The following is a 115,343-nucleotide window of genomic DNA, read 5'->3' as shown; positions in this document are numbered from 1 at the left end:
TTTGCATCGTATTTATTCTTTGTTAGAGATTTATACACCTTGATAGTTGGGGGTTGCCTCCCCCTTCTATCTCTTTGTTATGATACAAATATATTAAACTTTTTAAACTAAACAAACTTTTTAAACTTTTATTTCGATTAGAATGGGTATTCTTCTCTCTCGATATCCTGATCAGCTATATACTCCCCTTCAAACACATGCACTCGTCTAGACGAATGAGCCACCTTTTTCACAACGGACTGCCCAAAACTTAGCTCATACCTCTCGCAAAAATCCCTCACAGCATTATTTAATGTACGCTGACTCAGCTTATATTTTTCCTTTAATTCAGTAGCAACGTAATCATCGTATGATTTTTGAAAATTTGAGACTTCAACATAATCTGAGGCAAGCCAAGTCTGAATGTTATCAGAAATGAATTCCAAGGTTTTCTCACCGTACTGGATATTAAACTTCTTCTCCCAACCATTATCAGATAGATCCGCCAAATCAATTTTACAGCCCTGCTGTAAGTGAAATTGGATGCAGCGAAGCACGAAATCGTCAAACCCTTTCCACTCTTCTTTAGTAAAGCCCTCTGGAAATAGTTTGCCGTGAACAACATCAACACCGCCGCGCACGGTGTAGTAATCTGTGAATTCTACCGGACGAAATCTTCTCTTCAAACCACCATCGCTATCTTCATAAGAATAGTTTGTATTAAAAACGACCTTGGGTGAATCTTGAATATTTACCGAATACTCCCCCTTGTATTTTTTATTGATATACGGATCCTCGATAGTACTTTTGATAAATTCCCAATTGATCTTTTTGGGAATATCAGGAATGAAGTATATCCTGGAAGAGTCATTCCATACGGCGTAGAATTTATCATCCCACTTTATCATCGCCCCAGAAGCAGTGCTAACTCCGATAAAATTCTTCAGCAGATTGACGAAGATATTCTTACCACTACCACCACCCTCGCGCGGATCGTTAACCATTTCAGTAAGTATTATTGCATACAAGCTTATTGGCGAATTATAGTCATGACATAGAAAACCTATCACATTCTTCACATAGTCCTTAACGTTTCCCTTTTCATCTGGTCCAGTTGCGTTTTTGAGGTATCGCTCGTAAAGATCTTCAGTAGCAGCATCGCTTTGGCTTTGGTAATTCCGAGAAAGCATTTTGTCTGCCCAAATGAACCCGTCGATCTTATCATATTCGATCGCTTTAATTCCTGTAGCAGTAATACGAACGGCCACATTATTATAGAACTTATAGCATACATCGCTACTATCTTGAACACAATCTGTATCCTCGAACTTCTCAAGGCGTGAATCCAAAATGAACTTACCAGAAGCCTGAATAAACTTTTCATATGCATTGCAAATATCTTTGTAAACATCAGCCTCCTCTTCTTGAATATAATCCTTCATCATGCCGAAAAATTCGATCAAAGTAATGCGCATTACAAAGCTACCATTGATCTGGACGGCTTCATTTTTATACAAGCGGAATCCAAGCTGATGGGCTACATGCAAAAAGTCTTGTCTGCTAATTACAAACTTACCTTTATCGTCATACTCCCAAAATATACCGTGAGGATGCTGCTGTTGATATTGTACCTGCAACCTTTGAAACTCTTCCTGCGCTTCTTTCGAGAAATTGGCAGGAACTGCGGCAGTACCATTTATAGCGGCTTTCTTAATTATCGACTGCTCAACAGCGCGCTTAACTTTTCCATACCCTTGATCAATTAACCATCGAAATGCCTGTTTCTTGTCTCCATCAAAAGTAAATTCAGCTAGTAAAGTTGCTGGATTGTAACCGCGCGTCGCTTCCAGATCAGTCGAGGTAGTGAAGACATAAAATACTCGCTTTTCTTTATTCCAACTGGCCGATACGCCTTCTGTCTTATCTGGCCTAGTAAACCAAATGAACTTAGCATTTTCACGAAGAAAGGACCATCCTTGAGACTGCATCAGCTCAAGCGGATCACAGCGGAAATTATAATCTTCGAATGGATTGGTCGTGTAGTATGACTCCTGCGCTTGGGTAGGCTTGGGACTCGGAGCAACTCGCACCACCTCATCATAGGTGCGGCATAGATTAATTAAACTACACCGCTCCTCCCAGCTGATAATTGGTATTGGATTATTCTGATGAACACTATACCCCATCGATGGCGGATATAAAAAGTATCCACCTTCACCTCTTGTTTCCAGAAAATTGACATTCTTACTCGGCCTTTTGACTCCGCGATCACGCTGGGCTTGCTGCTCCGCTTCGCTAGTAGGCCTACCGGCTAGCTTCTGATTACCTTCGGGAAGATGATCTTGAATCCGGTACAAGATATGATATCCACCGCTCGGCGTTCGGTGAACACGAAGCCGAGTATATAGATGCGGATAAAACTTATTCATATCAGCAAGCAGCTGAGCATCGATACCAGGATAGTACTTGCTATCGATATCGATACATTCTAGATTTCCCGATATAGCTCCGCACACCGCAGCAACAGCATTGGTATCATGGCTTTCCATAATTTGCCACAATTCCGACTCATCAGCTCTACGTGACTGGAACTCTGTCCAATAACCGTACGGTGTTTTCGCTGGCCGTCCCTTTTCTTCTTTTTCCCTAACAGCAATCAAAGAAACTCCGTCTTTAATAAGCGGAAGTATCTCAGCCCAAATATTCGCCAAAGCTACAGCCATTCCTAAACCAGTGTGATATCTACAAAATCGATTTTATTTACTCCAATCATCCTACGCTGATGATCTACCCATGATGGCTTGTATCCCATAGCCGCAGTGAACGCTTCCAGAAATCCGTGATTCTCCTGGTCTTTGGCTCTTGCTACGCGCGCCGCGAAAGGCTGCTTCTTTTTCATTTTAGCGTATACAGCTAGTTCGTTAGGCGATAACTCGCTGATCCTGCGACCTACTAAATCTGTATAATGGCGCGTCACTTCAACCAGTTCCCCCTGCTCCAACTCTTTGTCCGTTAATGGTCGCTCGTGACCGCAAAAGCTACAGATGCGCTGCGTGGCTGGAATGATTGATTCACATTGAGGACATAGGGCCACAGGCGCTACGCCTCCACCGCTTTTGGAACGCTTAGTGACTTCCCACATAGTTTCCCATCCTCTGTCTTCGAAATAAAGCCCGTGGCGTTCCCAATTACCTCCGTAATCAAGAACACGGAAATGCGATTTGATCTGCTGCCCTGCCGCGTCCCATACTGGCCGCGAGCCCCGTCCGATCATCTGAAGGTATAGTGGCAATGACGTTGTAGCGCGATTCAGTATCACCAAATCCACCGAAGGACAATCAAAACCTTTGGTCAGGCTGGCCACGGATACGCATATATTGGCATAGCCTAGCTCGGTAAATTTTGCGAGCTCATAAGCTCCATTCTCCAGTTGGCTGTGATACTCAACAGAGGAAAACCCCTGCTCAAGTAAACGCTGGTTCATTTCGCGAGCATGTTTAATCGAAGCAACGAAGATCATACACTTGGTGAATGGGGTGCTACGCAGATCTTCGAAAATACCATCGTAAACTTGATTCGTCGAAAATGCAGCTTGCTGAGACTGCTCGGTATATTCACCATTTCGCAATTCCAAGATATCGGTATCAGCTTTGGTGCGTGCTGAATGTCTGTACGAGCATAGAAAGCCTTGCTGTATAAGCTCATCTACTTGGCAGCAAACCACGCATTTATTGTAAAGCTCTGCTAAGTGCTTTGCTACACGTCCATCTGGAGTGGCTGTAAAGCCCAGAATATATGGATTGCTCAGCTCAATCAACTGACGAATGATATTGGACGGCGTTCCAATGTGAGCTTCATCGACGATGATCAGCGGTGGAAATTCAAGGGCGGCAAGTTGATGCAATATCAAAGGACGTCGCGTCAGAGTTTGAGCCATAGCGATGTATAGCTGCCCACCTTTAATGGAAACATGCTTTACTCCTTTGGCTATTTCATGACCTCCAGCTTCGTTGATAATCTGATCGTAGATTTTAGCCGTCTCACTGATAATCACAACAGCTCTCCCATTGGCTGTTGCTTTCCTGGCTACCTCAATGAACATTTTAGTTTTGCCCGATCCCGTCGGAGCGCACGCAATAACGCGGCGATGATCACGAAGAGCCACCGCTAGGTTGTTTACAAATTTCTGTTGATATAGGCGAAGAGTTATTGGCGCAGATACTTTCATGGCGCTACCCCCTTCCATGTGGATGGCGCGCAAAAAATCTTTCGATTGTGCATGGTATTATTCTTTTATCCCAAAGCATATGTTTGCAGAGGGAAGTTCTGTTAGAGATTAATGAAATGGAAGTAGCGGAAGGGGTTGCCTCCCACGACCGCTACTTAATTTTTTGATTAGAACGGTAGATCGTCGTCCTCATCGATGGTTTGAGCTGGGGCAGAATTGCTTCCTTGCGACCAGTCTTTTACGTTACCTAGGATTGGCTGATGATCATTGATCCATGATTCATTATCCTTATTCGCTTTGTAAACTTCCGTTGGTAGCGATTTAGCAATAAAGCCGTTGTGTCCATACTGATCTTGCTCTTCACGAAGAACTACACGTACATCCATGTAAACGGCGCCATCTTTTTCGGTCATACTATTACCCTCAATCGGTAGCAATACGCATTTTACCATCTCTCCGGCCTTATTCTTTTTATCTACGATAACAGCCTGAGGCAATTTTGTTAGGGCAATTGACCCCGTTAATGTTCTGTTTGACATCTTTATCTGGTTTTTAATATTACAATTCTATTGGTAGTAGAACATTCAGTTCGCACCTGATGTTTACTTATTCTTTTCCGTTTTGCTCTCGCGATACCCTATAGCCATGAATACTACGAGCACTACAATAACTTTTACTGCAAACACCATTACGCGACTTTCTTTTTAGTGGCTCTAGCGACAGCTTTGTATTTTGGCTCGTATGATACATCGCTATGAGTGATCATTTCCCCAGTTGCTTTGGCTTGCTTTTCAGCAAATGCAGCCATTTGATCAAGCTTGACCTTACCCAAATCTTCAGCGACAGTTCCACTATTGGTTAGATAATAATCTACTACAGCGCGCCAGCCGTCAATGCTTCCCACGATCATAGAGTAGGATTCGATGGCTCTCGGCGCTTCCACTTGACGGTTAGCTTGAGCCACCATGACAGTAACTGTTGCGGCTTGCTTGGCCTTCGCTGCGTCTGCATCAGCTTTCTTTTGGGCGGCCAATTTGTTATCAGCCGCTTCCTGCTCCTGTTTGCGAGCGAGCTCCGCCGCTGCTTCACTTTGTGCAACACCTGCTTCAAGTTCTTCTTTGCGAGCAGGCATTAGCGACAAGAGGTATTCTGCATACTTACTTACCTCCAGAGCAAAATGCGAATCACAAGCGTCAAACTTTTCCTTTGTCCGCACCTCTTCAATCAACTCGGTATCCCCTACCAAGGTGATGGAATTCCAAGCTTCATTTGACAAAGTCCAATCCATGGCAAGAGTAAGCTCGCTAATTGCATCCTCTAATAGATCCAACGTGGCGCCGGTATATACGGTCAAGAGTGTTTGCTTTACCGTAGACAGATACACCGCATATCCATTTCTTAATTGCGTTTCAAGTTGCGCTATATCATCAATACGCTTTTGCTTTGCAGCCAGTTCAGCTTGTTCTTTTGCTCGGGCAGCAGCGGCCTCTTCTGCATGAATCTTGGCGGACTTATCGCGCACTTGCTGGATTGGATCATAAAGCTCCTTGCCCAAAGCATTCTCTACTGATGTAAATGCTTTGATAAATGCATGCGCTTTTTCGGTGAATGGCTTGCGCTGCTCTTCAATATGTTTTAGGGCTTTCTTTGCTGATACTTGCCAGTTCATAAGCTCATCATCCAATTCCTTTGGGAGCTTATCGCCATTGGCAGCTACTTTGGCAAGTAGAGCAATTTGCTTAGCGCGGTATTTGTCTTGAAAGCCAACGGCTGTATCGTAAACAGATCCTGCACTTTGCAGGTCTGTTTGAGTAAACGGCATAATTGCCGTTGTTTGTTGTTGCATGCTCATGATCTAGAATGGTAAAGGGTTAGAAGTTGGTTCGCTGATGACCGGTGCCGCAGCACTTGGCCGCACTATAGGCTCCATATCTGGTGATGCATAGCCAAATTTTTTTCCTACATATTCGCTGATACCTTCTTTACGTATTACTCCTGATAATCCTTGATCACGATCTGCAATAGAGAATGTTCCGCCGATGCTAGTGTACGTTTTGCTTTCAGCTTTACTTGCATAGCGGATATCAGCCAAGGTCATCACAGCATCTACCTCAGCGGTTGTGATATCACCAGTCCAATCTTTGAAATTGTAGGTAGGTGTTTCGCCACGCCATTCTTTGGGTGACCAGTTACAAGCGGCATCTAGTGGTAGATCTGGGAAGTTCTCTTCCCATAGCTGGTGCTCTGCTTCCAGTTGCAATCCATTGGTACGGTAAAAGCCATGGCGGCCAGACTTGAAGTTTATAATTGCTCTAATATGCCGAGGGATTTTGCATTCTTTCGGCATTCCTTTGCGTGGCCCAGTCTTGTAGACTTGCGTATCAGAAAAGCCATCGACCATAATGGTCATATTGCAAACAAGATCTATTAGGGTGCCGTAACCTCTCTCCGAGAGCAGGACGTATTCAATGCCGAGCGGCACAATATTATAATCGATGTAAAATTGAATGAATGCCGCTAAGTCGTTCCGTAACTTTTCTGGCCATTCTTTCGTATCGGGTTGGTAGTAACTCTCTGCGGAAAGGTAATCTTCCACGACAAACTCGACGCGATCAAAATCGTATTCTCCATTGATTAAGAACTTGCCGATTTCCAGATGCATTAATGTGCCGTAGTGCTGACTCAATTCTAGCAAACGGCCAGCTTCTTTAAGTCCGTGCTTTACGTACCATTCAAGCAATGGCTGCTCCATAGGTGCGCACGCATTTATGGCTGTCGTAAGGCTAGTGTATAATCGCAAAGGTGATTCTACTGGTGCGCCATCTTGATTTAGTCGAATGTAGCTACGACCTTGACCGAAGTTAACGCGGCCTACTTTATAATTGGGTAAACGGAGGGCTTGATCGTTAAACCAGTCCGTGTTGATATGTTCGAATGTAATTGACATGGGTGTTATATTTGGGTTGCGGATCTGATTAGTTGTTGAGCTTGATCGTACCAAGCTTCGTTTAATACAAAGTCGTTTCGAAGCATTTCACCAGATAGTCGGTTGATGAAATCTAGCATTTGCTGAGACTTAGAAATTAATTGGGCATCGTAACTTCTAATTTCCTCGGTATATCCGTTATGATCGCCATAATCCTCCTGCATAACCTCAATCCTTGGATAATTTCCATTTTGTTCAGCATTTGGAAGATCTGCCTCAATAAAGAAAAATCCATCCGACCTTCTAATTCTCCAGTTTTTCGTTCCTTTAAATTCCATTACTTCACCTCCTCCGCTTCTACATCCTCAACCGAGCCAGCACCTGCACCAGCACCCAATTGCAGTAAACTTCCAGAGGTGATCATGTTAGTGGTTAACCGATTCAAATCTGCACCGGATTCAACATAAGCACGGACTGCCTCAATAGTTTCTTCGGTAAAGTTTGGCACCAATTGAACTATAGGATAGTTCTTGGCCATTCCTGGAGAATATGACTGTACTTTCTTGACCATCAATGAAAACGGAAAACCGATTATCGAGCCGCTACGCTCCATAACCATATCAAATGCTTTTACGATCGATGGAATGGTTGTCTCTTTCGCTTTAGTCTGAAAAGTCCAATAGCCAAGTATGCCTTTCATTTCTAGAAGCACAAAACGTAATGTTAGTGTTCGCGCCCATCCTTTGATGGCTTTTACACGTGGATCATCCTTTGATACATCAGAGATATATCCGCCCTTGCCTTCTGATCCGCCTGCCGAATCCCAAACTGTAAAGGTTTCACCATCGCCATAGCCCCAACGCTTGCCTTTGTCCCAAGCTTCAAATTGCTCATTGCAGACTTCTGCAAGATTGTTACTTACAAACGCTACATGCAATTCTGTAGGTTTGTCGCCAAAAAGATTGTGGAATCTATTGGCAAAATCTCCGGTGGCCCGAAAATAATCTAATGATGTAGGTAGCCCACGCTGAGACTTCTCTCCTACTTTGATTCTACCGATTTCGGGTAGTGTACTGCCTTGCTGTGCACCCCGTGACGAAATACGTCCTTTCATTCTTTGTTAGAGTTTAATGGGCGATTGCCCGTTGTTTGTAAATACGCTTTAGTTTGCCTCCTGCTGCGCGTTAATTTTGTTTTTGCTTAGCTTAGAATTAACTCATCCGCTTCTGCATCTTCTCTGATTTCCGACACTACCTGCCGTAAACCACGGATCTCGGCGAGTAAATCCTCGAGTAACTTTTGTCTCTGTTCGTTTGTCATTTGCTCACGTTATTTTAATGTGTCCAACCATTTTGTCTCCGGCATTTAAAGCCTCTAGATCTACTTTGCTAAGTTCTCGCTTAGTCGATCCGAAGACATCCTGACGGTAATTCAGCTGCCCAGATTGCAACCATCTTTCTACTCTGGCCTTGCCGTACCTTTTACATGCATAATTGTACGACACGTTTTCACGTTCTAATCCGGCTTCAATTAAAGCGGTCTTTGCGCCAACCTTTGCGGCTTCCTGCAGCATTGCTGCTAACCCTAAATCAAGTGGTATACTATTCATTATTGATCCCTCCAGCATCTAAAGTTTTGTTGATCATCTGGATCTCTCCTAACCGTAAATAACTTATCGGTTACAGGCAATCCCGTTAGCTCGTTCTTGCGGTGAAATAAAAGCCAAGCTTTTTGCCTCACCTTTTGCTGCTTTCCATTTTCGACAGGAAAAGACTCGCCTACGCTCATCTTTTCCATTGCATATCCCCAATTTTCTTTAGTTGGAGACGGCACCTTATCCGTAATCTCAATCATCTTTTTTGTTCATTTTTGTTTTGAATTAAGTTCTTGGTACACACATTGCACGCGGCATGTTTAAAAATGTTATATTTGTTTGACTTGACAATACAAATGTATTAAACTTTATAAACTTTTCAAACTTTAAGTTGATTTAGTTTGAAATATTTTTTAATTTTTATGTAACGCATTGGTTTATATTGAGTTTCATTTTCATTTGACATATACACACACATGATACACAAAGGCCAATACGTCAAGGGTCTAATGAAAAAACTTGGCGTAAAGCAAGATAACCTGACTGACAAGTCTGACCCCATGTTCGTGGGGTTTGGAAAGAATACGATAATCAACCTTTTAAAAAAGGAAGATTACGTTAAAAGTGAAGACATAGCAAAAATTAATGCCATACTTGATGCGATAGGAGCAACAAAGGAGGATATTAGCCGTGTTTTTGAGTATTCTGCGAAAGCGACCGCCAAACCAATAGCAGAAATCGCACACCCACAGATCGAGCAGGGTTTGAAAGAAATTAGTCCAGGCTACTATCTACTAACAGCCGAGCTGATTCCAATCCATGCGCAAGCAGGTTATCTATTGGGATATCAAGATCGAGAATACATAGACACTTTACCACTTTATACGACAACTGTAGATAAATTCGTGACCGGAACTTATAAGTATTTTGAAGCATCAGGAGATAGTATGGACAACGGAGATATCCGTGAAGCTATTCCCGATGGGACAGTAATGCTTTGTCGCGAAGTTGCACGTCAGTACTGGCAGAGTAAATTGCATACTCACTCGTGGCCTAATTTCGTCTTTGTCCATCGGCAGGAAGGAATTGTTGTAAAGCAAGTAGCGAGTCAAGATCTAGAAACAGGTACACTTCTCCTAAGATCGTTAAATCCAGATAAGGATAAGTATCCAGATTACGAAGTAAAGATGGACGATCTACTGCAAATTTACAATGTTGTTAAAAGAGTATTAGAATAAACGTAAATACATATACACTATCATGAGTACAAACGATTCGAAAACTGACTTTACGGAAATCGGAAAATTAATAGCCAGTTTTCGCCATAGTCAGGGATGGACATCCGAAGAATTGAAGGCAAAACTAGGTATTTCAACAGTTACAATGTCTAGGATTGAAAATGGCAAACATGGACCAAATGTCAATGTGGTGCGAAAGCTCGCCGAACTAGGCATGAATGTCGAAGATCTAACATACGCTTCACGCTTCCACAGCAAAGAGCAATCTTTGTCTTACCGTTTAGCTGAAGTGGAAAATAGACTGGCCAAGATGGAGCAGCTGGTACTAGAGCTCACTCAGTCACATGAGCAGAAGAATTCTTGATGTGATTTTCAACGGCATTAACAACGCCTGCTTGAACTTTATGAACGACTGACCAATCCGGTTCGATGTATATATCAGTTACGTCGCTACCGGATTTATGATTTAACGCCAGTGACACTTCCTCTTTACTGAACTTACATATCTGACGAGCTATGTTGGCAAAGGTGTGCCGCGCGTAATACATTGTACATTTGAAGCCGATCTTCTCAGAGATCGATTTCCATCCTATATAAAGGTTGTAGTTCAAATTATGGATCGTCTTATATTTTGGCTGCAAAATCCCAGCATACGCTTTCACTAATTGCGCCGCCTGATCAGGTACCAATACATTTATTAAGCCTCCATCCTTCCTCTTATTCATGATCTTGCTCCGGCGATATTCAATTACCTTAGCATCCGGATCCGTGAGGTTTTCCATAATGTCTTTGGTATTCATTCCGCACAGGTAAAATGAAAGCATAAACATATCCTTAGCAAGCTTTTCATTAACTCCTGCTGGGTAATAGTTGAACACCTGTAGAAGAAGATCAAGGCTAAGATTTCGTCTAGCAGTGATATTGATCACAAGCGGCCGATATCCTTCAAATGGATTGAAAGCTAATGGGAAATCATTGGTAACTGGATTATTCACCTTTTCTCGCAGGCGCTTAAACGCACCTTGAAACTGTGCCATGTAAGAGTTTACCGTATTTGCCTTGAATTGAAGTCCGTTTTCGCGCTTGTAAGCTACCAGGAAATCAACGAAGCTCTTCACTACTTGCGGAGTGATCATCTGTGCAGGTAATTTTTCAACTCCAGTAAACTGCTTTAAATATTTAGACATGTTGGTCACCAAATGCGCTTGATTTGATTTCCCCAGGTTTAGCAATCTGGCAGCTTCACTTTCCAAATGCGTAAATAGCTCAATCTCTACACCGGCACTTTGTTTAGTGATGAGGTAGTCCTTTATATCAATAGCCGACATGAAGTTTAATCTGGTTCCTAGCAACGCGATTTCCTCCCTATACTTGGACAGGTCTTCCGAGAAATACCGATCGATGTAACTTTGCTTTAACTTATCTTTAGGGGTGAGGCTTACTTTGTTTACAAACGCGTGTGTATCCATATATGCAGACTTAGATTTATGATTAATCCTTATCTTAACATTCCAAGTATTATCAGTCTTTTTCTTGTGATGCTTTAGCACCACCGCGTTCACAGTAGCCATTAAATTATTTGTAAGTTTTTAAAGTTAAGAAAAGGATCTTATTACAATCTTTTTTCAAAACGAACACCTTCACATTTTGAAAAAAGCGCCTCACAACAGCTTTAAACCGTAAAAGGAGACACCGCAAAACATGCTTTGGTTTAATAAATCAATACATATAGTTTGTAATGGGTAAGTAACTCTGATTAGAGTTACTTATTTTTTTTAGCTTTTCTGCAGACTTCTCGCATGATATAATTTTTCTTCCTTCGTCCACATGCGTTTTTTAGTGATTAGAAAAGCTAAACTAAATCATTTCTTTATTTTGATCCCAACCACACTACTCCCAGTGTATACATCTAAAAATGCCGTATTACCTTGAATTGATAATATCTTAAACGTAAAGGCTACTCGACCTTGCATGTAGACTGTGATATCAGTACCATTGATCGTATAAGAACCGTAACCATCACGCGAAGTTCCAGTTTCATGAAATGCACCTCCCGCTTGAAAAGTAATGGTTCTAGGCTGTGGGAATTCTGCTGGATGATCTGCGACAACTCGGCCATCGTAATGCGTTATTTCCCATGTTCCTAATATCTGCCTGGCATACGGATCATTTTCTTTCGAGCATCCAAACACCATTAGTAATATGGCAAAATGTTGTAACAGATATCTTGGTAGTTTCATAATTTCAACTAATATAGGAATCAAGATCTAAGATCTGTCTAAAAATAGCAACAATAGAACTACTAAGTCGCCATAATAAGGAGCTGTGAATCTCTCTGATTAATAGGTGTGCGCATCAAATCATGATATATGCTGAGGCTGAGTGATTTGTTTCCATAAGCTTATCTGTTTAAATCCCTAACTCAGTCATCACATCCAGTTCGCCAAATATACGTTCGGCGGTTACAAGAATTTCATTCATAGCATTTAATTTGGATTAAAAAGCAAAAATATAAAAAAAACGTATAAATACGCTATAAAAAATCACTACGTAAGGAAAATACAAAATTTATTATGGCAAAACTATTCTAAAAGCACCTACAGTATTTTCTCTAACATTAAAAAAAGCTACTGTAAAAAAACACTTATTGAACAAAATTAAATTCCAGCAAAACTATTCCTTTCCATATATTCTAATTCCTTTCAACACGAGTGCAATCTTATCCTAGAGCTTTATTCCTATCTAACAGAATAATAACAGACGTTAAAATTAACGTCTAAAAGTATTAGTACCTGTTTTTAACATGTATGTAATAAACACTTTACAATCTCAATATATTCGCCAAATAATTCATTTAACAGCATTGAGAGTATTATTTGCAGACGATATAGAACTATACAGGTATAGTCTAATTTTAACGGCGCAAGCATGCCGAAGTGATTTAGCAGTATTTGAAGCTGGAAGCATACTTGACACATTGGCAATACTTCAAAAAGAAGATATTGATCTTTTATTTATTAACATCACTATGCTAAAGGATACCGATCCATTAGTATTAGCGGCAGTAAAAAACACTAAGATTATTCTTGTTAAGGATAACAGCGGTAGGTCTACGGCTTATGAAAATCAATGGATCTCTAAGTATACCATGCTAAACCTAGAAAAAAGTTTAGATGCCAGTAAAGCAGATATTTCCCGTATTTTCCATGATTTATCCTAACACTTAAAGTCAAAATGTAGTAATGTAGCTACAAATTTTTCGTTTAATATTATTTTCCGACCTCTGGATAGCTTTTTGCTCTGTATATCTCGTATATGTGATTGCTTAACATTTATTGCGTTCCATCTTAAAAATGAAAAACGAACATCTATCAAAATCAAACAAGACAAAAAAGTATTACACTCCGCCAGAGCTCTGTATTGCTGATGTACATATAGAATACAGCATTGCTGCCGGATCTGCTACCGTAACCCCCATTAACAGTGCTAATCAGGTGCGAGACGAATGGGAAGAAGGCGCTAATGTTGCAGGACAGCAAACTTGGTGATCATTCTACGATCGGGCTATGAATACTCTTTTTGCTGACAACAACCTCTTTAGAAGAGTTGGGTCTATCGCATTGGCTAAGAAAATTTGCAATGGTATTACCGAGTACGAAGCAAATACCAACGACAGATTATCACTGTTGGTCAAATACATCAAATTTGAACGAATTATTCTGAGCTCGTCGCTAGTGCGAGATAATCTCACATTGATCGTGAGAAGAATAAGGAAGCGGCAGAAAAAAGCGCGGATATTGATTATCAACGAGTCTGAAAATCAAATCGTCTCGTACTCCGATGTCCAAGATATTGTCAATGGCAATATATGCGTAGATGAACCTTTAATTAGCTACGAGCTTGGCTTAAGGTCATTCCTTCTAAACGGCGAACATTTTTCAGTCAACAAAATACCATCTCATCCGAATATAGGGTCAACGAATCCATTTGATTCCTTATCTGCAAATGAACAGAAAATAATCCACCGGATCTTGAATGGAGAACGAGTAAGTGATATTGCAAAAACACTTCAGCTAAGCATTTCGACCGTTTCAACCTATAAAATGAGAGCATTTAAAAAACTAACCGTTGAAAACGTTCCGCAACTGAAGCACTTATTCGAAGCAATTACAACATTTAAAACTACACCAGCATAACACGTAATCTCTACTATGAAAACATTTTACACATCTCTGATCTGCGCACTTTTGGGATTTTTCATCCTATCTTGTCAGAAAGACCACGTAGACACTTCCCCAGGAACAGTTACGGTTTCTGTATCCGACGTTGTTTTTGAAGGCGAGGAAACGATAAATAACAGAGCCGCTACACCAAACCCACAAGCGTACGATCCTGAAGCTGACATACAAACCGAAACGATCGATCTACCGAACGGTTTACTTTTGGTGTCGGAGTTAAAACCGGCGTATTTAAATCAAGACAATCCTTCATCTTTAAAAGATGCCATTCGTGCAGTTAGCGACACTTCCAATGTGGGGGCTGGAATCCGATACCGATTACTAGTTTACAATTCTGCCGGAAATTTCGTAACTGAAAGAAACTACATCAGAGGACAAGAAAATGCAACAGCAGCTTTACAATTAGATGGTGGCAGTACATATTCCTTTATTGTATACTCGATAAATAGTACACAAGATAATCTGCCGGCAGTAACACCGGCGACAAATCGTACAATTTCAAATTCAAGAATTAGTGTGACGGGAACACAAGATTATATGTATTTTCGTCAGGATCTAACAATCACCGGTAACTCGATTAATCAATTGGACATCGTACTGAAGCATCGCTTTAGCCAGATCACAACGACAGTGGATGCCAGCATCACTGGCTATAACATTACAGCACTCACTTCGAATTTCAGACCACATTTTCCAAACTCACTGGTAACCTTAGCTGATGGCTCATTTACACGTAGTGGCACAGAAACATCATCTCCAGTAAACTATGGTACACTTGGCACTCAGGTAGTGACGAGCCAGCCTACCATGATTAATGGCAGCGCTGCTGGAACTGGAATTTTTACTATTCCGAATATCACCATAAATGGCATTGAGCTTACCAATCTTACGCCCTTTCAAAATCTGAACATCACTCCAGGTGTGCGGTATAATTTGACATTGAGAATCACACCTACGGATGAAAATATTGAATACTTAGGTCGACCTGCCGTTCGTATTAACGGTAGAATCTGGGCACAACATAATGTCGGAGTAGCTACCACATTACCTGTAAATCCTGCAACAATCACCCAAGCGTATCACGGAAATTACTATCAATTTGGGCGTAATACGATTGTAGCAGCCAACAACGCTACAGCGGTAAATAGCAGCTGGAGTAATGCGACAAGTGCCACAGCCGTACCCAGAAATTCTTGGAATTCAAGTGCAAACCCTGAAACAAGTCCGGTACGAACAGCTTCTGATCCTTGCCCTACAGGATGGCGCGTTCCTACTAGAACCGAAGTTCAACAATTGCTGGCCTCAGTCACGGCAACCAACAGAGGTGATTTTGCGACAGGCAATGCTAATTATGGTTCTGGAAAAGTGCTAACTAGTAGAAGACGATCTGATGTAATTATGGTTTGGCCTGCGCAAGGATTGTTTAATGTATCGAGTGGCACCGGAACTGCCCCCACAGCAAATGCGATGGATAATAGAGGCTCTGCAGGTCATTACTGGACGAGCTCTGCATCAGGAGAAAATTTGTGGAGATTTCGATTTGCGGTTGATGTAGTAGATATCTCTGAACTGCAAAATAGTGTGAACTACGTGGCGCAATCCAGAAACGTGCGATGTACAGCTTCTTAGTAAAAGCAACTGAATGCCAATAGTAATCACTAGCAAAATAAAAAATACCACGAAAAAAGCAACTCTTATCGGAGTTGCTTTTTTAATACTTGTGAAGAAACATTATTATAGATATAGCACGGATCGTACCTTAGTCCAGTGTGAGTACCACCACCGAAAACGGTGGTAATTCGACAGCTAATTGATTTGCATTTTGTTTGAAACCTTTAAATGATTCAGGTTTTATAGCATCAGGTTTTTCAAAAGTATTGTGATCGTTCAGCGAAGCTGATTTCAAAATTCTTCCCGAAAGATTTTTGTAAGATTTACCTAGATTCAAATCCACCTGATGCGTTTGTTTCGCATCAATGTTAACGATACTAATATGCGTTTTTCCGTCCTTGCCTACCGAGGCAGAAGTATGTACTGCTGGCAATGTCTCCCCTTCAAATGTATACAAGGCACTTTCAACACTGAGCGGAATCAATTGTGCATCTTGATGCACCTTGTACATTTCCATCACGTGGTAGGTTGGCGTCAAAATCATTTGTTCGTCTTTCGTAAGGATTACCGCTTGCAAAACATTAATCGTCTGCGCCAGATTGGCCATCCGGACACGTTCCGCATGATTGTTAAATACATTTAGCGTGAGCCCAGCAATCATCGCATCGCGCATGGTATTCTGCTGATACAAGAAACCAGGATTAGTCCCTTCTTCTACTTCGTACCATCCACCCCACTCGTCTACGACTAAAGCAATGCGTTTTTTTGGATCGTATTTATCCATGATAGCAGAATGCTTGCGCACCAATTCATCCATTTTCCAAGCTGATTGCATGGTCTTGAAATATTGTGTATCCGAATATCCTGTTGCGGGACCTTTGCTATTCCATTCTACGTTGGCATAATGATGCAAGGCTAAACCTTCTACCAGATTATGTTTTATATTTTTCATGAGCGTTTCTGTCCACTCATAATCATCTACGTTTGCACCAGAAGCAATACGAAACAAGCCACCAGTATTGGTCCAGTCAGACATGAAAGTAGCGTACTTGCGGTATACATCCGAATAATAGGATGCCGTCATATTGCCACCGCAACCCCAAGCTTCATTACCAACGCCCCAAAACTTCACTTTCCAAGGTTCTTCACGACCATTCGTGCGTCTTAGATCTGCCATCGGACTTTCGCCTGCGTGATTCACATATTGTACCCAGTCTGCTAGTTCTTGGACTTCACCGCTTCCGACATTTCCTGCTAGATATGGCTCAGTCTCCAATAGCTCGCACATGTTGAGAAAATCGTGTGTGCCAAAGCTATTATCTTCCGTGACGCCGCCCCACCAGCTATTGACAATCGTTGGACGACCTGGCTTCGGACCAATGCCGTCTTTCCAATGATAGGTATCAGCAAAACATCCTCCTGGCCAGCGAAGGTTAGGTATCTGTAACTCTTTCAACGCAGCCACCACATCATTACGCACACCTGCTGTATTTGGAATACGTTCGTTATCTTCTCCTACATAAAAACCTCCGTATACACAACGTCCTAAATGCTCGGCAAAGTGACCGTAAATGTGCTTGTTAATTGTTGTATTAGAAGGTGCTTGCAGTGTAACGATCGTTTTCTTTTGTTGTGCAAACGCGCAATTTCCCGTTAAAACCAGTAGCAAAAAGAACAGGAATAGCCTAGAATTTGTCTTGATCATCGTTTAATAGTTTTTTGGTTATGTTTTACGATTTCCTTACGAGGATATCGTAAAATTCGTTAGTCATATCACACGCGTTGAGGCAAAGACCAGCAACGCGTGCTACTAGAATAAACAAATATGCAAAACTTCTATTTGTACACAATGGGTGATCTCAACCAATTAAAGGGGGTAGATTCGGCAAAAGAAATTGATTCTGATGATCAACCGTTACAAAACAAAAGGAAGGACTTTTGCAATCCTTCCTTTTGTTTTATTGGAATAAATCCTCCATAAATAATCTTACTTGACGCTTTGCAATCGCACCATCTCCTCTATCTTCGGAAGTTCAGCTTTATATTTTTCTATATCCCAACCACTCACATAGTCTTTCATAGGCGGCAATCCCATAGATTTGCGATGCGCTTCGAGATTGTCCAAATCTTCAATCGGATAAATATAGGCTTGGCCAGATTCCTTATCTCTAAATCCTTGAGATCCATATTTTTGTTTTTTGCCCTGGCGCATAGCGATCCGATCTAATAAAATGGCCACATTACTTGACAAAATATCCCCTTGCTTTTCTGCTTCTAAAATCATCGGAAGATAGGTTTCTTGTGTTTCCAAATCAGCATGCTGGATGACCAGAAATAATCCTTGTGCACCTTGTATCCCTACCTGCGATGGACTTACCCAACCATGCTTCTTTATGATCTCTTTTATAACGTGTAAATTTGTTTGATCCGTTTCAGCAACGACTTGCTGCAAGCTATCTAAATAAGCATCAGATTTTCCTGCTACCTTAGCTTGCCCTATCTCCATTCGGACCGATTGATCAGATTGGTAAATAGCTTCTAAAGTCTCTTTTAAAGATTGATCCAATTGTGCTTCATCGATTACAAAAGATGTAACCTGAGCACGTACCGTAAATTGTAGCAGGCAAAAAGCAAGAAGTATGACAGCGATTTTCATAGACTTCAATATACAACTATTCGTGCATATTTGTTACATGCTTACTGCACACTATAATCGTATTTTCGCCTGCTACCAATGAATAATCTGCCAATCGCTGTATCGCAAAAAGTGCTCGTCAAGATTCATTTTGACGAGCACAATAACAATACGCTTTACTTAAGGAATCGCGGTATCAATAGTCGTATTTCTCTACCGATTTAATCTTATTTTCCCCTTCGGTAAAGACCAAAGTAGGTTGATATTCGTCTGCTTCTTCTGGAGATAGATTGATGAAAGATAAGATGTGTACGGTATCGCCGACCTTGGCATGCAGCGCAGCGCCACCATTCATGCACACTTCGCCACTGCCGCGTTTTCCTGGCAATACATAGGTCATGATCCGACTGCCATTGATCGCGTTGTTGATATATACTTGTTCGTACTTCTTGATGCCGGCCGCATCCAAAAGATCTGCATCAATGGTTATAGAACCATTGTATGCCACATTGGCTTCGGTAACTTTGACGGTATGAATTTTTGCTTTTAAAAGTGTTAACTCCATGTTATATTATATTATTGCTTGTTCACTATTTTTCTGGTGTAAAAAATCTTGCTCGAAATCAATTGCTTGCAATACGAATTGCTTTCCTCTCTGTGTTATATAATGCTTCTCGAACGAAAAATGGTGTGTAAATTCAAAATCTTCACTTGGCGAAAAATCATCATCACTCGCCATAATTTGTTCGTACAGCAAAATGCCGTCTGCGTCATAACGCTTTACTTGATAAGTGGAATTTTCTACTAGTGCCAAGGTAAACCAAGCACCTTCTCCAATCCCACCAATCCATTGCGCATTAATAGGAACGGATAATGGACGTTCAACATATTGCATCATTCCGGGCACTTGGTCGCAACCCAACTTTTCAGCTCCGCTCCGACTAAAATTATCTTTTAACAATCCGACTTGGAAGCGTAGTGATGCTATTCTATGCATGGGCATAGCGGTGATCTTTCTCTCAAAATAGCAAAATATATCATCAATCACTGCGGCATTTACGACATTGCTGGTCGGACTCGCCTTCAGCGATTCGGGATATAGTATTTTTCGACGACGTGTATCGTACGTTGGCATAGCTGCGGTCAGTACTTGAGCAACAAATCTAGAACAGCTATTGTTTTTTTTGGCCAATGCTCCGTAAAGAATAGGCCCTTGTGCGACGAGTTCGTCCGCATAAGCTTCCGCTTGCTGGTAAGAAACACCTCGGCAAATTGAAAACAACGTTCTGCCACCGCCATGCGTCGCTTCTTCTTTCGCATGGAGTTCGTCCAAGATCTCCTGCAAATTGCAAATATCACCACCTCGGTCAAATGCCGCTTTTGTCTCGATAACCAACCTAGGGTCGAATCGAGCAGACCGCGCGCGACCATAACCGCGAGGCACTAAATACCGCCCAAAATCATAATATTTGATCTGTCCACTTTCTCGCTCTATGAGTAATATAGCAGCGTGACCGACTCTAAAATTCAAATTTTTGACTATACCAATACGTGCGAAAAAAGCCATCCACTTTTCGTCACCACGTGCCGTTTGATCTGGCCAAGAGATCGGTATAAGGAAATCGTTAAATAACTGATTATCCATCGATATTTATTGCATTGATAACTTCTTCATCCACAGGTTTCGAATACAATTTGCTGATATAACGACTACCGTGATCCGGAAAAAACAATAGCACTTGGTCTTCAGGATTAAATTGCATTATATGACTATACTTGTGCAGACTGGCTAAAACCGCAGCACTAGAAAACCCGCATTGGATATCTGTATTTTGGTAGTACCACAGTGCAGCTCTTTTTGATGGTTCTTTCCCTACTTGAAATATGTGATCAATGGGTTGCGGATCGAAAGAGCCTGGCACAAAATTTCTTCCTATTCCCTCGATTGCCTCGAAAGGTTGAATATTCTCGGGAGCCGTGCGATGCGCTAAATAATGTTGCAAGATGGAACCCTTCGGCTCTATTCCCCAGATATGAATGTCCTCACGCTGCTCTTTCAGGAATCGGCCTACGCCAGAAATCGTACCTCCCGTACCTACACCACACAGAAAATGGGTAATCTTATTACTGGTCTGTTCCCAAATCTCAGGCCCTGTAGTTTTGTAGTGCGCGCGAATATTTTGCGTATTATAGTATTGATTGGTGAAGAACGCATTTTCCTCTTTGGCAGCGAAAGACTGCGCCCGAAACTGCGTCGACTGAAAATCTTGTAAACCATTGGAATTATCGCAAATCTCAATAGATGCACCAGCCTCTTCCAGCTTGTTGATTTTCTCTTGCGAGCAGCTCTTAGATACAAATATCTTCGCCTTATACCCCAGCCTACGTGCAATCATCGTAACGCCTAATCCTGTATTTCCGCTACTGGCTTCGACAAATGTACCACCGGATTGTATACGTTGTCTTTGGATCGCATCCTGAATCATGAACAATGCCGGACGATCTTTGGACGACATGCCCGGGTTATGAAACTCTTCTTTAATAAGAATATTAGTTTTATAAATATTCGACAAAAAATCACACCGTCTGATAGGCGTATCGCCGATAGCTGGTATAGTAGATATGTAGTTGTTCTCGTTTGGTAGAAGCACGGTAGAGGTTTAGTCCTGTGAAGTACTGCCATAACAACGACGTATTTTATGATTTGTTTTCTTCGGCTGACGATATCAGCGTGTTTTTAACATTTTTTGGGAAAATTCGAGTGGTTGGTGTTTTGTTTGAGTCGGAAATTGGGACTAACGGAGAATCATCCTCACGCCTATGATACCCTGTCGTGCATAATACAGTATATACAACCACCTAAATAGTGAGATACAGTAAACAATAGCGGCATGCATTCAAAAATGCATGCCGCTTAAAATGACTTTCAAAAGCCGAGAGCCAGAATTAGCCCTCGTATACAACGCCCTCGTAGCAGGCATTGTAAATATCTTTTAAATCTTGTAAAACTGGAACGCGAGGATTAAAACCGGTACACGGATCTACCAAAGCATTTTGTGTGATGTAATCAATATTTTTCTCCCAATCTTCTTTAGAGATACCAAACTCTTTGAGCGAAGAGATATTCTTGACATCAGCGCGTAAGCCTTCAATGGCTTGTGCCAATTCTTCGGCAGTTTCTTTACCAATTACTTTCGCTAATTCTGGAAAGCGCTTGGAAACTTTGGCATTAAAACGGATAACATTGGGCAAGAAAATCGCGTTGGCGGCACCATGAGGAATACCATACAAAGCGCCAACTTGATGCGAAAGCGAGTGTACTATACCCAACCACGCATTGTTGAATGCTAAACCAGCCATGAAAGATGCATCGTGCATGTTCTGACGGGCGGTGATATTCGTTGGATTAGCAACAGCTTCCTTCAGGTTATTAAAAACGATTTCTAATCCACCTTTTGCTAATACGTCAGCATAGTTGTCGTCGATATTGGACACATATGCTTCTACGCAGTGTGTCAAGGCATCTAGACCGGTGTTGGCCGTAATGTGAGCAGGCATCGAAGCACATACTTCGCCGTCTACGATCGCGATGTCAGGCGTCAATTCATAAGACACGATCGGATATTTAACGCCTTTCTCTCGATCAGTGATTACTGCCAAACCTGTTGTTTCTGTACCGGTTCCGCTTGTGGAAGGGATGGCAACGAACTTCGCTTTATTTCTTAAAACAGGAACACTAAATGGCTTCAATAAAGAATCGAAATCCAAATCAGGGTATTCATAAAACACCCACATCATTTTGGCTGCGTCTATAGCCGAACAACCACCTAATCCAATGATCCAATCTGGTTGGAATTCACGCATTGCGGCAGCTCCTTTAAAACTGGTAGCTGATGAAGGATCTTCCTCTACACCATCAAATATGAAAGTTTCTAAGCCTGCTTCGTTTAGGAAAGCGACTGTTTTATCCAATGTGCCACTTTTGCGCATAGAATTACCACCGGTTACGATGAATGCTTTTTTACCTTGAAGGTTTTTCAATTCTGCTAAACTTCCAGCACCATGAAATACCTCGCCTGCAATAAATAATTTACTCATTTCTCTATCTTTAGTTTTGATGCATCAAAGATAGATCAGCTACAGGCCTACGATGTTACCCAGACGGGACTATGTGTTATACATTTGCGCCAGCTCTTGTTGTAGCTGCGTGGGCGTTTCGTTGAGCTTAGCTTTTACAAACTTGTTGAAGGCCGCCGGCGAGTTGAATCCCAGATCCAAAGCGATTTCTTTGTGGCTAATGTGTGCAAACATAAATTGCCTTTTGATCTCGGTCAGTATGCGATTATGGATAGCATTGATCGCCGTCTCTTTACAATGTTTTTTGGTGATGAGATTGAGTTTTTTCGGTGTGATCGCCAGCCGATCCGCATAATAGCGCACGCTTCGCTCCTCTTTATAGTTTTCATTGAGCAATCGCTTGAACTCGACATACAGCAGTTGATCTGGCGTTTTCTTGCCCAAAACCGGATGTTGACCGTGCACTGATTCGATCAGCTTGAGCAAAAATATCTTGATGTAAAAACGTGCCTGTTCTTTTCGCACCAAACTTGGATTCTCATAAATACGCTGAATCAACGCTATAAGGTGCACCGCTTCATCAAATTCAGCTTTTAATAAAAACACATTGCTCAGCTGCGTAGTCAAGTTGACATTGTATGGACTCAATTCGTTTTTAAGAATATCTGAACAAAATAACACCTCTTCAAATAAAATGATTTTCCCGGAAAGTGACGTAGAGCGGCTTTGCACAAAGTGTACCTGATTGGGAAATATGACAGAAATTTGTCCGCTATGTAGCGTCAATATTCTGTCTTCTATGTGCAGTTTAAGTTCGCCTTCTTCTACTAGAAAAATGCAAAAAAAATCCTTCTGGTGCGGCTGTAGGTAATCATTCAGCTGTTTGCTATCCAAATCAAATACCCGAAACGATATTTCAACATCTTCTTTCTTCAGCACTTGCTGTTTTAGTTGTAATCGCTGCATCTCTTTCTCCGCTGTTTTTCGAGCTGCAAACTTAGGAAATAACATTCAATTGCTTGCAGCATGGCGTCATCGCGCGGTGGTAAGACAATGTGAACTTGTTTGGGATTAATAAAGTTGAGAGGGTTGAAAAAGTTGAGAGGGTTATTAAAATTGAAAAAGTGGATAAGGTTAAGAAAGTGGATACCTAAAAAAATATGACCTTAGATTGCCACAGCCTCGTGCCTCGCCTTCGCAAAGACGAGGTTTCAAATATTAAAACGGACTTAGATTCGGATCTTTAATGCACACTATGATCTTTTGCCGCTTGTTGGCCAGACCAGATTTGTTGCGCAGTCCACGGTTTTGCGGGATCTGACCAGAATGCATGGCTTTCCGGTAAACCTAAAGGAAGAAAAAGCGTTGCTGCTAAATACGGACTGCCTTGATTATTATAAAAATCGCCTAAACTTTCCTGTGTGCCGTACAAGCCGATGGTTAACCAGCCATTCTTGTAGGTAGAAGGGCTTTCCGTGGTTTTGCGCAATACCGCTGTCAAGGCGCTGCGCACCTGTGCGGCAGGCAAACTTGCAGGCAAGCGATCCTTGAAGGCCATATCCGCTAAATGATGAAATGCAGCGCCGCGATAGATTACAGACCGGCCAGATGCTGGATACGTTCCATCGGTATGAATCAAGCGTTCTTGAATCTCGGCATAACGTTGGTTGCGCTTTTTGATCTCCTCAAACATCCGATTGTACGTGCTGGTTTTCGTACCGATCACGTCTACCAGCGCACCTAAATAAGGATGGATAACATAGCTATTGTAATAATCAAAAGCGAAATGCTCCCCATCTTTATACATGCTATCGCCTACATACCACTGTTCAAACTGGCGTAATGCGTAGTCCACCCGCATCACATCCCAAGAGTCGGAATACTTAGCAAGGAAAGCTTCATTGACGGCCGAAAACAACAACCAATTGGAATAAACTGGTAAAAAACGGCGTGTGGTACGGATGGACTCGACCAACTTTGTTTGTGAATCGCTGGATAGATTTTCCCAAATCCAAGGCCCACGGATCACACCAAGTGCTAAGAAAGAGGCATCCACCAATTGCTGACCGCCCACATCAAAACGCATAAAATCACGCGCATTCGAATCTAGCGCATTTTCAAATCCTTGGATCACCCAAGTACGGTATTGATTGCGTAGCGCTTGTTCTTCTTCGTCCCCTCCTTCTAGCTGCAACCAAGGCGCTATACCAGAAAGCACCCTTCCAAATACTTCCAAGTATTGCACCTGAATGCGGTGTTCGCGGTTATCTACATTTTTGGAAGTGACCTGCGGCATCGCGATGCGTAAGCTATCGTGCGCTAAGCTGCGAATCACTGGACGCGCCATTTTGTCCATCTCCGCCAACCAGAAAGCTCTGTCAACATTGCTCTTATCTTGAGCGAAAGATGCAAAAGCAATCACCCCAAGAAACCCTACTAATACCGCGATATGCATCCTCATAACCAAGCCTATTTACTTAAATATTTATACAATTCGGTCGCAGCCAGCAAGTAAGCGCCAACGCCGAAGTTAGTCGTAGAATTTTGGTCTACCACTTGCCCAGGAATCGCTTTTTCTCCAATCGGTTGCACATATCCCACCGAACCATCAGCTTGCAATGCTACATCTTGTAAATAGCGCCACGAGCGATCGATCACAGGCAGGTATTCTGCTGCGTTCAGATAACCATTGTTCACGCCCCAAAGCAAACCATAAGTAAAGAAAGCCGTACCGCTGGTTTCAGGACCAGGAGCGTGCTCAGGATCAAGCAAACTACGTGTCCAATAACCTTCTGATTGTTGTGCTTCCGCGACTGCCGCCGCTAATTGGGTAAAACGTTGCTCGAAGAATGCACGATGCTCGTATTCTTTTGGGAGATCAGCGAGTACTTTGGCCAATCCGGCCAAAACCCATCCATCTCCCCGCGCCCAGAAATCACGCTTTCCATTGGCACTCTTGTGCTTTGGGTAAAGGTATTTGCCATCCCGATAATACAAATGCGCTTCCTGATCAAACATCAGACTATCCGCATAGCGGAAATAGGTGTACAATTTCTCTAGGTACAAGGGGTTTTCCGTGACTTGGTACAACTTTGTCATTACCGGCATCACCATATACAAACCATCTGCCCACCACCAATAATCGTCTGCTGAGGTCGACATTTGGTATTCCATCACTTCTTTGGCGCGACGAATACGATTCTCATCTTTATCGATACGATAAAGATCGATATACGTCTGAAAACAGATCTGCCAATCGCCAAATAAAACGTAATCATCGCTTTCTCCATAACTATATTTCCAATCTTCTTTATTGTCAGATTTAGCACCTTTCCAATCATTGGACTTCGCCCAGATCAAACTATAATTTAGAAAAGCGGAATCTTTCGTGACTTCGTAGGCCGCCATATTACCGGTATGGTACGCCGCCTCATCCCAGAAAGCCCAATTCTGCGGTTTGTTATTCTGCTGCCAGTGCGAGTTCACCAAACTAATCGAGGCTAAGACATCCTGTTTATCGACTTGGTCAATCGCGTATTTTTTACTGGTGCAACCCGCGAAAATCATTGCGGCAGCTACAATAGCTATCATTCTCTTCCAGTTCATATATCTCCTATATTTTATGAAAAGAAAAGGTGAACTTTTTACATTCACCTTTCCCAAATACTTTATCTCATTTTATTTAAGTGGTATCTTTACTTCGGCAGCTTGTAACCAAGGTGCCGTTAGTCGCACTCGAATCTCTTCCGATGGCTTGCCATCTGCACGTACATACACCATCATTTTACCCTTGAAAGCACGCTGTTGATTGTCTGTATAATCCGACATATCGCTATTATTTCCTGCTTCCATACCCAATAAAGTACCCGATCCTACAATTTGACAGGTAATCTCATCATCTGCCGTTGGAACGACCACGCCATCTTGATCTACGATTTGAAGACTGATCTGTGCTAGGCCGCCATCTGCATTCACCGCTTGATTAGCTCCTTCTACCACTTTCAGGGCATAAGATCTTTTGCTTGTTTTTAGATCGTACTTCGCGATTTCACGTCCAGACTCATCCAAACCAATCACGGTCAATGTGCCCGCAGCATATGGAATATCCCAGTACACGATACCGTGACGGTCATCCGCCGCTTTTTCTTCTCCAACTTTACGACCATTTAGCGTAAGATATACTATGGCTGCATTACTGTAAGACACGACACGGATTTGTTGTCCTTCGCTATAATTCCACACCGGCCAAGCATCCATAGAAGGTGCTTGATCTTGCTTTTGTCCTTGCTCTGCTTCTAACTGAGACCAAGTATCTGTAGCAGCACCGCCGCCTTGTACTGGATAAGTTCCTAGATAAGCCATCGGTTTATCAGACCACAAGGAAGCGCGGAAGTATCCACGCGGTTTCATAGATCCAGCGAAATCCAACAGTCCCGAATAGAATCCGCGGGAAGGCCAGCGACCAGATTCACCTAAGTAATCGATACCTGTCCAGAGGAACTGACCAAAAATATGTTCTTGATCTCTTACGGCTTTCCAAGCACCGAAATCATGGCGGTTTTCGCTACCATAAATTACTCTTTCAGGATATTTAGTGTGATCTTCTTGATAACGACTTTCGGTGTAATTGTATCCAGCGATATCCAACGCACTTGGATACGCCGTTTCATTGGACATCGCAACGCCAGCTAATCCAGCAGTAACTGGCCGAGATTTGTCGTGCTCACGCACCACGGCTGCCAAACGCTCAGCAATACCGCCCAATCGCATCGCATCGGGCGCATCTTTGCGGTATCCACCAAAAATAGGCTGCGTGAAGCCTCCTCCTTGCCCACCATCTAATACTGGATGTGAGTACGGATCATTCGGATAATCTACTTCATTACCGATACTCCAAGCAAAAATCGAAAGATGATTACGGTCACGACGTACCATATCGGCTAGATCGCGGTCGCCCCATTCTTTGAAATAATCAAACGCGCCTTGAAAACCTGGCGTACCGACATTCCAACCCGACAACCACTTCCGTTTAGGGAATTCCCATTCGTCAAAAGCTTCGTTCATCACCAACATACCCAATTCGTCACACAAAGCATATAGGCTGCTAGCTTGTGGATTGTGACTGGTACGAATGGCATTTACACCCATCGATTTCAATTGTAGCAACCTTCTGCGCCACACTTCAGGATATACCGCAGCGCCTAAAACGCCGGCATCGTGATGCAGACAAACGCCTTTTACCTTCATCCAAGTTCCGTTGAGCGCAAAGCCTTTGTTCGAGTCGAAGGTGTAGGTACGGAAACCCGTACGCACGCTAGATTGATCGACGACTTTGCCATCTTGCGTAACAGTCGTCTGCAAAGTGTATAAAGTAGGATTATCAAGACTCCACAATTCAGGATCGCGGACTTCCAAAGCGTTATTGATCGTTTGTTTACCGTTTTTCGGAACGTTTAATTTCGTGGTTTTTTTGATCACCGTTTTACCAGCTCCATCTACCAACGTATGCATTACTTGTAGATTCACCGCTTGATCAGAATGATTTTGTACGGGTGTTTCAATCTTCAAGGTACCTTTGTTTTTAGTCACTTCGGGATACACATACAATCCCCAAGGCTCTAAATGCACTTTGTTTGCCTGCACCAACCAGACGTCGCGGTAGATTCCGGAGCCGGTGTACCAGCGCGAATCAGCATCTTGCGTATGATCTACGCGTACAGCGATCGTATTCTCTGCACCATATTTTAGATGTGGCGTCAGGTCGTACATAAAGGACACATATCCATTCGGTCTTTTGCCTAAAGAATGTCCGTTTACAAAGACTTCGCTACGATTGTACACGCCTTCAAAATAAATATACAGTTGTTGACCTTGTTTGTCGGCATCTACGAATACTTGCTTGCGATACCAGCCAATGCCGCCTGGCAAATAGCCGGTCGCGCTGGCCAAGCTCGGGCTAAGCGGTTGCCGTACACTCCAGTCATGTGGCAGTTGAACTCCACGCCAAGAGCGATCTAATTTCTCTGCTGTCGCCGCATCGCTCTGATCGCTTAGTTTAAATTGCCAATCCTTATTGAGTTTGGTCGCATTACCAAAGTCGGCTTGTGCCATTACCTCATTGCCGCTATGCAACAATAGGAAGCAAACGCTGATATTAGCAACAAAAAATCGGGTTAATTTTGAGTACATGTTGTTTGTTAAAAAATAGTGTTTGTCATTAAAAGTTTAGTTCGTAGGAATGATCGGCAAGATGAAACCCTGCTCATCAAACTTTAAAGCGTCGATCGCCACTTCGCGGTGGAAACCTGCCGCATCACCCATCTTGATTCCGTCAGGATAAGAGAAGCGATGGTACACGATATACCACTCATCTTTGCCTGGTACTTGGATCACGGAATTATGTCCGGTTCCATAAATGCCTTTCGCTTCGTCCTTCTGTAGGATCAGGTTGTTTGCTGGGATTTGAATAGGTGATGTTGGTGAATCTGCAATACCATAACGTACACGATAATTAGGACTTCTGGTATCATCTTCTGACCATAAGAAATAGTATTTTCCTTCGCGGTAGATCACAAATACACCTTCGCGAAATGTACCGTCCGTTGGTGTCAGCACTTTGGTCGTATTCGGTTTTAGCGAGATCATATCTTTGTTCAACTCCGCAACAGCCAAATAACCATTGCCCCAGAACAAATAGTTTTTCTTGGATTTGGGATCGTAAAATACCGCTGGATCGATTTCCTGTCCGTTGTTTATACCTTCTGGTTTGCTATTCACCAATGGTTTTCCCGAATCGCGAAATGGTCCTTGTGGATTATCTGCAACCGCTACACCGATCTTTTGTGCTGCCGTGAAGTAGTAGTAATACTGGTATTTTCCTTTGTTATTCTTCTCGATAATGGTCGGTGCCCAAGCATGACGATCAGCCCAAGAAACATCTTTTTTCAGGTCTAAAATCACGCCTTCATCTTTCCAGTTTTTTAAATCTGTCGAGGAGAATGTTTTGAAATAATAACCACCCCAACCATCAAATCCATCGCTGGTAGGATATAGATAATATTTTTTGTCTTTATGCGAATAGATAATATCTGGATCAGCATAATAACCATCTAACGCTGGGTTTTTGGCTGCAGGCACTTGTATTCCTGCTGGCGTTCCCCAACGATCAGTTACTGCTTTTAACTCTGCACGAGATAATGGAATAATAGAACCATGTCTTGGGTGAAAATCCATGCTGATATCTTCATCAATTACTTTAAACCGGTCTAGATCTACACTCTCGCAGAATTGGTATTTGCCCTTGCCATATACATCGTACATCAAGATGTACTTGTCCGAATGGTTCAATTTGAACACGCTAGATCCTTCGACCGCATCCGTAGTTTGTTGCTTATACCCTGGTTGTTCAATCCATTTTCCAGAAGTCAAGGAATCGGTCATCGCTAAGCGAAGACCATTGCCATGTCCTTCCGTTTTGTAAAACAGGTAGTACAAGCCATTCTTTAAAATGATGTCGCCATCGATACAGGATTTTTGGTTTTTAGGAACAAACAGTTTTTGAGGTGCTGCTTCCAGATCGGTAAAATCAGCATTCGCGTACGCGTAATAAATGATATCTGGTCCATTACCATGCTGCATAGACCAATAGACCATGTATTTATTGACCGATGGATCAAAGATGGTCTGCGGTGCCCACACGCGTTTCAAATCTTCATGCCCCGTGAAACGTGTCGGAATATGGATTTTGCTATGCTTCCAATCCACCAAATTATCGGACTTCAACAAAATCATACCGCGATTGGAATCCCAACCCTTGCTCGAAGTCATATCGGTCAATACCATGTAGAAAGATTTTCCATCTTCACCGCGCAAGATATGCGGATCGCGAACACCACCGGTAGAACTAATCTCAGCCGAGCTCAACACGGGCTGATTGCCATTGAGCGCACGATAATTGTAACCATCGGTACTGACAGCGAAGCAAACGGACTCATCTTCGACCGCATTTCCTTTGAAATAGGCAAACAAATAGCCAACATAATCTTTATCTACAGGTCCCGATTTATAAGCTTGCGCCAGCAACAGGGAGCTGCTCCATAAGTAGGCTACTAGGGTAATAACAATTCTCATTTATATAAAATATTGATCTTTAAAATTAGTTGATGCCTTCCGTTGTCATCTGAATGCGTTTGATGGTACCATCTTTATTGAAATACAGACGATCAATACACACGGAACGACTATAACTACTACCATCCGTCTGTATCGCACCATTGTGGTAGATAAAATACCATTTGCCTTTAAACTCAACAATAGATTGGTGATTGGTATTGCTATTACCGGCAATCTCATTTAGAAGGCCTTTGTATTCATAAGGTCCTTCCATGCGATCACCCATGGCATAGGCGATCTTTTCCGGGAATCCAGTGGCATACGTTAGGTAATATTTCTTTTTGTACTTATGCACCCAAGGTGCTTCGGTGAAATCCAGCTTATCAAATTTCATCTGCTTTATTTCTCCATCAATTTCGATCATATTATCTTTCAACTTGGCATAATAGCATTCACGGTTGCCCCAAAATATCCAAGCTTGTCCGTCATCATCAATATGCACCGCAGGATCAATACAAGCCCAAGCATGGCTTGATGCAAAACAATCGTCGTTCGTCAACAAAGGTTTTCCCAAAGCATCTTTGAAAGGACCTGTCGGCGAATCGGATACCGCCACACCAATGCCCGACCAATTGCTACTGATGTACCAATAATATTTACCATCGCGCTCGGTGACATGGCCAGCAAAGGCATCTCCACTTTTTGCCCAAGCGAAATCGGTAATTTTCAATGGCACTTCATATTCCGTCCAGTTTTTCATATCTGTCGTAGAATACACCAACCAATTTTTCATTATATACTTGGTTTGTCCGCCAGCCAAATCTTGACCAGCATACAACCACAGCGTATCGCCTTTCACCAGCGCCGCTGGATCTGCCGTGTATTTATCTTTGATAATGGGATTACTTGTTGCCACAAATCGATTGACGACCTTCTGACTTACGTCTTGTGCAGATGCCATTGAAAACGCACCTAGCAAACAGACCGCCGTAACGAATGCTTTATTTCGAATGTTTTTGTAGTAATTTCTTTTGTTATTCATCATTAAAAATTTGTGACCGGCGTATCAGATAGATTGTTCCGGAGTAGTTTTATGTTGGTTATTTTTGCTGTTTTGTTGCCCGAATTAGCTTCTATACGAATAAGTAGATCTGCATTGGCTTGTATCTCTTTTGGCAAGGCAATGGTTTGTTGCTGCAAGCCCGAAGCATTCTGATCGGCAGTTAATTTCGCGATCTGCACTTCATTGATAGAAATGTTGTAATCATATTCGCCTTCGGCAAAATACTGAACGTATAAGAATTTGGCTTCGCCGGATGATTGACGGAGTTGATAGCTAAACCAACCAGTGGCTTCACGCCACTGCGTGCCATTCTGCGCCCCTGTAGTGGATTGTGAAGATTGTATGCCGTGATCAGATTCAGGCTGTTGTTGTCCCACGCGCACCTGATCGATCGTGAGCTTTTCTAATCGTTCCAGATAAGCGTTGCTAACGCGATCAAAGTAACTCTTTGCCTCGTTCTGGGATTCGGCGTAAGGCCAGTAAATCTGATAGCGCGCATCGTGAATTTGCGCAAAGGGTTTTAGTTCTTGTGTCTGCGACTCCCCTTTTGCATTCTGCACATGTAGTGCAAAGCGAAGGTCTTTTGCCGAAATCAAATCGACCGATTGCACTAAGTCATTTTTATCGCCGACTAATAACGGGATATCAGTCGCAGAAACCTGTTTGCCTTTGGCAATATGACCTCCGCGGCTATCATCCGCTAGCAATCCGACGATGTCATCTTGCGAAGCGCTCGTGCCAGCCAGCACTACTGGGCCGTAGTTAAAAGCCAGATAAGGCGAGTTGTCCGGAAATGTTTCCAGCTCTACGCGCATCGGCAATACTAATTTTATCTCATCGCCCTCTTTCCATTTGCGTTCTACGGTGAGATAACCTTTGTTGCGTTCCTGAATCTGATGCTTTTTGCCATTGACAAAAAGGGAGACCTGCTCCCCTTTTGTCCAATTTGGCTTTCGTAGATGTAGGGTAAACTTTTTCGCTTTATCAGCGTGTATTTTAAAATTGATCGTATCGGTACTCGGAAATTGATGTTGTTGCACCAAGCGCACGCCCATCTTTTCCCAAGTCAGCACCGACGGAATAAATAGATTGACCCATAGCGCTTGATCTTGCTCCGCGTAGATGAACTCGCCGTATTTCGAATGGCTTTCTAATCCAGAACCCACGCAGCACCAAAAGCTCGTTTGCGGCTGCGAATACACACGATAATGTGCTGGTCGCATCGGCGTGAAATAGACCAATCCGCCATGCTCCGGATGTTGTGAAGACAAAATATGATTGTACAAAGCGCGCTCGTAATAATCGACGTAGCGCACATCGCCCGTGCGCTGAAACAATTGTGCACTCAGCTTGAGCATATTATAGGTATTGCAGGTTTCTGGTCCTTCGACACTGGTCACCATGCTCGAAAAATCATCCGAAGGATGGAAATGCTCATACGTGCTATTCCCGCCAATCGCTACGCTACGATTGTGCACCACGGTTTCCCAAAAGAATTGCGCGCCATCGTGCCAAGCATCTTGGTTTTCTAACTCGGCAATGCGTTCGATGCCGATTACTTTAGGAATTTGTGTATTGGCATGCATCCCTGTCAAGAGATCTTGTCTACTTAACAAAGGGTTTAGAAAAGAATCTTGTGTAAAGCGCTTTGCTAACCGGGCATGAGCTGGATTTTTGCTCCAAAAAGCGACATCGGCAAATACTTCATTGAGTCCGCCATGCTCACTACGCAGCATATCTTGCATTTGCGCATCGCTCAGTCCATCCGTCACGTTCACTGCCCAGTCAGTCATCTTGACCAACATATCTTTAGCTACTGAATAACCAGCTACCTGATACGCATCGCGCAGACCAGCAAATGTTTTGTGGATGTTATACAAAGGCACCCATTTGCCGTTCAAATCAAAATTACCCGCACGAATATCGCCTTGGCTAATCTCTTGCCATAGCGCTGTGCTGCCCGGTACGCCACCAATGTATCCGGTGCCAAGTGCATCTTGACAGCGTTGCAATTCTGAAAGTACATATTCCAGTTTGGCCTGTATGGCTTTGTCGCCCGTCGAGGCGTATAATAGGGACAAACCAGATAGATAATGACCAGCCGTGTGGCCATCTAGGCCAGAATTTTCCCAATTGGTATAACTGGATGCTTTTTCGGGCAAACCTGCTTCGCGAAGAAAGGGCGCGAGCAAGCGATCGGCATCCAAAGCCAGCAAGTAATCACGGTTCAGTGATTGCGCTTTTAAAAATGGACTTTCCAATAACCGCACCTGCTTGATGGGGAGCAATTTTATCGCTCCATCTTGTGCTTTAGCGGGTACAACCGCTAAAGCAGCAAAAGCAAGCATCCAAAACACATTCCGTTTTCTAAACATAGCTCGTCGATTACTAAGACCTAATAGGTGATCTTAATGGTATAAAAGGCGTGTGGCTGCATCGGCAAATCCAGCTTTTTCTTATTCACTGGCAGAGTGGTTTGCTGCGGAACGACGCGTAGCTCTTTACCAACGGCGTTGAATGCACCTAGATCGTTGGCCGTGATAAATTCTACTTGTGCGCTTTTAGCTAGCTTTTGTGAACCATTCAGATTAAGTGCGATTTGTTTCGCCTGTCCGCTTACGTTCACCAGCTTCAAGGTAATGTTACGATGTTCTTCATCTAACACGGCAGAGGCATAGACGCTATCTTGTCCAGCAACGGCAGCTCCTTGATCAAGCAACGATAAAATATGTGTACCTGTGTTGTTTGAATAGGCTTTTTGCACGTAATAACTTGGCGTAGGATATACTTTCATATTGTCCACCCAAATCAAGTTTGGATTCCACTGCCAGCCTTCCGCATGCGCAAATAATGGCGCATAAGAAGCCAGTTGTACCACATCTGCATTACGCTCCAATCCGGTTAGAAATGCGGCTTCAGACAAAGCGGCTTCCCAATTATTACGTTGCTCCGCATGCGTTGCCGCGCGACTATGTGCTGCGTATTCACCAGCAAAGATTTTTGGCCCTTGGCGATCGTAGTTATCGTAGCGTTTCGCATTATTCAAGAACCATTTCGGTTCTTGGTAGAAATGCTCATCGATGATATCTACATTCATCGTACGGAGTTCTTTATCCAAGTACTCAAAGTACTCGCCGCTAGAATATGGCCCTGCACTCGCGATGATCTCTACTTCTGGATGTTTCTCTTTTAGTATTTTTTGAAATACGGCTAGACGCTCTACATATTGAGGACCCCAGTTTTCATTTCCTACGCCCAACAATTTGAGGTTGAATGGTTCTGGATGCCCCATATCTGCGCGTACTTTACCCCAAGTGGTGTTCACCGAACCGTTGGCAAATTCGATCAAATCGATGGCATCTTGAATATACGGATCCAACTCATCCAATGGCACTAATTCGCCTGTATTGAATTGACAAGCCATACCACAGTTTAGGATAGGAAGTGGCTCGGCACCGATATCTTCGGCCATCAAGAAGTACTCGTAAAATCCTAAACCAAATGTTTGGAAATAATCCGGTGTTAAACGATGCGCAAATTCGGTGTTCCAACGGTTGATGATCAACTGACGATCTTCAATCGCTCCTACCGTTTTCTTCCATTGGAAACGTTGCGAAAGATCAAATCCTTCGACAATACAGCCTCCCGGAAAACGAATAAATCCCGGCTTCAGATCTGCCAAGGCTTGCACCATATCAGCGCGTAAACCTTTTTTACGTCCTTTCCACGTATCTTCTGGGAATAGGGAGATCATATCTAAATCGATCACGCCTTTGCCTTCAAACCACATACGGAATGAGCCTTTAGGATCTGTCTTAGTAGCGACCAAACGCGCTTCGGCGCTTTGCCAGTTTTGCACATCTGCGGTTGGCTGAAATGCAGTTTCCGCAATTACCTGCCCCGTAGAATCTAATAACTCTAGCTTGACGCGAATACCAGCATTGGCTTGACGGTACAATACCGAAAAATCATAGGCCAAACCTTCTTTGATGCCCATACCACGGAAACCTTCATTTTTTAGTCCAAGTGTGGTATCTGCTTTCCGCGTATCTACGCGCAGATAGCGTGGATTGGCTTGATGCTCTTCTTCCTGCCGATTTAAGATAGTCATGCTCGCTTCGGTATTTTTACCCAGCTTTTCCCATCCCATCATGGGTCTAAAAAATTCAAAAGAACGGTTTTTGATGAGCTCAGCGTAGATTCCGCCATCTGCTCCCATGTTGATATCTTCGAAGAAGATGCCCCACATGTTGGGATTAATCTCGCCTTTCGGCTTATTCATATCCACCGTAAAGGTCTTTTGATCCTGTGCCAACAAATCAGTGGATTGCACCTGCAATGCTGCTGCTAGCAACGCTATTTTTAATAGATTTTTTCGAGAGAAAATATGTTTTCCGGTAAATGCCATAATAAGGTTATAATGGTTTGATTAGAAAGTTAAAGGTATAATTTTGATATGGAATCAGGTATTGCGTCAACGGCCATGCTCCCCAACTGTTGATACCACCTACTCCCATTTGTTTCAAATCGATATTTAATTGCGTTTGCGGGCGCTTCACTAAATCGGCCGCATGGCGCTGTATGCGCTTCTCGCCATCATCCAGATCTGCATCATAGTAATGCAGTGCACTGGCACTAAAAGTACTATCTGCTGCGATCAATAATCCGCGACCTTTCTTATTAGTTACTTTGTACCAGCGCAGATCCGTTTTGTTACCCGTCTCATTCGGCATCACGTATGGGAAATATTGCTCATCCACGGTTTGCTCGTATTGTCCTACATGTGCACTGAAATTGCGGTCTATATAGTTTTCGTGTGGTCCACGACCATAGAATGCGACATTTTCAAAACCTGCTGGCAAGATCCATTGCATACCAAAGCGTGGTAATACACCGACTTCCTGTGCCGTATCTACGGCCAACTTTTGGGAAACGGAAATAACACCCGCCGCATTAATGACGTAATTCATTTCCAACGTAGCGAACACCGATGGCAATTGCTGCTTAACAGTCACGTAAGCTAGATCGTCCTTCAGCTGGAAGTGCATATCTTTCAGTTCCGTTTTTTGCGTGGCTGCTTTCCAAGCGGCTAATCTGGTTGGAATTTTGGCGCCGATATCGTTATCATTCGGAGCGCGCCAGAAGTTGGCTTTAAACTCGGTTGCTGATTCTAATAAAGCAGCTCCTTTGTAAACGAATTTGCTAATCGCTCCTGTTGCCGCATCAAAGCGAATGTCTACATCTTTAGATTTCACGACGATGCCTGTTTGATCTTGCTGTGCTGATAGCTTTCCTTCTCCTACCACAGCAGCTATTGCTGGATACGTCCCGCCTAACGATAATTGCTCCGTAGCTACGATATGACCAGCCGGAATAAGCGGTTCTGCTTGCTTCAGTCTGTAAGTAACGTTTAAGAATGTCTCTCCATCCAATTTCTTATCCCATTGGAAAGGCAAAGTCACCGTTTTTTGAGGATCAACAGATAATTGATCAACTTTCCATGATGACACTTTTTTGCCATTGCGAACGATTTCGAACTCGGCTTTCACATTGCTCAAGTCGGTAAAGAACTTCTCATTATAAATATTTACGGCTGCATCGCCTGACAAGCTGGTATGAATATCTTGATAGACTTTTTTCATTTCCCAAGCATGCGGATATGGCGTTCGATTCGCATAAAAGATGCCTTTTGAAGCAAAGTTCCAATCGGTGATCGCCTCTTTGGGTTCATAATCTCCACCATAGGTATATACAGTATCGCCTTTCTCATTGATCTTTTGAAAGGTCTGATCGACGAAGTCCCAGATATAACCACCTTGAAAATGGCCTTTATTCTCTCGAATGATATCCCAATAATCCTTAAAGTTACCCAATGAGTTACCCATAGCATGGGCATACTCACATTGTATAAATGGTTTGGTCGGATTCGGATAGCGTTTCACATAATTTTTCATCGCATCCGGACTGGCGTACATCGGCACATTCAGATCGGTATTCCAGTCGAAACGCAATTCGCCGTAATTGACTACCGCACGTTCGTATTGCACCGGACGGGTGGTATCGCGTGCTTTCATCGCGACGTAACTTCTGTAGAAATTATACCCATTACCCGCTTCGTTACCCATGCTCCAGATCACCACACTCGCGTGGTTTTTATCGCGCTCTTGCAAGCGTGTCACACGAGAAACGTGTGCATTTTCCCAAGTCGGACGATTGGCCATGGTGTACGAAAGATCGTAGCCCATACCGTGCGATTCGATATTAGCCTCATCAATAACGTACAAACCGTACTCATCACACAAGTCCAACCACATCTCCGCATTCGGATAGTGGCTATTTCTAACGGAATTGATGTTGAATAGCTTCATCAGCTCGATATCCTTGATCATGGATTCTCGAGAGATAACTTGTCCGGTCTTTGGATCGGTTTCGTGTCGATTTACGCCTTTTATCAGGATGGGTTGTCCATTCACCAAGAATAGACCATTTTTGATTTCAATCTTTCTAAATCCGATTTTAGTCGGGATAACCTCCAATACATTGCCTTGTGCATCGAGCAAGGTAGACGTTATTTTATAAAGATTTGGTGTTTCTGCTGTCCACAAAGCGGGCTTCGCCACCGGAATATCTGCTTTTACAGTCGTTGTATTACCTACCAGAACGGTTTTCTGCCCGATAACTTCTTTGCCACGTAATAGTACGAAAGCAACCTGATGTCCTTTGTCTGTCGCTTGGTTGAGCTTCACTTGCGCATGCAGCACACCTTGATCGTAGGAATTATTGAGCGCAGGTACCATATCCACATCGTAGATGTATTCCTTATTACGCGCTAGCAAATAGCAGTCGCGCGTAATACCGCTTAGGCGCCACATATCCTGATCTTCTAAATAATTGGCGACGCCCCAACGCATGACTTTGAGGGCAATTATATTTTTACCTTTTTTCAGAAAAGGGCTAAGATCAAATTCGGACGGCAGCTTGCTATCTTCACCATAACCGACATATTCTCCGTTCACCCATACGGATAAATTGGATTTGGCAGCGCCAATGTGCAAAGTAATCTGCTTGCCATCCCAATCATCACCGATCTCTACTTCCCGACGATATACGGCGGTAGGATTAAAATCCATCGGAACGTGTGGTGGATTGGGACGACCGATCAAATACGTAAACTCAAAACCGGAGGTCGTGTACATCGGAAAGCCATAACCATTCATCTCCCAGTTACCTGGAACTTGAAAAGTCGGCCATTGGCTATCATCGTGATTGGTCTTTTCAAAACCTTCGGGCAAATCGGCTGGCGCTTCTACCCATTTAAACTTCCAAGCGCCGTTGAGACTTTTGTAGTTGGTCGATTGCTTCCAATCTCCTATGTCGGCCGCAGATTGATTTTCATACACGAAATAATCACTGCGCATCGGCAATCGATTGACTTCGACAATGGTTTCATCCAACCATGGGATACCTTTACGCTGCGCATCCGTAAGTGTAGCTTTGGCTTCGCCAGATCCAGACAGCGTGACACTAGATTGTGCGAATGAGCTGGCGCCTGTCAGCGCAGTTACGGCAAAAAATACAAGTTTCTTATACAGTTTACTATTCATATCGATCGAAAATGACTGCATATCGCTACGCGGTCGACTATTGAAAATCGGCTAGTATGTGTTAATAGCACTAAGATAATGGCAAAAGGATGCTACCGAGGGGGACATTTTTGCCCAAAACAGGGTGCATATTGACCGAAACGGAATGACTGCGTCTGATCAGGTAACGAATGTATGACACGACCAACATTTTGGATTTGTTCGTAAGAATGACATAGCAAAACACAAAAAAACCGCAGACCATATTGCTATGATCTACGGCTAATAAACAACTATAAAAACGATCTTTTAAAATCCGTTTGGAGCGGAACCACCAGCGGTAGTCCATCCTGGATTTTGATAAATAACAGAAGTTGCTGCTGAATTATCTGGCGAGGTAAGGATAAAGTGCAAAGCAGCAATAGGTTCTAGGTAATGTGCCATCGTAAAACGAGCGCCGTTGTATCCTAATGAACTTCCTTGTATCTCTAACGGACGCAAGTAGGCACTACGCGCTGGATCAGATACGATCGCATTGCTATTGGATGCACCAAACACCAAAGCGCTTGCTTGATACCAGTCTTTCATTGGTCCCCATAATTTGAAACCTTCGAAATGGTATGGCGTCTGCGCCATTTGATCCATAGCACGCCAGCGTTTCAAATCCATCCAACGCAAGCCCTCAGCGATCAACTCGCTACGACGCTCACGACGGATATTATACAAAGTCGGGCTAATCAGATTACCAGCAGAATATGCGCCCCAATCTAGGGTTTCTTTGCTCATTTCGGTCGCAGCAATCGTTTTGCTATAATCAGGATCTACCTTAGCACGTGTACGCAATGCTCTCCAATAACCTTGAGCTTTGCCATCGATGCTTCCATTTTTCTCATAACAAGCTTCGATATAGTTCAAATAAGCTTCTGAAGCACGGAAGGTAATACTACCCGTAAATCCTTGTCCATTATTCATTTGCAAACCATCATAAGAAAGGCCTTTACGCAAAGCATATCCCGTGGTATATTTCTGTTCCCAGTTCGTAGCCAGAATCTGAGGAGTTGGTTCTACCGCTACCTCCGCGTTACCAGCACCTCTATTGACAAGGATATTCCGTTGAGCAGGCTCTTTCAAAAATAAATTCAAGCGTCCGTCGCGATTAGCACGCACATTGGCTAGATAATCATCACCTTGATATCCGCTACCTGTCGCATAGATTGGCAAACCATTAGCCATCAAGTAACTTTCTACCAAACTGCGAGTCGTACCTACCGCATAGTTACCCGTTTGTGAATTAACCGGTACATTGTGTGTTACTACACTTTGGCTGTATTCTCTCCAAAGCAAGACCTCGCTATAAGTCGACATATTCACCGCAGAGAACATGTTGAAGTAAGGGTTCTCATTTGCTGGAGATTCAATAATACCCGTGTTTTCTACTAAAGCGACTTCGTCTGCTACAACTTGAGCGCTAGACATGGCTTCGGTCAAGAAAAAGTCGATTTCCTGATCAATACCACCAGAAGAATATTGATAATTGCTGGTGAATTCCTTAGTCGCTCCTGGCCATTCTGGACCATTCGGCACATACGCCGTACCTTTAAAATATTTCAACCAAGTACCTTCGTATAAAGCAACTCTAGATTTAAGCAACAATGCAGCATGCTTAGCAATACGTTGTTTACGACCACCTGGTGCTTGCACTTTAAGCAACATAATCGCAGAATCCAGATCTGACAAGATAAAACGTGCTACCTCATTGCGTGGAGAACGGCGACTCGCCTCGATCAAAAGAGCTGGATCGCTATCATTCATGGTTGTTTTCATAATCGGGAAATCGCCTAATGTTTGCAATTTCTGAAAGTACGCCATCGCACGCAAGAAATAACCTTCACCTACGTAGTGAGCTACATTTTCGGACGAACCAAAAATAGTTCCCGCTTTCCACTTAGGCACAACCGTATTCAAGTAATAGTTCGCTTGAAATATGGACGTGAAGCTCCATTCACCGCCATTAGCAGCAACACGCTGTTGACCAGGAACATAACGATTGTTCACCGAAGGCGTCACCATATTATCCGTACCACCATCGTTACCGAATGTACCGTACGACCAGTTGCCATGTGATGGCAGCAATTCGGTATAACGCGCAATCGTGTAAGCCGCCAATTGACTTTCCTCTTCCAAATAGTTCTCTGGAATGATCTGAGATGGTGGTTCGATATCTAAGAACTTCTCACAGGAACTCAGGCCCGCAACCGCTCCGATAAGGAGCATATATTTTGTAAAAAATTGACTATTTAATTTCATCATTTTCCTAATTAAAACGTAAGACTAAGACCAGCTGACCATACTTTGTTCAATGGATACACTGTTCCGTTTGAACCTCCATCGATCGTTTCTGGGTCGAATACGGATGAGACTTTTGAAGAAGTCCATACATTTTCACCTGATATATACACACGCATCTTAGCAATACCCAAACGGTCTAAAGTACCAGCTGGTAGCGTATAGCCCAACATGATATTTTTTAAACGGATGTATGAGGCATCCTGTAAATAACGGGTTTGAACTTGCTGATTTCTACTCGTATTAAATGCTGGTCTTGCATAGTAAGCATCTAGATTAGATCCTAGTGGATCGCCTTCTGGTCTAAAGTAATCTTCGTGTGCGGTCAATCCTGTAGACCACCATTGATTAGATACGGCTCCCCAGAAGTAATAACCTCCTTGCCAAATGTCTCTTTTCCCAACACCTTGGAAGAACAAGCTTAAATCAAAGTTTTTGTAATCTGCATTCAGGTTCAAACCAAAGCTGTAACGTGGTGTATTGTTACCAATCACTCGCTTATCACCAGGATTGCCTTCGGTGTCATCACCCCAGTCAATCACGCCATCGCCATTCAAATCTTTGTACATGATGTCTCCAGCACCCCATTGCTGACCTAAGCGGCTCTGTCCACCATTTGGCAAGGTTGCCAAGTGCGCATCCATCTCCTCTTGTGTTTTGGCAATGCCAATAGTTTCGTAACCCCAGATTTCACCCAATTTTTGCCCCGGACGGTAACGATCTAATTGTCCAGCCTCATTATTGAAACGAGTTACGGTAGTTTGATAATCGGAAAGTAAGAATTTCGCGCCATAGCCAAAGCCACCAACCGTACGGTCATTATACCCAATAGTCGCCTCGAAACCAGTCGTTTTCAAATCGGTATTGTTGCTTTGCGGTACGCCAGTTCCCAATGTCGCAGGAAGCGTAGGTGCATCAGCCACCATATTCAATGTTTTACGTGAAAACACCTCGAATGATCCGTTCAAGCGGTTGCTCAATAAGGCAAAGTCAACCCCGATATTGGCTGTATTGATCGATTCCCAAGTGAGGAATGAACTTACTAATCCTGGTGCGCTCGCTGTATTCGGTGCGGTGCCATTTAGCAACCAGCCGCCATTGGTCACGCCAATCGGCATTACCACGTAAGTAGGATACCAGTCATTCGTACTTTGGTTACCCAGCTCTCCGTAAGAAGCACGGAATTTCAACATATTCACCGTAGATGTCCAGTTCTCGAAGAAAGATTCTTTGGAAATATTCCATCCGGCAGATACTGACGGGAACCAACCCCAACGTGTTCCTTGACGGAAACGAGAAGAAGCATCATAGCGTAAGTTACCTTCAAAAAGATACTTTTCTTGATAATCGTAATTCAAACGACCGAAGAAACCTGCTGTAGCCCAGTTTTGGTAGGCTCCAGAAACAACTGGCACGATCAATTCTCCATTAGGATCTGTACCTGTTGTCAAATTCAACACCGGCTGGTTTGGCACGATGATACCATTTCGTTGTGCACCTAAACTACGATTACCAGTCCACTCTGCCTGAAAACCAACCATCCCTTTGATATGGTGATTCCCGAGATATTTGTCGTATTCTGAATAGGCATTGGCATTATAGTAGTTTTCTTTCCATCCGTATTCATATACGTTAGACGATTGCTTGTACAAATAAGGCTCATTATTGACATCGTAGTTATACAATTGCTGGGAGTTCCAGTGTCTGAATTCCGTAGATGTGCGATAATTGATCTGTCCTACTGTTTTCCATCCTGCAATAGGCTCCAAGGTCAATTGCAACTGTTGAAAGATGAAATCTTTAGTCGATTTATCATGACCACCATCACGCATGCCCAAAGCGGGAGAAGGTGAACTGTAAAGGTTTCCGTTTGGATCATATAGTGGCAAAGTTGGCCAACCTTGACGACCCAAATCGTCGTAAAATGCATTCGTAAGATTAGCTGGACGCTGATAGTCTTCACGCACCAAACGCGCATTGTATCCTACCGTGAAATAGTCAGAAACTTGGGAGTTGATCTTGGCAGATACCGCGTAGCGATCGTAGTGATCAGTATTGAAAGCCATCATACCACCTTGTTTCATCGCGTTACCAGAAAGGTAGAAGGTTGTTTTTTCCGAGCCGCCATTCAAGCTTAGGTTGTGTTCCTGCGCGAATGCACGATCTTTGTACATCACATCAAACCAATCTACATTATCATTACCATAGGCGTAGCCCTCACCCCAGCGATTTGAATTATTGGGATCTACAATCGTAGAACCTGTAATTGTTCCGTTTTGATAATCTAAAATACGTTGTAAGTGCGCTTCACTAAAAACCAATCCGCTATTTCCGTTAACCGCCGCACGGTTGAAGTATTGTGCAAACGTATACGAATCCATCATAGAAGGCATGGTAGTTGGCCTGTTGGTACGGAAGTTATTATTGTAATTAACAACTGTTTTACCGGCTTTTCCCGATTTGGTCGTTACCAAAATTACCCCAAACGCCGCTCTCGATCCATAGATAGAAGATGCACCTGCATCTTTCAGTACCGAAATACTCTCGATATCTTGCGGATTCAAAGCCGTAAGTGATCCCTCTGAACCATCGATCAATACTAATGGCGACGAAGATGAACTACCGATAGTACCCAATCCACGTACGTTGATCGAAGCACCAGCTTCCATAGAACCACTGTTTTGAGATATATTGAGTCCTGGCGCTAAACCTTGCAATGCTTGTACGGCATTTTGAACTGGTCTATTCTCTAATTGCTTAGAATCAACAATAGCTACGGAACCCGTTAAGTTGGTTTTCTTTTGCGTTCCGAAACCTACTACCACCACTTCTTCTAGCGCATCGCCTCCGGAAGTCAACATCTCTACATTGAGTGTGTATTCTCCATTGGCACTGGCATTTTGGTCGGCTAGATTGATCGTTTGGCGCTGGTATCCCATCGCGGTAATGATCAAAGCGTCCGTCGGTTTTACCGCGATGCTAAATTCTCCTTGTTCATTGGTAGCAGTCCCCTGCTGCGTACCTTGCACTTGCACAGAAACACCTGCAAGCGGTTGTCCTTCAGCGGTGACCTTTCCTCTTACTTGCCGACTTTGGGCGTAAGCGGAGTGGAGTGCCACTGCGATCATTAAAAACATCAAAGCGACGCTCTTAATGAGGTAACGATTTTTTCTCATTCTTTTTGGTAATTAAGATTTATATTTCTCTTATCGATTGGTAGCCGATGTTGTTAGGTTCATTATGGTCCACACTGTCGTGTGCACTGGCTTGGATCGATTAGTTAAGGGACAAATTTCTTAAAAAAAAATGCCCACAACGTGGGCATTTTCATCTTTGACAAGGGGTGAATTCGTTTTAAATTTGTTTTTAAACGAAATAGAACGCCTTTTTACGTAAATGTCTACTTGCTTAGTATTTCCAACTATCCTGCCATTGGAAGAACAGTAATCCATCATTACTAAATTCGATAGGCAACCAAATATATCGGCTATCTTTCAGGTTTTTAGGGTTCCATCGGTCGGCCATAAAGATGAATGTATCCTTTTTGCCATGCACTGGAAGGATGTGTGTACTTTGGGATTCGAAAGTGCGATCTGCACCAGATCCCACGGCTGGATTGTCGTGTCGTGACCACTCGCCTAGCATCTTGTCGGCCGTTAACAATCGAGCAGCATTAGGCGCCCAGCCTGTACAACCAGAAGTGACCATGTAGTACTTTCCATCCTTTTTCAATAAAGCAGGAGCTTCATTGTGACCACCGGGTTCTACGCGTACATATTTGCCTGTATAACCCAGATAATCTTTGGTCAATTCGGCAATGTGAATAGTGAGATTATCTTCAGCAGAATACACATGATAGGCGGTCTGATCATCATCTACAAATAAAGTCATATCCCGAGCCATTTGTCCGCCCTCGAAATCCCGGCGTACAAAAAGGCCGTCTTTGATCGCTTCCATCCAGCTTGGTGTCCACCATTCTGCATGATCTTTCTCAGAAACTGTAGATTGACGCTGCGATTTGGTCATATTCAGCGGCCATTTTTTTGGATTCACACGCCCTGCTTTATGGAACGTAAAAGGCCCAACAGCATGATCGCTGGTCGCTAAACCGACGTAAGCAGCCTCATATCCTCTGCCTTTGAGTTCTAAGTGAAAGTACATGACGAACTTTTTCGTCTTTTCATTATAGATCACTTTTGGTCGCTCAATGATACTGCCTTGCGTGATCGGACTGCTAGTATCCGTTGATGTCTTGAGAGCCAAACCTTCTGCTTTCCAGCTATATAAATCTTTCGACGAGTACACGGTAACGCCTTGAGATTCTTTGCCACCGCGCTTTTCGCCGTACCAATAGTACGTACCATTATGATACAACACGCCACCACCATGTGCATTGATATGCTCGCCATTCTGGTCTAACCACAATTCGCCTGGTTGAAATGCCGTGCGCGTATCGACTTGCTTAGGCCGCTGACTAGGCTTCTGATACACACGCACATAATCAATTTCATATCGTGCAGGCAAGAGCGATTCGTCAATTTCACCACCATTATCACCACCTAAAGCGAGATTCAACAGCATATAATGCGGTTGTTTGAAAGGATAAAAACCAGAACCATCTTTGTTGGCCAACTTGCTTTGCGGCACCTTGTTCAACAGCATATCATCTACGTACAAAGCGATCTCTTCTTCATCCCAATCCATCCGCCACACATGAAATTCCTGTGCCCATTTGGCTCCGCCTAATTCGGCAACGGCTTTTTTACCATTATGCCATTCTGCTTGCCAACGGCGATTCGTGCCGACGGCGATGTTTGCTAATAAGTTGCCTTGGTAATATTCCATGATATCGATCTCGCCATTGGAAGGCCATTCTCGATCGACTCCTAAAGTCCAAAATGCCGGCCAGATGCCCTGCCCAACAGGAATTTTGGCTCGCATTTCAAATCGCCCGTATTTCCATGATTGCTTGCCGGAGGTATTTATGGAGGATGAGGTGTACTCGACATTTTTGCGAGATTTTGCCCAATGATCACTTCCAACTTCATAAGTTGGGTTAGCCTTGGTTTCTTTTCTGGCTTCGATCACCAATACACCGTTTTTAATAGTCGCATTTTCTTCTTGATACCATTGATCTTCATGATTACGTTGAAAACCTTTTTCGAAATTCCAATGCTGTACATCGACGGCACCTGTCTTTTCAAATTCATCAGACCACACTAACTGGTAGTTTTGATCTTGAGCATAACAGATGGACATACATTGAAAAATAAAGCAAGCTAATATGGAGCTTCTTTTCATAGATATTATATGATGGTTAGTATGTAGCAAATGTATGCGCTCCTAAATTGGAAGAGAGGGGCATATTCACCAAAACAAGGGTGTATAATGCGAATAATGGCCTTTTGATCGTCACAAATTTGTGATTGTAACAATGAACACATCGCTTTTATTTACGTTAAATTTGCTTTAAGCCTTTATTAAATTTATATTTATTGGCAAGTAGCATTGTGTAACTACTTGCCTGAAAGACTAGCCACCTAATGAAAACGTTGATAATCCTATTATTATTTGCGACAGCTATATTGCCTGCAAAATCTGAAAACAATCCACGGATTCGCTACGTAGGTATTGAACAAGGATTATCCAACAATAATGTCACCTCCATATTCGAAGATCAGGATGGTTTTATGTGGTTTGGTACTTTCGATGGCCTAAATCGCTTTGACGGCTATCAATTCATGGTGTTTAAAAATCAACCTGAAGATGGTCTTTCACTGCCCGATAATAGAATAACCGATATTTCTCAAGATGATAAAGGCCGGATTTGGGTAGCGAGTAAATCGGGATTCGCCAAGTTAGACGCAGATTATACTCATTTTCAACGCGTACGTTGGAAAGATTATCTTCCATTCCGACAGGATCAAAACCCCATATCAGCCAGTGTCAATCAGTTAGCATACAATACATCACGGGGACTGTACGCCGCCACGACTCTCTATGGTTTGTTGTACGTGAATACGGATACCGAACATCCACTTGCCTCTCGCATTCCTTTGCAGCGGTACGATGGGACAAAAATCTTTGATTATAATGCACAAGGTGTGGTGACCACCAATAAAAATGAGATATGGGTTTTTATTCACAACCATGGACTCTGCCGGCTTGATCCTCAAAGTAATGCCTTGGAGGTAATCGATGATCGCACCAAAAATAGTGTCGCTATACGAGTCGATGAAAACGGACAATCTATCTGGGTCGCATCTAATGACAATAAGCAGGTATTGTATGAATTCGACTTGCATAAAAAATCATACAGCACGTATCCGATAGATGCTAAACTGGCCCCATTCGAAATTACCACGCTCTATGCTAAATACGAAAAAGTATACATAGGCTCTGAAGGCAAGGGAATTGTTGAGTTCGACAAAAGGACGAACCGATTTGAACAGTATCAAGCAAGTACCAGCTGGATGAAGCGTATGACGGTGTACAGCATGTACGTGGATCATATGCAGCGAAACTGGATAGGAACATTGCGAAGTGGTGTACATGTGGTGGACAATAGATTGTCTCGATTCCACGTGATACAACCTGGATCTGCTATTGACCGACAAAATCCGAAGAATTTTATCCTCTCTTTTGCGAACGGAAATAATAACGACCTGTGGATCGGAACAGATGGTGCCGGCATGATGCTATGGAATCATAAGCAGCAATCTTTCACGCATTATGCTGCAGATGATAAGGGTAGTTCTGGACAACTCAATAATAATTTCGTGACGAGTATCTTGCACGATGAAAAGGGCTTTGTATGGGCTTCTACGTATGGTGGCGGAATTAATAGATTAGATCCAAAGACTGGCGTGTTCAAGCAATATGCTTGCGTTTCCAATGAAAACAACCGCTTGTTTTCGGCCACATGGAAATTATTTGAAGATAGTAAAAAACGGATTTGGGCAAGTGCATTACACGGTGGTGGAATATTCTGCTATAACCGGAATACGGATCAATTCGAAGAAAAATCAAAAGATATCATTGACGTACTCAGTATATATGAAGAATCTGCAGACCTCATGTGGTTTGGTAGCTGGTCGACCTTGACGATGCGCAACTTCCAAACTGGCGAACAAAAAATCATCAACACCGATTTTCCAGTGCGCGATATTTACACGAACCAGGATGGCTACATATGGCTCGCTACAGAAGGCGGAGGTTTACTTCGTTACGAAAAATCAACCAGTAAAGTAAAGCGATACTCTGAAAAAGATGGCCTTCCTAGCAATACCATCTTAAATATTTTGCCTGATGATGCCGGCACACTTTGGCTATCTACCTACAACGGACTGTCTAATTTTGATCCGAGCATCCAAACATTCAAAAATTATTACGATTCAGATGGTTTGCAGAGCAACCAATTCAATTACAATGCGGCCATCAAATTGAAAGATGGAAGTTTGGCGTTTGGTGGGATTCATGGATTCAATCTATTTCAACCGGGCCAACTGAAATCCCTTCAACGCGATTCGAAAATGGTGCTCACGGCATTGAGCGTTAACAACAAACCTACCAATCTTTTCACGGGCGATCGAGTTTACAGTTCGACCAATCATATCGATAAGCTCACCATACCTTTTGATGATGCCGTGCTCAACGTACACTTTTCATCATTAGAGTACTCCTTCCCGACTAAGGTGGAGTATGCTTACTTTCTAGAAGGTTGGGATAAAGATTGGAACTATGTTGATAATGTAAAAACGGCTAATTACACCAATCTAAAGGAAGGTAAATACACGCTACGAATCAAATCGACCAATGCTGATGGTGTGTGGTCTGGCGTGGAGAAAACGTTAGACATTGAAATACTACCGCCATGGTGGCGCAGCGACTGGGCTTATATCGCTTACTTAGCCTTGTTCTGGTCGGCCATTTTCACGTATCTGAGATACGATCGCAAACAAACACGATTAAAATATGAAGTCGATCTTGCGAAAGTAAATGCCGAGAAAAAGAAAGAGTTGCATGACAAGCAGATTGCATTTTTCACGCACATAGCGCATGAATTTAGAAATCCACTGACGTTGATCGTGAATCCACTCAAAGAAATGAGCACGGAGCCAGCGCAGCAAATCGATCGAGAAGACATACACCAGGTATACCGTAATTCCAAACGCTTGCTGAACTTGGTGGATAAGTTGTTGTTGTTTCGCAAGACAGAGAGCGGAATGGATCAACTACGCTTGGTGCAAGCAGATATTGTGGGTTTGACGCGTGAAGTATTTACCTGCTTTCAGCAGCAAGCAATTTTACAACACATTCATTACGTTTTTGAGAGTAATATTGAACAACATTCCTTGTTGGTAGATCGGGAAAAAATAGAAATTTGCCTATTCAACCTGATTAGTAATGCCTTTAAGTACACGCCTAATGGCGGTAGCATTCGCGTAGCCTTGCAATGGCGCATGGACGATTTCGCCATTCAGGTGATCGATACAGGTTGTGGTATCGCAGCACAAAACAAAGATCAGGTGTTCAATGTATTTGAACGAGATTACATTGGCAATAGTAATAACAAAGGCGGCTTCGGAATAGGTTTATACTTGGTCAAAAGCTTCATTTCAGCACATAAAGGTCGCATTACCCATCAACCGAATCCTCCTGCCGGCACCCAGTTTGAGATTGTATTGCAAAATGGGAAAGCACATCTTTCCGAATTCACCATCTTCGAAGATGTGGTAGAGCACAGCGCGAGTATAGACGAATTTATTGCATCATCGCCGCACGCTATAGAGGCTCCTCGCATACAGGAAAATATTGTAAATGAGACAGATAATACTATTGAGATAGTAGACGAAACTACAGATTACCACAACTTGGTGAGTGACAAGAAGACCATGGTAGTGGTCGATGATAATGCTGAAATCAGAAAGTACTTGCGTAAAATCTTTCAAAATGAATTTGAAATTCAGGAAGCAGATTGTGCAGAGGCAGGTATCCTGTTGATTGAGCAAACACCTCCAGATATCATCATCAGCGATGTAGTAATGGGCGGTTTATCAGGCATTGACCTCTGTCAGCATATCAAAAGTATCCCTACATTAAGTCATATACCGATCATCTTGCTTACTGCGAGTAACTCACAAGATATCAAGCTCAAAGGATTGGAAGGTAAAGCAGACGATTACGTAACCAAACCGTTTGACCGTGAATTGTTGATCGCGCGTGTGAACAACCTGATTCAGAGCCGCAGCCATATGCAACGCCATTTCTATGAGGAGATCACGTTGCAGCCAAACAATCATAAAATCTCGAAAGAACACCGACTCTTCTTGGAGAAATCAATCGCTATTGTGGAGGAAAATTTAGATCAAGAATCTTTTAATGTGAAAGAACTAGCCGAGCAACTCGGCATGAGCCATTCCAATTTCTACAAGCGGATTAAGGCTATTTCTGGTAAATCTGCTAATGAGTTTATCCGATTTGTGCGACTTCGGAAAGTAGCTCAAATCCTGATTGAGACCGATTCTAACGTGAGTGAAGCAGCCTTTGCTGCAGGATTTAATGACATTAAATATTTCCGTACGCAGTTCTCCAAAGTTTTTGGCATGAAACCATCGGAGTTTAAAAAGAAATACGACGCGTTGCGAAAAAATCATCGGGTTACAATTTAAGTATAACAATATTCGAAAAGTTTTAGGTCATTCTACTTGTGCATTAAATGCTACATCTTTAGCACGAAGAATGGTGCGTATTCTATCTAAATCAAGCATACCGCCATTATGATAGTATACGATTTGACGATTGCGATCCAAAATTACAACGGTTGGAATACTTCCAACACCTAATCTAGAACCAAACATATCACCTTTATCTAAGACATGCGCCCAATTCATATCATGCTTTAATCGCGCATTTGTAAATGCCAATGAATCTCTATCGATCGAAATACTCAAGATTTTTAAGTGATCTTCAGAAAACTCACCCCGTAGTACTTTAACCTGTGGCAGTTGTCGTAAACATGGCCCACACCAGCTGGCCCAAAAATCAATCAAAAGAAAATCTTCATTAAAATCATTAAGAGGAATGGCATTTCCATGAATATCTTTTATATCAAGATCTGGAAAAAACTGATTTTCCCCTAGCTTATAACCTGAAGCTTTCTGCCCTAATATCGTTGCTATCTTCTGCCCTTCAAGTGTTTCTTTAAATTCGTTTGGAAAAGTCGATTCGAAATATGTAAGAAGCTCGCCGTAATACTGTGCATCAACTTCTATCAGATCTGACAATCCCATGATCTGATCCGAAAAATAAAAGAATGAAAAAAAATTATGCGAATAAGGGCGTAGGAAATCGATAGATTTGCGATTCATCTGCTTTACTATATGAGAGAACTCATTTTTTATAGAATCGTTATCTCTTCCTCCGTTATTATATTTAGGATAAAGCTCACCTAAAAGTTTAGATTCCGCCATTTGTCCGTTTTGTAGATTCCGATATATTTCATTGGAAGCCGTATCTAAGAGCGAGGTAAGATTGAAGATATCGCCAATACGAATAGTAGATTCGCTATCATTACCATATATGGTTAAGCTTGATATAGCATTATTAACAGAGTATTTAACATAGAACTCCGTTCCCGCGTAGCCAATATCTAGCCTTGGGAATATGGTATTGTTCGGCTTAGTCAAAGTGATAATGGAATCTATAGCTTGATCTTCAATAAAATCCAGCATTATGCCATCATTATAATGGATCATTAATTTATCTCTATCTACATTAACCAACTTTATTTTCACTGAAACAGTATCTTGACCGTAAAGTAACTGAGACATCACGGTGAAAAATAAGACAAAAGACAGGTGTTTTTTAATGTCTCGTAGCATACTCTTTTTAAGTTTTATAAGGCAGTAGAATGATTTTGAGAGGCTTTATTCCAATATTCGACTTTAACAAATGACAAACATCCTTCATTGAAAAATTGCATATTAATATTGACGAATATATGAAAATTGACAATTTGTATAAACAAGAATCCATATATATAACAAACTTTAACACAAAAAGACATATCTTGGTACCTAAAGAAAATTAACGGAAGCTTTTGTTAGCGTTTCTTGTATTTTTAGGATTAACCCCTTGTTTATGAAATATCTTATTGCGTCGGCATTACTTTTGGCCAATCTATATGCAGCTACAGCACAAACCAAACAGGTGCTATTACAGAATGTCCGCTTACTTGATCATCAAGCAGCAGACTTTACAGCTCCCATGCATGTGTTGATCTCGGGCAGTACCATAGAGAAGATCAGCTCCTCTCCCATAGCTATTCAAGATCAGGATGTGGTCAAGATCGATGGCAAAGGGAAAACCTTAATGCCGGGGCTGATTGATGTGCATGTACACTTGGTATTTGGCGCATTAACGCTGCCACAAATGGTCACCAGCGACATGTCGGAGGAATTTTTGGTTCAACGGGTGGGGAAATCAGCGGGTGACATGTTGTTGCGCGGTTTTACCAGTGTCCGTGATGCCGGCGGTCCTATTTTTCCGCTGAAGGCGGCAATTGATAAAGGCCAATTGGTTGGTCCGCGCGTGTGGCCTTCTGGCGCAACAATCAGCCAAACGGCTGGCCATGGTGATTTTAGAACTCCGGACGAGCGTTCACGCAAATTCTTTGGCGTGGTGTCACGAGCAGAGCGTTATGGAGCGACATTTATTGCAGATGGTCGACCTGAAGTATTAACCGCAGTACGCGAAAACTTACGCTTTGGCGCTAGCCAGATCAAGTTGATGGCGGGCGGTGGCACTTCTTCGGCGTATGATCCCATTGATGTCACGCAATATACCTTTGATGAGATGAAAGCTGCTATAGAGGCTGCCGAAGATTGGGGAACGTATGTAATGGTGCATGCTTACACGCCAAGAGCAGTACAACGCGCAGTGGAAGCTGGTGTCAAATCGATAGAACATGGGCAAATGCTCGACGAAGAAACTTTGCAATTATTAGCAGATAAAGGCATCTGGCTTAGCCTACAAAACCTCATGGACAACAACGATAATATGGATGCCCAGCGCAAAGCAAAACGCAAACCGGTATTGGAAGGACAGGAAAAAGTATGGCCCTTGGCCAAAAAGCTAGGTGTGAAGTTGGCATGGGGAACAGATTTCCTATTCGAACCAGAATTGAATGACGATCAAAACAGCTATATCTTACGCTTACAAAAGTGGTTTACCAACGCAGAAATCTTAAAAATGATCACACAGGATAATGCGGAGCTATTGCAATTATCTGGCTTACGTAGTCCGTATCCAGGCAAGTTGGGCGTGATAGAAGAACAGGCTTTGGCCGATCTGCTACTAGTAAACGGCAATCCGCTGAAAGATCTGTCTTTGCTCGCTAATCCAGAAAAGAACTTCCTACTGATTATGAAAGATGGTCAGATCTTTAAGAATACAGTTGGTAAGAAGTAATGCAAGGAATTTTTTGGCCTATAATACAGGAGGTGACCAGCTAACTATAATACGTTTTCTTCATCTCATTGGGCAATACTCCAAATTTCTTTTTGAAGGCCGTTGAAAAATGACGCTGGTTTTTATAGCCAATAATAGTAGATACCTCACCGACATTGAAGTCTTGTTCGGTGAGTAGTTTTTTTGCTTGCTCCATCTTTTTATCATTCCAAAAGCCAAATACGGTGGTGCCAAATAATTCTTTAAATCCTTTTTTCAAGACAAAGTCATTCGTACCCGCTTGATGAGCCAGATCTATCAAAGAACAGTTTGAATCCAAATTCTGTACGATGAACTCCCGCACCGCATATATCTTTTCGATATCGTTTTTTTTGAGGCTCAACCTGGCAAATCGATCGTCGGAAAACTGTTCTAATTGGAGCAATAATAGCTCAATAACCTTCGCTTCCAAAAACATACGTTTAAAAACACCCGATCTTTGGCAACCCATAATCTGTTCAATAATGTCGTACATCTCCCGATTCATCGGTCGATGTTGCTGATAAAGCAAAGCTGATCTCCCTCCTTCTATAGCATCCCGAAAGTTGGAAAATGCCAGATGCTCATCAACCAAAAATCTTTTAAAAAATGATGGTGCTAGGTTAATTTCAAAAATCTGTAGTTCATTATTCTCCCACTCCATCTCGCCGTTCATACCATTCGCATAAATGATATTATGGGTATGTGGCTCAAACCGTATTTTTTGGTCAAAAGCGTCGGAAAAGGAGGTATTCTTTCCTTTTAAAGCAAAATGCATCTCGACTGTTTCATAATCACTCTCAAACCCGAATCGTAATGATTGCAATAGCCGCGCACTGCCATACGCAATATGCACACCATCAAATAGCACTTCATGAAAACTGCCGCCCCCGATTTGATCCGCCATATCGACCGAACTCTCTTTGATGGCGCCATCCATAAAATAAGCTTCGGGATGCTCTATTTCATAAATCAACATTTTACGCTGATCATCATATAATCTCAAATTCATCGATAACAATTTTACTTTATCCGTTTTGCGGATATATTAATCCGTTAAACGCACCTTCACGTTCTATTAACTCTTTAAATTTGCACAAAGCTACAAATTATTTAGAACCATTCTTAATAATAAACTTTAATAAGGTGAGCCAAGATAAAACTGACTTTATCATGTTTCACTGCGATGGCAAGACTTTAGAATATATACATATGAGACACGGCAGCACAACAAAAACAACAGAGAAAACGGAATTTCAATTTATACAAACCGAAGTAAAAGTAGTCCGCAAGCGGTACATCACGCCGCACTATATTCGCATATTCTTCACTAGCGACGATATTTTTAGAATAAACAGTGCGACCGTTGGTGTCAACAATAAAATAATGATTCCACCAGCAGGCGCAACAAAAGTTCATTTTCCTGAATTCGACTACGAAAACAGAAAATGGCTACCCCTTCCCGACGACATACGCCCCGCTGTGCGCACGTACACTCATCGAGGAATCGATCTTGAAAACAATGAAATCTGGATTGATTTTGTAGCACACGGTGATGAAGGGCCTGCTTCCAAATGGGCGATAAATGCTAAGGAAGATGATATCATCGGCCTATTGATGCGAGCCGGCAAAACGGATTTGTACATAAAAGCCGAGCAATACGTACTGGTTGGAGATGCTACTGCAATTCCCGTACTATCAACCATATTGGAAGATCTGCCTGCGACAGCAAAAGGGATCTGCATCATCGAAGTATATAGCAAAGAAGACGAACAATACTTACACACGAATGCCGACATTGAATTTATTTGGTTGCACAATGAACACCCACAACAGCAGAGCGATCTGGCAGAAACGTTGAAAAAACAAATCCTACCCGATGGGTCGCGTTCGGCTTACGTAGCGGCAGAGTTTACTACAGTGAAGGAAATACGCCATTACCTACGAAAAGAAAAGGGCTGGAAAAAAGAAGAGTTATATGCTTACTCATACTGGAAATCGGGGCAGTCGGAAGATAAATCGACCACGACCAGACACGAAGAGAGTGATGAAAACTAACAATCAATCAGCGATATCTGAAATCACATTTAAATAGCTAGTAAAACAAACATAATGGACAAACAAAAAAAGCTCATACTGGAAGGCAAACTGCCAAAGGTGATGTGGCAAATGGCCTGGCCCGCCGTCGTAGCCATGGTATTATATGGAATGAATAATTTCCTAGATGGTATATTCGTAGGCCACCTCATCAGTAGCACAGCGCTAGCGGCTGTGGGCGTTGCATATCCTTTAGCTCAGTTTGCGCAAGGATTTGGTTCGCTAATCGGAACAGGTTTGGGATCGGCTATCAGTATATGGATTGGTGCCGATCAAAGGGATAAGTTGCAAACGGCACTGGGCACTGCGAATTTTCTAACGATTGTGTGTTCTGCGTTGATAACCTTGCCGTGTTATTTATTTGCGGAAGATCTGCTCCACATGATGGGCGGACGCGGCGAGATCCAAACCCTTGGCGTAGAATATTTCAGAGCTACAATTTTGGGAAGCTTCTTTTGGATACACGGTCTCGCCCTAAATATGATCGTACGCGCTGAGGGTCGCATGAAAACCGCAGCATGGATGATCGCCGTAGGCTTATTGGTAGACGTGATTCTCAAGCCAATTTTTATTCAAACCTTTGGATGGGGCGTAGCGGGAGCAGCATGGGCTACTAATGTTTCCATGATTATCTATTCCCTTCTTGGTGTTTGGTATTATGGCGGTGGAAAAGCGTCTTTTAAAACAAAATTTTGGTCTGTAAAAGCTGATATGGCTATCATCAAAGAAACACTCACACTGGGGACACCAGGTTTTGTAATGATGATCATGATTGTTATTCAAAACATTGTAGTGTTCAACTCACTAGCAAAATATGGTAATGCGGCGGACATTACTTTTTTCACGGCAGTAAATAGATTCTATATCTTACTGAATACACCTCTCTGGGGACTCATGCGCGCGCTACAGCCCGTATCTGGCATGAATTATGGCGCAAAACAGTACGAGCGGTGCATTCGATCATACAAATTATTCTCGTTTACTGGTTTGCTCATCCTACTTCCATTTTGGCTTTTTGTGATGGTGTATCCTACTGGAATGCTATCGATCATGATTCCTCATATGTCTTTTTCCATTGCGCAACTAACAGACTTTCGCATTTTCATGAGTGTACTATTAGCTTTACCTTTCGTATTTATGGCCATTGTCTGGTTTCCAGCGATCGAAAATGCCAAACCAGCTTCTGTTATTAGTATTTTACGACAAGTTGTGTTTTATATCCCGGTTATGCTAATCGTCCCTAAATATTTTGGAGTAGATAGTATTTACGTAGCGAGTGCCGTGATTGACTGGATCATCTTTGGGATTATACTCTTAGCTGTAGCTCGAGTTTCTAAAAAGCTGAGGTCGGCAGGAGAAAATGCAATCGGAAATAGTGCATAGGAAGCATTACTAGGGGTTAGTATATATCGGAACATCGTATTCCTTGGCCATACACATTACAAAAAGCCCTACTATTAAAACATGCCCTTACTTTCACTTTGCGAAAGTAAGGGCATATTCCGTTAAAATCCGATTAAGCTAGGTGCTTTCGTGATAAAATGATCTAACACGCCATCAGCAACCTTCACAGGTCCTTCCACACGAGTGGCTCCAGGTGTGGATTGAATAGCCTCCGCTTCGGCAGCATATTTTTTAGCTTGATCAAAATGACCATTTGCAGATGAATCAGCTTGGTTGGCTGCAGCTAATCCGGCAGCAGTAGATGAAAGTGCTTTACCCCATAAAACCATTGCGTCTAGCCACGGCTGCGCTTCGGTAATAAAACCTTGATCTACGCTCCCGCTGCGAATGATTTCTGGTACTTGAGTGAAATAGGCCGCGTGCTTTGCCAGCTGCGTGATCACTTGTTGCCGACTTTGCGCATCACCATTTGCTATACGATCTACTACCTTATCAAGAATAGACTTGAGGTAAGGCGCCTGTGGCTGCCAAGGATGCGTACCAAAAGTTGGCGCAAGGCGCTGTGTATCAAAGAAGGTCAGCAATGCTTCGCTCACTTCCGAATTCCAACCTGCTAGCTCACGTGCGGCAAACTTCCACGTCCGATCAGCGTCGTAATCTTTATCATTCCAAGCAAAGGCTACAACCCCCGTAACAGCCACGCGGCTCGCTACTTCTTGATTCATCGGATTGGATACAATTCCTGTTAGCTCTTGCGACAATCCCGCTTCACGCTGTAGGTAAGGCGCTAGCAATAATCTTCCTGCCGATTCGCCGTAATCGTTTACAGGGTAGTTATCCCACAAAAATGTCTTTCGGCCAAATGCTTTCGTTGCATTACGCGCATCCGAAATGGAGATAGATGGCGGTACCACATCTGTTCCTGTCCACTGCACCACAATGGTGGAGTCTAGATGTTTACGTAGCGCCTCTTTGTAAGGCGTTTCTTTGGCATCGTAGTATTCTGTTGGCACCATAATTAAAGGTGGCGCCGTTGGATCTACCTTTTTGATATCAGCCTGCACGGCGTTCAGCAAATGTGCCTGCGCACGCGCAGCAGCCTCTGCGCCCGAAGGTCCGAAAGTAATCGAATCCAATTCGCAATTCCACTCCTTATATTCGATGTCATCTAGTGCGACATAGAAACTGTGAATGCCCAAACCGCGGAGAACTTCAAATTTGTTTAACAATGCTTGTAGATCGTTTGGATCAGAAAAACAAACCGTCGGCCCGGGAGAAATAGCGTAAACAAAATTGATATGATTATTTTTAGATATTGCCGCAAGTTTCTCAAGCTCTTTTAATGTTGCCGCAGGGTATGGCTCGCGCCAGCGATCACGTGCGTATGGATCGTCTTTTGGGCTGTAGATAAATGTATTTGCTTTTACTGTCGCTAAAAAGTTAATGTGCTTTTCTCGCTCCTCCATAGACCATGGTTTGCCATAGAATCCTTCAATTGTACCTCGGATGGGCAATGCTGGATGGTCGTTGATCACTAACGCTGGAATAGAACCCCGTTGCGCTAATTGTCGAAATGTTTGTGCCGCATAGTACAGTCCATTCACATCTTTACCCAACAAGGTAATAAGCGCTCCGGTATCCATTTGCTTACTTGCCAATGTGTATCCACTGGCGGCGGTGTCAGTAGTTGAAGTAATTTGTTTTAATGCATCAAGCACCTGAGAATCCTGCTGAGTACCCAATACGATATACGTAGCATCTAGTTTTTTAGGAAGTTTCTTTGCTGTTTTTACAGATTGTACACCTGCACCTTTTAGAATCTGAGCGACTAAGGCGCTCGTTCCAGCATCGACGGTAGATGAAGAGACCAACACGACCGATTTCCCTAAAAGAATATTCCCTTTTCCAAGTTCCATGGATACAGGTGCAGGAAAAATCGCTGGCATGGTAGATACCTTTTGCGAAGTCGAATTGTCTGTTAAGTGTTGTGCTTTAGATGATTGGGCAAACGTCGTACTCGCACCCAAAAAGGGTATCGTAACGGCAGCCAAAAGTAGCCTTTTGAGGTTTTTATTCATAATAGCCAAATCTAATAAATATCACGGTTTTTACGGTAAATTACCAGATATAGATTATGTGTCTGCTATTATTATTGCATAAAAAAGTCAAATCAATAGTATCCCTTTTACTTTTTCAATTTCTGTAAACGCTCTTTCGCTGCGGGCACAATATCGTCCTCCTCAGTATAATTCTGAATGATACTTTCTAATGTACTTCTTGCTTGAAGCGTATTGCCTTTGCGTGCATAGGTGTCTGCCAGTAGAATGAAACTCTTGGCCACCCAGTATTCCTGTTCATCCATATTCTCAATCACATCAAAAGCCGATTTAAGCGCTTTGTCATACTCCTTATCTTCGTATTGCTTTAGTCCTACCAGATATCTTGCCTCCGCGCTGGCTGCTGATTGACTCTTCGATGCCGCTAAGTTGAGTTCTTTCAACGCCGTTTGCTTATCACCATTTTTTTGTTTTGCCTTAGCGGTATATAGGTGTACCATCGCCAATTCCGCGTCGGTTGCCTGACTATAGTTTCGGACCAACTTAGCATACTTCTCCATCTGCTCAAAATCACCGATCTCGAAATAACACATCATCAAATTGGTTACTGCATAACCGTATTTATCTTTATAATCTGGGTTTAGCTCCAGTTTTTTGAGATGTACGATGGCTTCATTATACTGCTTCAAGTTGAGATATAATGCTGCTACAGTTACCAACGTATTCTTGGTGTACGGACTTGTCCAAGTATTTAGGATCATGTTCAAGTCGTGTAATGCTTCCGTAGGTTTTCCTGTATGGTACAAACTCACACCGCGAATATAACGAGCATGTTTCTCTTGCCGAGGTTTCGGAAATTTATCAAAATAAGCATTGATGGCCTCCACAGCCGCAGCATATTGTCCTCTAGAAAACAAGGTATTACCCGCTTGAAAAGCGAGGTTATCTAACTCCGACGGACTAAGATCGGTCACGTTTGTACCTGTCGCATAGCGAATATAACTCGTAGCATCGCCTTGATCCAGATAAATATTCTCGATAGAATGTAGTGCTTGCGCTGCCTCTCCTGTAGTAGAATATTCCTTGACTACTTTTTCGAAGGTGGCCAGAGCTGCTTCGGTGTCATTCTTATTGTATTGAACTAATCCAATCGTCATCAGCGCACGAGGGACATAACTGCTTCGCGGATATTTTTTGATCATGCGTTGCAAACCATCAATAGCCGCATCGTAATCTCCGGAAGTGAAATACATATACGGGATCTCAAAAGCCACGTCATCTGCGTAATTAGAATTTGGAAATCTTTCTACCACCGAACGCAGTGTTTTTAATTTAGCTTCCTTGTCTCCCTGCAAACCTTGTATTATACCTTGTTGGAATAAGGCATAATCCTGATTAGGCGCTTTTTCCTTGATGAGCTGATTGTAGTAATCTTTGGCTCGACCATAGTTGCGCATCGACAGGTACGCATCGCCCAGACGGGCCAATACATCGTACTGTATGTTTTTGTCTGAAGCGCCTTCGCCAGAGGCTAAGAAACGCTCAAAATACTCTGCTGCCATACTGTATCTGTTGATTCGGAATGCGGCGTAGGCCAACGCATAATTGGCGTAATTATATACGGTGGTTTGTCGCGCAGCAGGCAACCTTAGGAATTGAGAGAAATTGTCTACCGCCTCTGCGTATTTGCGCACTTCGTACATCGCTTCTGCTTTCCAATAGGTCGCTAGTGCGGCCATTTCTTCATCAAAAGCAAACTTTTCCGATCGCATAAACATGGATATACTATTTTCGAATGCGCGCTCGTTATAGAATTCCAATCCACGGAAATAGGTGATCTTCTGATACACGCGATCCGCTTGACGGTCTCGATCTTGAAAAGATTCTAAAAGATATACCGCTGCCTGAAAATTGGTGGTGCCAGATAACACATCGGCCAACCGCATTTCTGTGGTCTCTGCTTTTTCTGTATCATTCTTATAGTCCGCGTATTTTAATGCAATGAATTCATTGAGCGGCTGTATCGCATTTTGCACCGAGTCCAGCTCGGTCAATACTTTACCATAATTGAATAAGGCATCTGCTCGTAGCTCTTCATCATATTTTAATCGCGAAGCCTTGTAAAAAGCATCGCGTGCACGGCTCTTGTTGCCTGTTTGCACATCGATATGCCCCAAAGCGATGAGTGAGCTTTGGTAAAAGGCATCTAACGGTTTTACCTGCTCCAAGATAGATCTGGACCGTTCGAACTCGCCGGCGCGATAGGCCAAAATACCAATCCGGTTATTGTCTATATTGCTCTGCAAAGCATTGGGATACCTTTGCGGCAGCGGCATATGATAAGCTTCTCTATACCTGTTTTTCTGGAAATAAATAGCTGCGGCAGTTCGGCGCATTTCATTCTCCAGCGCTTTTCGGTCGATATTCATATCCGGACTGCGGCGTATCTTCACCGCATCTGCCAACATCGGGCGATAATCACGCACTACCGTGATCGAATCCATCATAGATGTGGCCGCCTCTTTCCTTTCGGTCGGCTGATTCTCTTCTTGTTTCTTCCCTCCTTCTTGCGCGTACGCGGCGATTACTACGAATGAAAAAACTCCGGTCAATATATTTTTTAAGCGATTGTGATCAATCATCTGTGGCATTGTCATTTTAGTCTATTACTGAGATTTTATTAAACAGTATTCCGATATATAAATACTAGTTACAAAATTTATACCGTCGTTGTGTGTGACGCCTAAAACTGTAAAATTCATTGCGAAATTAGGAGATTTGAGATTAACAATTCAATATAGTTTTTGCAATCTTTTGCAGAGAAGATTTTATTTCAATTTTGAGAATGCTCGGATTGGTTGGCCATGTTATCACGGTTAACCAACGTACAGGAAGTTTTAAAATACGTGCAAAAAGCGGTGTCGACGGCGAGCGCGTGCTGAAGGATACCAGATTCGTACGTACCCGCGAGAATGGATATGAATTTGGCCGAGCGTCGAGAAAGGGTAAGCAAATCCGCATGCAGCTTAGACACGTGTTTCGGGGAATAGCGGACTCCACGATGAAGAATAGGCTGGTATCCCTACTCCATCACATCCAGAAAAATGACCGTGTAAATACGCGCGGAGCGCGAATGCTGCTACCTGAAAACGCCGCGATGCTGCGGGGTTTTGAGTTCAATAAAAATAGTAGTCTCTCACTCATCTTCACGGAAAAATTGGATATTCAATATGATCGGGATTCAGGACTGGCCAAATTGCTGATTCCTGCTTTCAATCCGCAGAATGCCAGTTATCTTCCGAAAGTGGCTACCTACATCAGTTTCTCTTTTGCAGCCGCTCCGCTTCCGATCACGGAGGAACGCTGGCCTAGCGCCATCAGTACAGAAACAGACTTTATCACGCTAGTAGGCATCTATGAAGGTGCTGAACTACACTTGCAACTACCGCCATCATCGCCAGATGTGATCTACTTCCTAGTAGATATATCCGCGTATAAACAGATCAATAAAGACTATACTCCCCTACAAGACGGCAAACGTAATGCGCTCACGATTATCAAAGTGGATGTGCCGGATCAAGTGGGGTGAGCTGTAGCTTTCGCAGTAAATTTGTGTATGGCTCAGGGTGCCATATTTAATACGACACCTATAATCATATATATTGTTGGCAGAGTATTATGTTCGTTTTATATGTATATCTGTTTGCGGGAAGGGTATTTCGATCCCATTCTTCTCGAGTGCCAATTTACATTCTATAATCAATTGCTCTTGCATATCCCAAAACTTATCGTTGGATGTAGTAACCCGTACAGATAGGATAATGGCGTTATCCCCCAATTCAGTGACAATAACCTGAGGGGCGGGCTCTATAAAAGCATGTTCGTTCTCGCCAATAACTTCATATAAGATATTTTTCGCTTGCTTTAAGTCTGCACTATATGACACGCCTATATCAAACCAGGTTCGTCGCGTTCCCATTTGAGTATAATTTGTGATACTGGAATTTGAGAGTTGACCATTTGGAACTACTACAAGCTGATTTTGTGGTGTTGTCAAACGCGTGTTGAATATATCAATCTCCCGTACAGTACCAGATATTCCAGATGAAGCGGAGATATAATCTCCTACCTTAAATGGTCGCAGTAAGAGAATCAGTATCCCCCCAGCAAAGTTTGCCAGCGATCCTTGAAGTGCAAGACCAATGGCAAGACCAGCAGCTCCAATCATCGCTACAAATGCAGACGTCTGTACACCAAGCTGCGTGACGACTACGATAAATAGGAGAATATTGAGTGCCCAGCCTACCAAATTTATTAAAAAACGGTGAAGGGAGGGCTCCATTTCCCTTTTTGCAAAGGCTTTGTCTAGTAGACGTTTTGCTACTCGGATCAGCCAAGTACCGACGAGATAAATAATTACAGCAGATACAAACGCAGTTAGTGCTTTTGGTGCCCAAGTTACGAAGGCTGCTACAAACTGATTCCAATAATGTTCTAAACTTGGGACATTTAGATTATTCATTTTTTATAATTTTAATGATTTACATTTTATTCCGAAGATGTTTTCGTGTTTTGAAAAGAGATTGACCTGATGCAGGTTGATTTACCATAATCAGCGTGAGCTCGTAAACTATTCCGTTTTGTGTTTTGATTGCTCATTTTGTTGGTGTATTTGCCAAAAGATATTTTGCCATCTTTCTAGCGGAACCACCTTAAAATCAGCGGGGTGAAACTCCACCTCTACAACCGTTAAATTTTCTCCCGATTGATACATCAGCATTAGAACTGTTGATAGTTCGTTCTTTATTTGATAAAGTCGACGGATGACATTGTCCTTAGCCTCTTCTTGGAGTAAGGTTAATTGCATAGCCGAACCATAGTCTTTAGCGTTTCGTTCTATTCCATCTGACATCCCCTCAATAGTTACCATACTTTTGGGCATTTGATTGACTATAATCTCAAATGAAGCGACTTGCGTGTCTGGATGGACGGCGTCGTAGTTTGTAGCAAACATTCCTTCCTGTTCAGGTTCGACGGTGATAATATACTGATATTCTTTAGGTAAAAACGGTTCTAAGCGCAAGGTTTGGGCTTTTAAATTACTCATCGATAGTAGTGTAAAAAAAATAAGATACAAGGGGCAAGTTACATTCTTAAAAACTTTCATCTGTTATCAACTACGAATTTTTTTCATCATAAAGCTTTGGGCTACGTTCTCTTTCCAGTTCGGTAAAAGTAGCGAGATAATTTCTTATTATATTGATCAAGAATATCATTCGGTTATTCGGGTAAGATAACAAATTGCTAGTGCGATTAAAACCAAGACAACGATGCAAATAATCGCAAACTTCAAATGTTCTTGTCTGTCGTATAGAAACGTATCCTTGTCAATATGAAATTCACTAAAAACACTATCGGAAATAGTGAAGCCGGAATCGAATTGCTTCACGCCCTTTAGAAAATGACCGATCAATATGTTTTTATTTTTTATAAGATGTGTAGCGCCAAAATGATTGCTATCGAAGCTAATCTTTAAATGGCTACCGCTTTTATGCCCATACAAATATCCCACAGCTGTCCTAATTCTGGGTTTCCAATCAATATCTTTCTCGTATATTTTGTTCGATTTCTCCAGTTCGGCATATAAAATAGAATTTTTCGTTCCATCAATACTGAAATAATGTACCCCCTCACGATCCACTACGATTTCCTTGAGCCTCTTTCTTCTTGTTTTTATATACCGACCAAAAATCCACCACAAAATCCATAAGATGAGTGCATAATAAAGAACAGCAAAAATAATACTTTTCCAGCCCGGTGTGCCTCCATGCTCAAGTTGAAAAGCGAGTGGAATAGCAAGAATACAAATCGACACCAAAGCCATCAAAACAAAGAAAAAACCATACAGGACAACGGTCATCAGTTTATCCGGAACAGATTTTAGAGCGGGAAATTCGACTTCGTGATCCTTCATTTAGACTAGAAATATACCAAAATTGATTGTGTTGTACAAAAAGTTTAAACCCTAAAAAAGGCCAAACCCGATTGGAGCGATATTGCTAATTAGGATTATGATGCTGTTTTCGACAAATTTTCCAACATAATAAAAGACAGTAAATATCCAAAAGCCGTTGATGTCATTTTTAATTTACTAGACTGGTCCGGTGACGCTCGTGAAAAAATTACTAAAAGTATAATCCGAACTAAACAAAACGCATACAAGGATAAATCAGACAAGTCAATTGCAACTTCGACTGCTCCAGAATTTGGCATTAGCTATCAAGTTTTTAAGGAACGTGATCTAGAGGAAATTAATGATAAAGTGTCTATATATTCGACGCTAAAGAAATATCAATTAAAATGTAATACGTGGTTAGGTCTTGGAACATTTGTTGATAGTCCGAATTCGATAGACTTTTTGATATATCATGATGATAAATGGGAATATGATGGTGAATTAGAACTGACCTGCAATGATTTCTTTAAAAATAAATCAGGACATATTATAACTATGAATAACAAGTTATCTCCTTCTAGAAACGACCTATGTCCTTGTAAAAGTGGCTTGAAGTATAAAAGATGTTGTTGGAATAAAAGAAAAATAGTTAGTTATTAAAATAACAGGAACTTTTGTTTTTCATGCGGATTAAAAGCTTTCATTCGAAAAGTGGAACCTTAAATCCTCTCCATTATTGTTACAATCCTGCCCCTCAATCAGCCTACCAAAAAAACAAAACCCTGCAAGTTTTATACTTACAGGGTTTCTCAGTGCGCCCACCTGGGCTCGAACCAGGGACCAAAAGATTATGAGTCTTCTACTCTAACCGACTGAGCTATAGGCGCGGTTAATTTTGCTGCCAGAAACGATGCGTTAATAGCTGTTTTGACGATGCAATTATCGATATTTGTAGCGACAAATCAAAATCTTCGCATGCAAAATATCAAAAATATCATACTCGATTACGGCAACGTGATCTTCTCGATCGACTTTCTCTTGGCGCAACAAGCTTTTAGCCAATTAGGTGTACAAAATGTTGAAGAAGTATTTGGACATAAGCAGCAAAATGAAATTTTTGATCAGTTTGACAAAGGACTGATTAGTCCTGCACAATTTCGGGAAGGTATTAGGACATTGGCCAATGCGCCGCACCTATCGGATACCAATATTGATCAAGCTTGGAATGCTTTATTGATCGGCGTTGCCGCCGGCAAGCACGAAGTACTCGAGGCACTGAAAAGCAAATATCGACTATTCTTACTCAGCAACAACAATGAGATCCATTACGCCTACTGCATGCAGCACATACAAGATGTGTATGGCGTAGAAAGCAATGCAGTATTCTTCGAGAAAACATACTATTCGCATGAGATGGGTATGCGAAAACCAGATCGTGAGATCTTTGATTTCGTGTTGAATGACGCTCAGATCAAGCCAGAAGAGACATTATTTATCGACGACAGTCCGCAACATTTGGCTACCGCCAAATCACTTGGCATACATACGGCACTATGCAGTGCTGAAGAGCCATTAGAAAAAATCGTGGCTGACTGGCAGCTGTAGGCCTTGACTATTTATTTTAAGAATAAAGCTTTTATATATCCCCGAATTAAATTACCTTTGCACACCAAGAATTCCACGACGAAAGGAGGTATATAAAAAGCTATGATTATTGTAAATGTAAAAGAAGGAGAATCGTTAGATAGAGCATTGAAACGTTTCAAGAAGAAATTCGAGAAAACAGGCGTTTTGAGAGAGTTACGTTCACGTCAGGCTTACGAGAAAAAATCTATTACTCGTCGTACCCAAGTGAAGAAAGCGATCTATAAAGAATCCTTACAGTTAGACAACGCGTAAGTATCCTTACCAAATAAATAATAAAAGCGACCTTTTGGGGTCGCTTTTATTATTTATAGCCTAATTTGTTATTCCTGTAGCATACGCTCCATCTTATCAAACTCTTCTGTAATGCCATCATCAGATTTGTAGGTAGCCAATGATACCAGCACATTGACCAACAGACCAGCAAAAAAGCCCGGAATGATCTCATACAATTCCTTATAATCGTGCGGCACATAAACCCACAACAACACCACGATTCCACCTGTTAGCATCCCACTCAGCGCTCCCCATCGAGTAGATTTACGCCATAACAACGATAATAAGACAACCGGACCAAATGCCGCTCCAAAACCTGCCCAAGCATTGCCCACTAGGTTCAAGATACTATCTTGTGGATTTAGGGAAAGTAAAATTGCAATAAGCGCCACCAACAGCACCGACATGCGACTAACGATCAGCATACGCGATGCCGAAGCTTGCTTATGGAGCAATGCCTTATAGATGTCCTCCGTCATCGAACTGGCCGTCACGAGCAGTTGCGAAGAAATAGTGCTCATCACCGCCGCTAAAATGGCTGACAACAAGAAACCGCCAATGAGCGGGTGAAACAGAATACGCGATAAATAAATAAAAATTGTCTCCGCCATCTCCTTCGATGCATCAAACTGCGACATCATGGCCACATCATTCTTGTTCAAGTAGGCAATCCCGAACAAACCGACCAACATGGCGCCGCCAACGGTAAAGATCATCCAGCTAATACCAATATTACGTGCTTTCTTTAGCTGGCTCACCTTATCGATCGCCATAAAGCGAACCAAAATATGCGGTTGGCCAAAATAACCAAAACCCCAAGCCAACAACGAAACGATGCCTACCGTAGTCGTCCCTTTAAAAAGATCCAGATAGTCAGGATTCTTCTGCCTAATGATGGAGAACGTCTCTCCTAGCCCACCCAGTTCCATGATCATTACAATAGGCAGAATAACCAATGCCAACACCATAATAGCACCTTGCACAAAATCCGTCAAACTAACGGCCAAAAAACCACCTAAGAAAGTATAGGCAACTACCACGGCGCTAGTAACCATCAAACCTGTCGTATAATCCATATTAAATGCGGACTCAAACAAGCGCCCGCCAGATACCATTCCGGCGGAAGTATACAAAGTAAAAAATATTAAGATGAGCACGCTGGCTGCAATTTTTAATAATTGAGATTTGTCGCGGAAGCGATTTTCAAAATAGACCGGTAAGGTAATGGCATTGTTAGCTACTTCGGTATAGGCACGCAAGCGCGGTGCTACTAGAATATAATTCATGAATGCACCAAAGGTCAATCCAATAGCAATCCACGAAGCCGACAAGCCTGACAAATACATTGCTCCGGGCAAGCCCATCAACAGCCAGCCGCTCATATCCGACGCACCAGCAGATAATGCCGTCACTGCTGCGCCCAGACTGCGCCCGCCCAACAAAAACTCTTCGGTATTTGCCGTAGATTTACGGTACGAATACAGCCCGATCAAGATCATCAAGACCATGTATAGGCCGATCGAAATACCTTCGTAAATGTTCATATATTAGATTTAAAGGTCATAATGTGGATGAAGATATCGAAAATTAGCAAACAAAAAAAGTGATAGGGCAAACCTATCACTTTTCTTTATATTAAACTTAATATTGTTACAAGAAATACAAATTATTCGGCATGTAGCCAAGCTTTCTTAGCTAATAGTTCTTCTTCAGATTCAACAATATCCTCGTCTTCCACACAACAATCTACCGGACATACGGCAGCACATTGTGGCTCGTCATGAAATCCAACGCACTCTGTACATTTATCCGATACGATATAATATACCTCGTCCGAAACAGCATCCTGCGATTCGTTTGCATCCAATGTTACGCCGTCACCAAAATCAATCACACCTTCTAGAGCTGTACCCTCCGAGAATTTCCATGTTACGCCGGCATCATAGATGGCATTGTTAGGGCATTCTGGCTCACACGCTCCACAATTGATACATTCGTCTGTTATTTTAATTGCCATTTATATCCTCTCAATAATATTTTTAAACTAGTTTTGCACTTCAAAGTTAAACAATCCCTTAATTAATATCTATAAATTACATAGATTATTATTAGATAGGATTGCAATTACTCGCAAAGATAGAGCAAAATTTGGTGAGATTTGTTCTAAATAATTTAAAGAAAATAGCATTTTGACAAAGAATCAACGAATAAACGCATTTGTACAACTGGGCAATTACCTACGTGCTGAGCACGAAAGTCTACACGAATTCTTAGCTCGTGTGGAAATAAAGAACCCTTGGTACACGGCTAACAATGTACATAGACAACTAACAGCTATTGCGGAAAATCTTACTCAAGAAAAACTAACACATTGGGTAGCAACACTCCCCGACCAACCTTCGGAGAAAACGGTTGCCTTGGTTTTAGCAGGCAATATACCGTTGGTAGGCTTTCATGATATTTTAAGCGTACTGATTAGTGGTTTCCATGTGCAGATCAAGCCTTCATCGGATGATGCTGGTCTGACGACTTGGATTTTGCAAAAGCTCGTGGAAATCGAACCGCAATTTGCGGATAAAATCGAAATCGTTGAGCGTTTAGGAGCACATGACCTTATCATCGCGACCGGTAGCAACAATTCTGCTCGCTATTTTGAATACTATTTTGGCCAAAAGCCACACATCATCCGCAAAAATAGAAACTCTGTTGCCATTCTAGATGGCAGCGAAACGCCCGAGCAAATAGCGCGATTAGGTCACGACATCTTTGATTATTTTGGCCTGGGCTGTCGTTCGGTATCCAAGATCTACATCCCAGAACATTATGATATCGCGCAACTTTACGAAGGTATTGCCGATTTCCATTCGGTGAGCCAACATCACAAGTACGGCAATAACTACGATTATAATAAGTCTATCTTTTTGATCAATGGCGATGTACATTTCGACAATGGTTTTCTATTGCTTAAAGAAGACAAAAGCTGGGCATCACCCCTCGCCGTCGTGCATTTTGAGCGTTATGCTGCATTGGCCAATGTGGCCAATGATCTGGATGCGGCACAAGATCAAATCCAATGCGTGGTCACCAACGCACAGATCACGTCCAATGTACCGGTATTTTCATTTGGCGAGAGCCAATGTCCGGCGTTGGATGATTATGCCGATGGCGTAGATATTTTAGCATTCCTAGAACAACATAGATAGGTATTGATTAGCGGCTCTCGATCTAAAGAATTGTTAATTTTCCAAGCAATTCGGGCGCTTATCATGAAAAAACTATACATTTGATAATTGAACTTTACATTTGGCAACTAAAGTTTGCTTTTGACCGTTGAGATGTATTTAATAAAAGTAAAAGGTGTCGCAAAAATTCCAGATTACGTACAGTTACGTGATGAAGCCTTTACCCTATTGGCCTACTTTCGAGTAGATCGGCCTGATAAGTCGTTAGACAAAATAGGTTTAGGAGACAAATTGGATTACATTATGCAGATCGCTCAAGAAATTCCTTTCGGTCAGATCGTCAAACTTGAATTATAAATTTTTATGGCAGAACATTCCGTTATCAGACTTAAAAACATTGATATATATCAGCAGAAACACCTTGTATTGGCTAATGTCAACCTTAGCATTCAGTCGGGTGAATTTATCTATCTGATCGGACAATCGGGATCTGGGAAGAGTAGTCTTTTGAAAATTATCTATGGTGATCTATATATCGCTACAGGTGAAGGAATGATTGCTGGTTTCGACTTGAAAAAGCTGCACGACAACGAAGTACCTTACCTACGTCGTAAATTGGGAATTGTATTTCAGGATTTCCATTTGCTAAATGATCGTACGGTCGAAAAAAACCTAGAATTTGCGCTCAAAGCAACAGGTTGGAAAGATCGTGGATTGATCGAAAACAAGATGGTGGATGTATTAGAAAAAGTAGGCTTGCGCTCCAAGTTGAAAAAGATGCCACACGAATTATCTGGTGGTGAACAACAGCGCGTGGTAATCGCTCGAGCATTGCTCAATGATCCAGAAATCATCTTGGCCGATGAGCCAACAGGTAACTTGGATCCTGCCACGTCAGAAGAGATCATCCTCTTATTGCGCGACATTGCAGCATCAGGAACGGCGGTATTGATGGCTACGCATGATTATCAAATCATTCGTAATATGCCAGCGCGTATCTTGCGTACGGCTGATGGTGCACTGCACGACAATGTCACTATTTAAGCCCGTCAGTAACTGACACAATTACACAAATCAGACAAATTGTAAGTCCACCTCGCGGAAAACTGACAGCCTGTCGGCGAATCGCGTATTGGCAAAAAAATTGAACATCCCTGTGGACAACAAGGGATTGTTTTATAGTATAGCAACATGGTAAACGAACACGAACATAATCAAGAAGAAGAGAGTTTGGAGCAAGATAACCTTGAAACCAACGAGGAAAATAAGGAGCAGGAAACGGTAGAAATCGTTGAAGAGTCGGATATTGCATCTAAATTAGAGGAAGCGCAAGATAAATATGCGCGTTTACTAGCAGAGTTTGAAAATTATAAAAAAAGAACTTCTCGCGAGAAAATAGAGATCATTCAATCAGCTGGAAAAGAAGTTATTGGCAAGCTGTTGCCCGTTTTGGATGATATGGATCGTGCCCTTATTTCGATGGCGGCTGCGCAAGATGTAGAAACCGTAAAACAAGGCGTAGAATTGGTGAATACCAAATTCAGAAAACTGATGGAACAGCAAGGTCTGAAAGAAATGGACGTGGTTGGTCAAGCATTTGATTCTGAATTCCAAGAAGCTATTACGGCGATCCCTGCTCCCACCGACGATATGAAAAATAAAGTGATCGACGTGGTAGAGAAAGGTTATTTGTTGAATGATAAAGTAATCCGATTTGCCAAAGTGGTGATTGGTCAATAGAAAAGGATAAAGATGTCAAAAAGAGATTACTACGACGTATTAGGTGTTTCTAAAGGTGCAGAGGCCGCAGAGATAAAATCCGCTTATCGGAAATTAGCGATTAAATATCACCCGGACAAAAACCCGGATGATCCGCAAGCCGAAGAGCAATTTAAAGAAGCTGCGGAAGCTTATGAAGTGCTTAGCAACCCAGAAAAACGCAGACGCTATGACCAGTTTGGTCATGCAGGCAACAGCGCGGCTGGCGGATACGGCGGCGGTGGCGGCATGAACATGGATGATATTTTCAGCCAGTTTGGCGATATCTTCGGTGGCGGCGGTGGCGGCAATCCTTTTGAAGGATTTTTCGGCGGCGGCGGTTCTCGCGGCGGTGGTCGTCGTGTGCAACGCGGTTCCAATTTACGCGTAAAAATAAAACTCACCCTAGAGGAAGTAGCTTTAGGTGTAGAGAAGAAAATAAAAGTCAACAAGCAAGTTGCTTGTCAAACTTGTGATGGTACTGGTGCAAAAGATAAAAGCTCCTACCATACCTGTAGAACATGTAATGGCTCTGGCTCGGTAAGACGCGTAACCAACACGATTCTTGGCCAGATGCAAACGACCAGTACCTGTCCTACCTGTAATGGTGAAGGCATTGAAATCACTGCCAAATGTACTACCTGTAAAGGCGAAGGATTAACACGTAGTGATGAAAACATTACGATTAACATTCCGGCAGGTGTAAGCGAAGGCATGCAATTGTCTATGAGTGGCAAAGGTAATGCGGCACCGCGCGGTGGTATTCCTGGAGATCTGATCATCTTGGTTGAGGAGATTCCACATGAATCCTTGAAACGCGATGGCATCAACGTGATTTATGATTTGTACATCAATTTTGCGGATGCAGCTTTAGGAACCAGCGTGGAAATCCCAACGATTGACGGTAAAGCAAAAATTAAAATAGAACCGGGTACGCAAGGTGGAAAAATCTTACGCCTAAAAGGCAAAGGTCTTCCTGAGGTAAACTCTTATCATAAAGGTGATCAATTGGTGTACGTCAATGTATGGACGCCAAAAGCAGTTTCCAAAGAAGAGCGAGATGTGTTAGAAAAACTGAAGGAATCTTCTAACTTCAAACCACAGCCAGGCAAAAATGAAAAATCATTCTTTGAGCGCATCAAAGAGTATTTTGAATAATACGATTCGTCCAAAATATATGATTTACAATACAAAGAGGTTGCCGTTACGGCGACCTCTTCGTAGTTTTAGCCCATTTTATAAAAAAAAGAGTAGCATCTGTAGCGAAGCTGTATACTGCATCGTATAATGGATATTGAAAAACAATTAGTATAATAAAGAAGACTAACGTAAAATCTACATGAAAAAATTAGTGAATTTAAGGAATGCTTGTGCGGTAGCATTAAGCGTTGTGTTGTTTGGCAGTTGTATGAAGAATGAAGAACAAGCACCACCGCAACCAGCCGCGTTTATTGCCGTATTTAACGCGTACTCACCGATTACATCAACTCAAGTTAACTTTAGCGATAGCCGTGGCTTAGAGATTCCATACGGACAAGCGTTGGGGCACGTAGCCTTTACTACCTTAAACAATTTAACACTAACAGCCGTCAATAAAGCTACTAATCAAATTTTGGTAGACAAAGCGGCTCTTAATCCAAAAGTAGATAGCGTATACACTGGCTTTATTTTTGGTAAAGACATTCCTGCAAAATTTGTTTTATTTGAAGACAATATAATCGAAAGCACCAGCGAGAACTCTCGCATACGGTTTTTGAACCTTGCTGAAGGAGTTGGTGCTGTTGACGTGTTTTTAGGAACAGACAAAATTGATGTTTTGAGTAACCGAGTTCAGGAAACACAAGCTAATGCGACCAACAGTCAAAAATTCATCATCAGTCCTAAAGCTTCGGGCCCACAAGACATCATAGTTAAAGATCTTGATGGCAATGTATTATTTGAATTAAAAGCTTACAATTTCGCTGCTAGGAGCTTTTACTCTATCATCTTGCAAGGTGATAAAGCATCTACTGGCACCACGGACGATGCAAAAGCAAAAGCGCTTAAAGTCAGTGTCCTTAAAATATAAATAGTATCCAACCTATTTAATACGATTTAAAAGCCTTTATCTAACGATAAGGGCTTTTCTTATAGATTTTGTAGATCGCACTCCGACTACATATTTTATTATGCTGCATCTTCATACTACCTATTAAAGATCGCGAATGCTTACACGACTTCATCAGGATGACCTAACTTAACGAAAAAAAAAGTTACTTGATTTCAGTTAACAAAATTTATAATTTTTGTAGCAATAAGAAATATTTATTCGTTATTTGGAATAACACTAACGTTACAATCCAAATGAAACTATTACAAAATCTTAAGACATGCATTTTACTAGCCCTGAGTGTGGTAGTATTTGCTAGTTGTTCGGACAATGATCCACCCCAAATTCCTCCGATGGCACGAGTAGCCATATTTAATGCATACTCACCAATAACATCAACCCAAGTTAGATTAAATGATCTCGCAGGAATAGCCATTCCATATGGTGAGGCACGCGGCTTTTTTGAATTTCCAACTGTTTCAGGACAAACTTTCACATTTCTTAATCAAACGACTAACCAAGTTATAGTAGACAGAGCTGCTCTACGCTTGGAATTAGAACGATTTTATACAGGAATCGTTTATGGAAACACAATACCTGGAAAATTTATTCTCTTAAATGATACCGCACTACAAAATCCTTCTACCAATCCTAGAATACGCTTTCTTAACCTCGCGGAGGGTGTTCAAGCTGTAGACTTATTTATTGGTAACGAAAAGGTAGAAAGTTTGAGTAACCGAGCGCCAGAAGTACAGGCTAATGCAGGTGAAATTGAGCGATTTATTTTGAGTAACAGAGCAGCCGGAGCTTCAGATATTGCAGTAAGAGACTTACAAGGAAATACATTAGCGACCCTCTCTGCCTACAATTTTTCGGCCGGAAGACACTATTCGGTTATGCTAGTAGGCGATGCTGCGTTTAATAGCGAAAGTCCCAATATTGCAGACAGACCAAAAGCATTAAGGGTTATGATATTTCTACACTAAAAGTGCCCAATAATTTAGTTATTTGAGTATACGTCAATCGACGTATACTCATTTTTCTTATCAACAGCACATAGTATTGAAAATAGATAATAAAATATTGGCAAGTAGTAATAAGGTCGAACCAAGTATATGGAAATAATCCACGCCCACTTCTTTAAATATTTCGTTTACAAAGATTGATCTATTAGCGAGTAATAGTATAATACGTGTTCACGCAATTTTTTATGACCGTTTTCAAAAAGATATTCTTTGACCTCCGATATTTGATTTTTATTACGGTCGCTAAGAGGATGAGTATCTAGGTTATGAATGCCTTTTATCGTTTTTTGCCCATTGATAGACGACAACATATCCTGACGATACGTAAAATCGGTTTCCATAATTGTGATCCATTCAAAAGCATTCGAATCTAGTTCCAGAACCGCGTACTTCGCAATGTTACCGTGCTCATCGAAAAGATACATCTGTTGATCACCACTGATGGGAGCGCCATCCTCATAAGTTATTCCCTGGTTAAAGATAAGCTGATCTTGGTCGTTATAGGTACTTTGAGCTTCGAACAATAATTCCTGTGTCTTGTTTTCCCTATCAATTTTGTATGTAAGCTCTTGCTGCGATTGCTCACCACGTTCTTTCAGATAGCTGCTAACACGTACAACCACTTCGGGATTCCAGCGATTTTCTTCGGCCAACCAGTGACAGGTTGTATCAGTTTCCGTTAGCTGATCCTCAAAATAGTCTCTAGCAATTTTTAATTCGGGTTGCCATCCCTGTTCATTACCGCTGTAGATAATACTGCCAGTTGATCTTTCCGTACCGTCGGTAAATATATACGTAGTTTTCTCACTCGGTATCCACCGCCCGCTTGCCAGAGGTAGGTACTTGATTCTTCGATAGCACCATTTTCCCGATGTACAAAGTCAGTCTTAGCCCAAGAGTTCCATTTTTTATTCTGCTTATTCCACTGAAAGTTAATGGTTAAATAATCATTTTCTTGCGCATCCAGATAGGATACATTCTTCGTAGCCAGTTCAGATTCTTCAAAGGAGAAGGTCTCGATAGAATCTTTGTAATAGATGACACTATCTAATGACGCCTGCTCCCAACCTCCCCTATCATCGCGTCTCGATGTTCGGAATATGATAGCACGTGCATTTTCATCAAACTTTATCTCCGTTTTTTCGGCTTCCTCCCAATCCTCGATTACTGCGTTCCATTGAGAAGTGCTGCGGAAAATCAGCTTATCTTCCGAGTCAAATTTGCTAAAATCTTTCAGACCTTCGAGCTTTACGTTCTCTTTTTGATCGGTCGACATATACGTTCTCAGTAATGTGTTGGATAAATGATCAACCTGCTGCGAAGTCTTAATAACTCTATCTCCCAAGATATGAACCACGGAATCCACCTGATATTGAGCATGTACAGGTGAAAGCCCTATCAACTGAAAAATAATAGCCGTAGCCACGATTAATTTCGTCATTGGTCTAATTGAACTGATATGTTCTTTGAGGGAAATACTTATTTGATTCATCATATACTTTGTAGATTTCAACTTTTATTAATGAACATGTATAGTGTAATAAAACATCAGCTCCCTTTGATGATCCCAATAGCAGCAACCGATAAGATGAGCACCACCACTAACAATAGCCAAAAATACATCCACCAAGGAGTCTTAGCAGTTTCCTTGATCTGCTTATAGGCTCTTAGCAGTTCATCGTCAAATTCTTTTACTCGCCTAGCCATTTTACAATGCGTGCACTCGGAGAAGGCAGACTTCCATAATGGAAAAGCTGGTATCCAAAAGATGTGAAAATAATGTCTATACAGATATAACCATGCCGTGTCTCTACTTTGGCAATGATGGCAGATTGTGTCTGTCACATCAGATGCAATTAATTTAGATCTCGTCCCAAAAATGATCATAGCAATTATCTTAGTTAAACTTCACAGTTAAAAACTCTCTTGCAGTCCTGTAATACAAATTTGCAATGTATATACGTCAGTTTAAATTTTCAGGAGTATACAAAGTGCATACGCTAAAAAAAATAATGACTACAGAGCATCTACAGACTGGAGTTATTGCTGTCAGCAAAGGCCCTCAAAAAATGTAGTGTGGCCTAAAATTCGATGATAAATCATGAAAAATATATAAAAACGCTCATTTGTCAGGGTAAAAGCGGGATTCATAAATTATTAATGTGTAGTTATGACACATTTGCAGTCAGACGGCATATTGTCCCATTGCAGAGAGATAGGCTACAAATTAGTGTCAAATACATTTTTTTCAAATCGTAAACATGTTTGAAATATCATAAAATTGAGCATTTTTCGACCATTTTGCACGAATATTGCTCCATTTTAGATAAAAAAATGAAGAAAGTCTTCATTTCTACAAAACTTTAAAAATCAATATTACATATCTATGAAGGTACTCGTAATTGGAGGGGGGAATATGGGCTTCACGTACGCGGAAGCCATGGCAAAATCAACTATTTTAAAAGCGAACGATTTAATGATTTTGGACAAATCAGAAGAGCGTGTTGCAGAACTATCCGCCAACCCCTTGTTGGATGGCTATACGGAATTGAGCGCCTGCTTGCCTGCGGCCGATGTGATCTTTATCGCGGTAAAACCTAATCATGCACAGGGCTTAATGGAGCAAATGCGCCCTTACGTCAACGAAGAACAAGTATTCGTTTCTATAATGGCCGGCGTTACCATCAAGGTCATTCAGGAAGGGCTTGGCATGACGAAGGTAATTCGAGCAATGCCGAATCTACCGGCGCAGGTCGGATTAGGGATGACTTCCTTCACCGCATCCAAAGAAGTTTCCAGACTAGAGCGCTCCACCATTAAGCAATTGTTGGACACAACTGGTCGTTCCATCTATTTAGATACCGAAAATGACATCGATGCTTCCACCGGAATTTCGGGGAGTGGTCCAGCTTATATCTTTTACTTTATGCAATCCATGATGGAGGCAGCACAGCAAATGGGATTCTCAGGAAGAGAGGCGCGCACCTTGGTCTATCAGACCTTTGCTGGCGCCGTAGAACTGTTCGGCTCGTCTGACTTGGATCCCAATGCTTGGATGGCCAAAGTAGCCTCCAAAGGTGGTACTACGCAAGCCGCCTTGGACTCCATGGAAGACAATAACGTAAAAGAACAAATTAAAGAAGCCGCTTACGCTGCATTTAACAGAGCGGTAGAACTTGGAAAAGAATTTAATCATGCATAATACAACAGAGAAAGAATCTAAACCCATAAAACGTGTAGTCATCAAAGTGGGGACTCACGTTATTACCAATAAAGACAATCGCATCGTAGAAAAGGTGCTTCAAAAATTAGTAGACCAAATCGCTCACCTGCATGAGCAAGACATCATGACGGTTTTGGTGTCTTCTGGTTCTGTCATTGCGGGAAAAGAAGTGATGCGTCATCAATTAAAAACAGATGATAAGATCATTCGCCGTCAAGTATTCTCCGCCATAGGTCAGCCGCGTATGATGCGGCATTATTACACCTTGTTTCGCTCGTACGGCATCCGCTGTGCGCAAGTATTGGCCACCAAAAGAGATTTTGACGCTGGGCCACACCGCGAAAACATGATCAACTGTTATGAGGGCTTACTTCAAGAAGGCGTCGTACCGATTGCCAATGAAGATGATGCTGTTTCACTTTCGATGTCTACATTTACCGACAACGATGAGTTGGCAAGCTTGGTGGCAGAATTAATTAAAGCAGATATGTTGATCCTACTGACCGACGCCGATGGTTTCTTCAGCGGACATCCTGAAGATCCGGAAAGTGAATTACTCAGTCACATTAGTGCTGACGAACCGGTGGAGCAATTTGTGCAAGAAAGCACCAAAGGCGAAGCGCAAGGCCGCGGTGGTATGAAATCCAAACTAAATATTGCCAAAAAAACCGCAAATCTGGGCATTACCACCTATATTGCAAATGGTAAGAGACCTAATGTCGTGCTAGATATCGTGAATGGTGTGGACGTAGGTACAAAATTTACCATTTAGTCCACCATACCAATTCATTACATTAAAAAGAGAGAAATAACATGAAACGTTTACATACAGACATTAAAAATCAGGTGTTGACGTCAATGATCAACATATTAGACCATAGTCGCACCGAAATTTTGGCCGCTAACGCGGAAGATATTGCCAATTTCGAAGGCAAGGATCAGGCACTTTATGACCGACTTTTAGTCAATGATAAGAAAATCGACGAAATGATTCGCGCGGTACGCGCGGTAGCCGGACAGGAAGATCCGGTCGGCAAAACCATTTCTGATCTTACTTTAGAAAACGGCTTGCATATCGTCAATCAGACGGCGCCCTTCGGTACTATCATGATTATCTATGAATCGCGGCCAGATGTGACGATAGAAGCAGCTGTATTGGCTTTCAAAGCTAATAATCGCATCCTGTTAAAAGGTGGTAAGGAAGCTATTCATACCAATCAAGCGTTGGTAGATTGCTGGCACAAAGCATTAGCCGAGCATGATCTTCCGGCGGATTGGATTCAGCTTTTGACGCTGAACCGAGAAGATACGCAAGAATTCTTGCGCAATCCACCGCAGCGCTTAGACCTTATTGTACCACGTGGTGGCGAGCGCTTAATAGCCTTTGTGAAAGAGCATGCGCGTTGCGCCGTATTGATCAGTGGCCGCGGCAATAACTTCGCTTACATTGCTGAGGATGCCGATTGGGAAATGGCACTCAAAGTAGCAGTGCATTCTAAAATCGATAAAATCAGTGCCTGCAATGCCTTGGATAAAATTTTGATTAATCCGGCTTTGCCGAATTTTGAGGAACGCGTTCGCGAATTGGGCAAGCATTTCGGCCAGGAATCTGTGGAGATCTTAGCGGACGAGTCGCTTCGTGGATACTTTGCCTCTGCTCAGCCACTTTCCGAGGAAGCATGGCATGAAGAGTTTCTGGCGAAGAAGATTGCCATTGGCGTAGCGAACGAATTACCTGCCGCTGTTGAAAAAATCAACGATTGTAGCGGTGGCCATTCGGCCATTATCTTCACCAAAGACACCGAGAAAGCGCAAGCTTTTATGGAACAAGTAGATTGTGCCGCGGTATATCACAATGCGTCGACGCGCTTTACGGATGGTGGACAAATGGGCGTAGGTGCTGAACTGGCCATTAGCACCGACAAACTACATCATCGCGGACCGCTTGGTTTAGAGCAATTGGTCACGAACAAATACTATGTATTTGGCGAAGGACAGATTCGCGAATAGCAATTTTGTTTAGGCAAAAAATATCCTAAACGAAAAAGGCATCCAATTGGATGCCTTTTTCAGTTTATGTGGTGCTACCCCACCAAGCGTCGAGTAGCGCTTTATTCTCCTCAACCCATTCTCGGGCAGTTTCCTTTTCATTCTTACTGGCTTCCATCCGCGTCAACAATTCGGAAAGCACGTCACCCTCAAAGAAGGCATGTTGAAAATAGCGGTACACTTCTGGATAATCCGCTTCAAAATCGTCGCGTACGAATGTTTCGATATGTTCGGTATCACCATAGATCTTCTTCGGATCTTCCAAAAACTTCACATCGTAGCGGCCAAAAAGCCAATGCGGTTGCCAAGCCGTCACCACGATCCAGCGCTGCTCATCGATCGCTTTCTGCAATTCGGAAGCCATCGCAATCATCGAGGAGTTCAATTGCCGATAATCTAAATGGTACGCCAACAGCACGCTATCCGTATAGGTAGCCATACCAGAACCGCGTTCGATACCAACAATGCGTCCGTCAAACTTATCTTTATTGGCGTTTAGCTCTTCAATGGAATTGATATCTACATATTTTGGCACGACCAAACCTAAGCGAGCACCTTCGTAGTTGATTCCGGCACTTTTGATATGATCAAAAGGGGCGACTTTGTCGCCATGCGTGGTGGGCAACCACACATTCATAAACACATCGGTATCGCCGTTATCCATCGAAGCCAGCAGTAGGTTCGGCGCTGCTTTGTGCGTCACGACTAGATAACCTTTCTGCGAAAGATATTCTTTGGTAACCAGCGTCATGGCGTTTCCTTCTGCCCAACCTTCTACCATGCCCATACTGATGCGTTTGCCAATTCTACCGCCACAACTCCCAAATACGAGGAAGAGGACCACAGAAAATCCAACACTATATATTATACGTCTCATTTTACACTAATTTTATTGCCAAAACCTTGCGTGATACGATCCAGCACGATGGCCAGAATAACCACGGATAGACCACTTTCAAAACCCAAACCAATATCGAGGTTATTGATACCTTCTAATACCTTCTCTCCTAACCCACCTGCGGCAATCATACCAGCAATCACGACCATAGAAAGCGACAATAGAATCGTTTGATTCACACCCGTTAATATCGTTTTCAAGGCCAAAGGCAATTCGACTTTGAACAAAATTTGCTTTTGTGTAGCACCTAGTGAGCGTGCTGCTTCCAACACATCGCCCGGAACTTGCTGAATGCCCAAAGCGGTCAATCGCACCGCAGGTGGCATCGCAAATATAATGGTGGCAAATGCGCCCGGAAGTTTTCCAATACTGAAAAACAGTACGGCCGGAATTAGGTACACAAAGGCAGGCATAGTTTGCATCAAATCGAGCAATGGTCGAATAACGCGGTGTGCGGTCATATTCTTAGCCGACCAAATACCCAATGGAATGGCGATGATCAAGGCGATAATGGTGGATGAAATGATCAGCGCCAGCGTCTGCATCGTCTCTTCCCAAAATCCCATGAGATAGATTAGCGCTAAGCCAGCCAATGTAAATGCAGCCACACCGCGGCTAGCATAACGCCATGCAGCAAACGTAAATAAAGCAATCGTGATGAAAAATGGTACGCTCACTAGTACCCATTCAATGCTTTCGATCCCGGCGTTGCCCGAGGTTTTTATAAAATCAAATAATGGTCGCAAGTTGGCCATCAACCATTTGACCGCGATGGCGATGTATTGTCCTATATCTATTGTTTTTTCCATGTTTTAGTTGTGGTTGGCGTTCTCTTTCAATTCAGTTATCTCTTGCTCGTTGAAGCGCGTGGCTTCAATCACGACGGAGTTTTGGGATACAATACCCAGCAAAACGCCGGTGTCTTTATCCGTAACGGCGATGGGTGATCGCGTAGCCGTAATCAAGGGCAACATTTCTTCGACAGTTACTTCCGTGGTCACGGTAGGCACCTCTTTTTTCAAAATGCTTTCCACCGTTGGATCTTTTCGTTTGGCACATAATACCGCATCATTAACCCATACAAAACCCAAGAAAGTTTGATTATCATCCACCACAGGCAACACATCTAATCCAGTTGTACGCATTTTGCGTAAGGTTCCCTCTGGACCGTCTTTTCCGAAGCGTACGGTGGTCGGCTTTTGATGCATTAAAGAACCTGCCGTAATGATGGTTTTGCGATCTACCTTTTCCACGAAAGCTTCTACATATGGCGTAGCTGGATTGGTCAAGATCTCTTCGGCGGTGCCAATCTGTTCGATGATACCATCTTTCATAATCACGATCCGATCGCCTAACTTTATGGCTTCATCAAGATCGTGGGTTACGAATATTACAGTCTTCCGCAGCTTATTTTGCAAGCTGATTAATTCATCTTGCATTTCTGTTTTGATTAATGGATCTAACGCCGAGAACGCTTCATCCATCAGCAATACTTCAGGATCATTAGTAAGCGCGCGTGCCAAGCCCACACGCTGTTGCATACCGCCCGATAGTTGTGATGGCGATTGCTGTTCGAAACCTTGCAATCCAACCGTATCGATCGCTTGTTGTGCTTTCTTGGTTCTTGCTTCCAGCTCTTCACCTCTGATTTCTAAGCCGAATGCCACGTTGTCCAATACGCTACGGTGCGGCAGTAAACCAAACTTTTGAAATACCATGCTCATCTCTGTGCGACGTACATCGAGCAGTTCTTGATGATTTTTTCGGGTAATGTCATTTCCGTTGACATATATATTGCCGCCTGTTGGCTCGATCAATCGATTAAGGCATCGTAGCAAGGTGGATTTACCACTACCCGACAATCCCATAATCACGAAGAACTCGCCTTCGTATATTTCAAAATTTGCCCGGTTGATACCTACCGTGCACTGGGTTTTTGCTAATATTTCCTTTTTGGTATGGCCCTCTTTTAGCATCTTCAGCGCACTTTCTTTCTGCTTTCCGAAAATCAATACTAAATCTTCGACCTTAATTTTTACGGGTCTTTCTTCTTTCATAATATGTATATAGTGAAAATAGCCGCTCGGACTATTATGAATGGAATGGATACCGATGGTTTCCATGTGTTACCTCTGTCTGATCAGCCCATTGAGACAGGATCAAACTTGGAGAATAGAACAAAACTAGAGAGTAGGTAACAGCACAATTACCGCGCGCACGGAGGGATCTTCAAAGAGTTGTTGCGCGAAGTCTTTCTGATTTTATAAAATAAGCAATAGTTGATATTGTATATTTTGTGTTTCCTCATTGCTACAAAGATACAAAAAATAAAAAAAACGTCCTTTTGGGACGTTTTTACAATCAAACACGCTTCTTCTTTCGATTATACCAGATCATAAATCCAGTAACGGGCAGCGACGCACAGATCAAACTGACCAAAAAGGCAATAATTTTAGTAGGAAGGTTGAAGATAGAACCAACATGGATATCGTAGTTCGCTCCCACCATCTTTTCTCCAAAATTTTTGTCTTTATAATCGTGTGTGTGCAACAATTCAGCAGAATGTTCGTCAAAAATGAGTTGACTCATCTTATGATACGAATACGAAAGATGCTTTACATACACTTCGAAGTTCGGGTGAACGTGATCATCAAGGTGATCATCTCCTAAATCCAGTGCAAAGCCATAGCTTTCTGGATAGAGTCGCTTTACCTGATTGGCAATCGAATCTAAGGTGTAATCTGTCCGTACCGACTCCGGTGCTGTGGTGGTAATATGCGAATGATCTGGATATACCGTTTCGCCACCAGAAAATACAACGTAGATAAAGGCTTGGATCACAAAATAACAGTAAAACAGACCCGTGATCGAAAATATTAGAGCGAATATAGATCCGTAAAATCCAAGGATATTGTGTAGATCATAATTCTTACGCTTGGCCTTCGTCGTTTTTTTCCAATTAAATTGAAAACGTTGTTTTCTACCCGCTTTGTTGCGTGGCCACCACAATACAATACCAGAAATCAGCATAAATACAAATAAGCACACTGGTATACCCACGACATACTTGCCCCATTCTGATTGTAAAAGAAAGCTGAAATGGATCATCTTCACGATATTGAAGAAACCCATTTTCTCATCGTACACACGCAGGACTTCGCCCGAATAAGGATTTACATAAATGAGCTTGTAAATAACTACCTCATCAAAGTAATGCCATGCATCAGGATTTCGCTCGTAGTAATAGTACTGGTAAGACATGGCCGGATCGACGGGTACATTCACCCAATGCAACGGATAATCTTCTGGACAAGCTTTCTCTACCTGATCTGCTAATACCGAAATGGGAATAAGTTGCTTGGATGCAATATCTGGTTCGTGATGGTAAATCACATCCCGACGCGTAAAATTTTCGAACTCATCTTTGAATACATATAGTGCACCAGTGATCGAAATGATGACCACTGGTATACCTACGGCAAGGCCAAACCACAGGTGAAGTCTGCCAAACCAATGCTTCAAAAATGATTTTTTCTTCTTCTTTGTTAATGACATTTCTCTCTTGCTCTCTTAATAATTTGTCTAGTGACTCGCTAAAAACGATACGTCAAATTCCCAATGATATTCCGTGTTGGCTGCGCATTGGCCGTACTGTACCCAATCCAGTACCGCTCATTGGTTAGATTATCCATCCTTACGCCAATCCGAAATTGCTTGTAATCATAATACGCATTGGCATTCAACACAGTGTATTTTGGTAACTCAAATACTGCTGTAGTCGTATTAAATATGGGTATTGCTCCAACGTGGTTTCCTCCAAATCCAAAGGCCAGTCCTTTGAGCGCACCGTCTAAGAAATTGTAGTTTGCATAGAAGTTTGCCTGCCAAGGTGCGCCTCCTGTTGTAGGACGACGTCCTAATGTACTGGCGTCCGTGGTTTCACTGATTTTCGAATCATTGTAGCTCACACCGCCAATAACGGTAAATCCTTTTACTAAATAAGCATTGACTTCTAATTCTACACCACGACTCGTGCGCTCTCCCAATTGATCTTGTACTAGAAATCCTCCGCCAGTCGTAAGACCATTGTTCTGCAAACTATTTCTCACGGTGATATCGTAATAGCTTAAGGAAGCATTCACTCTGCCTTTCAACAAATCCGCTTTCAGACCTCCCTCCCATTGGTTGGCCGTTTCAGGTTTAGACAATGACACCGTTCCAGAAACATCTGAAATAAAATAGCCATTAGAGGTAAAGCTATTCTGGTAATTCGCAAAGACCGAAAACTTATCTTTCACAATCTCGTATACAGCACCAAATTTTGGCGACCAGCCCGACTGCTTGTACGATTCGGCCACGGCATTGTATAAGTTGCCACCCAAGAAGTCATTGCTCTCATAACGTAATGCCGCCATAACATTTAATCCCGGTGTTAGTGTTAGCACGTCAGATGCATAAACACTATAGGTATCCTTATCATCAATCATTGGATAGGCAAAAGCATCAAAAGTGCCCTGATCACGCAGATTTTGATAGTAAGCATCTACAAAGTCCGCATTGAAAGCTCCGTAATCCCCACCGGTGAATGGCATAAATCGCATGGTGGCCGAGTAGAAGAACTGGCGATTGTTGGTACGCATATAATCACCACCTACTACCAGACGATTACGCATCTCACCAATCTGCCCCTCAAAATTAAAGTTTTGTTGTATTTGGAATATATCTTGATGACTGTTTGAGGTAGATTGATCAGCTTGGTGAATGCCTAATACACCTGTATTTTCCCAAAGATTCTCCCGGCCAATATAAAAGAAAGGATTCCGACCATCCGATCGGTTGTACGCTTTATTTACTGCCGTGGTAGACAAGATGCGATCCGAAATTTGATAATGTGCTGTGGCAAATAGGTTGCTTGTACGACCGCGGTTGTATAAGCCTTTGCCAATGTAGGACTCACGGTATTGCATACCCGTATCTTTGACGAGGTCGTGCATATCGCTATAGCCATATTGTGAAGGGGAATAAGAGAAAAATACACTTTGCTCACCTATCGCTCTATTCTCAAAATGCTCGTATTCCAGATTAATATCCAAACGATCATTGACCCTCCAAGTTAAACTGGGCGCTAGGATAAAGAATTGATTTCGGGCATCCTTTATTTGAAACGTTCCAGTATTCGTATACGCTGTATTTAAACGGAATAATAGGGATTTGTTTTCGTTCAGCGGTGTGTTGATGTCAGCTTGTGCACGGTAATGATTAAAACTACCACCGAAGATAGCGACTTGGCCACCAAATTCTTCATAAGGCTTTTTTGTCACCCGGTTGATCACACCTCCATACGAAGTAGGACCTGTACCGAATAAGGTCGCAGATGGGCCTTTTAACACTTCAATTTTTTCAACGTTTATCGCATCCATCATCGAAGTAACCGGCGCCACATAGCCATCGCGCAAGGAATTGTTAGTTACAAAACCCCTTAGATTCACATAGGCTCCACCATCACCTCCACGGTTGGTGGCGTTCCACATCTTTTGCAAACCAACTACGTTTCTAAAACCATCATCCACCGTGGTAATCTGCTGATTCTCTAATGCTACCCGATCAATAGATGAAAACACTTGCGAATTCTCAATCGCCTTGAGTGGCATCCGGTTCACCGTAGGCGAATTCTTCTTTACGTAGCCGTCTATAATTACATCTTCCACATTACGCGTAATGGAAGTATCGCGCGTGCGTTGCGTATCTCGCTGCTGTTGCTGCGCAGAAAGTGATTGGATCGCTAAAAAGAAAGCGATGCATGGTAGACTATGCTTCATGATCTAAAATTTGTCTGCAAATATATATTTATTTATAATAAGTCTAAATTATTTTAACAATATAATTAAAGCCAAAAAAGGGCTTCCGAAATCGGAAGCCCTAAGCACAATTTTAAGAACAAACAATATTATTGAGGGTAACCTGGGTTTTGCGCCAAGTTTGGATTTAGTACACGTTGTCTATTTGGAATTGGGAACAACGTTTTGTTTACATCCGACGGTTGGTGATCCCACCAAGTATTGGTGTGGAATACGCCAAAACGAATCAAATCTTGACGGCGATAGCCTTCGAAAATAAATTCGCGACCACGTTCTGCTAATAGCTCAGTAAGTGTTAATGTTGCAGGCGTATATAGATTAGCTGCTTGATCTGCTTGAGCAAAAGCACGTGATTTAGACGCATTGATCAAATCTACTGCCTCTTGATTAGCAGTTCCGCCCGCTTTACGCATAATGGCTTCTGCTTTTGCGAAATACACCCAAGTCAAACGATAAACATTCCAATCAGTGCTATTATAACTTGGATGCGCCAAGTGTCCCAGCTTGTATTTATTAAAACGGACACCGCTTGTACCTTCACCTGTTGTCATATTAGACGGCAGTAAATTAGGATCAGTGCCATTAGCAATAGCCACTAAATTCTGACGTATATTATCTACAAATACGACAGGACGACCCTGATATTCATCAGATGCACCCAAAACTGGCTGTGTTGGGTCAGAGAACTTCATCTGTGGACCAATTAACAACCATTCTTTCTTGCGCAAATCGGCATCATTGAAAGTAGTGTATACACCAGGAATAACTACCGTACCATTATTTCCGTTACGTCCACCGCCCGTAATATCACGTTGATTAAAATAGAAGAAATCGCCGGTCCATTGTGGTTGTGTATTCGAACGTTGGAATTCGTAGGCAATCGACATCAATACTTCTTTAGATAGATGGTTTTCCGGTTTAAAAGCATCCGTGATATTTACGTCAAGGGTTGCAGGGCCATTTTGTCCACCACCGGCTCCATTAATCAATTGATTTGCTGCCGCAATACAATCATCCCAGCGCGCAGTACCTGTCCACACTTCTGCGTTTAAGTACAACTCTACCAACATCGCATAACCAGCTGCACGCGATACACGGCCAGTCATGGCTGTAGAAAGTACAGGAACATTATTGATGTTTTCTTGAATTTCTTTCTCAATAAAATTAAACACTTCCGTACGAGAAGCCGTTGCCGGATTAATAGGAATACCTACTTGGGTAACGATAGGCACATTCCCCCATAGATCCATAATTTTTAAGTAATGGAAGGCACGGAACAATTTTAATTCTCCAATATAGGCAGCCTTTTCTTCTTCTGTAATCCCCATAGCAGAGGCTTCACGACGCTCCAAGTTCTCAATAGGATCGGTACATAAGCCCATTCCCCAAAACATCAAACGCCATGCATCCCGAACCGTATCCTCATCTGGCGTCCAAGAGTGGCCATGCAATCGAATCCAGTTTCCGTTGTCCAAACCGTGTCGACCCTTTTGTGGCCAAGCGAGTTGATCGGCAGAATATTCACTTAAGCGCCACCAACCATTCTGACCGGGTGTAGCCCAAGCATTCGCATGTGTATATGGACGGAGCACCGCTGAAAGCGTCTCCATTTTGTTATTGTAATAATTATCGGTTATCAATTGATCATAAACCGTTTCTTCTAAGTCTGTACATGCACTCATTGTAGATAAAGCGGTGACCATACCCATTGCATATACCCATTTTCTAATTTCTCTTTTCATAATAATGTGTTGTTAGAACATTAACTGCTTAAAATCCAATATTTAAACCAAATAAGAATGAACGCGTGTTCGGGAAAGGACCTCTACCGTCAATACCCGGTGCTAAACCAGTATCGTTCACGTAATCAGGATCATTACCCGAATATTTGGTAAATAGCGCTAGATTGGTTCCGGTAGCATAAACACGTAGATTGCGGATACGCTCTGTATTTAGCTTGAAAGTATAGCCCAACGTTAATTCATCTAATTTTAAGTGAGAACCGCTCTCTAAATAATAATCAGAATAAACATAACCGCCTTTCAACAGTTCGCCATGTCTATCGAAAGTATCGTTCAATACGTTGTTCGGCAATGTTACACGATTACCGTACGCTAGATGCATCGTATTCAAGATATCGTAATCAAAACGACCACGGAAGAAGGCTCTGAAATCGAAGTTACGATAGTTAACTACCGAATTGAAAGAGAAGTGATATTTTGGAACACCATTCCCAATAATAGCCAAATCTGTATTCGCAAAATCAGAAGTACTAGGATTTATTTGTCCATTAGGTACAGCTTCTCCAGCTCTATTGAAAAACAACCAATCTCCATCCTCAGAGAACCCAGCAAAACGTCTTCCGTAGAAATTACCTACGCTCGACCCTTCAAAGGTACGAATGGCATCTCCTAACGCCCCAAAACCACCGATGCTCCCGAAGGTACGTGAATCTGCTTTATATGTATCATTTGAGAATGAGGTTAATTTATTTCTATTCGTACTACCGATGATGTCTACTGACCAAGTAACATTCTCATTACGCACAGGAACAAGATTTAACGTAAGTTCAACACCATTAGAGGCCATGCTACCAACATTGGTAAAAATATTATCCAATATCAACGACGGCTGTTGCGACGTGTAGCTTCCCAACAAATCTTTGGTAACACGACGGTACACATCAATAGCACCCCCCACACGACCTTCTAAGAATGAAAAGTCAACACCGATGTTGGATTCTGTTTTCGTTTCCCACCGTAAGTTTGGATTAGGGTTTCTAGTTGGTCCGTAAGTTTGACGCCAAACATTATCTGGATACATATAATTATTACCAGTACCCAGTGTAACTAGTGACATGTAGTTACCTATATCTTGATTACCTGTCACACCGTAGCTGGCGCGAAGTTTCAGATCATTCACCCACGCAACACTCTGCATAAAATCTTCTTGGCTAATATTCCAAGCTGCACCTAACGCTCCAAAGTTACCCCATTTGTTATTGGCACCAAAGCGAGAAGATCCATCACGACGATATGTACCTTGGAAGCTATACTTGCCATCGAATGAGTAAATAACGCGACCTAAAAAACCGATAATCTTGTTATCATTTTTAAAACTGCCTAATCCAGCGAAACCTTGCGTCAATGCATTACCTGCATTTAGATTATTCTCTTCAAAGATATCATTTTGGAAGCCTCTATTGTTAGCATTAAATCCTTGATTTACATCGTAACGGTAACTATAACCTGCCACAGCATTAATCGAGTGAACATCATTAACTATTCTGTTGAATGAGATTGTCGGCTCTACCGCATAGTTAAATCTTAGTTCAGAAGATTGGGAACCATAACCTAGCAAACCTCTATCATTCTTGAATGATGGCTCGGAAGCTAATGTAGCATAGTATCCATCATTCCAACCGTTACGTTGTACCGATCCAAAAACATTAAATCTCAAGTCTTTAATAATTTCGTATCCAACTGTAGCAGAAATAGTAGTTGTCTGCTGTTGGCGTTTGCTATGTTCTTCAGACAAACGAGCTACCTCATTGGTACTCGTTTGATCGTAAAACCAAGTACCATCTTCATTACGAATTGGCAATGTAGGGTTTCTGGTATAAGCCCACTCCCATCCGCCGCCGCCTAATAAATTAGCATTATTAAAGTTAGTAACGAAATCAACCTGTGTTGTCAATTTGTTATCTAAGCCTTTACCATTAAAATTGGCACGAATACCATACTCTGTACGTCCATTTTCTCTAGCAATACTTTGCAAATCTCTAAAATAGGTGCTCGCGCGAAAACTATTATTCTCGCCACCTCCAGAGATAGCTAAAGTATGATACTGACTAAAATTGTTTTTTCTTGTCAGTTCATCAACAGCATTAATACTAGAACCAAAGTCTTGTGACGGCTGAATAAGTCCTTCGTCAATCTTCTGGCGATATTGTTCTGCATTCATAAAGTCAGGCTGACGTTGTAATACATCCTTACTAGCGTAAGTTGCGTAGTCAAACCGAGTTTTACCTGGCACACCTTTTTTGGTGGTCACCAAGATAACACCACCGTTGGCTTGCGTACCGTAAATCGCGGCTGCCGACCCGTCTTTCAATACGGTCATAGATTCAATATCTTCTTGTTGTAACAAGTCAAGGTTACCACCTGGGATACCATCTATAATAATTAATGGCGAGTTGGTACCTGAAATAGAAGTGGCGCCACGAACTTGAACACTTACACCTGTATTAGGATTTGATCCTCCACGGGTGATTTGCAAACCAGCTACTTTACCTTGTAATAAATCCATCGCGTTGCGTGCCGCACTTTGACGGAAATCTTCAGCCTTTACCGTAGTTGAAGCAGCTGTAATTTCACTCTTACGTGCTGTACCATAACCTACCACCACAACTTCGTCCATACTGCGATTATCTGTACGCAATACCACTTGAAGACGAGAAGAGCTTCCTATTCTTACTTCCTGAGATTGGAAAGCAATATAGCTAAATTGCAATACGTCATTAGTAGCGGCTTGAATGGTAAAATTACCATTGTCATCCGTTACAGCAGCTGTGTTGCTTCCTTTTACACGAACAGTCACTCCCGTTAATGGAGACTGATCGGTAGCACTAGTAACTACACCACTTATATTACGCGACTGCGCAGATAAGTTTTGTATACCAGTAGTAAATAACATGAGCAGCGTCAGAAACGCGCTAACCAGTAGCCTAGAGTACATTCGACCCTGACTACGCAATAAATTGTGTAGTTTATTCATTATTGATGTGATTGGTTTAATTTGGTTGGAAATACTTGGTCGGTAGACAAGCATTCAATTCCATTAAAAAGTTAAAACGTTTTAGTTGGCGTAGATTCAATTCATAGGCAATTCACTCGTTTAGGTTGATAGTTATAATAATGCTGTATTAGTTAAGGGTAAATTTAAAGGATAATGAAAGACCAACTTGTGAATGAATTCCCAATGGATTGTTAATGAATTGTTAATCAGATTGGATCGGGAGATCTCAGCTCAACTGAAGTTTTCCTTATCAGAGCCACCTGGGAGGCGGCTCTGATAAGGAAATGTATTATAAATAGTTACGCAACAGGTACTGTAAACCAGAAAGTAGAGCCCTGCCCTTCTTCACTTTGTAAACCTATCGTACCGCCATGACGCTCGATAATATCTTTACAGATGAATAAGCCAAGACCTAAACCTGAGTAATTATTCGACTCTTCTGCTCTAAAGAATCGATCAAAAACATAGTTCTGCTTATCCTTCGGAATTCCAATTCCGTTGTCTTTTACCGAAACATAAACTGTTTGCTCACTTTGATTGGCTAGGTGTACCGTCAGTTCTTTGGAATCAGGGGAATACTTGATAGCGTTCGAAAGAAAATTACTTATTACCTGTTCGATACGATATTGATCGGCCTTTACCAAAATCTTATCTGGAGAATGCACATCAATATTTAGCGAATGATCTTCTGCTTGCAATCCACTGACCAGATCAGCGAGCAATTCAGCAATATTAAATTCACTGTAATTCAATTGCAACTTACCGGCGTGGATTTTTGTAACATCGAGCAAATCATTAATCAGAAAGGTTAGCTTATCTGTTTGCTTCAAACTTCTTCCTACAAACTCCTCGATAGTCGATTTAGGTCTGTCCATTGTGATGTATCTTGAGGCAATTTGCAACATACCTTTCAAACTCGTGAGTGGTGTTTTCAACTCATGGCTGGCAATACTCATAAATTCGTCTTTCCGTCGCATCAAGTCTTTGGTGGCTAACTGTGCCTTCACTAATTCGGATACTTCAAACCCAAAGAATGCGACACCGTCTACTTCTTCTTTTTCGTTAAAAACCGGCGTGAAAAGATAATCTAAATACGCTACACCTACTTCATTACCTTCTGGATCATATTTCGTAATCGGAAAAGCTTTACCAGAAACGGAGACCCCTTCAAGTAATATTTTACCGTCTGCCTGATACAATTTCTGATCCACGCCCGCTTTGTGTGCCTCGGCGGTTGCTAATCCTTGGAAATTCAAGTCTGCATAAAAATCTTCAAAAGCAGTGTTCGTATACTCATACGTTAACGAATCGCCGCGGCGGATCGAGATCAAAGCCGGTACGTGAGCGAAGAGTTCATAAAACTCTTTTTGCTGCCGCAACACAAAATCTTGCAATTCCTGCTTATCGGATTCTGCCTCTTTGACGCGAGTCACATCGATTACCGAGCCAACCATGCGATAAGGCACGCCATTAGAATCTAATTGAATACTTCCGCGATCCAATACTTCTACATAAACGCCATCTGACTTAGCAAATCGATATTCGGCAGACCAGTTTTCCTCTTGTTCGTTGATAGCTCTGTGTACGCTTTTTTGTACGCGCTTCCGATCTTCCGGATGTATTTGTTCGTACCAGAAGCTAGTACTTTCGGTATGTTCATTGCGATCGAACCCGAACATCTTATTGAAGTTTTGATTGCGCCAAATTACATTGTTTACCAAATCCCAATCCCAGATGGTATCATTCGTAGCCATGGAGACAAGGTTAAAGCGATTTTCGCTCTCAGCAAGACTCGATGTTCTTTCTCTTACTCGATTCTCCAATTGATTGTTCAACTCTCGTAATGATTCACGGGTCTGTACCAATTCATTGAAGTTTTTTCTCAAACTTTGCTCGTTCTTTTTACGTTCGGTAACATCGGTATAAGTTACAGCGAGCATATCGCTCATCTTTGATGCTGTTACGATGTACCAGTTTTGATTGCTAAGTTGAACTTCTGTTTCTAGATGATCGTTGCTGCTGTAGATGCGTTTGAATCTGTCCATCAAATTAGAATCCGTCAAATCCGATAGTTGATTTTTCAATTTTAAACCAGCCAAAGAATTTACTTGCCGATTAGATATCGTAATAGCAGTACTATTTGCTGCCAAGCATTCAAAGTCAATGATTTGTTCACTACCAGATCTAATCGGTTTAAAGATTAAAATAGCACTTAGGCTAGCTCTAAAGACGGCAGCGATAATATTATTTTGTTCGTTTAACGCACTGATATCTATAAATGTGATAACGACTCCATCTTTCTTGCCATCTACACGGGTGTACGGCAAGATCCGCATCAGACAAATTCTACTATTGCTTAACTCGATCTCTTTTTCCGTCACATAATTGCCATGCGCTAATGCATCATTAATATCTGGCAAGAATTGACCATACTTAATATTATTAGAAATATGGCTTATCGGTCGTCCAATGTCTGCTTCTATGAGGTTGACCATCTCCACAGCCGCCGGATTAAACTTTCGGATATGTCCATTTTTATCTAAAAAGATCTGGCCAATATCGACACTCTTAAAATAATTGTTCAGATCATCATTGAGCTCGATCAGTTCGGTGATCTTCTGCTGATGCTCCGCATTAAGCGTATGCAACTCCTCATTAAGAGATTGCAACTCTTCATTACCGGATTGTAGTTCTTCATTGGCCGAAATCAACTCCTCATTACTGGACTGTAACTCTTCGTTCGTGGTCTCCATTTCTTCCACGGCGATCTGCAAGTTACCACGCGTCTCACTGAGTTCATTTTCTAACTCCAGTACGTAGCCAGTTTGTTGTTCATTAGCATCAATAGGAACGACATACTGCGGAGTTGCTATTTCTGTATCCACTTCTTTAAAAACGACCAAAGTGTAGGGCTGAGCAACCTCTTCACTCGGCGGACTCACATCTATGTTAACAAAGACATCATCTTTACCTCGGCGTAAGCGCATACGTTTTAATGATGATGCTTTATTGTCTTTCCAAACGGATCGAATGGTATTACTCAACATAAATGACAGTTCCTTATGAACCATCTTCAACAAGTTGACTTCGAACTTCTTATCTGGCAAAGACAAAAATCGCCTGTAGTCACCTACGGTATCACGTACCTCAAAATTACGATCTATAAAGACCCCAACATACCCGTACTGAGCTACTAGGAATCTCTGAAATTGCTCTTCTGCCGATACTTTGACTTTCTGGCGTGTCGGCATGGAAAAACGCCCAGAATTATCTACCCGTCCGCCATTTGCAAAATCATTAGGCCTGGGGATAACGCCACTTTTACGGTATATTTTCCACTTGCCACTAATCTCTAAAACGCCATCTTTGATCGGTGCGATCGTCTCACTAGGCCCCAAAAATAAAAATCCTGCCGTATTCAAGGAGTAATGAAAGGTCGTTAATATCTTTTGTTGTAAAATGCTATTCATGTAGATAAGCATATTGCGACAGCAGATTAGATCGTTCTTTATAAAAGGTGGACTTTTAATGACATTATGCTTTGCAAATACGATCTGCTTCCGGATATGCGGAACTACTGAAATGCGCTTGCCATCGTGTATAAAATACTCTTCGAGAATATCATCTGGAATGAATTTTATGAAAGATTCAGGATAATTATTCTTCGAAGCAATGTCCAAACTTGCATCATCAATATCTGAGGCAAAGATCTTCACCTCAACATGTTTGTCGATCGTTTGCAAGTATTTATCAATGAGAATAGCGATAGAATATACTTCCTCACCAGTGCTACACGCGCATACCCACACCTTCATCGTATCGCCATCATCTTTGCGGGCAATGATCTCGGGAATTACTTTATTCTTAACAATGGTAAAAGCAGCTTCATCTCTAAAAAACTGTGTAACCCCCACTAGAAAATCTTTACTAAGGATAGAAATTTCCTGCTTATTTTCTAGCAAATACTGGACATAATCTTTCGTGAGCTCAATTTTGAGTTCTTTCATCCGTCTACCGATACGTCGGAAGATGGTGGGGGTTTTATAGAGTGAAAAATCGTGTCCAGTACGTTCGTAGATGAGATCAAAAATTTTATCTAAACTCTTCTCATCAATACCTCCGTTTTCTACTTCACGGATTGGGGCAGAATTAATATGTGCCGTGATCTTGTCATACATCTCAGATGTCGGCACCACAAAATCTACTGCTCCAGATGCAATTGCATTGACAGGCATACTATCAAATTTAGCCGTATCTGGTTGCTGCGCGATCACTAATCCGCCCTGCTCCTTGATGGCTTCTATACCTTTGGTACCGTCGTGACCTGTGCCCGATAGCACAATCGCTATCGCGCGTTCCTTTTTGTCTTTCGCCAAGCTCAGGAAGAAATTATCAATGGCGTTATTAGGCACTTTTTCACCTTTCTTCTCGAGGTGAAGTCGTCCATTTTTAATACTTATTAGTTTATCGTTAGGGATCACGTATACGAAGGCGGGTTCTATCAGCTTCCCTTCGGTCGCTTCCACAACTTTCATGTGCGTATGCTTCGACACGAGCTCTACAAGCAAACTTTTGTAATCGGAAGAGAGATGTTGAATCAATACATAAGCAACATCGATATCCGATGGAACGCGGTCAAAGAAGTCATGTATTGCTTCCAAGCCACCTGCAGATGCGCCAATCGCGACCACATAAGTTGACAAGGGCTGTGCTTTATTAGCCATTTAAGTAGCGTTGTTTATGATTTAAATTCCAAGAGGAAACTGCGAATCGTACTTGCAATCTGAATTTCCTGCTCATGCCAAGGTTGAGCAACTTGATTTACTGTTTCTTGCCAAACCTTAAAGGAATGCCTTGGATGATAATTTATTCCGTCGTCTTCAAAATTAATCGCTTGATTTGGATTGCCTCCCCATTCGATTGTTTTAATTACTTCTGGACGAAAACAAACGATATAATCTGGTGCATTTGAAGAAATTGGGATAACTAACATTCCACTGGCAATTTCACTAAATCGTGATGATTCTTGCATCACACCTGCTAGATGATGTGTGCTATATACCTTGTCAATATTTTTGGCTTGCAACCAAAGAATAAGATTGTCTAAAAAGCTATTGTCAGGTACTTCTCCGTATGTAAATTGCTTACCTCCGCTATACAGTACTGCGCCAGTTGCACGTAACAACGTCAATAACGACGCATCAGTATCATCATGAAATAGCCCTTTGGTGACAGACCCTGAACTATATATTTTATCTACAATAGCATTACGAGTAGTTTGAAGCTGCGAAATAAATTGATATTCATTTGCATTAATGATGGATGATATTTTGTTAGATATCACATTAGATAGCAAACCAAAGTTCGCACTCTCATCAAATGTAAGATGATAGGCAGAGGTATGATTGCACGAGATCAAGCCCCATAAGCTGCCATTATGAATAACACGAATGGACATTGATCCAACCATCTTCATATTTTTCATATACTCACGGTGCACATCGGCCACACCACGAAGGTGACAGGGAGAGAGATCGCTGAATGTATTTGTCAAAGGATTGATGACTGGATAGAGACGAGCAGGCGTATAAGTACGGTCTGGGATCAATCGAAGTGGATTTTTTAAGTAAAGATCACGTGCTTGTTTGGGTACATCCGATGCCGGAAAAGTGACACCTAAATAATTTTCCAACCCATTACTTTTTTCCTCAGAGATCACAGTACCATTCCACTCTGGATCGAATTTGTACATCATCACGCCATCTATGCCCAACATCTCTTTCAATTCCGACACGACCAGATCACACAATTCAGAAAGGTCATTGATGCCTTCCATCGCCGTGACTAAATTTTTGATATCCTGCAAACCACCAGATAGTTTTTTGTTAGGGGTCTGTTCTTGCAGTTCAATGATATAATATGCCTCCATTTCATGCACTAAGGCATAAAAGGTTTTGTCCGCTATTAGTATCGTATAGGTATCACGTTTACCAACTCGCACAGCGAATGAATCTCTAATCTGTGCCTCCGACTGATCGCACAAATCACAAAAAGTCGTCCCAATAAGATCTTTATGATCAATCTGGAGATGGTCAATTGTGTTTGTAGTAGTCTGGACAATCGAATAGTCTTCCTTATCTATTACCAGTATTATGCCATACGGTTGAATCGTATTGATATGATGTATAGGTAAAGCTCCGCAAAACTCCGAGTCAAAATTTGTTTTATGCATTTAGTGTGAATCAGTAAAATTCTCAAATGTAGAGCAAGGTAAGAAAATATTGTTATAATCGAATTGATCTACTCTTATAGTCCAAAATCATCATCGCACCATTCCCGTTTTATCTTTTAGTATATTTGACCTTTTCCTATCACCTCGGTCAGGACCTAGGGTCTGGTCTAGGCTATACAGAAGAATAACAATCGTATTGTCGATTTTGTGAGGGAAGGTTGAACATATTTATGCAAAAACAACATATATTAGCCTTAGATGGATTACGGGGCATGGCCGCCATGGCAATTGTAATCTTTCATTTTATGGAGTGGATATTCCCTCAATTCGAAGACAATGTTATCGGACATGGATTTCTGGCCGTTGATTTTTTCTTCTGTTTATCCGGCTTTGTTATGGGATATGCATATGATGATCGGATAAAGTCGATGTCTCTTAGCCATTTTTTCATCGTAAGGCTTATTCGATTGCAACCTTTGGTCATTATAGGATCAGTTTTAGGATTAATCGGATTGTTATGGGCACCTTATAGCGCAGCCGAACCAAAAGGAATAAGCGAATATTTTCAGCTTTTTATTTATTCCATATTGCTCATTCCTTATCCCGTAATGGAAGAGAAGGCATTTAATTTGTTTAGCTTAAATGCGCCTGCGTGGTCATTGTTTTGGGAATATGTCGCTAATGTTATCTACGCGCTTTTTCTGGTGCGCATTACCACTAAATATATCTTTATCATAGTTGCTTTAGCAGCGATGGCAATAATATACACTAGCTATTCTTACGGCAATTTAGCTGGAGGTTGGAGTATAGATAATTGGGAAGTGGGTGGCATTCGGTTAGCCTACTCATTCTGCGCCGGATTATTAATTTACCGAAGGCAATGGATTATCAGCAATGCCTTCGGTTACCTCTTCCCTGTTTCATTACTGACTTTGGCTTTACTAATGCCTTTCACATCAATTAATTGGCTGGTCGAGTCCTTAATTGTACTTTTCCTCTTTCCACTCATCGTGGCAATAGGTGCTGGCACGAGCACGCCAAAAGGGATTCAACCGTTTAGCGCTTTCCTAGGAGCAATCTCCTATCCGCTCTACATGACACATTATGCGGCGATCTGGATCTTTGGCGATTATTTGCAGAGCGCAGCATTTCAAGAAAGTCATTTGCCATTCATTGTGATCGGTGGCAGTATTGGATTAATATTATTTGCTTACCTTATCATGAAGGTGGTCGATATTCCAATCAGAAAATACTTAACCAAACGCTACCTTCGGATCACCTAAAGCATGTGATTTAGTATTTTTTTGCCCATAGTTCTTACCTTTGTAATATGAAGAAGATGTTCAATAGTGTGGTGGAGCTACTCCCAGCGATGATAGAAGCTTTTCGAAATCGCTCGATGTACGACCAATTGGAAGAAGGAGATATTATATCTTTTATGCCCATAGAAGATAAGGATGTAGCGCAAGACTTCGTATCGAGGACCAACCAACTATTAGGAGAGTATTTTGATGTGCACGATGAACTCTGCTACGCAGAAGACAGCTATTTGGACAGGGAAGATAATCCTATTTTCTTCTGGAAAGATTATCTCAGTTGCTTTTACACATTCAAATTGGTAGACGAAGATCCAGCTGATAAAGACTTAATCGGTTCTCGATTTGGGTTATTTGAAATCGTAGAAATCGCCTATATAGATGAGGTCAACAAGCGTATCAAGCAGCGTAGGCTCAATGGTATTCGACTAGAATACAAGGTAAAGGCGACTCCAATGGATAGAAATAAACACTGGAATCGCACGTACGACAAGGAATTTTAGCCAAACCTATCTCCTTGAATAGTTATAGCAGATAGATCGGCTGTCAGCCTTTTTAATTCTTCATCGGTAAATTCATAATTAGCTGCCCACAGATTTTCTTGCAGATGTGCCAGCTTGGTCGTTCCCGGTATCGGCACGATAAATGGTTTTTGTGCGAGCAACCAAGCCAAAGCTACTTGCGCAATGCTCAAACCGCGTTGGTCACCGAATGTTTTCAACAGATCCAACATCGGCCAATTGGCAATGATGGCTTGCGGCTGATAACGTGGTAAGGTTGGTCTATTATCATTTGTTGAGATGTATTTCGTACGCTCATTGATGTATCCTGTGATCAGACCGCGACTCAGTGGACTATAAGGCACAAAACCAATTTTTAACTCTTCGCACAACGCTAGCACCTCATTCTCTGGTTGTCGCGTCATGGTAGAATATTCGCTTTGTATCGCCGTAATCGGCTGTATTGCATGCGCTCTGCGAATCTGCGCCAAGCCATCTTTGGCCAGACTGAAATCTGTTTCACTCATACCAAAATGCTTCACTTTACCTTCTGCGATCAAGTCTTTGACCGTGCCAGCTACATCTTCCACGGGAACGGCAGGATCTAGCCGATGTTGATACAATAAATCGATGTAATCGGTCTGTAAACGTTTCAGCGATTCGTCGACCACTTGCCGAATCCTTTCGGGTCGGCTATCTAATCCCGCTTGTGGTTTTCCCTCTTTAAAACCAAATTTGGTAGCTAATATAATGTCTTTACGAATTGGTTTTAATGCCTCTCCGACCAAAGATTCGTTGGCAAATGGACCATATGCTTCGGCCGTATCAAAGAAATTCAACCCCAAATCGAATCCTTCGCGAATCACCGAAATCATGGCTTTTTGATCCGGCACAAAACTGCGATGATAACTCATGCCCATGCATCCTAAGCCGATAGCGGAAACTTCCACAGCATGCTGTCCGGCACCCAACGTACGTAGACTTACCGTTGAAATCGATTTTTTGTCTCTAAGACTTTTCGGATCTGCCTGACAGCTAGAAGCGGTTGTTACTGTTCCTAGTGCCATAGCTGAACTAGCTACAGCTCCTGCTGTCAAAAACTTTCTTCTATTCATATTTGAATTTCCCATAATACAATAGCTTATCGTGATCTAATTAAAAATATAAAGTTCAGGAAGTTACGACTGTATTATTGTGTACCGATTACTGGAATAATTACCAATATTACTGATTGTCAGACATGGCATACCTCGCTTACGTATAATGTATTACATTCGTACTATAAAACCTTTGACCATGGAAGAGATACAGCATTTTGAATCGGTTACACAATACAATGCATTCAATAACAATAGCACCTTGCATCCCTTGGTAAGCATTGTGCATCTCGACAAGGCCGATCCGCGCCATAATAGAAAGTTGCGTTATGATTTTTACACGGTATTTCTAAAAAAGATCCATTGCGGCGATTTGCGGTATGGATTAGCGAACTACGATTATGAAGAAGGGTCTTTGATATTTCTGGCGCCAGGACAAGTGATTGGACAATACAATGAAGATTATTACCAGCCGCAGGGATTGGCTTTGGTGTTTCACCCCGATTTATTGGTTGGCACGACGTTGGGTAAACAAATCGATCAATACCACTTTTTCTCATACCAAGTGCATGAGGCGCTACATCTTTCGGAGTCAGAACGCAAGGTAATTGGAGATTGTTTTGCGAATATTGAATATGAATTGGAGCATGCGATCGATAAGCACAGCAAGCAGCTGATCATATCCAATATTGAGTTGTTTTTAAATTATTGCACTCGCTTTTATGATCGACAATTTATCACCCGCGAAAACGCTAATAAAGGTGCATTAGTTAAATTCGAGCAAGAACTTAATAATTATTTTACAGGAGATATTGCCCAAGAATATGGCCTTCCAGCCGTAGCTTACTTTGCAGACAAACTACATATGTCGCCTAATTATTTTGGAGACCTCATCAAGAAAGAGACTGGTAAATCTGCACAGGAATATATACAGGGTAAGTTAATGGATATGGCAAAGATCAAGATGCATGACTCGGAAAAATCCATACAATTGATCGCAACAGAATTAGGTTTCAAATACCCGCAGCACTTCACCCGATTATTCAAAAAACGCATTGGAGCTACGCCGAATGAATACCGTAAAACGCTTTAGAATATTTTTATGGTGCTTTTAAAGCTAATTGCACAGCTCATGTGTTTTTACTAGTTTTAAGTCGATCAGCGCCAATATTGGTGGAAACATCGGCTACAGCTTCTATGAATACCGAGATAAAACAATCATTACATACCATTTTGACATATTTGCTCACGGCCGTTTGGCTTGTGAATGGTTTATTTTGCAAGGTACTAAAGCTTGTTCCTCGTCATGAAGAGATTGTGGCAACTATTCTTGGGGCTACTTATGCCAGAGAACTGACACTTATGATCGGTTGTGCTGAAATACTGATGGCAATCTGGATATTCTCTGGCCTACTCTCAAGATTCAATGCGATTACGCAAATTTCCATCGTAATGCTCATGAATGTGCTTGAGATGATATTAGTTCCCCACCTTTTACTATGGGGATATATGAATTTGGTGTTTGCTCTGCTATTTTGTGCATTGATTTATTATTGGGAGTTTACTTTGAACTACGGGTTAAAAAGAAAAAGTAAATGTTAGATCGTTTAAAAAATCACCCCTTTGCTGTCAAGGCTCATTTTGACGAATCGTTAGTCGTCACGTTTGCGGTACCGAAAGAGCAATTGCAGCATCTTATCCCAGATAGTTTGGAGTTAGATACCTATCAAGACAAATGGGCATTTATCGCGGTAGCAGCGGTACAAACTTCGCATCTGCGGCCGGCTATATTTCCAACTTGGCTTGGTCACGACTTCTTCCTTATTGGATATCGTGTTTTTGCACGCTATACTAATTTGGCTGGCAAACGCTTGCGAGGATTATATATTTTGAGTTCGGAGACTGATAAACGTAAGATGAGTTTCTTAGGCAACATTTTCACCCATTATCACTATAAACATATCGATGTTCGCCGATCAAGAACGGGCACGACACAAACCATCCAATCTCTCCAAGCTGATTTTAGTGTATCGTGGAAGACAGAATCAGAGCCACAAACCATTCCGGTCGGTTCCCCTTTTGATAATTGGAAAGACGCTCGAAAATTCGCGGGCCCACTACCACACACCTTCAGTTATGATGCAACGAAGAAGTCAATGCTAATTGTAAAAGGTCTACGGCAAGATTGGACTCCGCAACCGATTGAAGTCACAGCAAGTAAAATTGGTTTTATAGATCATCTAAAGCTTGATAATGTGGTCTTGGCAAGTGCATTTCGAATCACGAATGTACCTTATAAATGGAATAAAGGCATCGTCGAAAAATGGTAATAGATCGCAACAGATTTCAAGGCGTTTGGAACATTATCCGGTTCAATTGGCATTTTTATGTATTAGCAATCGCCATATTCCTCGTCTCCATGGTAATCGCCTATTGGTCGAAACCGCCATGGAACGCTATTCTCTACGGAATTGCATCAGTAGGATTAATCACGCTATCCATATCTTTGCTTGTGTCTTATTACGTGTATGATCAATCTGATCTGTACGAACTTCCATTTTTACCCGAAATGGAAGGTGAGAGTTTACTGAATGTACATGCAGGATTTGACGAAATCAGCACTATTTTAATCAAGAAATATCCCAAAATCTCCCTAAGTAATGCTGATTTTTTCGACTCGAAAAAACACACGGAAATCTCTATCCGGAGAGCTCGCAAAGCCTATTTACCGCATGCATCGACCATATGGATAGATACCAATAATCTGCCCTTTGCAAATCAGTCATTTGATCGCATCATCATTTTCCTAGCGGCACATGAAATTAGGAAGGAAGATGAGCGCATTCGATTTTTTCAAGAACTGAACCGAGTATGCAAAGCAACAGGAACGATCTATGTAACGGAACATTTACGGGATGTAAATAATTTTGCAGCGTATACAATCGGAGCTTTACATTTCTATGCGCACAAAACATGGCTTAACAGCTTCCGACAAGCTGAATTGAAATTGACAAATGCAGTAAATACTACCCCATTTATCACCACATTTATGTTATCACCAAATGGAAACTCATATTAGGATAGCAGGCATCATCTCCATACTACTCGCTACTATACACATCTTCTTTCCTTCCTATTTTCAATGGAAAAAGCACTTGGAAAAGTGGCGTCTGATTGATCGACAGATTATGCTAGTACATACTTTCTTTATCGCGCTGATAATTTTTCTCACTGGTCTATTGTCCGTCACGTCGGCAGATGTACTTTTCAAGACTAGGCTAGGACACCAGGTCTGTTGTGGCTTAGGGATTTTTTGGCTATTACGTTTGTATTTTCAACTTTTCGTCTACTCATCAACTCTCTGGAAAGGAAAACTAAGGGAGACCAGCATACATATCATCTTCCTCATGCTTTGGGTCTATATGAGTGTTGTTTACGTATTGAGTGCTTATCTGGGGCCGACAACTAATGGGTAGTTTTGCCAATTGATCTAGAACTCAAAAAACAAAATCGGTGATTGTAGAAATAACAATCACCGATTTTGCTAGAATCTTGTACGATTACAATTATAATTTATGGACAATCTACAATTTTTCTACCGTAACCTGCTCCACTCATATTGGTAGCCCCCTCCACGCTCTGCGTAGCTACTACAGTATTATTAGAGTTCCGATTCCAGGTAATGTTGTTAAAGGTATTACTATTTGTTAAAGTCAATGGTTGCAAGTTGCCACCATTAGCACTTTTACTTCCTAGTAATGATATATCACCTGTCGCACTAATTATCACGCGAAGTATAGGCGAATTTGCACTTCCACTCATATTATAAATCTGTGGAACATTTCCTTCGCCCCATAATGCTCCATCTGCAAATCTAACGTTGCGCGGCAAACTAGAGATACCGGATTGAAATTGTAGTTCTCGCGTTGTAATCAATGTACCATTGATCCGCAAGTTAAAGGAGTTGTCAAGACGATGGATATCAAACGTAAAACCGTAGTCCGCTGCTGGTGCAGTAAACGTCTGCGAATTGCCATCGCGAAGATTAAATGTGGCACCACCAGATACGACTTCTGTACATGGACTTTGCAATTTCATCACCAAATTATAGCGCGTACCTGGTTTAATATTCAAGTTAGTTAGCGCGACATTGGCCTTTGTGATATTATTAGCTGTCAGACTTCCTACATTAAATCGTGCAGAAGTTGTGCTAGGTGAAATCAATAAAGTTGGGTTACTAGTAACGCTACGAACACCAGAACCCAAACTTGGAAAGCTAACTGCAGTACCATTATTCAACGTCGTTCCGTAGGTAATCTTGTTTTCAAAAAACTCAATGCCCCCATTTTGTCGAACCGGACGGATCGTTGGAGTACCAATTGCGGTAATGTTGCCCGCCGTTGTTGGGTCTAACTCTATTCTAGTGGTAATTTGGCTGTACTGATGTTTTAACGTTATATCGAGATTATTATCTCCGTGATTTAATTTAACATCTTTACGGAAGTAAAGCAGTTGGCTGTTGATGCTAGTTAGTTTAGCTGTACTAAGATTGGCTTTATCTGTAGTATTAGGCAACGCGGTCGTACCGTTTACAGAATAGGCTACAAAAGTATATGTTTGTCCTGCATTCAGCGAAAAACTACTCGCAGAACTCTCCTTTCCAGCTTGATAATCCTTCTCTTCGACAAAAGATCCAGATGCATCATACACCATCACTCTATAGCGTACATCTTGGACTAGCGGACTCAGCTTAGTTACCGCGCGATTGTCAGTGTTAGATAGCCGGTCACTCTCTTTAGAAAGGGTAGCGACAATACTCATATCGTCACCAAATGGCACTATTTGTGTTTGATTACTTTGCAGAGATTTTGAGCTAGTGGCTGCACGTGCTTCCGATGCCACATCAGCTACCTCTGCCTCATCATCATCTTCTTCTTGATCTTCCGCGCCTAAAAGACGAACCGATATGCGAGCTTCGCCAGTAGCAGCTTGCTCTTTTTCTTGCTTAGCGCAAGACGACATTAGCAATATAGTGCATAAAACTAATGTGAATATGTTTCTATTTTTCATGCAATTACTTATCCAACTTACCAAACAATTGTACGATTATCCGTAGGATCTTCCTCCCACTCCTCCATCACCTGTTGATTTGAGTTAATGGGTGTTACATTTGCGGACCCCGCGGCAATAGATTGTTCTATTTCAATTTGCAATACGGTTAATGAAAGACTCTCATATGGTCTTTTACTAGGATTACTCATTATCTGTTTTTCTTATAGTTAACATGTTTTACTTCAAATAAACAGGCAGATAGGCAGCATTTATTTTGCCGCAAAGGTAGGTATTTATACGCTAAAACTAGTGTATATCTGGCAGTTTATCATAAAATAAGCCTAAACAGCTTAATATCTGCCACTTAATTTAATGACAACAAATTTCATAAAAAGGGTAAATATTTTCCATAAATACTACTAATAACAAAAACATGCTATTTATCAAGTTAAACATTGTCTCCTGCAAAAAAAGTACGTATTTTACATACATCAAGCAGCGCTTGACCTAAAAATGGTAATCGATTAGAATCTAGTTTTACAATTTATAAAACCAACTCAATAGTTAAAGTGAAATTATTTTGTTGAAAGAAATTACACGATCTTACATCAGCAAATTGTATCACACAAAATCTACTTGATTATCCAATATTGCATCAAATCCATAAATTGAAAAGCTTATGCGAATAGCAGCAAACCCAAATATCATTGGTGCCATGATTAAAGTATTAGACACTAACTTATTCTGCATGAGAATTAGATTTGTCTGTGAAGTAGCATATTCCATTGATGAGGATGATTCGTATATAGAATTTAAACCCCGCAAGGGACAGCAGCTTAACCCAGACGAATTAGTTTGGCTAGGTTTTTTCGCTAAAGATGAGCTGAATGCTGTGCAGACACATTTAAAACCTACTTACTAAAGAGACCAAGCGTATATAGAGTTGTTGATTTTCTTTACACGAATTATATAGCAAAAAAATGCTACGTATTGGTGCAAGTAAAGCAAACTGCTTAATGTATATTTGCTCACAAAGGATTTTTTCTATGTCTCAGAACACCATTCTACGCAGAAACGCTTTTGTGTTGGACGATCATCAACTATTTGCTGACTCCTTCACCTTATTGTTAGAACGCTACATGCAATTTGAGAATGTCCAGTCATTTTCCAAGGCCGAAGATCTTATTTCATGTATGACTTCCTTCGGCACAAAGGAAGTGTATGTGTTTTTAGATTATTACCTGTACAACGATAATGGTTTACAAGTATTTTCAGAGATTAAAAGATTAAACAAAAAAGCATATATCATCTTTCTCACCAGCGCAATATCTACGAGCGTCATCCACAATCTTGTTTCAGCTAAACCGCACGGGATATTAAGTAAATCAAGCGATATTCCGACAATGATCAAAGTAACCAATGATGTACTAAAAGGCGAGATATCTATTGATAAAAATCTACAAGATATCCTAGACACTTTTGATCAGGTACCTTCTTTTACACCGCGAGAATTGCAGCTACTAAAACACTTCTCGTTAGGTAGTAGTATCTCTGAAGTTGCTGAAAAAATGTTTCTGAGCAAACATACAATTGTAGCTCACAGACGCAAAATGATGGCAAAAGCCGATTGTAATTCGATCGGACAGTTAATACGATTTGCACATGACAACGATCTAATTTAAGACCATTCGTTTACTACCTGAAGTTTTCGTTTCTTCTTCGTCGCCACCATCTAAATCAAACCAAAATTGGGCACCTGCACCCGGTTCGGATTTTAGATTAAGATGGGTATTATTTGCATTAAGATATAGTATGCATAAGGACAAACCAATGCCTGTGGCTTTTTCACCCCAAGTGCCAAGCACACCTTTTTGGGAAAGTTCTGTAAGTTTTCTTTCTATTTTAGTGTCGAAACCCATCCCTGTATCACTAATCATCACACGCACTTTTTTTCCTTCAATCTGCTTAACGCTAATACAAATCTTATCATCAGCCGAACAAAACTTCAAGGCATTGTTTAACAGATTATTTATGGTGATCTTAATCATTTGCTTATCTGCGCGCACAAAAACATCTGGAGAAACGTCCGACTTAAGTACAATTTGCTTTTTTTGAGCCCGACGACGATAAATATCCACTGTTTCATTGACTACAGTGGCCATATCAAAAGTTTCAAGAGCAGAACGGAGTCCATCTCTTTGACCAACGATCCAAGTAAGCATTTCATCTAAGAATTTTTTTAGCGTGTACATTTCCTTCCTAGCTTTCTGAAGCATATCCTTGGTATCAGTTTCCGACAAATAACCATCCTCAAACATCTTGAGCAATGAAATAATACTCGCGACAGGCGTACGAAGATCATGAGCTACCACCGATATCAAATGTTGTTTGAAACGATAACCTTCGTCCAATTGCAGATTTTGCCTTTCTACCTGATCTAGTACAATGCGTAACTCCTTATTATGCGTTTTTTTCCGCCGAATAATGATGTATAGCAAGAAGGTTTTGGAGATAACGGCAAGGGAAAAAATTCCAATGATCATCAAGGTACTTTTGCGACTTTCAGATTGCTGATGATCCAAGGCTTCGGCTTGCTTAGTAGTATATTCTGTCTTCAACTTTTCAGTTTCTAGCAAACTGAGCACGGAGGACTCCTTATACAGCGCACTTTCAGAGTTCCGAGCAGACTTATAAAACTCAAGTGCTTTACGCAGATCTCCTTTACTCTCGTACATTACCGCAAGACGATCAGCTGCCTCGGAAAGATGCTTATAATCATTGTCGCGTTTAGCAATATCGTACGTAAGCTTACTGTATTTTTCGACACTGTCGGCTTGCCCTTTCGCACCAAAATCTTGTGCTAGCTCATTCATGCGGACCAAACTATCAGCACCTAATAAATCTTGAAAAACGCTCCGATTCGCAGAATGACCGCCTGCTACAGAAACTTGGCTAAGTGCAAACAGAAGCGCTGTTAAAAAAAGTAGGCTTCTGAAATAAAAAATAGTTTTCATTATTATATGTCTTAAATAGGCATTTTTTATAAATATAGTGTATGACAAATCTCTTCACTGAGTACAACAAGTGTAGTGAAATGCACCTTTTATCACAGCAGATAGAAAAAATGACACCGTAAATATACGTGTTTTGTATTCACTTTTGTAAAATATAGACTTTGTATACTTTCTATTGTGTATCGTAGCATAGACGTGCGACTCAAGTAAGGCAGTAACCTCCAAAGTATACTAATATCTACTTAATTACAAGTAAAATACGCAACATGATCATAATATCAAATATTGACTAGCCATTTACAAAATGTTTATGAATTACATCGTAGATAATTTTTAAAATGCGGTATTTTTATATTTAGCACCACATGTAGCTTTGATCAAAATGACCCATATTCATGTAAATTCAACCGCCACTTGCTATCTTTAAAATAACTATGATTACATACAGTACCGCCGCATTATTATTTCCTGCCATCAGCCTGATCATGTTAGCCTATACCAACCGCTTTCTGGCTTTGGCAGCTCTCGTAAGATCACTTCATGCTAAGTATTTAGAACATCGTCAGGGAGGTGTTTTAAAAGGTCAGATTGGTAACCTCCGTTTTAGACTAAAACTTATTCGCCAGATGCAGGGTATGGGCGTTCTGAGCTTTATTGCATGTATTGCATGCGTGTATGCTATTTATCTAGAGAATGTGATTTTAATTGAAACGACCTTTGCTTTAAGTCTATTATTTTTCACAATTTCTCTAGTCTTGTCCTTTATCGAAATCCATTTTAGTAATAGAGCCTTGGAGTTAGAGTTGAGTGACATGGAAGAGCATGACGACAAATCTCTGGTAAAATATCTCAAGAAGAAGCTCGACCCACGGAAAAAGAGCTCGGAAACAAAAGACTCTGACATACAATAAATTGCTAGCATATCATTTTCTCTGCGATTTGACATCCGGCCGACAAAAAATACATGTTGTAACACATATTTTTTCGTATATTTGTAATAGATATTTAATCGTGTTAGCATGCAGATTTGCATGATCACATTTATCACTACGCTTATGAAAAAGTTAGGTTTTTTATCTTTCGGACATTGGTCTAATCATCCTGCCTATCAAGCGCGGACTGCGAGCGATACGCTTTTGCAATCCATTGACTTAGCTGTAGCAGCGGAAGAAATGGGTTTAGATGGCGCTTATTTTCGGGTACATCACTTTGCCAAACAATTGGCATCCCCATTCCCATTGTTAGCCGCCGTAGGAGCTAAAACGAACCGTATCGAGATCGGCACGGGAGTAATTGATATGCGCTACGAGAATCCGTTGTATATGGTAGAAGATGCGGGTGCAGCAGATTTAATCTCTGAAGGAAGATTGCAGTTAGGAATCAGCCGAGGTTCGCCTGAACAAGTGATCGACGGCTGGCGCTATTTCGGTCACGAATTGAAAGATGGCGAGACGGATGCCGATATGGGCCGACGCAAAGCATTGGAGTTTTTGGATAAATTGATCGGTCAAGGTTTTGCAGAGCCAAATCCTTATCCGATGTTTCCAAATCCGCCAGGATTGCTTCGCTTAGAGCCTTATGCACCGGGATTGCGCGACCGCATCTGGTGGGGAGCAGCTTCAAATGCAACGGCCGTCTGGGCAGCCGAACAAGGTATGCACTTGCAGAGCTCGACTTTGAAATATGATGAAAATGGCAAGCCATTTCACATACAGCAAGCAGAGCAGATCCGTATGTACCGCGAAGCATGGAAAAAGGCAGGTCATTCCGGTGAACCACGCGTTTCGGTGAGCCGTTCTATATTTGCTATTACCAATGATCAAGATCGTCTGTACTTCGGACATGAAAATGATAAGGGTGATAAAATTGGTATGATTGAAGCCGATAAACGAGCGATTTTTGGTAGAAGTTTTGCGGCAGAGCCAGATCAACTGATTAAAGAATTGGCGCAGGATGAAGCGATTCAAGAAGCTGATACCTTATTATTAACGATACCTAATACCTTGGGTGTGGACTATAATGTGCATGTTTTATCCAGCATCTTGGAGCATGTAGCACCCGGATTGGGCTGGCGTTAAAAGTCCGTACCATCTGATAACAACAAAGCCTGACAATCGAAAAGATTATCAGGCTTTGTTGTTAATAAATTGCAGCGATTACCTAAACAATATTAGGGCTATGACTAACGTCACAATGACATTAAAGGTTTGCGCGATCAAAAACGCATATAATGGTTTCTTGTTAGTATGTTGAAACAAGTCTTTAAAGTTCGTCTCTAATCCAATCGAGGTAAAAGCGAGTACAAACCACAATCCTTGTAAGCTCTTCAGACTGTCTTTCACTGCATCGATTTGCACCTGTGGCACTACAAAAGAAAAAAGCAAAGATGCAGCTACAAAGCCCACCACGAATTTTGGAAAGCGCTCCCAGATAACTCTCAACGTAGGTTTTTCTCGTTTTGTCTCATCGTCAACCGATTTGGAGTACGTCCAGTACACACTAATGCAAAATGCGGCAATTCCCAACAAGACATTCTGCGAAAACTTGACGATCGTGCTTATTTTTAAAGCTTCCTCTCCGACCAACGAACCCGATGCCACAACAGCTCCCGTCGTATCAATACTTCCGCCCAACCAAGCTCCGGTTACTTCTTGCGAAAGTCCCATCCAATCGGCCATGTAAGGCATAAAAATCATCATAGGAATCGCGGTGATCAACACCAAAGAAATCACATAGGAAAGCTTTTTGCTATCTCCTTGTATCGCTCCAGAAGTCGCGATAGCGGCGGAAACACCACATATCGACACGGCACTGGAGAGCATCAGCGACATTTCCTTATCGATCTTTAGCTTCTTGCAAATCCAAAATGCAAAATACCAGACCGAAATAACCACCACTAAGGCCTGAATCAAACCCAGAGATCCAGCTTTTAAGATATCTCTAAAAATAACCGTCGTACCCAACAGCACCAAACCAATCTTCACATAGAGCTCGGTATTGAGCGATTCTTTAAACCAATCCGGCAATCGAAACAAGTTGCTGATGGCCAATCCTATTCCTAAACTGAAAATAACCGCCTCCAAATTATACTCCTGAATCCAGTTATTGCCCGCAATAGCAAGTGCAACAATAGTCAGTAAAAACACAATTGGGAATACAATGACGAGTGACTTTAAAGGTTTTTTCAACAAGATGGCACCCGCTATTGCGATCGCAAAAGTAAGCGCAAATTGCTGCAAAATGCGATATAGGTTATCTAAAGAGAGTACTTTACTGGTTAACTGTTCGCCAGAGTCCCACCCAAAAGCTGGTTTTGGAATAATAATACCAGCCAATGCCAGCAAGATAATGGCCGCACCTAAAATAACGACTACCCAATCTTCAGATAGTTTCCTCGATCGTAACATGTATTGTTTTTAATTAGTTATGTGGCTAGTAGCCGATCCAGCAAATATAGGTTTAATGTGTTGCTTCTCCTATTTCTTCCAAAGACTTCCCTTTGGTTTCGGGGATAAACAGAATAAAAACAAAGGACAATACGACCATAATCGCGTAGAACAAAAAGATGTAAAATGCACCATCTGAAATCTGTTCGACAATGATTGGGAACAAACCAGAGACAATGGCCGCGAACAACCAATGTGTCGTACTACCCAGCGATGTACCTTGTGAGCGAACTTCGTTCGGGAAGATTTCTGAAATAAAAACCCAGATCACCGCACCTTGCGACAGCGCAAATGCCGCAATAAAACCGACAATATACCACAGCAAATACGGCGTACCTCCGTCGCGGAGGCCGAATGCCGCGCATAACAAAAACACAAACATACCGACAGCACCGGTCAGCAATAATTTTTTACGGCCAAATTTATCAATGATGCTCATCCCGATGAGGGTAAACAACAGATTGGTACCGCCAATAAAGATCGGTTGCAAATACGCATTTTCGCCATCAAATCCAGCCATTTCAAAAATACGCGGCGCGTAATACAAGATCGCATTGATACCCACCATTTGATTAAAGAAAGCGAGTAATACAGCCATAATGATCGGCTTGGTATATGCTTTTTGGAAAAGATTGACTTGCTCCACTTTTTTCACAGGAATCGTGTCACTAGGAACTTGCCCAATTCGATCAAATAGCGGCAAAGCTTCTGCCCTACTTCGGTGCAATAGCACCCAACGCGGACTTTCTGGAACAGTTAAAATCAGTATACAAAACAAGATAGATGGCACAGCCATAATACCTAACATATAACGCCAACCTTCATCGCCCATCCCCGAAAACAGGTAATTGGTTAAATAAGCCGCGAAAATACCAGAAACCACCATGATCTGAAATAAGCCCGTTAGCTTACCGCGATCTTTCGCTGGAGCAATCTCGGAGATGTAAACAGGACCGGCTACGGAACTGATACCAACTGCCAATCCGCCTAAAAAGCGAAAAAACAAGAAAATAGACCAGATCGGCGCTACCGCACAACCAATCGCCGACAGTAAGTACAATACAGCGACGAAGGTCAATGTGGGTTTTCGGCCGTACTTCTCTGCGGCTTTACCCGCCACGATCGCACCGATAATAGTACCGATCAACGACATAGAAACCGTGAGGCCATGCCAAAAAGAATCTAGTTCCCAAAGTCGTTGTATTATTCGCTCTGCGCCAGATATCACTGCTGTCTCAAAACCAAAGAGAAAACCGCCCAAAGACGCTATCAGCGAGAATTTCCATACATTTTTCATAGGTTATATTTTCTATCTGCAATCACATCTAGGAATAAAAATCCCACTACGATGCATAAGGTTTATACTTGAAATCGACGTTTAAAATAGGCTTATTTTATGACAAGATCAGTCTGATGAGAAAAATATATAGAAATAAGATTTAATTATGCAATTTTATATCCTTTATTCACGCAAAAAATCAGCATACCACTTGCCAGAATCTTTTATGATACGACGCTGCGTTTCGAAATCGACATGTACCAAACCAAAACGCGGATCGTAACCTTCGGCCCATTCGAAATTGTCCAAAAAAGTCCATACAAAATAGCCTCTTACGTCTACTCCATCGTCTTTTGCGCGCTGCATGTGCGTTATTGCGTCCTGCAAGTATTGCGTGCGGGCAGGATCATGAACTTTGCCCCGCGTCACTTCGTCTGGAAACGATGCACCGTTCTCAGTAACCATGAGAGGCGGCATATTTTCGTAAGCGCTATACTTCTTCAGAATATGGTAAAGTGATTCTGTATACACTTCCCAATTCATCGTGGTGACGGGCACTTGCCGATCCTGCGCAGTCACGAGCTTGGCTCGTAAATAAGGGATAAAATACGAGTGCGCGACAATTTCGCGGGTATAGTTTTGCACGCCCACGAAATCCATGTCAAATTTTAGATTTTTCTCGTCATCTGCTTGCATATACTTCTCCATCTTTCGAAGTGTTTTGATTTCTTCTGTAGGATAGCCCAGCCCAAGCAACGGCTCTACAAACAAACGGTTGAGCAACGCATCTGCTCGCTTTGCAGCTTGTACATCACGATCTTTAGCGCTAAAAGGTTCGATATGAGAAGTGGAGAAAGTTGTACCAACGATGCTTTCTGGTTGCAATGATTTAATAATGCGCGCGCCATGTGCTTGCGCTAATGCGGCATGATGTGTGGCTGCTAGAAAAGAGTTCAATCCGCGACGACCCGGTGC

General features: G+C 42.0%; 91 protein-coding genes and 1 tRNA gene (2 of these 92 cut by a window edge). 34 read left to right on the top strand and 58 right to left on the bottom strand.

Annotation, left to right across the window (positions count from 1 at the left end):
* The 10 genes from DC487_RS05150 to DC487_RS05105 all read right to left on the bottom strand — a co-directional run.
* Positions 1-7, bottom strand: partial view of a hypothetical protein gene (locus DC487_RS05150; RefSeq protein WP_116774836.1) — the beginning only. The gene continues 317 nt to the left of window position 1, outside the view; only the first 7 of its 324 coding nucleotides appear in the window; the start codon lies at positions 5-7; its stop codon lies beyond the left edge, outside the window.
* A 130-nt stretch (positions 8-137) separates the two neighbouring features.
* Positions 138-2,702, bottom strand: a complete 2,565-nt coding sequence (locus tag DC487_RS05145) for a bifunctional DNA primase/polymerase (protein WP_116774835.1) — start codon at positions 2,700-2,702, stop codon at positions 138-140.
* Positions 2,703-2,704: 2 nt separating this feature from the next.
* Positions 2,705-4,225, bottom strand: a complete 1,521-nt coding sequence (locus DC487_RS05140; RefSeq protein ID WP_116774834.1) for a DEAD/DEAH box helicase — start codon at positions 4,223-4,225, stop codon at positions 2,705-2,707.
* Positions 4,226-4,374: 149 nt separating this feature from the next.
* Positions 4,375-4,746 (bottom strand): hypothetical protein, encoded by a 372-nt coding sequence (locus DC487_RS05135; protein ID WP_116774833.1) that lies wholly within the window; start codon positions 4,744-4,746, stop codon positions 4,375-4,377.
* 149 nt (positions 4,747-4,895) lie between these two features.
* Positions 4,896-6,029, bottom strand: coding sequence for a hypothetical protein (locus DC487_RS05130; protein WP_165799018.1), 1,134 nt, complete (start codon positions 6,027-6,029; stop codon positions 4,896-4,898).
* A gap of 33 nt (positions 6,030-6,062) precedes the next feature.
* On the bottom strand, positions 6,063-7,154 hold the full coding sequence (locus tag DC487_RS05125; RefSeq protein ID WP_116774831.1) for a hypothetical protein: 1,092 nt from the start codon (positions 7,152-7,154) through the stop codon (positions 6,063-6,065).
* 5 nt (positions 7,155-7,159) lie between these two features.
* Positions 7,160-7,471: a hypothetical protein gene (locus tag DC487_RS05120; RefSeq protein WP_116774830.1), complete on the bottom strand. Its 312-nt coding sequence runs from the start codon at positions 7,469-7,471 to the stop codon at positions 7,160-7,162.
* On the bottom strand, positions 7,471-8,247 hold the full coding sequence (locus tag DC487_RS05115; RefSeq protein ID WP_116774829.1) for a recombination directionality factor: 777 nt from the start codon (positions 8,245-8,247) through the stop codon (positions 7,471-7,473). Before DC487_RS05115 ends, DC487_RS05120 begins: the two co-directional genes overlap by 1 nt.
* A gap of 210 nt (positions 8,248-8,457) precedes the next feature.
* Positions 8,458-8,742 (bottom strand): hypothetical protein, encoded by a 285-nt coding sequence (locus DC487_RS05110; RefSeq protein ID WP_116774828.1) that lies wholly within the window; start codon positions 8,740-8,742, stop codon positions 8,458-8,460.
* A complete protein-coding gene (locus DC487_RS05105) occupies positions 8,742-8,987 on the bottom strand; it encodes a hypothetical protein (protein WP_116774827.1) in 246 nt (81 codons plus the stop codon). The genes DC487_RS05110 and DC487_RS05105 overlap by 1 nt, the downstream gene beginning before the upstream one ends.
* Before the next feature lie 216 nt (positions 8,988-9,203).
* On the opposite strand from DC487_RS05105, the gene DC487_RS05100 reads away from it, so the two are divergent.
* Both DC487_RS05100 and DC487_RS05095 read left to right on the top strand, forming a co-directional pair.
* On the top strand, positions 9,204-9,965 hold the full coding sequence (locus DC487_RS05100) for a S24 family peptidase (protein WP_116774826.1): 762 nt from the start codon (positions 9,204-9,206) through the stop codon (positions 9,963-9,965).
* 22 nt (positions 9,966-9,987) lie between these two features.
* Positions 9,988-10,329, top strand: coding sequence for a helix-turn-helix domain-containing protein (locus DC487_RS05095; RefSeq protein WP_116774825.1), 342 nt, complete (start codon positions 9,988-9,990; stop codon positions 10,327-10,329).
* On the opposite strand, the gene DC487_RS05090 is transcribed toward DC487_RS05095, so the two are convergent.
* Both DC487_RS05090 and DC487_RS05085 read right to left on the bottom strand, forming a co-directional pair.
* Positions 10,298-11,434: a phage integrase SAM-like domain-containing protein gene (locus tag DC487_RS05090; protein WP_165799017.1), complete on the bottom strand. Its 1,137-nt coding sequence runs from the start codon at positions 11,432-11,434 to the stop codon at positions 10,298-10,300. The two genes, DC487_RS05095 and DC487_RS05090, sit on opposite strands and share 32 nt — an antisense overlap.
* 393 nt (positions 11,435-11,827) lie before the next feature.
* Positions 11,828-12,205, bottom strand: coding sequence for a lipocalin-like domain-containing protein (locus tag DC487_RS05085; protein ID WP_116774823.1), 378 nt, complete (start codon positions 12,203-12,205; stop codon positions 11,828-11,830).
* A gap of 563 nt (positions 12,206-12,768) precedes the next feature.
* Here DC487_RS05085 and DC487_RS05080 point away from each other — a divergent pair.
* From DC487_RS05080 to DC487_RS05065, 4 genes are all read left to right on the top strand, one after another.
* Positions 12,769-13,185 (top strand): hypothetical protein, encoded by a 417-nt coding sequence (locus DC487_RS05080; protein WP_116774822.1) that lies wholly within the window; start codon positions 12,769-12,771, stop codon positions 13,183-13,185.
* Between the two features lie 133 nt (positions 13,186-13,318).
* Positions 13,319-13,513, top strand: a complete 195-nt coding sequence (locus DC487_RS05075) for a hypothetical protein (protein ID WP_116774821.1) — start codon at positions 13,319-13,321, stop codon at positions 13,511-13,513.
* Between the two features lie 18 nt (positions 13,514-13,531).
* Positions 13,532-14,161, top strand: a complete 630-nt coding sequence (locus tag DC487_RS05070; protein WP_116774820.1) for a LuxR C-terminal-related transcriptional regulator — start codon at positions 13,532-13,534, stop codon at positions 14,159-14,161.
* A 15-nt stretch (positions 14,162-14,176) separates the two neighbouring features.
* Positions 14,177-15,832 (top strand): fibrobacter succinogenes major paralogous domain-containing protein, encoded by a 1,656-nt coding sequence (locus DC487_RS05065; RefSeq protein WP_116774819.1) that lies wholly within the window; start codon positions 14,177-14,179, stop codon positions 15,830-15,832.
* A 130-nt stretch (positions 15,833-15,962) separates the two neighbouring features.
* Here DC487_RS05065 and DC487_RS05060 read toward each other — a convergent pair whose 3' ends face one another.
* From DC487_RS05060 to DC487_RS04975, 18 genes are all read right to left on the bottom strand, one after another.
* The gene (locus DC487_RS05060; RefSeq protein WP_116774818.1) at positions 15,963-17,519 is read right to left on the bottom strand and encodes an alpha-N-arabinofuranosidase; all 1,557 of its coding nucleotides are present in this window, start codon (positions 17,517-17,519) and stop codon (positions 15,963-15,965) included.
* A 282-nt stretch (positions 17,520-17,801) separates the two neighbouring features.
* Complete coding sequence (locus tag DC487_RS05055) at positions 17,802-18,470, bottom strand: DUF6624 domain-containing protein (protein WP_116774817.1); 669 nt, start codon at positions 18,468-18,470, stop codon at positions 17,802-17,804.
* A gap of 175 nt (positions 18,471-18,645) precedes the next feature.
* Positions 18,646-19,014 carry an aspartate 1-decarboxylase gene (panD, locus tag DC487_RS05050; protein ID WP_116774816.1) on the bottom strand — a complete coding sequence of 123 codons (369 nt, stop codon included), beginning with the start codon at positions 19,012-19,014 and terminating at the stop codon, positions 18,646-18,648.
* A 6-nt stretch (positions 19,015-19,020) separates the two neighbouring features.
* Positions 19,021-20,094, bottom strand: coding sequence for a DUF6695 family protein (locus DC487_RS05045; protein WP_116774815.1), 1,074 nt, complete (start codon positions 20,092-20,094; stop codon positions 19,021-19,023).
* The gene (locus tag DC487_RS05040) at positions 20,087-21,100 is read right to left on the bottom strand and encodes a PLP-dependent cysteine synthase family protein (protein ID WP_116774814.1); all 1,014 of its coding nucleotides are present in this window, start codon (positions 21,098-21,100) and stop codon (positions 20,087-20,089) included. The genes DC487_RS05045 and DC487_RS05040 overlap by 8 nt, the downstream gene beginning before the upstream one ends.
* 295 nt (positions 21,101-21,395) lie before the next feature.
* On the bottom strand, positions 21,396-22,547 hold the full coding sequence (locus tag DC487_RS05035) for an iron-containing alcohol dehydrogenase (RefSeq protein ID WP_116774813.1): 1,152 nt from the start codon (positions 22,545-22,547) through the stop codon (positions 21,396-21,398).
* 69 nt (positions 22,548-22,616) lie between these two features.
* Positions 22,617-23,537 (bottom strand): helix-turn-helix domain-containing protein, encoded by a 921-nt coding sequence (locus DC487_RS05030; protein ID WP_207774308.1) that lies wholly within the window; start codon positions 23,535-23,537, stop codon positions 22,617-22,619.
* 232 nt (positions 23,538-23,769) lie between these two features.
* Positions 23,770-24,987 carry a DUF2264 domain-containing protein gene (locus DC487_RS05025; RefSeq protein WP_116774812.1) on the bottom strand — a complete coding sequence of 406 codons (1,218 nt, stop codon included), beginning with the start codon at positions 24,985-24,987 and terminating at the stop codon, positions 23,770-23,772.
* A gap of 8 nt (positions 24,988-24,995) precedes the next feature.
* Positions 24,996-26,132 (bottom strand): glycoside hydrolase family 88/105 protein, encoded by a 1,137-nt coding sequence (locus DC487_RS05020; RefSeq protein ID WP_116774811.1) that lies wholly within the window; start codon positions 26,130-26,132, stop codon positions 24,996-24,998.
* A gap of 72 nt (positions 26,133-26,204) precedes the next feature.
* Positions 26,205-28,715, bottom strand: coding sequence for a sugar-binding domain-containing protein (locus DC487_RS05015; RefSeq protein WP_116774810.1), 2,511 nt, complete (start codon positions 28,713-28,715; stop codon positions 26,205-26,207).
* Positions 28,716-28,751: 36 nt separating this feature from the next.
* Positions 28,752-30,656 carry a family 43 glycosylhydrolase gene (locus DC487_RS05010; RefSeq protein WP_116774809.1) on the bottom strand — a complete coding sequence of 635 codons (1,905 nt, stop codon included), beginning with the start codon at positions 30,654-30,656 and terminating at the stop codon, positions 28,752-28,754.
* Positions 30,657-30,681: 25 nt separating this feature from the next.
* Complete coding sequence (locus DC487_RS05005) at positions 30,682-31,683, bottom strand: glycoside hydrolase family 43 protein (RefSeq protein ID WP_116774808.1); 1,002 nt, start codon at positions 31,681-31,683, stop codon at positions 30,682-30,684.
* Positions 31,683-34,076 carry a glycoside hydrolase family 127 protein gene (locus DC487_RS05000; RefSeq protein WP_116774807.1) on the bottom strand — a complete coding sequence of 798 codons (2,394 nt, stop codon included), beginning with the start codon at positions 34,074-34,076 and terminating at the stop codon, positions 31,683-31,685. The genes DC487_RS05005 and DC487_RS05000 overlap by 1 nt, the downstream gene beginning before the upstream one ends.
* A 20-nt stretch (positions 34,077-34,096) precedes the next feature.
* Positions 34,097-36,109 carry an alpha-L-arabinofuranosidase C-terminal domain-containing protein gene (locus tag DC487_RS04995; protein WP_116774806.1) on the bottom strand — a complete coding sequence of 671 codons (2,013 nt, stop codon included), beginning with the start codon at positions 36,107-36,109 and terminating at the stop codon, positions 34,097-34,099.
* A 7-nt stretch (positions 36,110-36,116) separates the two neighbouring features.
* Positions 36,117-39,305: a glycoside hydrolase family 2 TIM barrel-domain containing protein gene (locus DC487_RS04990; RefSeq protein WP_116775046.1), complete on the bottom strand. Its 3,189-nt coding sequence runs from the start codon at positions 39,303-39,305 to the stop codon at positions 36,117-36,119.
* A gap of 288 nt (positions 39,306-39,593) precedes the next feature.
* Complete coding sequence (locus tag DC487_RS04985; protein WP_207774307.1) at positions 39,594-41,558, bottom strand: RagB/SusD family nutrient uptake outer membrane protein; 1,965 nt, start codon at positions 41,556-41,558, stop codon at positions 39,594-39,596.
* Positions 41,559-41,602: 44 nt separating this feature from the next.
* Positions 41,603-44,806, bottom strand: a complete 3,204-nt coding sequence (locus DC487_RS04980) for a SusC/RagA family TonB-linked outer membrane protein (RefSeq protein WP_116774804.1) — start codon at positions 44,804-44,806, stop codon at positions 41,603-41,605.
* Positions 44,807-45,038: 232 nt separating this feature from the next.
* Positions 45,039-46,889: a family 16 glycosylhydrolase gene (locus tag DC487_RS04975; protein WP_239016322.1), complete on the bottom strand. Its 1,851-nt coding sequence runs from the start codon at positions 46,887-46,889 to the stop codon at positions 45,039-45,041.
* 284 nt (positions 46,890-47,173) lie between these two features.
* Here DC487_RS04975 and DC487_RS04970 point away from each other — a divergent pair, with 284 nt between their 5' ends.
* Positions 47,174-51,301: a hybrid sensor histidine kinase/response regulator gene (locus tag DC487_RS04970; protein WP_116774802.1), complete on the top strand. Its 4,128-nt coding sequence runs from the start codon at positions 47,174-47,176 to the stop codon at positions 51,299-51,301.
* 27 nt (positions 51,302-51,328) lie between these two features.
* On the opposite strand, the gene DC487_RS04965 is transcribed toward DC487_RS04970, so the two are convergent.
* Positions 51,329-52,513, bottom strand: coding sequence for a TlpA family protein disulfide reductase (locus DC487_RS04965; RefSeq protein ID WP_116774801.1), 1,185 nt, complete (start codon positions 52,511-52,513; stop codon positions 51,329-51,331).
* Between the two features lie 259 nt (positions 52,514-52,772).
* On the opposite strand from DC487_RS04965, the gene DC487_RS04960 reads away from it, so the two are divergent.
* Entirely contained in the window at positions 52,773-54,101 is a 1,329-nt protein-coding gene (locus tag DC487_RS04960) for a metal-dependent hydrolase family protein (RefSeq protein WP_116774800.1), read from the top strand.
* 40 nt (positions 54,102-54,141) lie between these two features.
* Here the strand turns inward: DC487_RS04960 and DC487_RS04955 are convergent, their stop codons facing one another.
* The gene (locus DC487_RS04955) at positions 54,142-55,131 is read right to left on the bottom strand and encodes a helix-turn-helix transcriptional regulator (protein WP_116774799.1); all 990 of its coding nucleotides are present in this window, start codon (positions 55,129-55,131) and stop codon (positions 54,142-54,144) included.
* Positions 55,132-55,265: 134 nt separating this feature from the next.
* On the opposite strand from DC487_RS04955, the gene DC487_RS04950 reads away from it, so the two are divergent.
* A complete protein-coding gene (locus DC487_RS04950) occupies positions 55,266-56,177 on the top strand; it encodes a siderophore-interacting protein (protein WP_239016321.1) in 912 nt (303 codons plus the stop codon).
* A 54-nt stretch (positions 56,178-56,231) separates the two neighbouring features.
* A complete protein-coding gene (locus DC487_RS04945) occupies positions 56,232-57,599 on the top strand; it encodes an MATE family efflux transporter (RefSeq protein WP_116774797.1) in 1,368 nt (455 codons plus the stop codon).
* Between the two features lie 122 nt (positions 57,600-57,721).
* Here DC487_RS04945 and DC487_RS04940 read toward each other — a convergent pair whose 3' ends face one another.
* Both DC487_RS04940 and DC487_RS04935 read right to left on the bottom strand, forming a co-directional pair.
* Positions 57,722-59,698, bottom strand: coding sequence for a beta-N-acetylhexosaminidase family protein (locus tag DC487_RS04940; RefSeq protein WP_116774796.1), 1,977 nt, complete (start codon positions 59,696-59,698; stop codon positions 57,722-57,724).
* A gap of 107 nt (positions 59,699-59,805) precedes the next feature.
* Complete coding sequence (locus DC487_RS04935; RefSeq protein ID WP_116774795.1) at positions 59,806-62,334, bottom strand: tetratricopeptide repeat protein; 2,529 nt, start codon at positions 62,332-62,334, stop codon at positions 59,806-59,808.
* Between the two features lie 188 nt (positions 62,335-62,522).
* Between DC487_RS04935 and DC487_RS04930 the strand changes: the two genes are divergently transcribed.
* Positions 62,523-63,266, top strand: coding sequence for a hypothetical protein (locus DC487_RS04930; protein ID WP_116774794.1), 744 nt, complete (start codon positions 62,523-62,525; stop codon positions 63,264-63,266).
* Between the two features lie 87 nt (positions 63,267-63,353).
* On the opposite strand, the gene DC487_RS04925 is transcribed toward DC487_RS04930, so the two are convergent.
* From DC487_RS04925 to DC487_RS04915, 3 genes are all read right to left on the bottom strand, one after another.
* Entirely contained in the window at positions 63,354-64,199 is an 846-nt protein-coding gene (locus DC487_RS04925; protein WP_116774793.1) for a mechanosensitive ion channel family protein, read from the bottom strand.
* Between the two features lie 108 nt (positions 64,200-64,307).
* On the bottom strand, positions 64,308-64,784 hold the full coding sequence (locus DC487_RS04920; RefSeq protein ID WP_133228367.1) for a hypothetical protein: 477 nt from the start codon (positions 64,782-64,784) through the stop codon (positions 64,308-64,310).
* Positions 64,785-64,949: 165 nt separating this feature from the next.
* The gene (locus tag DC487_RS04915) at positions 64,950-65,651 is read right to left on the bottom strand and encodes a DUF4381 domain-containing protein (RefSeq protein WP_116774791.1); all 702 of its coding nucleotides are present in this window, start codon (positions 65,649-65,651) and stop codon (positions 64,950-64,952) included.
* 537 nt (positions 65,652-66,188) lie between these two features.
* Here DC487_RS04915 and DC487_RS17395 point away from each other — a divergent pair.
* Positions 66,189-66,293, top strand: a complete 105-nt coding sequence (locus DC487_RS17395; protein WP_133228365.1) for an SEC-C metal-binding domain-containing protein — start codon at positions 66,189-66,191, stop codon at positions 66,291-66,293.
* 153 nt (positions 66,294-66,446) lie between these two features.
* Here the strand turns inward: DC487_RS17395 and DC487_RS04905 are convergent.
* Positions 66,447-66,520: transfer RNA gene (locus DC487_RS04905), tRNA-Ile, on the bottom strand.
* Positions 66,521-66,608: 88 nt separating this feature from the next.
* Between DC487_RS04905 and DC487_RS04900 the strand changes: the two genes are divergently transcribed.
* Positions 66,609-67,238 (top strand): HAD family hydrolase, encoded by a 630-nt coding sequence (locus DC487_RS04900; protein ID WP_207774306.1) that lies wholly within the window; start codon positions 66,609-66,611, stop codon positions 67,236-67,238.
* Positions 67,239-67,340: 102 nt separating this feature from the next.
* Positions 67,341-67,532, top strand: a complete 192-nt coding sequence (gene rpsU, locus DC487_RS04895; RefSeq protein ID WP_066753982.1) for a 30S ribosomal protein S21 — start codon at positions 67,341-67,343, stop codon at positions 67,530-67,532.
* Between the two features lie 68 nt (positions 67,533-67,600).
* Here the strand turns inward: rpsU and putP are convergent, their stop codons facing one another.
* Positions 67,601-69,097, bottom strand: coding sequence for a sodium/proline symporter PutP (putP, locus tag DC487_RS04890; protein ID WP_116774788.1), 1,497 nt, complete (start codon positions 69,095-69,097; stop codon positions 67,601-67,603).
* A 122-nt stretch (positions 69,098-69,219) separates the two neighbouring features.
* Positions 69,220-69,570, bottom strand: a complete 351-nt coding sequence (locus tag DC487_RS04885) for a 4Fe-4S dicluster domain-containing protein (RefSeq protein WP_116774787.1) — start codon at positions 69,568-69,570, stop codon at positions 69,220-69,222.
* A gap of 172 nt (positions 69,571-69,742) precedes the next feature.
* On the opposite strand from DC487_RS04885, the gene DC487_RS04880 reads away from it, so the two are divergent.
* From DC487_RS04880 to DC487_RS04850, 7 genes are all read left to right on the top strand, one after another.
* Positions 69,743-70,756: an acyl-CoA reductase gene (locus DC487_RS04880; RefSeq protein WP_116774786.1), complete on the top strand. Its 1,014-nt coding sequence runs from the start codon at positions 69,743-69,745 to the stop codon at positions 70,754-70,756.
* A gap of 132 nt (positions 70,757-70,888) precedes the next feature.
* Positions 70,889-71,092, top strand: coding sequence for a fructose-6-phosphate aldolase (locus tag DC487_RS04875; protein ID WP_116774785.1), 204 nt, complete (start codon positions 70,889-70,891; stop codon positions 71,090-71,092).
* Positions 71,093-71,098: 6 nt separating this feature from the next.
* Positions 71,099-71,779: a cell division ATP-binding protein FtsE gene (locus DC487_RS04870; RefSeq protein ID WP_116774784.1), complete on the top strand. Its 681-nt coding sequence runs from the start codon at positions 71,099-71,101 to the stop codon at positions 71,777-71,779.
* Positions 71,780-71,926: 147 nt separating this feature from the next.
* On the top strand, positions 71,927-72,475 hold the full coding sequence (locus DC487_RS04865) for a nucleotide exchange factor GrpE (RefSeq protein WP_116774783.1): 549 nt from the start codon (positions 71,927-71,929) through the stop codon (positions 72,473-72,475).
* Positions 72,476-72,487: 12 nt separating this feature from the next.
* Complete coding sequence (gene dnaJ / locus DC487_RS04860; RefSeq protein WP_116774782.1) at positions 72,488-73,651, top strand: molecular chaperone DnaJ; 1,164 nt, start codon at positions 72,488-72,490, stop codon at positions 73,649-73,651.
* A gap of 181 nt (positions 73,652-73,832) precedes the next feature.
* Complete coding sequence (locus DC487_RS04855; protein ID WP_116774781.1) at positions 73,833-74,561, top strand: DUF4397 domain-containing protein; 729 nt, start codon at positions 73,833-73,835, stop codon at positions 74,559-74,561.
* A gap of 374 nt (positions 74,562-74,935) precedes the next feature.
* Positions 74,936-75,568: a DUF4397 domain-containing protein gene (locus DC487_RS04850; RefSeq protein WP_165799016.1), complete on the top strand. Its 633-nt coding sequence runs from the start codon at positions 74,936-74,938 to the stop codon at positions 75,566-75,568.
* Positions 75,569-75,735: 167 nt separating this feature from the next.
* On the opposite strand, the gene DC487_RS04845 is transcribed toward DC487_RS04850, so the two are convergent.
* From DC487_RS04845 to DC487_RS17345, 3 genes are all read right to left on the bottom strand, one after another.
* Complete coding sequence (locus DC487_RS04845) at positions 75,736-76,260, bottom strand: hypothetical protein (protein ID WP_116774779.1); 525 nt, start codon at positions 76,258-76,260, stop codon at positions 75,736-75,738.
* Between the two features lie 59 nt (positions 76,261-76,319).
* Positions 76,320-77,048, bottom strand: coding sequence for a hypothetical protein (locus DC487_RS04840; RefSeq protein WP_116774778.1), 729 nt, complete (start codon positions 77,046-77,048; stop codon positions 76,320-76,322).
* Between the two features lie 107 nt (positions 77,049-77,155).
* A complete protein-coding gene (locus DC487_RS17345; protein WP_239016320.1) occupies positions 77,156-77,314 on the bottom strand; it encodes a hypothetical protein in 159 nt (52 codons plus the stop codon).
* 679 nt (positions 77,315-77,993) lie between these two features.
* Between DC487_RS17345 and proC the strand changes: the two genes are divergently transcribed.
* From proC to DC487_RS04820, 3 genes are read left to right on the top strand one after another with little or no spacing between them, the layout of a single operon-like run.
* Positions 77,994-78,809, top strand: a complete 816-nt coding sequence (gene proC / locus DC487_RS04830; RefSeq protein ID WP_116774776.1) for a pyrroline-5-carboxylate reductase — start codon at positions 77,994-77,996, stop codon at positions 78,807-78,809.
* Positions 78,802-79,602: a glutamate 5-kinase gene (gene proB / locus DC487_RS04825; RefSeq protein ID WP_116774775.1), complete on the top strand. Its 801-nt coding sequence runs from the start codon at positions 78,802-78,804 to the stop codon at positions 79,600-79,602. Before proC ends, proB begins: the two co-directional genes overlap by 8 nt.
* Before the next feature lie 41 nt (positions 79,603-79,643).
* Complete coding sequence (locus DC487_RS04820) at positions 79,644-80,840, top strand: glutamate-5-semialdehyde dehydrogenase (RefSeq protein ID WP_116774774.1); 1,197 nt, start codon at positions 79,644-79,646, stop codon at positions 80,838-80,840.
* 64 nt (positions 80,841-80,904) lie between these two features.
* On the opposite strand, the gene DC487_RS04815 is transcribed toward DC487_RS04820, so the two are convergent.
* The 9 genes from DC487_RS04815 to DC487_RS04775 all read right to left on the bottom strand — a co-directional run bounded on the left by DC487_RS04815 (position 80,905) and on the right by DC487_RS04775 (position 98,664).
* Positions 80,905-81,756 carry a glycine betaine ABC transporter substrate-binding protein gene (locus DC487_RS04815; RefSeq protein ID WP_116774773.1) on the bottom strand — a complete coding sequence of 284 codons (852 nt, stop codon included), beginning with the start codon at positions 81,754-81,756 and terminating at the stop codon, positions 80,905-80,907.
* Positions 81,753-82,586: an ABC transporter permease gene (locus DC487_RS04810; protein ID WP_116774772.1), complete on the bottom strand. Its 834-nt coding sequence runs from the start codon at positions 82,584-82,586 to the stop codon at positions 81,753-81,755. Before DC487_RS04810 ends, DC487_RS04815 begins: the two co-directional genes overlap by 4 nt.
* A gap of 3 nt (positions 82,587-82,589) precedes the next feature.
* Positions 82,590-83,900: a quaternary amine ABC transporter ATP-binding protein gene (locus DC487_RS04805; RefSeq protein ID WP_317046321.1), complete on the bottom strand. Its 1,311-nt coding sequence runs from the start codon at positions 83,898-83,900 to the stop codon at positions 82,590-82,592.
* 238 nt (positions 83,901-84,138) lie between these two features.
* Positions 84,139-85,332: a PepSY-associated TM helix domain-containing protein gene (locus DC487_RS04800; protein WP_116774770.1), complete on the bottom strand. Its 1,194-nt coding sequence runs from the start codon at positions 85,330-85,332 to the stop codon at positions 84,139-84,141.
* Between the two features lie 38 nt (positions 85,333-85,370).
* Complete coding sequence (locus DC487_RS04795) at positions 85,371-87,596, bottom strand: TonB-dependent siderophore receptor (protein ID WP_116774769.1); 2,226 nt, start codon at positions 87,594-87,596, stop codon at positions 85,371-85,373.
* A 128-nt stretch (positions 87,597-87,724) separates the two neighbouring features.
* Entirely contained in the window at positions 87,725-89,377 is a 1,653-nt protein-coding gene (locus DC487_RS04790; protein WP_116774768.1) for a RagB/SusD family nutrient uptake outer membrane protein, read from the bottom strand.
* A gap of 28 nt (positions 89,378-89,405) precedes the next feature.
* Positions 89,406-92,411: a SusC/RagA family TonB-linked outer membrane protein gene (locus DC487_RS04785; protein WP_239016319.1), complete on the bottom strand. Its 3,006-nt coding sequence runs from the start codon at positions 92,409-92,411 to the stop codon at positions 89,406-89,408.
* Positions 92,412-92,731: 320 nt separating this feature from the next.
* Entirely contained in the window at positions 92,732-97,156 is a 4,425-nt protein-coding gene (locus tag DC487_RS04780; RefSeq protein ID WP_116774766.1) for a chemotaxis protein CheB, read from the bottom strand.
* Positions 97,157-97,170: 14 nt separating this feature from the next.
* Positions 97,171-98,664: a GAF domain-containing protein gene (locus DC487_RS04775; RefSeq protein WP_116774765.1), complete on the bottom strand. Its 1,494-nt coding sequence runs from the start codon at positions 98,662-98,664 to the stop codon at positions 97,171-97,173.
* 230 nt (positions 98,665-98,894) lie between these two features.
* On the opposite strand from DC487_RS04775, the gene DC487_RS04770 reads away from it, so the two are divergent.
* Together DC487_RS04770 and DC487_RS04765 are read left to right on the top strand one after the other, a co-directional pair.
* A complete protein-coding gene (locus DC487_RS04770; RefSeq protein WP_116774764.1) occupies positions 98,895-99,947 on the top strand; it encodes an acyltransferase family protein in 1,053 nt (350 codons plus the stop codon).
* A gap of 47 nt (positions 99,948-99,994) precedes the next feature.
* Positions 99,995-100,483 carry a hypothetical protein gene (locus DC487_RS04765; protein ID WP_116774763.1) on the top strand — a complete coding sequence of 163 codons (489 nt, stop codon included), beginning with the start codon at positions 99,995-99,997 and terminating at the stop codon, positions 100,481-100,483.
* Here the strand turns inward: DC487_RS04765 and DC487_RS04760 are convergent.
* A complete protein-coding gene (locus DC487_RS04760) occupies positions 100,480-101,610 on the bottom strand; it encodes an aldo/keto reductase (RefSeq protein ID WP_239016318.1) in 1,131 nt (376 codons plus the stop codon). The genes DC487_RS04765 and DC487_RS04760 overlap by 4 nt on opposite strands.
* A 166-nt stretch (positions 101,611-101,776) precedes the next feature.
* Here DC487_RS04760 and DC487_RS04755 point away from each other — a divergent pair, with 166 nt between their 5' ends.
* The 4 genes from DC487_RS04755 to DC487_RS04740 all read left to right on the top strand — a co-directional run bounded on the left by DC487_RS04755 (position 101,777) and on the right by DC487_RS04740 (position 104,656).
* Positions 101,777-102,670: a helix-turn-helix domain-containing protein gene (locus tag DC487_RS04755; protein ID WP_116775044.1), complete on the top strand. Its 894-nt coding sequence runs from the start codon at positions 101,777-101,779 to the stop codon at positions 102,668-102,670.
* Between the two features lie 104 nt (positions 102,671-102,774).
* Entirely contained in the window at positions 102,775-103,179 is a 405-nt protein-coding gene (locus DC487_RS04750; protein WP_116774762.1) for a DoxX-like family protein, read from the top strand.
* On the top strand, positions 103,173-103,907 hold the full coding sequence (locus DC487_RS04745) for a DUF2071 domain-containing protein (protein ID WP_116774761.1): 735 nt from the start codon (positions 103,173-103,175) through the stop codon (positions 103,905-103,907). The genes DC487_RS04750 and DC487_RS04745 overlap by 7 nt, the downstream gene beginning before the upstream one ends.
* Entirely contained in the window at positions 103,901-104,656 is a 756-nt protein-coding gene (locus DC487_RS04740) for a class I SAM-dependent methyltransferase (protein WP_116774760.1), read from the top strand. The genes DC487_RS04745 and DC487_RS04740 overlap by 7 nt, the downstream gene beginning before the upstream one ends.
* Before the next feature lie 494 nt (positions 104,657-105,150).
* On the opposite strand, the gene DC487_RS04730 is transcribed toward DC487_RS04740, so the two are convergent.
* A complete protein-coding gene (locus tag DC487_RS04730; protein WP_116774758.1) occupies positions 105,151-106,599 on the bottom strand; it encodes a hypothetical protein in 1,449 nt (482 codons plus the stop codon).
* Between the two features lie 709 nt (positions 106,600-107,308).
* Here DC487_RS04730 and DC487_RS04725 point away from each other — a divergent pair.
* Both DC487_RS04725 and DC487_RS04720 read left to right on the top strand, forming a co-directional pair.
* Positions 107,309-107,551, top strand: coding sequence for a hypothetical protein (locus tag DC487_RS04725; RefSeq protein ID WP_116774757.1), 243 nt, complete (start codon positions 107,309-107,311; stop codon positions 107,549-107,551).
* Between the two features lie 124 nt (positions 107,552-107,675).
* Positions 107,676-108,311, top strand: a complete 636-nt coding sequence (locus DC487_RS04720; RefSeq protein ID WP_165799015.1) for a response regulator transcription factor — start codon at positions 107,676-107,678, stop codon at positions 108,309-108,311.
* Here DC487_RS04720 and DC487_RS04715 read toward each other — a convergent pair.
* Positions 108,303-109,643 (bottom strand): sensor histidine kinase, encoded by a 1,341-nt coding sequence (locus tag DC487_RS04715; RefSeq protein WP_116774755.1) that lies wholly within the window; start codon positions 109,641-109,643, stop codon positions 108,303-108,305. The genes DC487_RS04720 and DC487_RS04715 overlap by 9 nt on opposite strands.
* Before the next feature lie 434 nt (positions 109,644-110,077).
* Between DC487_RS04715 and DC487_RS04710 the strand changes: the two genes are divergently transcribed.
* Together DC487_RS04710 and DC487_RS04705 are read left to right on the top strand one after the other, a co-directional pair.
* A complete protein-coding gene (locus tag DC487_RS04710; protein WP_116774754.1) occupies positions 110,078-110,554 on the top strand; it encodes a DUF2721 domain-containing protein in 477 nt (158 codons plus the stop codon).
* 144 nt (positions 110,555-110,698) lie between these two features.
* The gene (locus tag DC487_RS04705; RefSeq protein ID WP_116775043.1) at positions 110,699-111,721 is read left to right on the top strand and encodes an LLM class flavin-dependent oxidoreductase; all 1,023 of its coding nucleotides are present in this window, start codon (positions 110,699-110,701) and stop codon (positions 111,719-111,721) included.
* 78 nt (positions 111,722-111,799) lie between these two features.
* Here DC487_RS04705 and DC487_RS04700 read toward each other — a convergent pair whose 3' ends face one another.
* The 3 genes from DC487_RS04700 to DC487_RS04690 form a co-directional block, all read right to left on the bottom strand.
* Positions 111,800-113,050: a YeiH family protein gene (locus tag DC487_RS04700; protein WP_116774753.1), complete on the bottom strand. Its 1,251-nt coding sequence runs from the start codon at positions 113,048-113,050 to the stop codon at positions 111,800-111,802.
* 52 nt (positions 113,051-113,102) lie between these two features.
* Positions 113,103-114,386 (bottom strand): sugar porter family MFS transporter, encoded by a 1,284-nt coding sequence (locus tag DC487_RS04695; RefSeq protein ID WP_116774752.1) that lies wholly within the window; start codon positions 114,384-114,386, stop codon positions 113,103-113,105.
* A 165-nt stretch (positions 114,387-114,551) separates the two neighbouring features.
* On the bottom strand, positions 114,552-115,343 hold the 3' portion of the coding sequence (locus DC487_RS04690) for a GH1 family beta-glucosidase (RefSeq protein ID WP_116774751.1). It continues 546 nt past the right edge of the window; the window shows 792 of its 1,338 coding nt (coding positions 547-1,338); its start codon lies beyond the right edge, outside the window; it ends in the stop codon at positions 114,552-114,554.

Source organism: Sphingobacterium corticibacter (genome assembly GCF_003076635.1).
In the GTDB taxonomy this organism is placed as follows: domain Bacteria; phylum Bacteroidota; class Bacteroidia; order Sphingobacteriales; family Sphingobacteriaceae; genus Sphingobacterium; species Sphingobacterium corticibacter.
The sequence above is the reverse complement of the archived record's forward strand: the minus strand, read 5'-3'. Positions and strand labels throughout refer to the sequence as shown.

Coding starts and splice junctions, on each gene's coding strand:
- DC487_RS05085 (WP_116774823.1), bottom strand. CDS start 12,205: ATGAAACTACCAAGATATCTGTTACAACATTTTGCCATATTACTAATG.
- DC487_RS05025 (WP_116774812.1), bottom strand. CDS start 24,987: ATGAGGATGCATATCGCGGTATTAGTAGGGTTTCTTGGGGTGATTGCT.
- DC487_RS04920 (WP_133228367.1), bottom strand. CDS start 64,784: ATGAGTAATTTAAAAGCCCAAACCTTGCGCTTAGAACCGTTTTTACCT.
- DC487_RS04805 (WP_317046321.1), bottom strand. CDS start 83,900: ATGGAAACCATCGGTATCCATTCCATTCATAATAGTCCGAGCGGCTAT.
- DC487_RS04855 (WP_116774781.1), top strand. CDS start 73,833: ATGAAAAAATTAGTGAATTTAAGGAATGCTTGTGCGGTAGCATTAAGC.
- DC487_RS05070 (WP_116774820.1), top strand. CDS start 13,532: ATGAATACTCTTTTTGCTGACAACAACCTCTTTAGAAGAGTTGGGTCT.
- DC487_RS04715 (WP_116774755.1), bottom strand. CDS start 109,643: ATGAAAACTATTTTTTATTTCAGAAGCCTACTTTTTTTAACAGCGCTT.
- DC487_RS04745 (WP_116774761.1), top strand. CDS start 103,173: ATGTTAGATCGTTTAAAAAATCACCCCTTTGCTGTCAAGGCTCATTTT.
- DC487_RS04990 (WP_116775046.1), bottom strand. CDS start 39,305: ATGAATAGTAAACTGTATAAGAAACTTGTATTTTTTGCCGTAACTGCG.
- DC487_RS05125 (WP_116774831.1), bottom strand. CDS start 7,154: ATGTCAATTACATTCGAACATATCAACACGGACTGGTTTAACGATCAA.
- DC487_RS04985 (WP_207774307.1), bottom strand. CDS start 41,558: ATGCTCCTTATCGGAGCGGTTGCGGGCCTGAGTTCCTGTGAGAAGTTC.
- DC487_RS05075 (WP_116774821.1), top strand. CDS start 13,319: ATGAAAAACGAACATCTATCAAAATCAAACAAGACAAAAAAGTATTAC.
- DC487_RS04875 (WP_116774785.1), top strand. CDS start 70,889: ATGTATTTAATAAAAGTAAAAGGTGTCGCAAAAATTCCAGATTACGTA.
- DC487_RS04710 (WP_116774754.1), top strand. CDS start 110,078: ATGATTACATACAGTACCGCCGCATTATTATTTCCTGCCATCAGCCTG.
- DC487_RS04900 (WP_207774306.1), top strand. CDS start 66,609: ATGCAAAATATCAAAAATATCATACTCGATTACGGCAACGTGATCTTC.
- DC487_RS04840 (WP_116774778.1), bottom strand. CDS start 77,048: ATGACGAAATTAATCGTGGCTACGGCTATTATTTTTCAGTTGATAGGG.
- DC487_RS04885 (WP_116774787.1), bottom strand. CDS start 69,570: ATGGCAATTAAAATAACAGACGAATGTATCAATTGTGGAGCGTGTGAG.
- DC487_RS04795 (WP_116774769.1), bottom strand. CDS start 87,596: ATGAAGCATAGTCTACCATGCATCGCTTTCTTTTTAGCGATCCAATCA.
- DC487_RS04980 (WP_116774804.1), bottom strand. CDS start 44,806: ATGAGAAAAAATCGTTACCTCATTAAGAGCGTCGCTTTGATGTTTTTA.
- DC487_RS05140 (WP_116774834.1), bottom strand. CDS start 4,225: ATGGAAGGGGGTAGCGCCATGAAAGTATCTGCGCCAATAACTCTTCGC.
- DC487_RS04915 (WP_116774791.1), bottom strand. CDS start 65,651: ATGAAGGATCACGAAGTCGAATTTCCCGCTCTAAAATCTGTTCCGGAT.
- DC487_RS05130 (WP_165799018.1), bottom strand. CDS start 6,029: ATGCCGTTTACTCAAACAGACCTGCAAAGTGCAGGATCTGTTTACGAT.
- dnaJ (WP_116774782.1), top strand. CDS start 72,488: ATGTCAAAAAGAGATTACTACGACGTATTAGGTGTTTCTAAAGGTGCA.
- DC487_RS04930 (WP_116774794.1), top strand. CDS start 62,523: ATGCTCGGATTGGTTGGCCATGTTATCACGGTTAACCAACGTACAGGA.
- DC487_RS04820 (WP_116774774.1), top strand. CDS start 79,644: ATGAAACGTTTACATACAGACATTAAAAATCAGGTGTTGACGTCAATG.
- DC487_RS17345 (WP_239016320.1), bottom strand. CDS start 77,314: ATGGCTAGGCGAGTAAAAGAATTTGACGATGAACTGCTAAGAGCCTAT.
- DC487_RS04975 (WP_239016322.1), bottom strand. CDS start 46,889: ATGTCCATCTGTTATGCTCAAGATCAAAACTACCAGTTAGTGTGGTCT.
- DC487_RS04785 (WP_239016319.1), bottom strand. CDS start 92,411: ATGAATAAACTACACAATTTATTGCGTAGTCAGGGTCGAATGTACTCT.
- DC487_RS04765 (WP_116774763.1), top strand. CDS start 99,995: ATGAAGAAGATGTTCAATAGTGTGGTGGAGCTACTCCCAGCGATGATA.
- DC487_RS05060 (WP_116774818.1), bottom strand. CDS start 17,519: ATGATCAAGACAAATTCTAGGCTATTCCTGTTCTTTTTGCTACTGGTT.
- DC487_RS04775 (WP_116774765.1), bottom strand. CDS start 98,664: ATGCATAAAACAAATTTTGACTCGGAGTTTTGCGGAGCTTTACCTATA.
- DC487_RS04925 (WP_116774793.1), bottom strand. CDS start 64,199: ATGAATAATCTAAATGTCCCAAGTTTAGAACATTATTGGAATCAGTTT.
- DC487_RS05110 (WP_116774828.1), bottom strand. CDS start 8,742: ATGAATAGTATACCACTTGATTTAGGGTTAGCAGCAATGCTGCAGGAA.
- DC487_RS05095 (WP_116774825.1), top strand. CDS start 9,988: ATGAGTACAAACGATTCGAAAACTGACTTTACGGAAATCGGAAAATTA.
- DC487_RS17395 (WP_133228365.1), top strand. CDS start 66,189: ATGAATAACAAGTTATCTCCTTCTAGAAACGACCTATGTCCTTGTAAA.
- DC487_RS05000 (WP_116774807.1), bottom strand. CDS start 34,076: ATGTTTAGAAAACGGAATGTGTTTTGGATGCTTGCTTTTGCTGCTTTA.
- DC487_RS04750 (WP_116774762.1), top strand. CDS start 102,775: ATGAATACCGAGATAAAACAATCATTACATACCATTTTGACATATTTG.
- DC487_RS05105 (WP_116774827.1), bottom strand. CDS start 8,987: ATGATTGAGATTACGGATAAGGTGCCGTCTCCAACTAAAGAAAATTGG.
- DC487_RS05015 (WP_116774810.1), bottom strand. CDS start 28,715: ATGTACTCAAAATTAACCCGATTTTTTGTTGCTAATATCAGCGTTTGC.
- DC487_RS04810 (WP_116774772.1), bottom strand. CDS start 82,586: ATGGAAAAAACAATAGATATAGGACAATACATCGCCATCGCGGTCAAA.
- DC487_RS05090 (WP_165799017.1), bottom strand. CDS start 11,434: ATGGATACACACGCGTTTGTAAACAAAGTAAGCCTCACCCCTAAAGAT.
- DC487_RS04940 (WP_116774796.1), bottom strand. CDS start 59,698: ATGAATAAAAACCTCAAAAGGCTACTTTTGGCTGCCGTTACGATACCC.
- panD (WP_116774816.1), bottom strand. CDS start 19,014: ATGGAGTTAACACTTTTAAAAGCAAAAATTCATACCGTCAAAGTTACC.
- DC487_RS04740 (WP_116774760.1), top strand. CDS start 103,901: ATGGTAATAGATCGCAACAGATTTCAAGGCGTTTGGAACATTATCCGG.
- DC487_RS04800 (WP_116774770.1), bottom strand. CDS start 85,332: ATGTCATTAACAAAGAAGAAGAAAAAATCATTTTTGAAGCATTGGTTT.
- rpsU (WP_066753982.1), top strand. CDS start 67,341: ATGATTATTGTAAATGTAAAAGAAGGAGAATCGTTAGATAGAGCATTG.
- DC487_RS04965 (WP_116774801.1), bottom strand. CDS start 52,513: ATGCTACGAGACATTAAAAAACACCTGTCTTTTGTCTTATTTTTCACC.
- DC487_RS05135 (WP_116774833.1), bottom strand. CDS start 4,746: ATGTCAAACAGAACATTAACGGGGTCAATTGCCCTAACAAAATTGCCT.
- DC487_RS05045 (WP_116774815.1), bottom strand. CDS start 20,094: ATGGATAATCAGTTATTTAACGATTTCCTTATACCGATCTCTTGGCCA.
- DC487_RS05035 (WP_116774813.1), bottom strand. CDS start 22,547: ATGAGTAAATTATTTATTGCAGGCGAGGTATTTCATGGTGCTGGAAGT.
- DC487_RS04770 (WP_116774764.1), top strand. CDS start 98,895: ATGCAAAAACAACATATATTAGCCTTAGATGGATTACGGGGCATGGCC.
- DC487_RS05120 (WP_116774830.1), bottom strand. CDS start 7,471: ATGGAATTTAAAGGAACGAAAAACTGGAGAATTAGAAGGTCGGATGGA.
- DC487_RS04870 (WP_116774784.1), top strand. CDS start 71,099: ATGGCAGAACATTCCGTTATCAGACTTAAAAACATTGATATATATCAG.
- DC487_RS04720 (WP_165799015.1), top strand. CDS start 107,676: ATGTCTCAGAACACCATTCTACGCAGAAACGCTTTTGTGTTGGACGAT.
- DC487_RS05080 (WP_116774822.1), top strand. CDS start 12,769: ATGTATGTAATAAACACTTTACAATCTCAATATATTCGCCAAATAATT.
- DC487_RS04730 (WP_116774758.1), bottom strand. CDS start 106,599: ATGTCGTCTTGCGCTAAGCAAGAAAAAGAGCAAGCTGCTACTGGCGAA.
- DC487_RS04815 (WP_116774773.1), bottom strand. CDS start 81,756: ATGAGACGTATAATATATAGTGTTGGATTTTCTGTGGTCCTCTTCCTC.
- DC487_RS05115 (WP_116774829.1), bottom strand. CDS start 8,247: ATGAAAGGACGTATTTCGTCACGGGGTGCACAGCAAGGCAGTACACTA.
- DC487_RS04955 (WP_116774799.1), bottom strand. CDS start 55,131: ATGAATTTGAGATTATATGATGATCAGCGTAAAATGTTGATTTATGAA.
- DC487_RS04935 (WP_116774795.1), bottom strand. CDS start 62,334: ATGACAATGCCACAGATGATTGATCACAATCGCTTAAAAAATATATTG.
- DC487_RS04755 (WP_116775044.1), top strand. CDS start 101,777: ATGGAAGAGATACAGCATTTTGAATCGGTTACACAATACAATGCATTC.
- DC487_RS04705 (WP_116775043.1), top strand. CDS start 110,699: ATGAAAAAGTTAGGTTTTTTATCTTTCGGACATTGGTCTAATCATCCT.
- DC487_RS04780 (WP_116774766.1), bottom strand. CDS start 97,156: ATGGCTAATAAAGCACAGCCCTTGTCAACTTATGTGGTCGCGATTGGC.
- DC487_RS05030 (WP_207774308.1), bottom strand. CDS start 23,537: ATGTTATTTCCTAAGTTTGCAGCTCGAAAAACAGCGGAGAAAGAGATG.
- DC487_RS04865 (WP_116774783.1), top strand. CDS start 71,927: ATGGTAAACGAACACGAACATAATCAAGAAGAAGAGAGTTTGGAGCAA.
- DC487_RS05145 (WP_116774835.1), bottom strand. CDS start 2,702: ATGGCTGTAGCTTTGGCGAATATTTGGGCTGAGATACTTCCGCTTATT.
- DC487_RS05065 (WP_116774819.1), top strand. CDS start 14,177: ATGAAAACATTTTACACATCTCTGATCTGCGCACTTTTGGGATTTTTC.
- DC487_RS04760 (WP_239016318.1), bottom strand. CDS start 101,610: ATGGGAAATTCAAATATGAATAGAAGAAAGTTTTTGACAGCAGGAGCT.
- DC487_RS05010 (WP_116774809.1), bottom strand. CDS start 30,656: ATGAGAATTGTTATTACCCTAGTAGCCTACTTATGGAGCAGCTCCCTG.
- DC487_RS05020 (WP_116774811.1), bottom strand. CDS start 26,132: ATGAACTGGAAGAGAATGATAGCTATTGTAGCTGCCGCAATGATTTTC.
- DC487_RS04960 (WP_116774800.1), top strand. CDS start 52,773: ATGAAATATCTTATTGCGTCGGCATTACTTTTGGCCAATCTATATGCA.
- DC487_RS04850 (WP_165799016.1), top strand. CDS start 74,936: ATGGCACGAGTAGCCATATTTAATGCATACTCACCAATAACATCAACC.
- putP (WP_116774788.1), bottom strand. CDS start 69,097: ATGAACATTTACGAAGGTATTTCGATCGGCCTATACATGGTCTTGATG.
- DC487_RS05005 (WP_116774808.1), bottom strand. CDS start 31,683: ATGATGAATAACAAAAGAAATTACTACAAAAACATTCGAAATAAAGCA.
- DC487_RS04945 (WP_116774797.1), top strand. CDS start 56,232: ATGGACAAACAAAAAAAGCTCATACTGGAAGGCAAACTGCCAAAGGTG.
- DC487_RS04995 (WP_116774806.1), bottom strand. CDS start 36,109: ATGGCATTTACCGGAAAACATATTTTCTCTCGAAAAAATCTATTAAAA.
- DC487_RS04695 (WP_116774752.1), bottom strand. CDS start 114,386: ATGAAAAATGTATGGAAATTCTCGCTGATAGCGTCTTTGGGCGGTTTT.
- proB (WP_116774775.1), top strand. CDS start 78,802: ATGCATAATACAACAGAGAAAGAATCTAAACCCATAAAACGTGTAGTC.
- DC487_RS04700 (WP_116774753.1), bottom strand. CDS start 113,050: ATGTTACGATCGAGGAAACTATCTGAAGATTGGGTAGTCGTTATTTTA.
- DC487_RS05100 (WP_116774826.1), top strand. CDS start 9,204: ATGATACACAAAGGCCAATACGTCAAGGGTCTAATGAAAAAACTTGGC.
- DC487_RS04970 (WP_116774802.1), top strand. CDS start 47,174: ATGAAAACGTTGATAATCCTATTATTATTTGCGACAGCTATATTGCCT.
- DC487_RS04790 (WP_116774768.1), bottom strand. CDS start 89,377: ATGAAAAGAGAAATTAGAAAATGGGTATATGCAATGGGTATGGTCACC.
- proC (WP_116774776.1), top strand. CDS start 77,994: ATGAAGGTACTCGTAATTGGAGGGGGGAATATGGGCTTCACGTACGCG.
- DC487_RS04725 (WP_116774757.1), top strand. CDS start 107,309: ATGCGAATAGCAGCAAACCCAAATATCATTGGTGCCATGATTAAAGTA.
- DC487_RS05055 (WP_116774817.1), bottom strand. CDS start 18,470: ATGAAAATCGCTGTCATACTTCTTGCTTTTTGCCTGCTACAATTTACG.